The sequence below is a fragment of the Ochrobactrum sp. RH2CCR150 genome (assembly GCA_014138095.1).
Taxonomy (GTDB): Bacteria; Pseudomonadota; Alphaproteobacteria; order Rhizobiales; family Rhizobiaceae; genus Brucella; species Brucella gambitense.
This window is the reverse complement of sequence record JACGXE010000002.1, coordinates 345,552-460,894: the sequence shown is the minus strand read 5'-3', so window position 1 is coordinate 460,894 and position 115,343 is coordinate 345,552. Positions and strand designations below refer to the sequence as shown.

Genomic DNA, 115,343 nt, shown 5'->3' with positions numbered 1-115,343 from the left:
CCGCTGCTATCGATGAATTTGCGGAAAAAGGTTTGGTTGGCGCATCGACCCAAGGCATTGCGCAACGCGCCGGCCTGACCAAGCCGCAGCTGCATTATTATATTTCCAGCAAGGAAGAACTCTACGAGGACATTATCGTCTTCATCCTCGATGAGTGGGAGGATATCTTCCTCGATGCCAGTGCGGAAGACGATCCGGCCAAGGTGATCCGCCAGTATATCCGGGCGAAACTCGACTACAGCCAGAAGAACCCTAAAGCGTCGCGGCTTTTCACCACCGAAATAGCCAATGGTGCGCCCTATCTTAGCCGCCACTGGAACAAGCATGTCACCGCCACCCATCGCGCAGTCAAACTGATCCAGTCATGGGTGGATACCGGCCGTATCAAACCGGTCGATCCGCTGCTGTTCCAGATGCATATCTGGGCGGTGACGCAGCATTATGCCGATTTTGAAACGCAGGTGCGCAGCATGATGGAAGTCGGCAAGGACGACCCGCTGGATTTCGAGCGCATCGAAAAAGAAGTCTCGACGCTGTTTCTACGCGCTTGCGGCTTAGCCGACTGAAGCCTGCCGCGTCTATACTTGAATAGCTAAGCGCCGCCAGTTTTCAGGCGGCGCTTTTTGTTGTTATGCAGTCGCCAGATTGCCCAGCGCGTTTCCCGCCTTTGCCCGTTCTTCAGGCGTCAGTTCGAGGCGTTCAAGCTGCTCATCGAGAAGGATCGGCAGTGTGCCATCCGGATGCGCAGCGACAACGCCGAATGTCTCGTCGCTCTTTTCGTCATAGTGGAAGAAAGGCGCTTCCTTTTTGCCGAAAACGGTCACGATATGCGGCGGCTTTTTCACACCGGTCAGCGGGCTGTAACCGATGCGCGACTTGCCCATGCTGTCCTTGCGCGAAAGAATTTTCGCCCAGTAGAGCTGCAATTCCGCTTTGCTTTTCGCGGCGCCGACCGTCTTCGAAATGTTGAGAAAACGCTTGATGAACAGGACAGAACAGCCAAGCATGATGCCAAGCAGGACGACGCCCACCGTCAGGCGGTTCCAGAACTCATCGAGAGCCAGCGACAGCGTTACATTTTCAGGATGCGATTTCTGCATCACGACGTCGGTTTCATAATCGCCGCTTGAAAAGCTGACGAAAGAGAAATCGACGGACTTGATCAGGCGTTCGCCTTCATACTCATAGGAGATGTTGGCCTTGCAGTCGGTGATCATCTTCTTGGTCCGGCAATTGCCGTCGAAAATGGTCGCATCTTCGATCACCACCGGATCCTGCTTGATCTGATAATCCGCATAGAGGCCCGGACCCCAGGCCCAGGCCACGACGAACGAAATGACGGGGAAAATAAGCGCCAGAAAAAGCATGCGCCAGCGATCGGCGAAGCCAGCTTTTCCTACCTTTATTTTGCGCGCGGGGAGAATGCCGGATAAATCCGGAAGAGAATAGGTCGTAGCCATGTTGCTAATAATTTCTGGATATTTTCTGGTTGGGAGGAACCAGAACCTAACGCAACGTTAGCAATGACTTAAATAGATTTTCTCGACTACCCAGTAACGTAAAGTTACACTTTTGAAACGAGTTGAACGCTGTTTCAGCAAAATCAGCGCAATCCTTCCAGTTCGGCAATGCGTGCGGCGCTGTCCTTTTCCAGCATCCGCGTCATTTCGCGAATGAGGGTTTCGGCCAGTACGAACAGGGCCGCCGACGAATCCCATGCGGAGGGTACAGCCGTACGGCCAGCCAGCACGTGGCGCGCAACACGGGCAATTGGCGACAGCCACTGGTCGGTCACAAGAATGACCTCCACGCCTCGCGCCCGCGCCTTTTCCGCAAGCTTCAGGAGACTGTCCTGATAGCGACGAATGTCGAAAACGACGAGCACGTCGCGCTTGCCCATATCCAGCAAACGGTCGCGCCAGATACTCTCTTGCCCGCCAAGATGAAACACATGCGGACGGATGATCGTCATATGCGCCGTCATATATTGCGCGATCGGGTCGGTGAAGCGACCGCCGATCAGATAAATATTGCCCTTGGCGTTTGAAAGTGCTGCCACCGCCTGCCGCAACTGCTTGGCACCAAGATGGCGGAACGTTTCACGGATATTTTCCTGCGTGTGTTCCACTGCCGGATAGGTAGTATCCGGGCTTTTGTCCGAGTTTTCGTTGCGATGGTGCGGCGACTGCAATTGCGCTGCAAGTTCGTTTTGCAGATGCGCCTGAAACTCGGGATAGTTCTGGAAACCGAGCCGGTTCACGAAACGCAGGATCGTCGGTGAGCTGACCCCCGCCTGCGCGGAAAATTCGGCCACCGTCTTTAACCCCAGCATCGGATAATTGGCGATCAATGTCTGGGCTGCTGCCCGCTCTCCGGCGGGCATCGTATCGATCCGTTCGTTGATGCGTTCTGCGACGCTGGCGCTTTCCGACAAGGCGTTTTCCATTCGACGTTTCGACCCGACAACAGTTGTGAATTGTGAGCCAAATTATATTTGACAAATTATCATACGGCGTATCAAATAATCCGCAATAGCGCAGAAATCCAAAAAACGTAACATAAGTTACAGCGCAGGGAACAGACAGATGGCGGACGAGCGAGAGGAACGCCCGGCTTCGCATGAGCCGGTTTTTGTCGTCAACGAAACAGGGCAAAGCCCCTGGCTTTTCGTTTGCGAACACGCTTCGAATCATGTGCCGGAACGTTTCGACGGTTTGGGTCTGGGCGAGGACGCCCTCAGCGCCCATATCGCCTGGGACCCCGGTGCGGTTGAGGTTGCACGGCATCTGAGCGCGGCACTTGATGCGCCGCTTGTCGAGTCGCGCCTGTCGCGCCTTTTGATCGATTGCAATCGACCGCTCGACGCGCCGGACCTCATTCCGGAGGTCAGCGAAATGACGGTCATTCCGGGCAATCACGAACTGAACTCGCTTGAACGCACGGCGCGAATCGACATGTCGCATCGTCCGTTTCATGCGCGCATCGAACAACTGATTGCGGCGCGCGCAGCACGCGGCCTGCCATCATGGATCGTCACGATCCATTCGTTTACGCCGGTCTATCGCGATGTGGCCCGCCCCTGGCAGATCGGCATTATTCACGACGCGGATGAACGCATCGCCGCGCCATTGATTGCGGCGTTGAAGCAGGATTCCGCGCTCAATGTGGGCGTTAACGAGCCTTACGCGCCTTCCGACCGCGTCTATTATACGCTGGAGCGCCATGCGCGCCCGCGCAATGCGCCCTGCGCCATGATCGAAATCCGCAATAACGAAATCGCTGATGCAAAGGCGCAGACAGCATGGGCTTCGCGGCTTGCGGAAATCTTCCGCAACCTGAAAGCCTGATCAGGTTTTATGACAAGAGAAGAAGACTGAAAGTACCATCCGCATGAGTGAGTAGAGAGCAGAGATCAAAGGGGAACAACCATGAGCTCAGATTACTCCGATAAAGATAAAAGCGAGGACATCAAAGTCCTGCATGGCATGGGTTACGCTCAGGAATTGCAGCGTTCCATGAGCCGATTTTCGAACTTCGCAATTTCATTTTCTATCATCTGTATCCTGTCTGGCGGTATCAACTCCTTCGCGCAGGCCATTTCTTCTGTAGGCGGCGCTGGCGCAGGTATTGGCTGGATTGTCGGCTGTCTGATTTCCGGTATGTTCGCCCTGTCGATGGCGCAGATCGCTTCGGCCTTCCCGACCGCTGGCGGCCTCTATCACTGGGCGTCCATTCTCGGTAACCGTTTCACCGGCTGGCTGACCGCATGGCTCAACCTGCTCGGGCTGATCACCGTTCTGGGCGCGATCAATATCGGCACGGCCTTTTTCTTTCAGGGGACGTTCGGCCACCTTATCGGCATGGATACCTCGGCCGGGCATATCGTGCTCTTCGTCACGATCATCACCATCGGGCAGGCCCTGTTCAACCATCTCGGCATCAAGGTCACGACATTCCTGACCGACATTTCGGGCTATATCATCTTCGTCACCACCGCCGTTCTGGTTATCGGCTGTCTGGTCTATGCGCCGGCGCTGGATTTTTCGCGGTTGTGGACCTTCACCAACTATTCCGGTGCGGCAGGCGGCGAAGTCTTCCCGCAAAGCGACAATATGGGCTACCTGTTCCTGCTCTGCCTGTTGCTGCCGGTCTATACGATTACCGGTTACGACGCCTCGGCGCATACATCCGAGGAAACCATCAAGGCGGCTCATACGGTTCCGCGCGGTATCGTATCGGCAGTGTTCTGGTCTTCGCTCGTCGGCTGGATCATGATCTGCGCCATCACGCTGGCGATCCCGGACATGAATGCAGCAGCCGCACAAGGCTGGGGCATGTTCTTCGGCACAATGGACGCCATCCTGCCCGGACCGCTGAAGAATGTGATCTATTTCGCCATCGTCATCACGCAGCTTCTCTGCGGTCTGGCGACGGTTACGTCCGCATCGCGCATGTTGTTTGCCTTCTCTCGCGATGACGGCATGCCGATCGGCTCCAAGACGCTTGCCAGCGTTTCGCCGAAATACCGCACGCCGGTTGCTGCGATCTGGACTGCTGCCTTCCTCGAAATCATCTATGTTTTCGCGGCGCAGTTCGTCTCCATTGGCGGCACCAATCTCTACACCATTGTCGTCAACTCGACGCTCGTCTTCCTGTTCCTGTCCTTCACCATTCCGCTCGTGCTGGCAATCTTCGCCTATGGCACGCCAAAATGGCCTCACCCGGGACCGTGGGCGATGTCGGGCGGCCTCTACAAGCTGGTGACATTCCTGTCGGTCGTCGGCACGGCAGTGATCTTCTACATCGCCGTGCAACCGCCAAACGACAAGGTGCTTTGGATTGTCGTCGGCTTCGTCCTGCTTGCCGGTGTTCTATGGGTAACCGTCGAGAACAAGCGCTTCCAGGGCCCGCCTGTCGGCGACCGGATCGCCAAGCGTGCGGCTGAAATCGCAGCCGCAGAACGGGCCGTCGGCGAAACTGCCCACTAACCAGCAACTCTGGCCGGTTCATCCGGCCAGAGTTTCCCATCGGATAATTTTTGGAGAGCACAAGAATGGCTGGATCCCTATCGTTTGAAGAACTCAAGAAAGCCGTTTCCGCCGGAGATATCGATACGGTTCTCGCCTGCATCGTGGATATGCAGGGGCGCCTGATCGGCAAGCGCTTCTATGCGCCGTTCTTCGTGGAATCCGCCTATGATGAAACCCATGGCTGCAACTATCTCCTTGCCGACGACATCGACATGGAACCGGTGCCGGGCTACGAGGCCGCAAGCTGGGACAAGGGTTACGGCGACTTCGTCATGAAGCCCGACCTTTCCACCATCCGGCTTGCGCCATGGCTGGAAAAGACCGCCATCATCCTTTGCGACGTGCAGGATCACCACCATCACGATCTGGCCCATTCGCCACGCGCTATTTTGAAAAAGCAGCTCGCCCGCCTGCATGAGCGCGGCTATCGCGCCTATTTCGCATCCGAGCTGGAATTCTATATTTTCGACGAGACCTACAGGACGGCCCGCAACAAGCACTGGCAGGCCATGGAAACAGCCTCGCCCTACGTGCAGGACTATGTAATCCACCTCACCACCAAGGAAGAGCCGGTTCTGCGCGCCATGCGCAATCAACTGGCTGCGGCAGGCATTCCCGTCGAGAATTCGAAGGGCGAATGGGGGCCGGGTCAGGAAGAACTGAATGTGCGTTATGCCGAGGCGCTGGAAATGGCCGACCGGCATGTGATCATGAAGACCGCGATGAAGGACATTGCCGAACAGCACGGCAAGTGCATCACCTTCATGGCGAAATATGATTACGGCAAGGCTGGCAGTTCCAGCCATGTGCACAATTCGATCTGGAGCGCCGACGGCAAGGAATCGCTGTTCTTCGACCCGAAGGCGCCACATACGATGACTCCACTGATGCGGTCATGGGTGGCGGGCCAGCTGAAATATGCGACCGACTACACCTATTTTCTCGCGCCTTACATCAATTCCTACAAGCGCTTTCAGGCAGGCACCTTTGCGCCGACCAAGATCACATGGAGCGAAGACAACCGCACGGCGGGCTTCCGTCTCTGCGGCGAAGGCACCAAGGCGATCCGCATTGAATGCCGTATCGGCGGGGCCGACCTCAATCCTTATCTCGCCTTCGCAGCGCTGATCGCCGCCGGGCTTCAGGGCGTTGACGAGAAGCTTGAACTGGAAGAACCTTTCGTGGGCGATGCCTATGGCGCGGTGAAGCTGAAGGAAATTCCCTACACGCTGCGCGAAGCCGCCCTTGCTCTCAAAAACTCGTCTTTCCTGAAAGAGGCGCTCGGTGAGGAAGTGGTCAGCCATTATGTCCACACTGCCCATTGGGAGCAGATCGAATATGACCGCCGCGTCACCGATTGGGAACTGCATCGTGGTTTCGAGCGCTACTGACCGGCCACCATCTAGAATGACATATGAAGGACATGCCCGATGAGCGGCACCGCCAAGATTATCTCGCCTATCGACGGTTCGGTCTATGCCGAGCGCCCATTTTTGAGTGAAACCGCCATCCAGTCTACGGTTGCTGCCGCGCGCGCGGCACAACTTGCCTGGGCCGAATTGAGCATAACGGAGCGGGCGCGTTATTGCCGCGCTGCGCTTGCAGCGCTTGCCGCCATGCAGGACGAAATCGTGCCGGAGATTGCATGGCAGATGGGGCGTCCAACCCGTTACGGCGGAGAAAATGGCGGCGTACAAGAACGCGGCCAGCACATGATCGACATTGCCGGGGAAGCGCTGGAACCTTATCTCCCAGCGCCGAAAGACGGCTTCCGCCGCTATGTCAAACATGTGCCGCTTGGCGTCGTGCTGGTGATTGCGCCGTGGAACTATCCGTATCTCACCGCCGTCAACACCATCATTCCGGCCCTGATGGCAGGCAACAGCGTTATCCTCAAACATGCAACGCAGACGCTTCTGGCTGGCGAACGCTTCGCACAGGCTTTCGAGAAGGCCGGGCTGCCCAAGGGTGTCTTCCAGAATGTCGTTCTGGATCATGCATCCACCGAAAAACTGCTGGGTTCGGGCACGGTCGACCATGTGAATTTCACCGGATCGGTCGGCGGCGGACGAGCCATTGAAAAGGCAGCCGCAGGCACCTTCATGACGATGGGGCTGGAACTTGGCGGCAAGGACCCCGCCTATGTCCTGCCGGACGTCAATCTGGACCATGCCGTGGCCAATCTGGTCGATGGCGCTTACTTCAATTCGGGTCAATGTTGCTGCGGCATCGAACGCATCTATGTGCATGAAGATGTCTATGATCGCTTTGTCGACGGCTTCATCGATCTGACGCGCCAATATGTTGTCGGCAATCCGCTCGATGCTGGCACGACGCTTGGGCCGATGGCGCAGGCGCGTTTCGCCGATCTCATCCGCGAGCAGAAGGCCGAAGCGCTGCGCAAGGGCGCCAAGGCACATGTGAACATGAAGGTCGATCATGATGTGGCCGGCTCGCCTTATATCGCGCCGGAAGTGCTCACCCATGTTGATCACCAGATGAGCGTCATGCGCGAAGAGAGTTTCGGCCCTATTGTCGGCATCATGAAAGTGCGCAACGATCAGGAAGCGCTCGCCCTGATGAATGACAGCATCTATGGACTGACCGCTTCACTGTGGACCAAGGACACCGACCGGGCTGCAGCGCTCGGTGACCGCATTGAAACGGGCACGGTTTTCATGAACCGCTGCGATTATCTCGATCCCGGACTTGTCTGGACGGGTGTCAAGGATACCGGCAAGGGCGCGTCCCTTTCGCCGATTGGCTACGGCAATCTGACCCGGCCGAAATCCTTCCACCTGCGTGAAAAAATCTGATCTGATCCCTGTTCTGCCCCACTTTGAAAGCAATCGATATGACGACACTGACCGCTAAATGGAACTTCCCGACCACCGTTCTTTTCGGACCGGGCCGCATCAAGGAACTACCAGCCGTTCTCAAGGCGGCAGGCATTGCGCGTCCGCTTTTCGTCACCGATCCGGGTCTGGCGAAACTTCCCGTGGTCGCGTCCACGCTGGCCATTCTCGATGCGGCAGATGTCAAGTATGGGGTCTTTTCCGATGTGAAGCCCAATCCGGTCGAGAGCAATCTCTATGCGGGCGTCAAGGTTTTCCAGGATGGCAAGCATGACGGCGTCATCGCCTTTGGCGGCGGCTCGGCGCTCGACCTTGGCAAGCTGATCGCCTTTCAGGCTGGCCAGAAGCGTCCGGTGTGGGATTTCGAAGATATTGGCGACTGGTGGACCCGCGCCGACAGCAATGCCATCGCGCCGGTGATTGCCGTTCCAACCACCGCAGGCACAGGCTCCGAAGTAGGCCGTGCTGGCGTGCTGACCAACGAAGCCACCCACACGAAGAAGGTCATTTTCCACCCGAAAATGCTGCCGGTTACCGTTATCGCCGATCCGGAACTTTCCACCGGCATGCCGCCTTTCATCACGGCTGGCACCGGCATGGATGCATTGGCGCATTGCCTTGAAGCCTATTGCGCACCGGGCTTCCACCCGATGGCGGATGGCATTGCGGTTGAAGGCATCCGCCTCGTATTCGAAAATCTGCCCAAGGCCTATGCCGACGGCAACAACATCGAGGCCCGCGCCAATATGATGGCCGCTGCCGCGATGGGCGCAACCGCCTTCCAAAAAGGGCTTGGCGCGATCCATTCGCTGTCGCACCCGATTGGCGCGCTGTATGACACTCATCACGGCATGACCAATGCCGTCTTCATGCCTTATGTGCTGCACCACAACCGCTCTGCTATCGAAAAGCGGATTGAGCGTCTTGCGGATTATCTCGGCATCACGGGCGGTTTCGACGGTTTCGTCGCTGCCATCGTGAAGCTGCGCAAGGACCTTGGCGTGCCGAACACATTGCCGGAATTCATCAAGGGACTGGAGATGGACGACGCGCGCAAGGATTTGATCGCCGAGATGGCAATTGTCGATCCGACTGCAGGCGGGAATCCGACCGAGCTCACCAAAAAGGATGCGCTTAAGCTTCTTGAGCAGAGCATCGTTGGCAACGGCTAGTAGTAAGCGTTACCCTCACACATTGAGGAACAGATACAGGGCGAAGAGCTTCAACAAGAAAACGTTGAAGCTCATTCAAATCTAAAAAGAGCAGTTCGCCTCATCGAAAGAGGCCCTGCCTCTGGCAAATCCGCCATAGCGTTGGTTGTCATCACCTCTAACGCGAAACGATTGACGTGAAATCGGACATGCATGCAAAGCGGGCCGTGCGAACTTTACCGTACTTGCTCTCATAGACGACAAGATGCGTTTCAACAGCACGTTGCATGGCCATTTGCTTGATCGAGACTGCATGAAAGTGCGAGCAGGCGACCCCGTGGTGCTCATTGCCCGCCGTACGGATTTCGTAGCAAGGCTGGTGGAAAGCACCAGCATCTGCGAGAAAAAAACGGAAGAAGAATTTGAAACCGCGCTGCCCCGCATATTCTATTATGCAGCGCAAACCGGCAAACTCGATGGGCTTATTCATTGCACCAAGTCGCGTCACGTGACACTGGCTATGAACGAACCGTAGGGCGTGATCAGTGTAGTCAGCTGTGAACGCAATATTCTGGCTAAAACACTGGCCGAGCACGATGACGTTGCAGCTGCCTGGTATTTCGACTCGCGCGAAGGCAGTGCTGCGGTTGAGAAAGCCTCCGAGGGCAATCGAAAAGCAACATGGGTCAACAATGGTCGGCTGCCTAACTGGCTCAACAAAGCCGAAGGACAAGGCCGGGACTACCTACGCCGCACAATAGAAACCAGGAATATCTGGATACCGTACGGCGCATGAGGTTCGATCGGAATCCGACCCTCGAACCTAACAGCAACGACCCAGACCCGAAACCGTAGCTGTCGTTGCCGAGGAATCCAGGAGCTGGACATACGCAATTCTCCAAATAGCAATATCCAGTTCACGGTAATGTTCCTTGCTGGTCCGCATTATTTGGCGCTCTGATATCAACAGAGGAGAAAGCCAATGCCATTTCGAAGCGAAGCTTATCGTGGCATCTTCAGCCAGACAGAATTGTCGTTATTGCAACAAGCTTACAATCGTAGTTGCGAGCTTTTGGGCCGGTCTCCATCAACTCATGATGACAGAGACCAGCTTGCACGGGTGGTTATACGTACCTTCGAAGACAGCAACTTCGATCCGGAATTAACGGCACAGCGCGCCTCTGAACTCGCGCGCGTGTTCGAATAACTGGATCAACATCCCACGAATTACCCAGCCCGCGTCGGGCTGATTTTTTTTGCATAACGGGATTTCCCTCACTCATTGCCATGGCCAAGAAGCAACCGCGCACTAGGTTAGAGACGGCAATCCCATTTGCAGATGTTGAATTCATCTGAAGCTCAAGCGGAGGAAATCCCTATGCAGCATAGAATTCACGAGAATATGGAAGTGATCGGCGCAGACGGCGTGCATGTCGGCACGGTGGACCGGCTGGAGGGCGACCGGATCAAGCTCAAGAAGACCGACAATTCCGGCCAACATAGCGACCATCATCACTACATCGAACTTGGATTCGTCGCCGACATCGAAAGTGACAAGGTCCGGCTTTCAGCCAATGCAGATGTGGCCATCACGCTTGAAGAAGAGGTCTCAGGTCGCCCGGTCGATCTGTAACCTCGCTTTAACAATGACATTCTGGCGCGCGGCAGTCAGCAACTGCCGCGCCAAAGACAGCGATTGTCTGCGCTTCATATTGGCTTTAAGCAATTGACAAAACCCAAGACAGAACAGCAATCTAACGCATGGAATCGTTGGGGGCGAGGAAATGCGCGATTTGGATTATCTGCTGACTGCGGATTTAGTTTTAGCTCTGGTACTGGTGAACTTTCCTATCACGAGCGCTGGATATGAATCCCGCTAGGCGAACACCAGCTACCGCATCAATCAGCAAACAGTACAAGCAGACACATTCATCATGACACTTGATCCGGCAATTCACTTGCGGCCGAAAAACCTTGGCGGCGCACCCCATTGTATCGTGGAACGAAATTCCTGCTTTCAGGGTGCAATACACCTTTCCGGCTTTGTCATTGCCGAAAACAATAAAGTTCTCAGTTTGAATCTCAAACTACCCGATGGACGTGAATTACCAATCTCGCAACATAGTCTACCAAGCCCGGACCTCAGTCGCATATACGGACGCGCCGCAGCCGCCTGTCGTTTCGATGAGCGCGTTTTTACCGGCCTCGAAACTGCGCAAATGCTGAATGCTTCGATAGAAGTCTGCCTCGCAGGCGGCGCCCGAATGGAACAGCCGCTTTCCGCAGCAGATCCGAATGATCCAGTATTGGCGCTGACCAACCGCTTTTTCGATGAGATTCACCACCGTTCAAACGGGCATATGCTCGAAATTGGTTCCCGCAACCGAACCGGCGCCATGTGGCGTGATCGCCTGCCCACCAGCTGGCAGTATACCGGCTTTGACATTCTGGAAGGGGAGAATGTCGACGTCGTTGGCGATGCCCACGAAGCAAGCAGCTTTCTGCCCAGAAATCAGTTCGACGCTGTCATGTCATTCGCGGTGTTTGAACATCTGCTGATGCCATGGAAAGCGGCCATTGAGATGAACCGGGTAATGAAGCAGGATGCAATTGGCATTATACTCGCGCCGCAGACATGGCCGCTGCACGAAGAGCCCTGCGATTACTTCCGTTTCTCCCGTCATTCGTGGAAAGCGCTGCTCAACCGGGCAACAGGTTTTGAAATCATCAAAGCCGTGGACGGTTGTGAAGCCTATATCGTGGCCAAAGTTCACAATCTGGCGACAAGCTTCGGTGAATATTATACCGGCGCTTTGATGTCGGCGGTTCTTTTCAAAAAGACAGGCGAAACGAACCTGGATTGGCCCGTTTCGCTTTCCGCTCTCGGCGATGACCTTTATCCGATGTGATCGGTTTCATATTTTAAGAGTGGTTTTGTACACCTGATCTCGAACGCATGGCCAGAATCGACAAGGATGGGCCATGCTCGGCATTGGGTGTGTCATGGCCGATGGTGATCTCATCGAAGCCGAGTTGCTTCAGAAGCCACAGCAAATCTTCACGGTCAATCCAACGGGGTTCGGGCTCCATGCCGCCGCAAAAGGTCTTTTCCTTGTGTTCCAGATAAGGCCGCTTATGGAGCTTGATTGGACGCCCGTTCCAATCGCGTATTTCGGTTTCGCCAAAGGCTGCGAGCCGCGGATCGCCGGGACGCAGCGCAGCCGGGTCGACAACATGGGTCCACAGGTACAGCCGGTCCGTGCGTCTGGAGAGAAGTTCAAGCGCGCGGACAGGATCTGACATGTGATAAAGCACGCCGCTGGCCACAATCAGCGGCCATTGTCTGTCCACCTCTTCCAGATAGGGCAGGAAATTGCCCAGCAGGAAGGATGCGCCTTTCAGCTGCAGGACCTCTTTTGTTACCAGGCAGCGAAGATAGGCATCTCGTTTTGCCTCTATGGCTGTCACGGATGCAGCCCTTTCTGAGAGCAACGTCGCAGTATGAGCGCCTTCCAGAGGACCCAGTTCAAGGACATCTTGCCCTTCAAACCAACCTTTCAACTGCTCTGTGAGCCAGAGGATTCTGGCATCTGCGAACAAAGAACTGCTACCCGCCTGTAATCCTGCTTCTGAAGGAAATGCTGATACCCATCCATCTTTGAATATATTGATGGCATTTTGCGCCGAAGGCGCTGCGCTCTCATAGCCCGGGGTAATGGGTACTTGCGGACCAGTCGCTGGCACCGATCCGGGCGTCTCAGGCCCCGCTTCGGTAATCGCATTCAGTGCAAGGGTCAGTCTGTCGGGCTGTGCCGTCACAGGCGTATTGCGGCTCATCACCACAAAGAACTCGCACCCAAAGCTCGGGTAAAACAGCTCTTCTTTAAGCCCCAGAACGCCTGCACTGTATAAATCCTGCATTGCAAGGCGGAAACTCGAAGGCGTGAAGACCCAAGCATGACAATCAACATACTCGTCGTTTTTGCTTGTCGCGCTTGCATAGCCCGATGATGGCACGCCTGCAAAAGCGAAGTCACCCTTATGCCCTTCCATCCAGACCTGTATACCTCCACGCGTTGCGTGTGACGCGTGGTGATCAAAAAGAGCTGCCGTTCCGTGTCGTTTCTGTTCCGCAAGATATGCCGCAAGCATATGCCCCGCAGTGGTGCTCGGGCGCAGATAATCAAAAGTATAGCGCCGGTCGGGCAGGAGAAGATAAACTTTACCGCCCGGCTTGAGCGCCCTTTCACAACGCTGAAGAAAATGGATCGGATCGGTCAGGTGTTCGAAAACGTGGCTTGCAACGATAAAATCGAACCCTTCCCCGGCTAGATCAAGTTCGCTGAACTCGCCGCCATCGTCAATCGCATCGACGGCCTCCAACCTGGAAGTATCGACGCCGATATTGTTATACTTGAGACGCAGGGATTGCGTATCGGTATGATCGATAACAAGCGTCTTGAACCCGTCTCTTTTTGGTAAAATCGGAGCATAAGACGCACCTATTTCTATGCCGCGCGCATTTTTTCCCACTTCATTTCTTATCAAGCCACGAAAGTCCATTGATTATCCGCCCCTTTAAATAGTTCTTTTTGAATATCTCATTAGGACCATTTCTTTTAGCGAGGCCAAGTGTTATTCACAAAGAAATTGGGCCGAGGGGGCAAGAATGGGCATTGGGAAAGCAATGAACTGGTTGGCTGCGCGCGCGTATATACGCAGTGCCAAACTTGTTCAGTTGCCACATATTTTCGCGCAGAAAAAACCGACTTTCCTAGCTGACGAAGTAATTCGCCAGCCGAATGGGGATTTATATGCAGTCGTTGTAAAGTATAACAAGTTTGGTGTTACACCCGATTTTCTGCATCTATTGAATGAACTGCGCAATCACAATATCAATACCATTGTCATCTGTAATGGCAAAATGACGCAGCCGGAGCATGATGCAATCAAGTCCGGCGCTCAGCGCATTCTTGTTCGGCAGAATATCGGCCGTGATTTTGGCGCATACCGCGCAGCTACACTGTTATTGAATGCTGAAGGTCTAAAGCCTCAGCGGCTGCTCTATTTTAATGACAGCGTCATGTATGTCCCCGGAGATGGTCTTCGAGACATGATCGCTTCGCTTGTCGACAGCAAGTATGACGTCGTCGGCACCAACGAGAATCACGAATTCGTCCATCATGTTGGCAGCTATGCCTTTAGCGTGTCTGGTAAAGTGTTTAGCGACGCCTCCGTGCAGCGTTTCTGGTCGCAATATCGTCCTTACGATATCAGGCCTCATGCCATCAGGAAGGGCGAAGTTGCTTTATCAGAGTGTTTCGCGCGCTGTGGCTACAGCATGGATGTGCTTTACTCAACCGATAAGCTGGCCCTCAGACTCGACAAAATGGCAATGCCGGACATTGTGTCGAGCCTTCGCTATCTGCCGCATGGCGCTTTCCGCAGCTATGAACTCCAACCGCTTCTTGCGGGCGCGATTTATACCGGAAAAATGCTGTCCAAACGCTCCAAGCGGAATGCAGCTCCAGTGAACATCAGCTCTGCTGGCCTGACGCCAACCATCAGCCAATATTCAAAGGCCATGCAAGGGGTAAACCAAAAGCCACCTGCGGATGACCGGGCACGGCTTGTCGGCGAACAAGTGAGACAAGAAGTCCTGGTCAACCATATGATCGGGATTGTCATGAACGGCAGTCAGGTTCACTACGGCTTTGGATTGTTTCACAGAATCATGGGCAGCCCGCTGATCAAGCGCGATCTGCTTCTTCGCGGCCTCCTGTACGAGCACGACTGTGCACGCATTCTGGACTATATGCCTGAGCAGCAGCGCGAACCCATTATGCGCGAATTGCTCAATCGCGGTCGGAGCGTCAATGTTGGCGGTCTCCGGGGCTTCAAACTGCGCAATGGGCTGCTTTAAGCACCATCTGTACCGCTGATAATTGGGAGCGAGCGTCTTCGATCAGGTAGTGCTTGATCGAAGACGCTCCAAATCATTGCTATTATACTTTTAGCTCAGCACAATTCCGCCATCGACGTTGAGACTTTGCCCCGTAACAAAGCCAGCGTCATCTGAAGCCAGAAATGCCACCGGTCCCACAACATCTTCCGGGTCGCCGATGCGGCGCATGGCGGTCTTTTCCTGCCAGGACTGGCGCACGGCTACGTCATCCAGATTGACCCGTCCCATATCGGTCAGGATAATCCCCGGGCAGATGCAATTGGCTGTAATCCCGTAGATGCCTACCTCCTGCGCCAGAACGCGGGTGAAGCCCATGACGGCAGCCTTCGATGCGGAATAATGGGCCTGTTCCGGTGCGCCGTGCTTGCCACCAATGGAAGCGATATTGACGATGCGGCCGTATTTCTGCTGCTTCATGTAAGGCAGCACAGCCTGAACGACGAGAAACGTTCCCTTCGCATTGACATCAAGAACACTATCCCAGTGCTCTTCCTTGAGGTGCTCAACATCGCCCGCGATCAGAATACCGGCATTGTTGACGATCGCATCGATACGACCAAATGCATCAGCAGTCTTCTTGACCATCGCCTCGACGTCAGCCTTGTTGCTCACATCGGCATAGACGATTAATGCGCGGCGACCGGTGGCCTCGATTTCCTGCGCCACTTCCTGCAACGCATCTTTTTGACGTTCGATATCGTTGATCGCGACATCGAAGCCGCGCTTGGCCATACCAATAGCAATGGCTCGGCCAATACCGCGACTTGCGCCGGTGACCAGAGCAATTTTCGCCTGTTCAGTCATCTCATTCTCCCAAAATCAAAGCGCGGTGTAACCGCCGTCTACAGCAAGTACTGTTCCCGTCACGAAACTTGCGGCATCGGACGCCAGAAAAAGAACGGCATTTGCGATCTCTCGCGGTTCTCCCAACCGCCCCTGTGGCGTCATGCGCATCCAGGTTGAAAACCATTCTTCGTTGCTGCGGCCAGCAAGTGTAAGTTCCGTTGCGGTGTAACCCGGCGCAACTGCGTTGACCCTCACGCCTTGCTTAGCCCATTCCACAGCCAAAGACTTGGTGATGAGGTTTACCCCAGCCTTGGCTGCGTTATAGGCAACCTGCGGCTGCGGATAGACGACAATTTCGCCGCACATGGAAGAGATATTGACGATGGCACCGCGCCCCACATCAGCCATGCGTTTGCCAAAGGCCTGCGCACAATAGAAGACGCCGTTAAGATTGACGTCGATCACGGCGCGCCAGTCTGCTTCAGACGTTTCACTGGCCGGGCCGTTACGAACAATGCCCGCATTGTTGACCAGAATGTCGGGAACACCGACCTCGGTAGCAATCGCTTCGGCTGTTCGCTCCGCTGCGTCACGATCCGTTACATCCAGATTGTAGAGGCTTGCAGATGAAGGTCGGAGCGCATTGAGCTCCGCAACAGTCTGCTTGCCCGCCGCTTCATCGCGATCCGTGATGATGACCGTCGCGCCGGCTTCAACGAAAAGCTCGGCAATGGCTCGCCCGATACCCTTTGCGCCGCCGGTTATGACAGCTCGCTTACCGGTCAGTTGAAAATCCTTGAGCATTTCGTCCTCCCGCAACAATGCCTCAGGCAGCCTGAACCGCCTTCAGCGCCGGATAGAGCGCACGGTATTGCTGATAGATTTCATTGTAGAGTGCGGTCTCGCGCGGGCGTGGTTCGATGCGCTTGCCCGGCCTCACCATCGCGGCAATGCCGTCATCAATGCTTGCGAAATGGCCAGCCCCATGCGCAGCGAGAACCGCAGCACCGACAGAAGGCGCATCGCGCGATTGCGGCACGCAGACCGGCAGTCCAGCCGTATCGGCGTGGATTTGCAGCCAGAGCGGCGATGCACTGGCCCCGCCCCCAACGGTGATTTCCTGTCCGCGATATCCAGCATCAGCCATGGCATCGAGAATGGCGCGCGTACCGAAACTGATGCCTTCCATGATCGCGCGGAAGATATGATGTGGTTCGTGTGCCAACGTCAGACCGACAATTGCGCCGCGAGACAAGGCATCGGTATAGGGCGTGCGGTTGCCCTGAAAATGATCCTGCACCAGAAGTCCCTCGGCGCCCGGCTCCAGCGCCGCCGCCTTGGCATTCAACGCTTCCATATCCATAGTGCCGTTCATTATGCGCCCAAGCCATGCGATGATCGAACCGGTGGAAGTCTGACCGCCTTCGATAATATAGCGGTCCGGATAGACCATGTTGGGATAGCTGCCCCAAATGCCCGGCGCATGCAGAGGCTTGTCTGCAACACCAAATTGCAAGTGAGATGAACCGGTTATCAGTGCAAGCTGACCCGGCTTGGCAACGCCAAGGCCGATTATGCCGATGAGCGCATCGGCTCCGCCCTGCACAACTTTTACGCTCTGCGAAAGGCCAAGTGCGAAAGCAGCCGATGCGCAAAGCCCACCGATAACCTCCCCGGGGGCGGCCACGCGGGACGGCCATTTTTGCAACAGAGCGCCGAGGCCAAGTTTCTCCAGAAGTGTGACCGGAAAGCCGCCGCGGTCCGTCGAATAGTGCCAGCGAAGCGAGACGTTGTTGAGGCTCGCAGCCTTTTCACCGGTCAGGCGCAGAGTCATGAAATCCTGATATTCGCAGATTGTATCTGCCTTCTCGAAGATTTCCGGCTCATTGCGTGCGATCCACAGCGCCTTCGGGATCATCCATTCCGCTGAAACGGGCCCTCGCCCGCCGCCATTGGCCTGCAAGGCCTGATCGCCAGTGGCAAGCACGGCATCCGCCTCGGCGCTTGCACGAACATCCATCCAGATGATCGACGGACGCAGCGGCTTGCCGTCAGCGTCCAGAGCCACGACAGTGCAACTGGTCGTCGCCAACGTGATCGCTTCAATTGCCGATGGGTCGATAGCCGATTCCGCTATCGCCTTACGTGCGGCCTGGACGAAGCATGACCACCAGTCTTCCGGATTTTGCTCCGCGCGCGCGCCGCTGGAAAACTTCGTCTCATAGGAAACTGCCGCACTTGCAAGGCAAGTGCCCGACAAGTCGTAAACCCGCGCCCGGATACTTTCCGTTCCTCCGTCGGCGGTGAGAAAATAAGCCATTCAATTCCTCCCGAGGCGGCTGCGAAAACTCCTCCAGTCATCGCATGCCTCATCGCGCAATTTTCAACTCAGGCCGCGAAATGCTTCCAGCGCCTTGCCCGCATACATGACTGCCGGACCGCCACCCATTTCCACGGCGACTTCAAGCGCCTCGATCAGTTCCTTTTCGGTTGCACCATGCCGGATCGCCGTGTCCACGTGGTAAAGGATGCAGTCTTCGCACCCCTTCACCACAGCAATGCCGACCGCAATCAGTTCGCGCTGTGCCGAAGAAAACGCACCCGCCGCCGTTGCTGTCTTGCTGACCTTGGCAAAGCCACCCATCAGTTCGGGTGCAGATTTTGCAAATGCACCGAGCCGTGCTTGCGCTTCTTTCAGACGAAGCCTGACATCGTCAGTCATGGGAGCCTCCCGTGGAATTTATAATCAGATCAAGCACTTCTTTGGACTGGTCCCATTGCGGCATATGGCCGGACTGCCCGAGGAAATGCACAGCAATGGACGATGGTAATGCAGTCGCCTGTTGCCAGGGAATGATGCGATCCAGCAGACCGACGAGAACGCGAACCGGCTTTACACGGGACAGCTTTTCCAACGCCGGAACGATGTCGGAAGTTTGCCCCGAAGGACCGACAATCGCTGCGGAAAGCGCCTTGAGACGTCCCTTGGCCATGGTTTTCGCAAATTCCGCCGCCAGTTCCGGCGAAAGCTCGACCGGCTTGGCCGCGATGCGGCGTAACAGATGGCTGACTTCGCCTGCCGTCGCTGCATTGGCCATACCGGAGATAAAGCCGGCATCGACTTCAGAGCCAAGTCCCGCAGGCGCGATAAGCGTCAGGCTCGAAACAAGGTCTGGATGAACATCAGCAAATTGCGTCGCCGCGACGGCACCAAGAGAATGCGCAACGACATCAACGTCGGCAATTCCCAGGGCGTCAAGGAACGCGGGCAAGAAGGCGCTGAGTTCAGCCGCGTCCGCAGCATCGATTGTGGTCAGCCCGTGAGCAGGCAGATCAGGCACGATAACGCGGCAGTTTGCACGCCGAAGTCCCGCTGCAATGCCACTCCAGGTCGTCCGGTCGCCAGAGAAACCGTGCAACAAGAGGATTGTACGACCGTTCTTCGGCCCCTGATCCAGATAGGCGACACGGCCATTTGCAAGATCGACAAAATGCACAGCACTATTGGATTTCGAACCGCTGGAAGCCGCAAGCACGTCTTCCTTCTCGATCCGACCCCGACGCCCGCTGCCCGAAAGCGAATTGATGTCGGTGCCATTCTGGCGGGCAACCTTGCGAGCAAGCGGCGTTGCGCGAACACGATCACCGCCGCTGGCCGAAGCCGCAGGTTTGGCGCTGGAAGCTTCCACTGCCTCCTGAACGGGTTCAACGTCTTGAGCGGTCGCCGCTGGTGCTTCCGGCGTTTCATCTTCGCCGTCGCTGGTCCAATCGGGTCCAGTGCCAATGTCGATGCGGGCCAGAGGCGCGCCGACAACCACATGGTCGCCAATAGCGCCGATCCACTCATTGAGCGTGCCGTCACCCAAGGCCGGAAACTCGGCTACGGTCTTGTCGGTTTCGATTTCAATGATCGAATCCCCCCGCTTGAAACTGTCGCCCGGCTTGACGAGGAAGCCGACAATCTTGCCCTCCTCCATCGTCTCGCCAAGGCGCGGCATTTTCAAAATCCGTTCACTCATGACAACATTCTCTCGGCAACGGAGCGGATGAAATCGGTCGTCGGGACGCTACCGGTTTCAAGCTCCTGCGAAACTGAAATCGGAATGTCCTCACCGGCAACACGCACCACCGGCTGTTCGAGGTAGTCGAAGCATTCCTCGGTAATGCGAGCGGCAAGCTCTGCCGCAACACCGGCAGTCATCACGCCTTCCGAGACAACCATCGCCTTGCCGACGCGCTCGACATGTTCGCGCACGGTGTCGAAATCCAGCGGATTGAGCGTGCGCAGATCGATGACCGTCGCTTCAATGCCCTTGGCGGACAGCTTCTCGGCAGCATCGAGCGCGTAATGCAGCTGGCGCGAATAGGTGACGATGACGAGGTCCTTGCCGGTACGGCGTACAGCGGCCTTGCCCCATGCCAGCGGCTCGGCGTCGAGATCGACCTCTTCCTTGCGCGTGTAGAGCGCCTTGTGTTCGATGAAGACCACAGGGTCGGGCTTCGTCAGGCTCTGGCGCAGCAGATGGTAAGCGTCCTGAACCGTGGCCGGCATGGCGAGGCGCAGGCCCGGCGTATGCATGATCCACGCTTCAAGGCTCTGCGAATGCTGAGCGCCGGCCGAACGTCCGGTGCCGCCCTGGGTACGCAGCACCATCGGCACGCCGATCTGGCCGCCAAACATATAGCGGATCTTGGCTGCCTGATTGGCAAGCTGGTCCATCGTCATGCCCAGAAAATCAATATACATCAGCTCGGCAACCGGACGCAGCCCGGTCATGGCAGCGCCAACCGCAGCACCGACAATGGCCGGCTCGGATATCGGCGTGTCGATCAGGCGTTCAGGACCGTATTTGTCGATGAGATCCTTCGTGACACCATAAGCGCCGCCATAGCGCCCCACCTCTTCGCCGATCACGACGATGGTGCTGTCTTCCGCCATGGCGTCATCCAGCGCTTTGCGCAGCGCGTCGCGGTAAGTCATGGCAACCATTATGCTTCATCCTTGGAAAGTACGCGGTCGATACGGGTGCGAACGGGTTCGGGCTCTGGTTCGCCCACGGCGTAAACATCCTTGAACATGGAGGTGAGAGGCGGTGCCTTGGACTCGATGGTGAAGTCGATGGTGGCGTCCATCTCAGCCGTAATGTCGCCATCCATGGCGTCGAGTGCGGCTTCCTGCGCCAGACCGGACGAGACAAGTCGATCACGAGTGAACTTCACCGGATCCTTCTTGCGTCCTTCAAGTTCCTCCGCCTCTGCGCGATACGGGCTCTTGTCCATGCGCGCATGACCGAAGAACCGGTAACAGGTGACCGACAGGAAGCCCGGCTTGCCGAGCCGCGCATCGTCGATCAACCCTTGAGCAGCGTTCTTGACTTCCTCGACATCGATGCCATCGACAACAGCCCCATTGAGGCCGAACGCGTGCGCACGCTGGTCGAAGGCTGTGTTGGCGGTTGCCTGATCGACACGCGTTCCCATGCCGTACTGGTTGTTGATGCAGACGAACACCACCGGCAGACCCCACAGGGCCGCCATGTTCATGCTCTCATAGAGAATGCCCTGTTGCATTGCGCCGTCGCCAAAGAAAGCGAGCGAAACGGAATTCTTCTTCAGATACTTGCTCGACAGTCCCGCACCAACGACGGCAGGAATACCGCCCCCGACGATGGCATTGGCACCCAGATGACCGAGTGCCATGTCGGCAATGTGCATGGAACCGCCCTTGCCGTGACAATAGCCGGTTTCCTTGCCACCGATTTCAGCCATCATCTGCCTGGGATCAGCGCCACGCGCCAGAAAGATACCGTGACCCCGATGGTGGGTTGTGAAGGTGTCCTGCGGCTGCATGGCGGCACATACACCGGCGGCAGCGCCTTCTTCACCAATGGAAAGGTGAAGCATCGAACCTGCCGTCTGGCCGCGCACGAAGAGTTCGCCGACGCGTTCTTCGAAAGTGCGGATGCGACGCATCGTTCTATAGAGTTCGAGAAGATTGGAATTACTCGGATTTTGCACGTGCGCCTCCGACAGACCTGTCTGTTGCAAATTTTTCATGATGTCCGGTTCAGTGCCCTCACAGGAGCTTTAGTTTGGTGGTGCGCGAAACAACCGCGACCGCGACGAGAATGATGAGGCCTTTCACGATGCTCTGGATGTAAGTGTCCATGCCAATCAGATTGAGGCCGTTATTGATGACGCCGATAAACAGCGCCCCGAAGAAAGTTCCGGCGACCGTTGCCGTGCCGGGTCGAAACATGGTCATGCCGATGAAAACCGTGGCCAACCCGTCGAGGAGATAGCGCTCACCGGCATTGGGTTGGCCGGAGCCGAGACGCGCCGCCAGAAGCGCGCCCGCGACCGCTGCAAAGATAGAACACACGATCAGCGCAGCCGCACGATAGAAGCGACCATTGACGCCCGAAAGTTCCGCGGCCTTGAGATTGCCCCCGACAGCGTAGATGTAGCGACCGAAGACGGTTCGCTCCATGATGAACCAGGCAACAAACACGACGATGACCATTGCATAGGCAAGCACGGGAATACCGAAAAGCTGTCCCTGTCCCAGCCAGAGATAGCTGGCCGGAAGGCCACCATAGATCGCCCGTCCGCCGGTCATCAGAAAGTTGATGCCATAAAGAATGGAGCCGATAGCAAGCGTCGCAATTAATGAGGGCACACCGACAAGGGTGACGAGCGCCGCATTGACGGCCCCTACGATAAACCCTGCCCCCAATCCCGCCAGCAATGCCAATGGCAGTGGCGTGCCCGCAACCAGCAGCAGCGGCACCAAAATACCCGCCATGCCGACCATATAGCCGACCGAAAGGTCCATTTCGCGCGCTGCAAAACCGAAGGTCAGGCCCGCGCCGACGATGGTGAGCATGGCAATCTGCTGGAGGATGTTGAGCAGATTATTGGCCGTCAGAAAGCGGTCCACCGTCAGCGAAAAGCCCACGAACAACAGGAGCAATACGAAGAGCGTGGAATATTTCAGCAGCCATTCGCCTTTGAGCTTCTTACCGAAGCTCTGTGCATGACGCGACGATTGCGGGGCAACGGCGGGGTTCTGTGTATTCATTGGATGACTCCTGCCATTGCGGCAATGAACTTCGCTTCGGAAAAGGCTTCACGCGGAATTTCCGCGCCCGGAGAGCCATTCACAAAGGGGATGACGCGGTCTGCCACGTCAGCAATTTCCAGAAGGTCGGACGAAGTGACAAGAATGGCCACACCCTTGTCGGCGAGCCTGCGCATCTGTGCGTGAATTTCACGCTTCGCGCCGATATCGACACCCTCCGTCGGCTCGATGAAAATCATCAGCCGGTAGTGGTCGTCTGCACCATAGAGCCACTTGCCGATGGAAACCTTCTGCTTGTTGCCGCCGCTCAGATCCTTCACGAACTGATTGCGGGAATGCGCTTTCACATTCAAAAGCTGCATGGTGCGGTCGGCTTCCTGCGCTTCCCGACGCATCGACAGCACGCCTGTGCCGCCCAAGGCTGCGAATGACGGATGCACCATGGCAAGGTTTTCACGCACATCCCAATCGCCGATCAGCGAATATTCCATGCGGTGATCAGGAACCAGCGCAACACCCTTTCTCTGCATGGTGCGTGCATCGATCCGGGTAATCGTTTCACCCTGAAAACGGCAGGTGCCGCTGGTGACGCCGCTCGCCGCATAAAGCGAACGTGCAAACCCAAAATGGCCAGCGCCAGTCAAGCCAATCAGACCGACGATCTCACCCGCATGGATGGAGAAGCGGTCAACTTGCAGACCTCCTGCGCGCCAATCGCTGACTTCCAGCACCACAGGACCAAAACTGCGATTTTCGCCGGCTTCCTGCGCAATCGTCGTCGTGCCGCCCGTGCGTTGCAACATCATGTCGATCAACCCGGCTTCGCTCGCTTCCGTAGCCTGAAGCGTAGCAATGTGACGCCCATCGCGCAGAACCGTAATTCTATCGCTCAATGCCTTGATTTCAGAAAGAAAATGGCTGATCAAAACGATCCCGACGCCTTGCTGCGGTAAGGTCTTGATGATCTCCCAAAGGCTCTCTTTTTCGCGTGCAGGCAATGTCGCCGTGGGTTCATCGAGGATGAGCAGACGAACATTGCCACGCAGTGCGCGGACAATTTCGATGATCTTCTGATCTGCCATAGGCAGCATATCGACCTGCTGGTCGAGGTCGATGGACACTTGCGGAAACCAGCGCTTGAGCAAGTCATTGGCGCGCGACAGCAGCTTGCGCTTGTCAATAACACCAAGGCCCATGCGAGGCTCGTCGCCCAGCAGAATATTCTGCGCGCCAGTCAGTCCGGGAACGAGACTACCCTCCTGCGACACATGCGCGATACCCTTGCGCAGCGCATCACCGGCACTTGCAAGCTTCACCTCAGTACCATCAATGGTGATCGTGCCCGAAGTCGGGCTTTTGCTGCCGCCAAGAATACTGACCAGAGTGGTCTTTCCGGCGCCGTTTTCTCCGATCAGTCCATGCACCTCATCAAACCGAAACTCGGCGCTCACCTGATCCAGCGCCAGCGTTCCGGGATAGGACATAACGATCTGCGACAGGCTTACCGCCATCGGAGAACTCCCATGAATTCAATCTACTCTAAAGGGGCCGGAACGCGGAACGTTCACGCTCCGGCCAGATGCAGGCAACTTTGGGGGCTTGCCTACTTCTTCGGGAGGAAGTCCTTGCAGTTCTGCTTGGTGACGAGCGGCGCATCGAGATAAACAGTCTTCGACGGAATGACCTTTGCAGCGTCTTCCTTCTTGACCACGATGCTCTCTATCCATTCGCCGGTCTGTGCGCCCATCTTTTCGAATGGCTGCGAAACCGTTGCGATCATCAGGCTGTCAGGCTTGCAGACTTCTTCGATCGCCTGCGGATGGCCATCGATGCCGATGACTTTGACATTCTTCAATCCGGCAGCATTCAGCGCGTTGATGGCGGCCTGTGCAGGCTCATCCCACGGCGCCCAGACGGCATTGATGTCTTCGCCAAAGCGCGATGCATAGTCCTGCATGGTCTTGGTCGTGTCTTCGAAGAAAGCCGTGTAATCGATATTGTGCTCGGCAATGACCTTAACTTCCGGATATTCCTTCAGCACGGTTTCCATCACATCGCCGCGCTTGCGGGTGCCGTGGTGCTCTGCCATGCGCAGGAAGATCAGATTGCCCTTGCCGCCCATTTCATTGAGCAGATAGGGCGATACATCGGCCGACATGGCCCAGTTATTGGTGGTGACATCGACCACAACGCCGTCAACCTGACCGCTATCAATGGCGAAAACCGGGATCTTGGCCGCAATAGCGGAATCAATGGCTGCACGCGAGGCACGCAGATCAGACATGCTGACGATGATCGCGTCCACACCGCGCGAAGCAGCATCCTGAATGTTCGACGCGGTGCGTTCGCCCGAGCCGCCGCTGTCCAAAACGCTGATGCTCCAATCCTTGTTGGTTTCCTTGAGCCAGGCATCAAAGCCCGCTTTTGCGCGCTGCTCGGACTGCGCCGCAGCATTGGAATGCACCCAGGCCACATTGGTGGCCGACGCGCTTGCCGTACCCATAAGCATGGCCAAAGCTGCGACAGCCATGGTTTTCCTGAAAAGTCCCGAACCCATTTTTTCCTCCCACAAGCCATGTGGTTGGCTCCACAACTGGCTTTGAATTGCTGTTTCCCGGCACACATGCAGTTCAGTTCGAGCTGGTCAGTGCCTGTTACGGAGGGCGTCATCGCCGTTCCGCACTCCTCCACACCCAATGCACTGGCGAATGTCCGTCTCTGCTCCTCCAGAAACGCCATTCGGCTGCCTTTGCTTCAGGTTCCATTCCGATTGACCTGCCCGCTCTTTCGCGCTCTTGTCCGCCGGAACGATTGGTATTAAGCGTCGTCAAATTACAAATGTCAAACAGAAATACATTTGTAATTTGACGTAATGGAATAGAGCGAGGGACAGATGAGTGAATCCGAAGACAGCCTCATGGTGCGCGTGGCGTGGCTCTATTACGTTGGTGGATTCAACCAGGAGGCGACTGCATCCCGACTGGGCCTGACCCGGGCGCGCGTGAACAAAATACTGGGCGAAGCCCGCGAGAGCGGCCTTGTCAGCATCTCCATCGACCATCAAAACGCAGGCACATTGCCCGTTGAAAACGAGCTGATGCGCCGCCATGGGTTGGATTTTTGTATTTCAACGCCGCCATTTGGCTTTCATGCCGATGAAGATACGGCATCCGAAATCCGCAAACAGGTTTCATTCCGGGCCGTGGGTGTTGCTGCCGCCACCTATCTGAAAAGCTTTCTGGCCGACAATGAGGAAGCGACCATCGGCACTGGCTGGGGCCGAACCATCGAACAGATGACATTGCAACTTGCGGGTGTACGCGCACCACAGGCGCGCTTCATTTCCGTCATGGGATCGCTGACCGCGAACTCCGCCTATAATCCGTTTGAAGTTGTGCACATGCTGGCGCGGCGGACGGGTGGGCAAGGCTTTTTCCTGCCGGTTCCTTTCATCGCTGATTCCGCAGAAGACCGAAAAGTGCTCATTTCGCAGCGTTCTGTGGCACGTGCGCTGGAGATTGCCCGTACGGCGTCGGTTTGCTTCATCAGTGCTGGCGAGTTGACAGAGGATTCCCTGTTGCGCCGCCAGAACATGCTCAGCAAATCCGAATTGGAAAGCCTGCGTGCCGCCGGTGCAATCGGCGACACCAACGGCATTTTCTTTGACAAGGACGGGCAGCAGGTCGAGCACGAGATGAACCAGCGCACCATCGCTCTCAGCTTTGCCGAGCTGAAAAAGGTTCAGGTCGTGCTGCTCATCGCTGGGCAAGAGAAAGCGGCGGCAGCGAAGGCGCTTCTGAAAAGCGGCATTGTCAACGGCCTCATCATCGATGGCGACGCCGCTGACACGCTGCTGGCACTTTCATAGCGCGTGTCTTATCCGCGCGGAAAACGCTGGTTGTCCTCCAGCACATTCAGGTCCATGTGGTTTCGCATATAGCGTTCCGACGCCTTTTGCAGCGGCTGGTAATCCCACGGGTAGTAAGCCCCGTTGCGCAGGGCCGGATAGACCACATGGCGGCGGGCCTGACTGGCGCGAACATGCGCATCGTAGAGTTCGAGGTTCCAGCGGCCGAGCGCCTTTTCCATCAATTGCTCAAGTATCGCGCGATGCTCTGGCCTTTCCGCCAAATTGTGCAACTCATCCGGATCATCCGCGATATTGAACAATTGCGGCGGGTCAACATGACAGAGATTGAGCTTCCATGGTCCGTCACGCAGTGACACCATCGGCGCGACCGTACCTTCAGCCGCATATTCGCAAGGCACCGCACCGCGTTCCTTCGTGCCGGCCGCGACCTCCAGCAGCGAAACGCCATCCGTCCACGGCATGATGCCGTTGAGTTCGATGCCGGCCAGATCGGCCAGTGTCGGCAACACGTCCAGCGTTGACGCTGGCGCATTAATCAACCCCACCGGCATTTGTGGCGCAGCGATCATCAGCGGCACGCGTGCGGAACCTTCGAAGAAGCTCATCTTGAACCACATGCCGCGTTCACCGAGCATATCGCCGTGGTCGGAGGTGAAGATGACAATCGTATCGTCTGCCATGTTGCAACGCTCGATCACATCCAGCAGGCCGCCAATTTTCTCATCAACATAGGAGATATTGGCGAAGTAGGCCTGCCGCGCCGTTCTGATCTGCGCGCGGGTCAGTTCGTAATCCTCAGCCTTGGAAGCGCGAAGCAGCCGCTCGCTATGCGGGTCGATTTCGCTTTCCGGCAGCGGTCCGATCTTCGGGTCGAGTTCCGGAATATCCGCATAAAGATCAAAGAAACGCTTGCGCGCCACGTAAGGATCATGCGGATGGGTAAAGCTGACGGTCAGGCACCACGGACGCTCGTCATGGCCTCGCGCCAGATCGTAGAGTTTTGCCTCGGCCTGATAGGCGACTTCGTCATCATATTCGAGCTGGTTGGTGATTTCCGCAGAACCGGCTCCGGTGATGGAACCCAGATTGTGATACCACCAGTCGATGCGCTCCCCCGGCTTGCGATAATCCGGCGTCCAGCCGAAATCGGCAGGATAGATATCCGTCGTCAGACGCTGCTCGAAGCCGTGCAGCTGATCGGGGCCGACAAAATGCATCTTGCCGGAAAGCGCTGTCTGATAACCGGCATTGCGCAAGTGGTGCGCATAGGTAGGGATTTCGGACGAAAATTCGGCTGCATTATCATAAACGCCGGTGCGAAACGGCAGCTGACCCGACATCAGCGATGCGCGCGCCGGGGCGCAAAGCGGGCTCGCCGTGTAGCAATTGGAAAAACGTGTGGACCGCTCTGCAAGCTTGCGCAAATGCGGAACATGCAGAAAGTCGGCTGGACCGTCCGGGAAAAACGTCCCGTTCAACTGGTCGACCATGAGAATGAGGATATTCGGCTTTTTCATCTGTGCGGAACCATTTGGCATAAGTGAAACGCGAAACGGCGGGCATCGAAATGCCCGCCTTGCAATCTTGACGTCTGACGATCAGAGACCGAGACTTGCCTTGACGGCGGCAGCGCCGGGTTCGCCTTTCAGCGTGGTCACACCCGTGAGCCACTTGTCGATCTGTTCAGGATGGGCTTTCAGCCATTCCTTCGCAGCCGCCGGACCTTCCGCGCCCTCGTCCAGAATCTTACCCATCAACTCGTTTTCAATATCCACGGTGAAGGTGAGGTTCTTGAAGAAGGTTGCAGCATTCGGGCAGTTCGCCGACCAGCCAGTGCGGGCGAGCGTGTAGACTTCAGCACCGCCAAAGTTAGGGCCGAAATAATCATCCCCACCAGACAGATATTCAATTTTCAGCTTGGTGTTCATAGGATGCGGAGCCCAGGCGAGAAACACCACCCAGCCCTTGTCCTTGTTCTTGCGGTCCACCTGCGCCAGCATGGCCTGCTCGCTGGATTCCACGATCTTCCAGCCGTTGAGCTTGAATTTCGGGTCTTCGATGATCTTCTGGATATTCTGGTTGGCCGGAGCACCCGGCTCAATACCGTAAATCTCCTTGCCGAATTTATCGCCATGAGCGGCAAGATCGGCAAAATCCTTGATGCCTTCGCTCGCGACATAATCCGGCACTGCGAGCGTGAATTTCGCGCCTTCAAGATTTTTGACGATCACTTCGGCGGCTTTGGCCTTGTCGAGATCATCGCGGAATTTCTGCTGTGCGGGCATCCAGTTGCCAAGGAAGACATCAAGATTGCCAGTCTTCAGGGCTTCATAGCCAATCGGCACAGACATTGTCTTCACGTCGGGCTTATAGCCAAGACCGGTCAGCAACACGCTTGCGATGGAATTGGTCGAGGTAATATCGGTCCAGCCCGGATCGGACAGGCGGATGGTTTCGCATGCAGCCGGATCGGCAGCATAAGCCGTTCCCGCCAGCCCCGTGAACGCCGCAAACGCCAGTGCAGTCATTTTCAAATAACGCATCGGAGACCCCTCGTTGATGGATGCATTCCGCATCTCGTACAATCAAAAGCCATTATGGCTTGCATTTCGACTTTCAGGAAAACACCATTTACGCTAAGGAAAAACCCATTCATTTTTTATCGAAGATATAAAGGCTATTTATGGTTTCTCCTTCCTGGGATCTTGGCAGCCTTGGCGTTTTCGAAGCGGTCGGGCGGTTGGAAAATCTGACCCTCGCAGCGCGTGAACTCGGCATGACGCAACCTGCTGTCAGCTATCAAATAAAACGCATGGAAGACCGTTTGGGCGTCACGCTGTTTGCAAGGCGCGCGCGTGGCGTTGAAATTCTGCCGGATGGGCGGATTCTCTATGCGGCTGTGCGGGCTGGTCTGGACGGAATCGAAGACGCCGTGCAGCAGATCAGGCGCAGGCAGCGCTCACCCGGTTTGCGGATTGCAACGGATTACGGCTTTGCCACTTTCTGGTTGATGCCGCGCGTGGCGCAGTTCAGACCGAAACACCCCGAGGTCGACGTGCGCATCACAGCATCCTCCATGCTCCAGCCCCTCGACTATCGTGAAGCAGACATCGCAATCCTGTTTGGCGGGCGGAATGATTTTCCCAAAGGCTCCGTCCCCTTCATCGGCGAAAAGGTCGTGCCTGTCTGCTCGCCCGCTTTTCTCGAAAAAAGCGATGGCTTTCCCAACGGCAAGGGGCTTGGCGCAGCGTCGCTCTTGCATCTCGACACGTTGCAGGGCGACCGCTGGTTCACGTGGCAATCATGGCTGCATGCCATCGGCGAGGAAATCGTCGACGGCAATTATGGTCTCGTGTTCAACACCTATAATCTGGTGATCGAAGCTGCGATTGCCGATCAGGGTGTTGCGCTCGGCTGGTCAGGGCTGATCGACGGCGCAGTGCGGCGCGGGCAGCTTGTTCATGCCTGCGACATATCTCTGACCAGCGACAACGGCTATTGGCTGGTCTTCAATCCAGACATTTCCGACACGGCACGGGCGCTCGCCATGGAACTCATCGAGACGCCTAGCGACAGCTAACGCGCGGCCAACCCTATTCCACAAAGCCGACAATCGGGCCGAAACCACCGTGCCAGGATATGTCGTTTCGACCTAGTGCAGGGCTATAGATGCCTGTACCGTTTCCGCCATCGAGAAACAGGGCATTCGGGCACTTCAGATGATCGCGAAACATGCGCGCAAAATCATGGAAATTCACGGGGTCTTCGCTGATCGCAAAACGCACAGCGCCATTCTCGCAAACGCCGACGCCGCTGCGGCGCGTGCGATCCGTCGAGCCGACGATAAAGGCCGGGTGCAATTTGTTGCGGATGACCAGCATGGGCCCGGACTGGGTTGCGAAGCTGACCTTCGGCCTGCGTTTTAAATACGTATCGGTGGGGAGAATACCCGCCGCCTTGCCGTCCCAGAAGAAAACGCCATTCGGCTTCTTGTAGAAATTAGGCACGGGGCCGCTGGCGTTTTCACCTTTTTGTCTGTTGGCAGGACGCAGCTCCTGTTCGTTCTCGATATAAAGGCCGATGGGCGAAAAATCAGGTCCGTACATTCCGGCATTCATCGCGAAAACCAGTGTGTGGCCTTCATCGCTGACGGCCTTGGCGACGCTCGAGAATGTCCGATAGGGCTCGCCATCAGCCCCTTTCCAGAACAGCCTTAGACCAGCGACGCCGTTTTCAGGTTTGCAGATGATATATTTCGTACCCTCGAAACTATCCGCCTCGCAGATGCCGGGTTTGTCCGTTTCCTGAGCCTGCACTGGACTGCACATCACCGCCACGAGCATCATGGCAACCGTGGATAATCCGCGCTTCAGATAGATCGTCAATGCCGTTGCTTCTTTCTTCATCTCGCCACTATGCAGAAATCGGGAGATTCGAAGAAGCCCCTGTCATCAACCCATCTCCGAAGCCTCGTTCCGGGCTGCCTTGCGCGTGGCATAAATGAAGGCCGCAGCGAAGGTTATTGAAAGCAAAAGCACGATCGTGGGTGCCGGTGCGCTGTCGATGAAGAACGACAGATAGACGCCTGTGAAAGAACCAACCGCCGCGATAGCAGCAGACAGCAACAGCATGGTGCTGAACTTGCGCGTCAGGAGAAACGCAATGGCACCCGGCGCGATCAGCATAGCAATGGCGAGGATGATGCCAACGGCCTGCAACGCGCCGACAATCGTCAGCGAGATGAGGCTAAGCAACCCATAATGCAGAAAGTTGACCCGAAGGCCGACGGCCCTCGCCTGTGCGGGATCGAAGGCATGCAAAAGGAAGTCTTTCCATTTGATACCAATGATCGCCACGGTGAGGACCGCGATAAGCGCCGCCTGTCCGATATCGAACCACGAAACACCGAGCATATCGCCGAACAGGATATGATCGAGATGGACATCGGGCCTGACTTTGACATAGAGCACCAGCCCCAGCCCGAACATGCCGGAAAACACCACGCCCATGACCGTATCCTGCTTGATGCGGCTGTTGTCCTTCAAAAAGCCGGTCGCAATGGCGCAGAACATGCCCGCGACGAAGGCTCCCACGGCATAGGGAAAGCCCACGACATAGGCGATCACCACGCCGGGAAACACCGCGTGACTGATTGCATCGCCCATCAGCGACCAGCCTTTGAGAACCAGAAAGCAGGACAGCAGCGCCATGGGGATTGCCACTGTGACAGAGATCACCAGCGCATTGACCATGAACGGAAATTCGAATGGCGAAAGAAGCGTGTCGATGATGCTCATTGCGATGCTTCCAGCGCCTGTGTCTCAGCAGCGCGGCGTCGGCTCGCGAGCATGCCATGCTTCGGCGCGAAGAAAAATGCGCTCAGGAAAATCGCCGTCTGCAACACGACAATGATGCCACCTGTTGCACCATCGAGGAAATAGCTTGCATAGGCACCGACAAAACTGGTGGCAGCACCGATCATCACGGCGATGACCAGCAGTCGCGGAAAGCGATCCGTCAGCAGATAGGCCGTTGCACCCGGTGTCACCACCATGCAAATGACGAGGAAAGCGCCAACTGTCTGGAGCGCCGCAACCGTTGATGCAGAGAGCAGCGTGAAGAACATAATCTTCAACGCTGTCGGATTGAGACCAATCGAACGCGCGTGGCTTTCATCGAAGAATGTGACCATCAGGTCTTTCCATTTAACGAGCAGAATGGCGAGCGATACGAAGCCGATGATACCGAGCTGAAGCTTGTCGCCCGGGGTTATCGCCAAGATGTTGCCGAGCACGATGGTCTGGATATTCACCGAGGTGGGCGAGATCGACACCATGAACAAGCCCAATCCGAAGAAGCCTGAGAAGATCAGGCCGATAATAGCGTCTTCCTTCAGCTTAGTGCGCTGGTTCAGGAACAACATGGCCGCCGCCGCCAGCCCGCCCGAAAAGAAGGCGCCGATGGAAAACGGCAGTCCCAGCATATAGGCCCCGGCAACACCAGGAACGATGGAATGAGACAAGGCATCGCCGATCAATGACCAGCCCTTGAGCATCAGATAGCAGGACAGGAAAGCGCAGACGCCGCCGACCAGTGCCGACACCCACATGGCATCAAGCATGTAGCCATAGGTGAATGGCTGCAGGAGCGTTTCCATCATTCCTGCCCTCCTTCTCCATCGCCCGTGTTGCGAATGGCAGCTTTGCCGCCCTGAAGGATAAGCGGGCGCTCATCATCGGTAATCACGCCAATCGATGAGGAAGACCCGCTTTGCGATCCGTTCAAAACGAAATGGCGCAGAACACCACCAAAGGTCCTTTCCAGATTGTTCTGGGTGAACGTGTCGGCGGTCAGCCCATAGGCCAGAACCGTACCTTTGATCAGGATCGTGCGGTCGCAGAACTCCGGCACGGAACCCAAATTGTGCGTTGAAACCAGCATCACGCGGCCTTCGTCGCGCAGTTCACGCAACAGCGTAATGATCTGCTCTTCGGTCTTCACATCGACGCCCGTAAACGGCTCGTCGAGAAGGATGACGCGACCGTCCTGTGCCAGCGCACGGGCAAGGAAAACGCGCTTTTTCTGTCCGCCCGACAGTTCACCGATCTGGCGTTTGCGAAACTCGCTCATGTTGACGCGAGCAAGCGCATTGGCCACGGCTTCATGGTCGGTGGCTTTCGGTATCCGCATCATGCCCATATGCCCATAACGGCCCATCATCACCACGTCTTCGACCAGAACCGGAAAGTTCCAGTCCACCTCCTCCGATTGCGGCACATAGGCGACGAGGTTCTTGCGCAAGGCTTCCTCAACCGTCATGCCCAGCACCCGGATTGAGCCACGCGCAAGGCGCACAAAGCCCATGATCGCCTTGAACAAGGTCGACTTGCCCGACCCGTTGACACCCACAAGTGCGGCAATCGTGCCGGTCGGGATGCGAAAACTCGCGTCGCGCAAAGCGGTCAGGCCGTTGCGATAGGTGACGGTGGCGCCATCGACGGCAATGCCGCCATCTTCAGAACCGGAACCGAAATGGCTCTGCCAGTCGGGTTGAGCATTCATCGGATAAATCTTTCATAAGGGGCGAGTAAGCGCCCGCCACGATGACGGGCGCTGGCATTGGCGAAGATCGGATCAGGACTGATGGGTCAGCCCCTTGACGATGGTGTCGGAAGTGACGCGCAGGAGGTCGATATAGGTTGGCACCGGGCCGTCCTTATCGGTCAGGGAATCCACGTAAAGTACGCCGCCATAGCGAGCGCCGGTTTCGCGGGCCACCTGTTCAGCAGGAGCAGACGAGATCGTGCTTTCGGAGAAGACGACAGTGATGCCATTCTTGCGCACGGCATCGATCACCTTACGCACCTGCTGCGGCGTGCCCTGCTGGTCCGCATTGATCGGCCACAGATACAATTCCTTCAGACCGAAATCGCGCGCGAGATAGGAGAAAGCCCCTTCGCTCGAAACGAGCCAGCGCTTGTCTTCGGGAACGGCGGCAAGCTTCGCCTTGATCGGCTCGATGGTGGCCCGGATCTTCTGTTTATAGGCTTCGGCATTCGCCTTATAGGTGTCGGCATTCGCCGGATCGTATTTGACGAAAGCATCGCGGATATTATCGACATAGATCAGCGCCGCAGTCGGCGACATCCAGGCGTGGGGGTTCGGCTTACCGCTATATGGCCCTTCTGTAATACCCATCGGCTCGACGCCTTCCGATACCACCACACTCGGCACGTCCTTCAGATTGTGAAAAAACTTTTCAAACCAGAGTTCGAGATTAAGCCCGTTCCACAGAACGAGCTGTGCGCCCTGCGCCCGCTTTATGTCACCCGGTGTGGGCTGGTAATTATGAATTTCCGCATCCGGCTTCGTGATCGATTCAACGATCGCGGCGTCGCCTGCAACATTTCGCGCAATATCGGCAATGACTGTGAAGGTTGTGACAGCCTTGAACTTTTCCTGCGCTGCCGACGGAGCCACGGCCAATACTGCCGCCAGCGCTCCAGCAGCCATGCCGGTCAGGATTAATCGTCTCAGCTTGTTGAACATCTGTTTCTCACTTTTGCTATTAGGACTTATTTGCAACTGAAGCATAATATTCCCGCCTGCAAATTGGATTGTCTGCACACCGGAAAGAATCCTCTAGGCCCTCATATTCTGCAATTGCAAATTAATTGCAATAAGAAATCGCTAAAATATCGAGTTTGCCCGCAAAGCGGGTACTGTCTTCAACAGGCCACTAAAGCTTTATGCCGCAGCCGACCATTAGAGCATTTCCAGCAAAAGTGCGTAGCGCCTACGCAGGGACATCAGTCCACTGGACTGATTTCTGATCCTGCTTCGATGCGTAGGATAATGTGTAAAAACAAATAGATAGAGCGGTTCCACGATTCCGTTTTAACCGGAACCGCTCTAAGTCAGCTGCGGCACGATTGTTGAGAGCGCATCCAGAATAGTGTTCAACGGTTTTCCGGATGCGCATAAAGACAAATGGCGCGAGCGCCGCTCTGGAAGCCGCGATGCCGCCTATTCCTTCACCGCGCCAGTCATCGACGATACGTAGTAGTCAACGAAGAACGAATAGAGGATCACCACCGGCAGAGAGCCAAACAGAGCCCCTGCCATCAGCGCGCCCCATTCGAAAATATCGCCGCGCACCAGTTCCGTCAGCACGCCCACTGGAACAGTCTTGTTTTCCGAAGACTGAATGAATGTCAGCGCATAGATGAATTCGTTCCAGGAGAGAGTGAAGGCGAAGATGCCCGCCGAAATCAGCCCCGGCACGGCCAGCGGCAGAATGATTTTCAGCAGAATCTGCCAACGATTGGCGCCATCCACCAGCGCACTTTCCTCCAGCTCGAAGGGAATGGAGCGGAAATATCCCATCAGCAGCCATGTGCAGAACGGAATGAGGAAGGTGGGATAGGTGAAGATCAGTGCCAGACGCGAGTCATAGATGCCGAGCTTGAACACGATGAATGCCAGCGGAATGAACAGGATCGACGGCGGCACCAGATAGGCCAGAAAGATAAACAGGCCAACCGAGCGTGAGCCGGTGAACCGGATGCGTTCAATCGCATAGGCTCCCAGAACCGAAGCGACCAACGACAGGAATGTGGAGGCAGTCGCCACCAGCATCGTGTTCCACAGCCAACCCGGATAAGAGGTCTCGAACAGCAGATATTTGATATGGTCGAGTGTTGGCCCCACCACCCAGAAGGGGCTGAAATTATCATAATCCGTCAGCTGCGAGTTCGGTTTTACGGCGGTTATCGCCATCCAGTAAAACGGAAACAGCAGCACGAAGACGAACAGCGCAATGGGCATGTAGATCGTCACCACCCGCCGCGGCAGGCGATTGAGATAGGACATGCCTTGGCTATCGTCCTTCAAAGCGGCTTCATTGGAAGGTGCCTTGGATTTCATGGTCATCTCCATTGTCAGTCGCTCCCGCCCTGCTGCCATTTGCGACGTTGCAAGCCGAAGAAAGAAAACATGATGGCGGCAAGCAGGAACGGGATCATTGCGACTGCAATCGCAGCGCCCTCACCCAATTGGCCGCCGGGAATGGCGCGTTGGAATGACAGAGTCGCCATCAGATGAGTTGCATTGACCGGACCGCCCTTGGTCAGAACGTAGATCAGTTGGAAATCCGTGAAGGTGAACAGCACGGAAAACGTCATCACAACGGCGATGATCGGCGTCAGCATTGGCAATGTCACATGCCGGAAACGCTGCCAGCTTGAGGCGCCATCCAGCGAAGCCGCTTCCTGCAACGAGGCCGGAATAGTCTGCAAACCGGCGAGAAGCGAGATTGCCACGAAGGGAATGCCGCGCCAGACATTGGCCGCAATCACCGAAAGCCGCGCATTGGTGGGATCGCCAAGGAAGTTGATGGGTTGTTCGATGAGGCCCATTTTGATCAGCGACCATGAAATGATCGAGAACTGGGCATCGTAGATCCACCAGAATGCCAGCGCTGAAAGCACCGTCGGCACCACCCATGGCAGCAGCACGATGGCACGGAAGAAGGATTTGCACGGCAGGTTCTCGTTTAGAAGCAGCGCAAGCCAGAGGCCGAGACCGAATTTCAGAACCGACGCGACGGTCGTGTAGAGCACCGTATTGAACACCGACAGCCAGAAGACGCTGTCATCCCACAGGAATTCGTAATTTTCCAAGCCGATGAAAATGCCATCGCGGCCAATCTTCGTGTCGGTAAAGCCGAGCCAGACGCCGAGACCGAGCGGATAGGTCAGGAAGCAGACCAGAAAGACCGCTGCAGGCAGCATGAACAGAAAGCCCAGCATGTTGTGATTGTTCGCCAGGCGAGACATGAAGGGCTGTTTTATCGCACCGGGGTTTCCGGATAGTCCGCTACCGGGTGAATTGGTCATCGTCATGGATACACATCTCCAGAACCACAAAAGAAACGAGGCGCGGGGTACACCCTCGCGCCTCAGCTCTAGCGACTAGACGCGATAATAGCGGTTTGCGCGTTTCTCAGCGCTCGCGACAGCTTCTTCCGGCGTGGAAGCGCCTGTGACAGCGGCGGCAAACATGTCGACCAGAACATAGTCGGCCATAACGGCTGCCGAAGCATAGCCGAGCGGACCGGCATAGCCATTCGGGCGCAGCGTTTCCGAAGCACGGGCATAAGGCGCGTGGATCGGATTGGCCTTCCAGACCGGATTATCTGCAAACGCCTTGAGCGGTTGGCAGCAATAGGCGCTGGAGCCCTCAAGCCAGGCATTCATCTGGTCGGCTTCCATCATAAACTTGATGTAAGCCTTGGCGGCTTCGGGATATTTCGTATGTTTGAACAGCAGAAGCGAGCTGGTTTGATGCAGTTCGACGCTCTTGCCAACCGGACCGACGGGGAAGTTCGTGCTGCGCATATCAGCCGCGAATTCCGCGAGCTTCGGGTCGTTCTTCGCGGCGTAATAGATGGAAACGCCATTGGCCGTCAGCGACACCTGACCCGCGAGGAAAGCGCGGTTATTGTTGATGTCGAGCCAGCTTTCCGTGCCCGGAATGAAGGTCTTGTAAAGCTCCTTGGCATAGTTGATCGCAGCAATCGTTTCGGGTGAGTTGATGGTCACCTTGCCGCTTTCATCCACCATCTGTGCGCCATGGCTCCAGAGCAGCCAATGCGCATAGTTGTTGCCGTCACCGACAGCCTTGCCATGCGGGAAACCGGCAGGCGTTCCCTTGGCCTTCATGGCCCTGCACAACTCAAGGAAGCCTTTCGTGTCCTGCGGGAACTCGTTGAAACCAGCCGCTTTCATGTGGCTGTCGCGATAGACAATCGCATTGCCAATGGCCGTCAGTGGCATGGCGATGAACTTGCCTTCGCGGGTCGCATAACCCTTGAGGCCGTCATAGAAACCGCCATATTTTCCGTCGAGATAGGTGCCAAGCTCGGTCAGATCGACCAGCTTGTCGGGATATTGGTGAGCATCGTCGAACCAGCACATAACAATATCGGGGCCGGACCCCACATTGGCGGCAACAGCAGCTTTCGGACGAATATCTTCCCAGCTTTCCTTGTCGATGCGAACTTCGACACCAGTGGCTTCGGTGAACTTCTTGGTGTTGGCGAGCCAGCTGTCCTCGTCGCCCTTTACGAAAGGCGTCCAGCGCAACACGCGCAGGCTAGCGCCCGCTTCCGGCTTATATTCCGGTTCGGCTGCGAAAGATGGACGAATGCCCATACCCGAAAGACCAGCTGCACCAACAAGACTAGCCGTTCCCGTCAGGAATGTTCTTCTTCTGATAGTCATTATGCTCCTCCTCCAAAAAATGGGACTTGGTTACGCCGCATTCGCTGTCCCTACAGGCGAAAACGGGTATCTGGTGAAATGCGATTTCCCAGAAAAGACACGACCTCCGGCTCTCCCCTCCTTCAGCGTGTCTTGTATAAATTCATGCAATAAGACGCATGCCACTCTCTTCGTCGAAGAGGTGAACATTGCCTGGATCGATCGAAATATTGATCGCCTCTCCGGGACGCACATCGATACGCTCGCGGAAAACACAGGTGACTTCCGTACCGCCGAAATTCACCACCATCTGGGTTTCGTAGCCGGTGGGTTCTATCACCACCACCGGCGCAGCCAGCCCCGCGCCGTCAAGCCGGATATATTCCGGACGCAGACCGTAAACGAGGTCTCGTCCCGCCGCCTGCGGATAGGCGCATGACAATGGCAGCCTTGTGCCATTGGAAGCCACGAACACTTGCGGATTTTGCGGATCGAGCTTGCCCTTGATCATGTTCATGGCCGGGGAACCGATAAAGCCCGCTACAAACAGATTGTTGGGATTATCATAGAGTTCCAGCGGCGAGCCGACCTGCTCCACAATACCGTCATGCATGACGACGATCTTGTCGGCCATGGTCATGGCCTCGATCTGGTCGTGCGTCACGTAAACGGTCGTTGTTTTCAAGCGGTGGTGCAGTTCCTTGATCTCGGCACGCATCGCCACGCGCAGCTTGGCGTCGAGGTTCGACAAAGGCTCATCAAACAGGAAGACCTGCGGATCGCGAACAATGGCGCGGCCCATGGCCACGCGCTGGCGCTGACCGCCTGAAAGCTGACGTGGATAACGGTCGAGCAGATTGGTCAGGCCGAGAATGCCCGCGGCATAATTCACGCGCTTGTCGATTTCCGCCTGCGGTGCCGAATTCAGCATCAGCGAGAACGCCATGTTCTTGGCGACCGTCATATGGGGGTAAAGCGCATAGTTCTGGAACACCATGGCGATGTCGCGTTCCTTGGGCGGCAGGTTGTTGACCGGCCGTCCGCCGATGCGGATTTCGCCGCCGGAGATATTCTCCAGCCCGGCCAGCATGCGCAGCAAGGTCGATTTTCCGCAGCCCGACGGGCCGACGAGAATGACGAACTCGCCGTCTTCAATATCGATATTGACGCCTTTGATGACAGGGAAATTGCCGAAAGACTTTTTCACTTCGGCGAACTGAACAGTGGCCATGCATCTCCTCCCAGATTGCATTCTGTTTTTCAGAAGACGTAAATGACGGCTCCTCACTTCCGTCATGCCCATCTTCCCTGGTACGCATCTTGTCCGAAAACCGTTTCACACACTCGGGATGCGTACGCGCGAATATTCTCCTTACTTCGGTATTTGCTGCGCCGAATTCCTCTTCCGGCGCCTGTTGTTCTTGTCTCGCTGACTATCTAGCCCCGGCCCACATAGGGCATCTTGGTTGCCATAACGGTCATGGTCAGCACATTGGCGTCCAGCGGCAGGCTTGCCATATAGACGACCGCATTGGCGACATGCGCCGGATCAATGGTCGGCTCCGCCGCCATGGTTCCATTGGCCTGAATGACACCCGTCGAAATCTTCTGCGTCATATCGCTGGCGGCATTGCCAATATCGATCTGGCCGCAGGCAATATCGAAGTTGCGACCGTCGAGCGCGGTCGATTTGGTCAGGCCCGCAATGGCGTGTTTCGTCGCGGTATAAGGCGCTGAATTGGGGCGCGGTGTGGTCGCAGAAATGGACCCATTGTTGATGATGCGGCCCCCACGCGGATTTTGCGCTTTCATCACCCGGAAAGCCTGCTGAGTGCACAGAAATGCGCCCGTCAGATTGGCGCCGACAATCGCGCTCCAGTCTTCGAACGTAACCTCTTCAAGCGGCACACCCGGAACGAGAACGCCCGCATTGTTGACCAGAAGGTCGAGCCGTCCGAACTTTTCAACAATCGCGTCGAAAAGTTTGCGCACGGCGACCGGGTCGCCCACATCAGCTGCGATTGGGTGAAAGCTTCCCCCCGTTTGCGAGGCGAGATCGGATGCTGCCTTTTCCAGCACGTCGATGCGACGACCGGAAATGACGACATGATAACCTTGTGCTCCGAGGGCCTTGGCGATAGCGCGACCCACGCCTGTACCGCCGCCGGTGACAAGCGCAATGGCCCCACTCTTCGCACCTGTTGCCTCACTCATTGCAGCATTCCTCCGTGTTGCCGCTCCGGCCTCAGAGCGCGTTCAATCTGAATTTTCTATTGAAGCAAGATCCTGTCGATCCTCGTAACCCGGAGGGCGGATATGCTTCGGCCTGCATGCATTATCGAATTTCAATATTAGGTCGATGCTGCGCAGCCGATACTCGGCGCGCTTACTGCGTATGCCGTCAATTCCCTGCCGGTACCGTTCCGCCCTTAACTGGTAAGGTGAACGGACCACTTGTCCATTGATGGCCGGTCAAACGCCGTGAGTCAATCTCGTTTTGCCGCAATCCCGAAACATTAGACAAAGATACCATGCGACCCGCCGCCATCATCACAAAGCCTTGAACCCGGACAGCCAGGACAGCCCCGCATCAGTCGTGGTTTTCGGGCGATATTCAGCACCGAGAGGCTTTTCATAGCCCAGAGTATCGAGCAAACGCACGATATGCCGGTAATCCAGCTCGCCATGGTCGGGTTCTGCACGGTCAGGTACGGCAGCAATCTGGACATGTCCGATATGCGGTTGCAACGCTTCCAGCCGCTTGCTGATATCGCCTTCCATGATCTGAAGATGGTAGCAATCGAACATCAGCTTCAGGTTGCTTGCCGCCACTTGGCTAATGATTTCAATGGCTTGCTCCGATGTCTTCAGAAAATATCCCGGCGCATCGCGGTGGTTCAGCGGCTCGATCAGGATCGTTATGCCATGTGCGGCGGCACGCTCGCAGGCATAGGTGAGATTGGCGAGGAATGTGCGATGCGCCACCTCACCTTCCGCCTTTCCCGCCATGACATGGATATTAAGCGCTCCAATGGCGACGGCATAATCAACTGCCTGACGAATCGCCGCCTGCGCCTCTTCTTCTCGTCCCGGAACCGCCGCCAGACCATTATCTCCGGCCTCGACATTGCCGCGACTTGTGTTGAGGCCGAGCATCGTCAGCGCGGTTTCGCGCAAGGCGGCCGCGACATCGCCCGCATCAAAATTATAGGGCCAGTGGCATTCCACGGCATCAAACCCGACGGCCTTTGCCGCGCGGATGGCGTCAGGCAGCGGCAATTCCTGCCAGAGAAAGCCGAGATTGGCTGAAAAACTGGCCATATTAATCCCACTCCACATCAAATTTATCGACGATCTGGCGAATTTGCGCCTCCGTCAGCATGTTCGGTTTCAAGCCGCGCGTGAGCATGGCGAGCTTCGCCGTTTCCTCAAGTTCTTCAACCGCATAGACAGCCGCTTCCAGATCCTTGGCGGCAACGACCGGCCCGTGATTTGCCAGCATTACCGCGCTGCGCTTGCCCGCCAGACCGCGGATTGCATCGCCCATGGCAGGATCGCCGGGAATGAAATATGGCAGCAGCTTTACCTTGCCGAGTTTCATGATCGAATAGGCCGTCAGCGGCGGCAGCATATTGTCCGGGTCCACATCCGGCAGCATGGACAGGGCGACGGAATGGCAGGAATGCAGATGCACCACAGCGCCCGTTTTGGCTGCCCGCGTTTCGTAAAAAGCGGCGTGCAACGGCATTTCCTTGGTTGGTTTGTCGCCACCGATGAAGTTGCCCTGCTGATCGAAAAGCGACAGCCTTGACGGATCGAGATTACCGAAAGAACTGCCGGTCGGGGTCACAAGCAGCCGTCCGTCTGACAGGCGCGCCGAAATATTGCCCGACGAACCACCGGTCAGCCCTCGGTCGAAGATGGACTTCGCCATCAGGCATATGGTTTCGCGGAGTTTCGCTTCTTCGCTCATGCGGCCTCCAGCTTGCGCAATGCCGTTTCGAAGAAGGCCTCCGAGCCGAAATTGCCCGATTTGAGCGCAAGCGCGACCGCCTCGCCTTCCACCGTGGCGAAAGTCCATGGAACGCCGGGCGCGATCTCCTGCCCCACCATCACGCGGGAAACGCCGAGCGCCTGTGCGACGGCACCGGATGTTTCACCGCCCGCCACAACGAAACGGCGAATGCCGAGGCTGAAAGCCTCACACGCCAGCGCTGCAAGAGACTCTTCGACAATCTGGCCTGCGCATTCAACACCGAGCTTTTCCTGTGCTGCACGGACCGAAGCCGGTTCTGCGCTGGCATAGATGAGCTTCGGCTCATCCAAGGGACGTTGCCGGAGCCATGCGATGGCTTCGCCTGCGCCATGCTCGGCCAGTTCCAGCGGATCGAGGCGATAGCTCGCCGCCTTGTCCGCATAATGCGCAACCTGTTTCAGCGTCATCGCCGAACAACTGCCGGAGAGCACGATCTGGCCCTCACGCACAACAGGTGCCTGCGCCGCTTGTTTGCTATGCTGCAATTGTCCCGCTTTAGCGAGAAGTCCCGGCAACGACATGGCAAGCGCGCTGCCGCCCGTGAGCAAGGGCAAATCCATCGTCGCCTCGGCAATGATTCCGAGATCCTCGTCGGCAACTGCATCGACGATGACATGCGCCACGCCCTGACGGGCGAGTTCGGCAAGCCGCGCCTTCAAGGCATCGGCACCTCGCGCCACAACGAGGCGATTGGCAAGCCCAACCTTGCCTTTCACCTGCGGCTGCAGCAAGCGCACCAGGCTGGAATCCCGCATCGGCGTCAGCGGATGATCCTTCATCGGGCTTTCATCCAACGGCTGCTCGCCGACGAAAAGATGCCCCATGAAAATGCTACGGCCATTTTCGGGAAAAGCCGGGCAATAGATCGTCTGCGACGCGCCGATATCGTCCATCAGCGCCTCGGCGACCGGCCCGATATTACCTTCGGCAGTGCTATCGAAAGTTGAGCAATATTTCCAATAGAACCGCTGTGCACCGGCGGCTTTTAGCCACGCATATGCCGCGCGCACCTGATTGACGGCCTCGTCAACCGGGATGGTCCGGCATTTCAGCGCGATGATCTCGAAAGGTGCTGTCGTTGCCACGCCCGGGGCTTCATTTTCGTCGGGCAATCCGAAACGCAGGGAAACCGGATAGCCGCTGCGGGCCAGCAATCCGGCGAGGTCCGTGGCTCCGGTGAAGTCATCGGCAATGGCGCCCAATACGATAGCCATGGTTATTTCTCCGCGTCCGGCATGCCCGGCAGGACAATGCCGCTACGCGCGGCTAATATTTTGGCCACGGCGGCATCGTCTTCGAGGCCGAAACCGGCCTCGGATGCTTGCTTGAACAAGGCCAGCGCGGCTTCGCTAAGCGGCGTGGAACCGCCTGCATCAGACGCTTCGCCAGTCACAATCCCCATATCCTTGACGAAAATATTCACCGCCGAGCGTGGCGTGTAATCGCCATCGACGATATGCGGCCCGCGATTTTCGAACATCCATGACGAGCCAGCGGAAACGCGGATAACATCGAACACAGTTTGCAAATCAAGGCCAACCTTGGCGGCAAGCGTCAGCGCTTCCGCAGCAGCTGCAATGTGAACACCTGCCAGCAACTGATTGATCATCTTGACTTTTGAGCCAAGGCCCGGCTCTTCGCCAAGCCGGAAAACTTTGGCCGCAACGGCGTCCAGAGCCGGGGCCGCTTTCGCGAAAGCGGCATCCGCGCCGGAACCCATGACCGTTATTTCACCGGTCAGCGCCTTTTGAAAACCGCCGGAAACCGGAGCGTCGATGACCGCCATGCCCGCAGCTTCAAGCTTGGTGGCGATCTCGACCGTGACACTCGGCGCCATCGTCACGCACAAAAGAAACACCGTGCCGGGTGCGGCAGTCTGCACCGCGCCTTTCGGGCCAAACAGCACTTCCTTAGCCTGATCGGAGTTGACCACGAAGACAAAGACGACATCGCTTTTGCCCGCATCTGCAGGCGCGGAAAAAGCCTCGCCGCCTTCCGCCGTAAACCGCTTCAGCACTTCATCGCGGATATCCACGCCCTTGACGTGAAACCCGGCCCGCAGCAGGGACAGGGCAGCGCCCCACCCCATCGAGCCAAGACCGATCACGGTTGCCGTATTGCCCGGCGTCATGCGAAACCTCCCGTTATTTTCTGCGTTACCGCTCGTTGATATCGAGGCCGTTCAGGCTCTAGGAGAGCTCATCCTCGATATGGATGCGGATGATTTCATCGAAGGACTTGTCGCCGACAAAACCGAGTGCGGTGGCGCGGCTCGCATCGAAATCCTGTGCCCATCCGGACACGATGCTTTCGATCAACGGATCGGACTGACGACGAATGAGCGCCACCGCCTTGTCGCCTGCGACACGACGAAGAGCTTCGATCTGCTCACCGACTGTTGCCGACAAACCCGGCATATTGAGAATGCAGCGATGACCGACTTTGGCCAGATCGATGGTCGCAGCGTGCAGCAGAAAGCCAACGGCTCGGCGCGGGCTTACATGCCAATGGCGCACCGATTCATCGACCGGCAGGATAGCTTCCTGCCCGACCAGAGGTTCGCGGAGGATATTAGAGAAGAAGCCCGAAGCCGCCTTGTTTGGCTTGCCGGGGCGAATGCAGACCGTTGGCAGGCGAATGCCAATGCCATCCAGAAAACCCTTGCGGGCATAATCTGCCAGCAGCAATTCGCCGATAGCTTTTTGCGCGCCATAGCTGGTGCGGGGCGTCAGGAAAAACTCGTCATCGATCTTCTCCGGGAATGGCGAACCGAACACGGCAATGGAGGATGTGAAGACAACGCGCGGCTTGTATGGCGCTTTTTCGCCTTCCTTGCGGATCGCCTCGAGCAGATAGCGCGTGCCGTCGAGATTGATCGCATAGCCCTTGTCGAAATCGAGTTCGGCCTCGCCGGAAACGATGGCGGCGAGATGAAAGATGAGGTCCGGGCGCTTGGCAATCAGCGCGCGTGTGACGGCAGCGTCGGAAATATCGCCTGCGCTCGCATGAACGGTGCCGGTGAAGCCTTCCGGTGGGGTCGGCGCAATCACGTCCACCAGCGTCAGTTGCTCGACGGGCTTTCCGTCAATGCCGCCGTCACAGGCGATTGCTTCGGAAAGCTTGCGGCCAACCATTCCTGCCGCGCCGATAATCAAAACATGCATGCAATTCTGCCTTTCCCATTCATGGATGCGGTCAGCATCCAGCGCCCTCAGCCGCGTTTGTCGCGCACTTTGGCAAGCAAGTTCTTTGTTGAAACGTAAATCCGCTCTTCATGCGCGGCGAAAGCCGCCATGGCTGCGTTCCGGTCGCGCTTTTCCAGCGCCTGCAAGATCGCCTGATGGTCGGAAAAACTGCCATCAATCGCGCCCGGCTGCGCAACCGCGCGCCGGCGATGCTCCAGCATGTAGGTGTAAAGATCGGTGACTATATCCGCGAGCAACGGATTTCCGCATTCGCGATAGATAGTGACGTGAAACTCGCGGTCGCAAATCAGAAACCGCACGGGATCGTTCAGGCAATCGACTTGCGCCTTGAGCGAACGACGCAGTATATCCAGCGCTTCGTCCGAAGTACGCTCTGCGGCATCGCCGACAATCTGCTGCTCAACCAGAAGTCTCGCCGCATGCACGGCATGGACATCGTAAAGATCGACATTGAGCCGCGATGTTATGCCTACCGCCATGCCGGAAAGATCAGCTTTGGCAACGCGCGTGCGCGATCCGTGCGAGACTTCCAGCACGCCACGCGCAGCAAGCGTCTGAATAGCGCTGCGTACCGTCTGACGGCTGACCGAAAGGGCTGCGGACAGCTCCCGCTCGCCTGGCAGCTCATCTCCAACCGCCAGCAAACCGGACGCAATAAGAGCTGCGATCTTGTCGGCGATCACATCCTTGATGGTGCGCCTCTCCAGATTTCGCCCAAGACCCGTATTTTTATCGAGCAGAAGATTATGTGCGACGATCACCGCAGTTCCCACTGACCCACTGGTATTTCCACTAGTCCAGTTGGAATTTATCGATATCGCGGTTGCTGTCAAGAGCCAGCAAAGCTTCGCGCCGCGATCTATTCAGATCGCAGCGTCTATATAACATTGTTTCGGGGGAAACCGCTTAGACTGCGTCCAGAATCTGCTTCTGCAGATCAATTGCGCGGGCATCGGCAAGTTCACGTCGCGGGCGCTCCAGATCAATGTCGATATCGAGCGCAATGGATCCTTCGCGCAACACGATCACACGGTCTGCGAGAGCAACGGCTTCCGACACATCATGGGTGATCAGCACAGTAGTAAAGCCGCGCTCAGTCCAGATGCGCTCCAAAAGACGGTGCATCTCGATGCGTGTCAGCGCATCTAGTGCGCCAAAGGGTTCGTCCAGCAGCAGAATTTTCGGATCGCTGACCAGCGCCCTAGCGAGCGCCACGCGCTGGCGCTGACCACCGGACAGAACGGAAGGCCAGTCATTGCCGCGCCCTTCCAGCCCGACATCGGATAGAACCGACAGTGCGGCCTCACGCCAGTTCTCGCCGCGCGCTATGCCGACATTGTCGGTCACACGCTGCCACGGCACCAGCCGCGCTTCCTGAAAAAGCAGACGCACCGACGGGCTGATCCCGGTTAGCGATTCTCCGCCAACAGCAACGCGCCCGCCATCGGGCAGATCGAGACCCGAAATCAGACGCAGAAGCGTGGACTTACCACCGCCAGAGCGTCCGACAACGGCCAGAAACTGCCCGGATGGCACCTCCAGATTGAAGTGCCGCAATACTTTGAGGCTGCCAAATGTGCGGTCTACATGAGAAAGCGAAACGGGCAATCCGCCCTTCGCATCCGCACTATGAGCAACTGCTTCCACCTCATATGTGTCCTGAACCGCAGCCATCAGCTTTTGCCTTTCTCCGGCTGATAGGCCGGATGCCAGACGAGCACTCGCTTTTCGATGAGGCGGGTTGCCGTGTCAGCCACCTTGCCAAGCAGGGCGTAGATAATGATGCCGAGCAGCACCACATCGGTCATTAGAAACTCACGCGCATTCATCGTCATGTAGCCGATGCCGCTGGTAGCGGAGATGGTCTCGGCAACGATCAGCGTCAGCCACATGAAGCCCAGAGCATAGCGCAGACCGACGAGGATCGACGGCAGCGCGCCGGGCAAAATAATACGCTGGATCAGAGCCTTGCGATCCAATCCGTAGACATGCGCCATCTCGATCAATTGCGGGTCGATGGTTCGCACGCCGTAAAACGTGTTGATATAGATCGGGAAGAAAACGCCGATGGAAACCAGAAATATCTTGGCGGTTTCGTCGATGCCAAACCACAGGATGACAAGCGGAACAAGCGCCAGATGCGGGATATTGCGCAACATCTGCAAGGTGCTGTCGAGCAAGGTTTCGGCAGGCTTCCACAGACCATTGACGATACCAGCGACAAAGCCCAGCCCGCCGCCGATAATGAGACCGATCAGTGCGCGCTGCGTGGAAATATAGGTATGATAGATCAGCGTTCCGTCCAGCAGCGATTTCCAGAATGCCGCCGCCACCGTGCTTGGAGCAGGCATCAGTCGCGCCGTGATCAGACCCGTGCGCGCGGCAACCTCCCAGAGGATCAAAAGAACAATCGGCAATGCCCAAGGTGCGAGCGCCTTGCCGAGCGATTTAAGACGCGGGACATCAGTTGTCCTGCTCTTTCCGGCAAAGCCGGAAATTGTTGAGTCCGCCATCAGGCCGCTCCCTTGCGCGTCACCTCGGCAATGGAAATTTCCTTCGGAATGAGGCCGAGCTTGAAGAAAGTGTCTGCAATTGCCTGCTGCTGGGCGATAACCGATGCATCAAGCGGCTTGACACCATAGGACTGGCGCTCGACGGCGCGGACAAGCACATTCTCCGGAATGCCGACCGAAGGCGCAAGCTCGGCTGCGACCGTCGCCGTATTGTCCTTGATCCACGTATCGATCTCGGCAATCGCGTCGATGACGATATCGATGGCTTCCGGATATGCATCCACGAAAGGCTGCGCGCCAAGATAAAACTGGTGATTGGGAACGAGCCCTTCACCATTGCGCAATTCACGCGCTTCAATGGCAATTTCCGCAGCCGCCTGAAAAGGATCCCAGATGACCCAGGCATCGACTGCACCGCGCTCGAAGGCGGCGCGTGCATCAGCGGGCGGCAGGAAGGTGGTTTTGATATCGGTATAGGCAAGCCCGGCATCTTCCAGCGCCTTGACCAGAAGATAGTGAACATTCGAGCCTTTATTCAGCGCAACATTCTTGCCCTTCAGCTCCGCGACCGTCTTGATGGGGCTGTCTTTGGGCACCAAAATTGCTTCACCGGTCGGCGCTGGTGGTTCATGCGCAATATAGACAAGCGGCGCACCGGCTGCCTGCGCGAAGATTGGCGGCGTTTCGCCGGTGGTACCAAAATCGACGGCACCAACATTCAGCGCTTCAAGAAGCTGCGGCCCTGCCGGAAACTCGGTCCAGCGCACGTCAAAACCGATCTTCTTCAGCTTCTCTTCGAGAATGCCGCGTGCCTTGAGCAGAACGAGCGTGCCATATTTCTGGTAGCCGATGCGCAGCACTTTTTCCTGCGCGAAAGCAGGCGCGCTGCCCACCAATGGTAATGCAGCTGCACCGGCGAGAAGACCTGCAAACTTACGTCTTGAAATGCGCATCAATACTGCTCCTGAAACACCGGCTTCTTCTTGTTCTTATGTTAAAGGCAATTGAGCGCAGCCACAGGAACGAACGTCTAACCTCATACCGTCTGGGGAAAATTCTTTACTTCCGCTGTGTCGCTCTGGCGCAAGGAAGTTCATAAGACCAATCAGGCAGATATTTTTTCCAACTTTTGCAACGCAGCCTGGTGCGGAAAAATGGCCTATCCAACGACAAAAGGTCGGACCATCAAAGCGATGTTCCGGCCTCTCAATTATGCTCTGCGCTGTGTGCAAAAAATTTGGCTCAGCGTGCTCCGCGCACGAAGCTTTCGCCCAGCGCCTGCGGCAGGCTTGCTTTGCGGCCTGCGATCAGCAGTACCAGCATGACCATCGCAAATGGCAACATCTGGATCACGTCTGTTGGAACATTGACACCAGCGACCTGCAACGCCGTTGCCAGCGACAGGCTGACACCAAACAGCAATGCGCCACCCAATACCCATAGCGGCCTGCCCCGCGCCAGCATGGCAAGCACGATAGCGATAAAGCCATTGCCATGGCTCATGAACGGAATGAACACGCCTGCAACTGCGACCGACATGAAGGCACCGCCAAGACCGGCCAATGCACCCGTTATCAACACGGCAATGCTTCGCGTGCGGACAACATCCACACCGGTTGCATCAAGTGCCGCCGGTTTATCGCCCGCAGCCTGCAGGGCCGTACCGAGATGCGTCATCCGGTAGATCCAGGCGAAAACCGCGACCAGAATGACCGCCACATAGACAACCGGATTATGGTTGAACAGAATTGGCCCCAGCACGGGGATTTCGGACAAAGGCCAGACCGGCCATTTCGGAGCACCGTCCAGACGTGGATATGTTTGCGAAAACTGCACAAAATGCAGGAGCGCAGTCAGGCCTTGGACGGCCAGCGTCAGGGCAATACCTATGACGATCTGATTGAGGCCAAGCCGCACGCAGAAAAGCACCATGAAGGATGCGATAAACGCGCCTGCAGCGATGCCGCCGACAAAGCCCAGCCCCATGCTGCCGGTGGTCCATGCCACCAGAAAACCGGCATAGGCACCGGCCAGCATCATGCCTTCGAGACCGATATTCAGCACGCCTGCCTTTTCCGACAATTGCTCGCCAAGCCCGGCCAGCAAAAGTGGCGTACCCGCAGCAATTGCGCCGAGAAACAGGGTGATGATGAAACTTTCCGTAAAAAGCGCCATGTTTTCTCCTCCTCAGACCTTCGCCCGGTAACGGCGGTTTTTGTCAAAATATTCCGCCAGCGCCAGCGTGATGAGCAACAGCGCCACGATGACGAGCGAGAAGAAGCTTGGCACACCGAGCCGACGTGCCGCGCTTTCCCCACCAATTGTCAGTGCGGAGAACAGGAAGACATAAGCGATGGAGCCAAAGCCGTTAAGCCGTGCGAGGAAAACCAGCGGCACCACCGTGAGGCTATAGGCCGGGTTCCAGTCCGCACGGACATTGCCTTGCGTGCCCAGAATATCCACGGCGCCGGACAGTCCGGCAAGGCCTGCCGAAATGGCAAAGACGGCAATCGTCAGTTTCGGCACCGAAAGTCCGGCATGAACAGCAGCACGCGGATTGGCTCCGACCAGCCGCAGCTTCATGCCAAACGACGTTTTCGTCATCATCAGATGCATGGCGATGATAACGACGAGGCCGATGATCAGGCCCGATGAGATGGTCGTATCAAACAGTTTCGGCAGGCGCGCATCCACCGGAAGCGTGCGCGTTTGCGGGGTCGTGGTCGCCGGATCGAGAAAGGCAAGCTTTACCAAAACATTGGCCAGCGAAACGCCAAGGAAGCTCATCATCAAAGTGGTGATGATTTCATTGATGCCATGCCACGCCTTGAGCATAGCGGGCAGCAGGCCCCAGACGGCACCGACCGCCAGACCGATCACCAGACCGACGGCAAGGTTGAGCCAGATTGGCAATCCGGCCGTGTGCATAAGCGGCGTCGTGGCCGCGACAATGACCGCAGCGAGCAAAAACTGCCCGTCGCCGCCGAGATTCCAGATGCCAGCGCGGAAAGCCACGATCAGACTTGCCGCGATCAGCAGAAATGGCCCCATACGGGTCAACGTTGCCGAAAGGCCGGACGGCGACAAAATCCCCCGCTCGACCACATAGGCATAGTAACTTAAGGGATTGACGCCCATGGCGAGCAGGATCAACCCACCCAGAACAAGGGCCGCGACCAGCGGTCCAACGCTGACGGCAAGGATTCTGCCCCACGCGGAAAAAGGCGGACGTGTCATCTGTCCAGCCATCCCCGCCGTGCCGGCTTGCTGATCGCTCATTCTTCTTCTCCGGTACTCATCAGACGGCCGATGGCATCGCGCGCGCCTGCTCCATTTTGGACCGTGCCAAGCACTCTGCCCTGGTCGATCACGGCTATTCTGTCGGCAAGCTCCAGAAGCTCGTCCAGATCGGTGGAAATCAACAACACGGCCTTGCCAGCATCCGCGGCATCGCGAATACGCTGGCGGGTGGCCCGAATGTTTTTCACGTCGAGCCCATAGGTCGGCTTTGCAAAAATCACCGCTTCGGCTGCGCCGGTCAGTTCACGCGCCAGCAGAACCTTCTGGATATTGCCGCCCGACAAAGTGCCAACCGGCGTCTGGACATCCGGCGTGCGGATATCGAAATTGCGAACATGTTCGGCAGCCTGAGCGCGGATCTGTTGCGGTTTTTCCAGCCCTTTGCGCCAGAAGGGGGCGGCGCCGATGTCCTTCAACAGGAAATTGGTGGCGACCGCGAAAGCGCCCACCGTTCCTTCGCCCAGACGATCATCCGTTACGTAGCGCAAGCCTGCCGTACGGCGTTCACCGACCGAAAGCGCGCCGATTTCAGTTCCGTGCAAGCGAACGCTTCCGACAGATGGAGATTGCCCTGCAAGCGCTTCTGCCAGCTCCTTCTGGCCGTTGCCATCGATCCCGGCAATTCCCAGCACTTCCCGTGCGCGGATGGTCAGCGAAACATCGCGAACCGGAATGCGCCCAGCACTGGAGTTCAGCTTTTCGACCGACAGCACCGTCGCGCCCAGATCGCGACTGACACGGGGCGCAGTTTCACCGTCGCCCGTAGCGGCATTGCCGAACATGAGCTGGATGATATTGGCTGTGTTTTCCGCATCGGTATGGGATTTCAGTTCTTCCGGTGCGATAGCGCCAGCATTCTTGCCGAGGCGCAACACGGAAATCCGATCGCCATAGGCAAGCGCCTCGTTGAGCTTGTGGGTGATGAATATGACCGCCAGCCCTTCCGCCACGAGCCGCCGCATCAACTGCCCCAGCGACACAGCCTCGTTGGGCGTCAGCATGGCTGTTGCTTCGTCAAGGATCAGGCATCGGCTGCCGCGCATCAAGGCACGCAGAATTTCCACCTGCTGGCGTTCGCCAAGCGACAGGCTGGAGACGAGTGCAAAAGGATCGACCCGCAATCCCACGCGGCTTGCGGTTTCGTTGATCCGCTTTGCAACGCCGTTGCGATCCGGTTTCCGCCACCAAGCGCCACCAAGCGTAAAATTGTCGACCACCGTCAAACTCGGCACCAGCATGGAATGCTGGAACACTGTGCCGATCCCCAACGACAAGGCATGGCGGGGCGATGTGATGTTGACCTGTGCGCCATCCACCTCGATCCAGCCATCATCGGGCTGCTGCAGCCCGGACAGCATGCCGACAAGAGTGGATTTACCTGCGCCGTTCTCGCCAAGGAGAACATGAACTTCTCCCGGCCAGATATCTGTACTGACATTATTATTGGCGACGACACCCGGAAAGCGCTTGGTTATGCCGCGCAGAGCGACAAAGGGCATGCCCGAAGAACTGACCGGAGAATTTACTGCGTGTGATGAGAGAGGGACTACTTTTTCCGTTGTCGCCTGCATCAAACTGTCCTTCATGGAAGTCCGTCTCGTCGCGACCGGATGGATCATAACGAGGCCCGAAAGCAACGAGACGGATATTCGAGCGCCGTGCGTCCTGTCGGACGCACCAAAGTCGCTCTCACTGCTTTATCCATGCATCCTGCTTTTCAGAAATCGAACCCGATTTCTGAGCCGATGCTTGAGCAAGCTGGTTACTTGGAAGCGACCGTTTTCACCAACGCATGCACGCTGTCGGCATCGAACTTCGGCTCAACCTTGATCTCGCCGGACACAACCTTGGCCTGAAGATCTTCGATCTCCTTCCACACATTGTCCGGGATGTTCTTGGTCTTCAGAAGACGCAGGCTGCCGTCATCCAGTTTGATATTATAGTTGTGGCTGCCGTACTTGCCGTCTTTCAGATCCTGAATCATCGCCGCATAAACGGGTTTCAGATCCCAGATAACAGAAGACAGAAGGAAGCCCTTGTCGATTGGGCTCTTGTCGCCGATGACGTCGATGAAATAGGCCTTGCCGCCATCCGTGGCAGGCGTAGTCTCGACGGCCTGCAACATGCCGAAGCTGGAACCGTTGCCCTGTCCGAAGATAACGTCCGCGCCGGAAGCGATAACCGTTTCCGTCACGCGCTTGCCGCCTGCGGCGTCCGCATAGGCAGCTGGTCCAATGACGGCATAACGAACTTCAACCGCCGGGTTTTCAGCCTTCACGCCCTGGGCAAAAGCAACCGACATGTTGTTCCACGATGGCGGCTCACCCGAAACGACGATACCGACGACCTTGGTGCGGCTGACCTTGGCGGCGAGACGACCGGCGAGATAAGCACCATCGCTACCGGCGGCAGTGTAGTCGGCCACCTTGCCTGCCGAAAGCTTGTCCGGACTGTCGACAATGGCAACAGGGACCTTCATTTCCTCGCCGATTTCCGGCGCAGCGGTGTTATAGCCGGAAGCATGCGCGATCAGCAGACCAGCGCCATCTTCGGCAAGCTCGCGCAGCGTCGGGCGCACGTCGCCATAGCCGAGATTTTCCGCAACCACAACCTTCACACCGGCAGCTTCGCCAGCGGCCTTGGCAGCTGCCACGCCCTGCTGGTTCCAGCCCATGTCAGTTCCCATTTCCGGAGCCAGAATTGCGATTGATTTGATATCTTCCGCCAATGCAGTACTGGCCATCCAGCTGCTCACTGCAAGAGCAAGCACAGCTTTACTTACTGTACTGATTCCCATTTTCTTCATTTTGTCGTTCCCTATTGTAGAATTTTGTTGACTATTTTTTACTCTCCGGTTGAATCTTAAGTACAAACGGGAGCAAAGTTTGAAAATGCGAATTCACCTTACCTTTCTTGCTACAGCACTTCTTGGATTAAACACTGCGCAAGCCGCCATCAGCGGCCAATCGCTCGACATCACCGTCGAAAACAGTGGAAAGACTTCACTGGCATGTTCGGCTGCTTTTGCGCACTGGTTCTCCGCCGATCTTGGCGAAGTTGCGCCCGGTGCGAGCCGTTCATTCAGCTTTGGTGTCGATGTGAAGACAGGCAATGTCTTCCAGTTGAATTCAGTCGGCGACAAGATGGCCGTGCAGCGCATCTGGTGCGGGCACAAGGGCGATGACTGGGCAACACGCGCTGAAATTCCGATGGAGCGCCGTGCAGGCGCGACGCCGGAACCGGTACGTCTGCGCTGCGAGGCAGGCGTCAAGGCAACCCGATGCGCCGCCCCATAGCGGCGCTCGACCAAGCCCTGGATTGGGCGAATTGCCAATCTGTTACAGCCTCGCATCTGACCCCTCCATTTGGAACGAAGCGTGTCCGAAACGCAGATCCCCGAAAGATCTCAGCTGCGCATGAACCTCACCCCGATTGACAGTGCGAGAATACGATAGCATGATCATACCGTAATACAATATTGAAAATCGACTGGCGGTGAATTTGCAGAAAATCCTTGCATCCATCTGGATATAAAGGAAAATTTTAAAATCGACCGCAGATCAGCATTCATAAGAGAGAGAAAATGCGCACAGCAATTGTTACCGGAGCGAGCCGCGGACTGGGGAAAGCCTTCGCTATCGGACTGGCAAAAGACGGGTTCGCACTTGGTCTTTGCGCCCGTGATGCGGCAGCTCTGGAAGAGACTGCAGAGGCTGCACGCGCCGCTGGAGCGCCGAAGGTCGTTGTCATTGCCGCCGATCTTTCACAGCTCGGTGCAGCTGAAAAAGTTGTAGCCGATACGCTCGCCGTCACCGGACGGATTGATGCGCTGATCAACAATGCAGGCGCGACCAAGCGCGGCGATTTCCTTTCGCTCAGCGACGATGATTTTCTGGAAGGCTTTGCGCTCAAGTTTCACGCCACCGTGCGGTTTTGTCGGGCCGCGTGGCCTGCTCTTGTCGATAGCAAAGGCAGCATCGTGAATATATCGGGTGTCGGTGCACATACGCCCGAGCCAGACTTCACCATTGGCGGCTCGGTCAACTCCGCCTTGATCAACTTTACAAAGGCGATTTCAAAGCGCGCCCAAGGCACCGGAATGCGGATCAATACCCTCTGCCCCGGCCATATCGTGACCGACCGGCTAATGCGCCGTATCGAAGTGCTGGCAAAGGAACGGAATATTTCTCTGGACGCGGCGCGCGACGCGCTGCGTGAAGCCCAAGCCATCCAGCGCTATGGAGAAGCGGAAGAAGTTGCTGACGTCGTGCGCTTTCTGTGCAGCCCGGCGGCTGCCTATGTGCATGGCACGGTCATCAATGTCGACGGTGGTGCGACGCCGGGAATATGATCCCGGCGTCGAACGTCCGGTTCAAGAAGCGCTGGCCTCTTCGGCCAGCCGCTCGCGCAGAATAGCGATTGCGACTTTGCCTGCGTTCATGACGTGATAAGCCGCCGCCTTGCGGGCTTCCTTGCCGCGTCTGGCTGCCAGATGACCGACGACCTCTTCCAGCTCGGTGAGGCTTTCGCGCGTTCTGCCCGGTGCGCCGAGCGACGTTGCGCGGAGAACCATGACGCGGGCGTTCAGCGACGAAAGCGTATGCCCCAGCGCCTCATTATGCGCACCGTAGATCAGGCAGTCGTAGAAAGCGTTCTTGGCCGTCAGCCGCTCCAGAGGATCGGTGATCTTGTCGCTGTTCTTCAGCACTTCGAATGCAGCCTTCAGCGCTGCAATGTCGTCATCAGTCGCATTTTGGGCGAACAACTCGCAGGCAAGACCTTCCAGTTCGATACGAACCTGATAGATGCCCTCAGCCTGTTCGGGCTTCAGCCGCGCGACGATGGGGCCGCGATGCGGCACCACTTCCACGAGACCTTCACTCTCCAGTTGACGTAGCGCTTCGCGTACAGCCGTGCGGCTCACGCCAGTCATTTCGCACAAATCACGTTCAGTGATGCGCTGTCCGGCTGTGAAATACCCGATCGCGATAGAGTTACGGATACTTTCCGTAACGCTATGACGGACCGGTGCTGCAGCCTTTATCACTTTGAAATCAATAGGTGGGTTTTTTCCGTTCATCAATATCGCCATAAGTTTGCGCCCCATAAGCGAAAAGCGGGCATATTACCGTATTACTATACGATAACTGCACTTTTTGAAAGCATCCCATTGTTCTCTCTGCCCGTTTTAGGTGCAGAACCTTATGCGGGCGCCTCTTCAATCACCGCCATAGCCGCCGCAACGCCTGCGCCGACGTCGATATTCGGCACGCCTGCCGCCTTGAGACCGCCTGCAATGGCAGCAACCGAGACGAGCGAATAGGTCGGACGTGCCGTCGGACCCATATGTCCGATACGTGTCAGCTTGCCGAGCGTTTCACCACGCCCTGACGAAAAGACGACACCATAGCGGTCGCGGATCGCCGCACGCAATTTGGCCTCATCCACCCCTTCTGGGATCGCCACAGCCGTACAGGTCGGCGATGCGATTTCTTCCCGTGCAGCCCAGAGTTTCAGACCGGCGGCCTGAATGCCTGCGCGGCAGGCTTTGGCAGTCCAGGCATGGCGCGCCCAGACGACCTGTTCACCCTCTTCCAGATAGAGGTCGAGCGCCGCATCCAGCGCATTGATTTCGGAAACAGATGGCGTGAAGGGGAATGGCTTATGTGCTTCATGAGCGCGCTTCCAATCAATGATCGACAGGATGGAAGCTGTCGGCGCATTGGGATTGGCAGCGATTTTCTCCCAGGCGGCATCGCTGACATGCAGAAGCGTCAGCCCGGGAGGGCAACCGAGACACTTGTTCGGACCGGTCACGAACATATCCGCATGCGCCGTTTCGGGCAGCACATCCATACCGCCGAAGGCCGATACGGAATCGACGATGAACAATTTTCCCGCAGCCTGAACGACCGTTCCGATTTCCGCGACCGGATTGACCGTGCCGGATGGCGTATCGTGGTGGCAGATCGACACGATCGCAACATCGGGACGCTTTTTGAGGAAGTCAGCCACGGCTTCAGCCGTCAGCACCTCATTATAGGGCACTTCCAGCTCGACCACTTCCTTGGCATAGCGTGCAGCCCAGTAGCCGAAGCCTTTTCCGTAGACGCCCGAAACGAGATTGAGAACCACATCATTTCTGGTGATCAGCGAAGCGGCTGCCGCTTCCAGCCCAAGAACAGGCTCTCCATGCAGGATAACCGGCGGTGTTTTGGTGTGAAACACACGCTGCACCTTGGCATTTACAGCCTCGTAGAACGCAAGAAATGCCGGGTCGTAATCATAGAGAACCGGTCGCGACAAGGCACGCAACACAGCCGGATAGGCATCGACGGGACCGGTGGTCAGCGTAAAAATCGGGTCGGCAATTTTTCCTGCATTCATTTCGTTCTCCCTTGCTTATGCTTTTATTTCGGTGCGCTATCTGGCTCGCGCCAGGCTGAGAAATGATGTTGCGTCGGCTGCATTCTCTATCCTTTCAAGAGAAGCGATCAATGCCTCGCCGTCGATTGCGATCCCGCGCCAGTCGATCTGCGCCTTGAATTTCTGCGCCAGTTCGGCATTGCTCATCGGATGAGCCAACCCACCCTTGGCGCCATCTATCCTGCGCACCAGTTTGCGCCCATCCTCAAGCAGAACGCAAACCTCCACCGCCTCGAAAGAGAATGACGGATCGTCGGCAAAGGACAGTTTTTCAACCAACACCTTCAGTTCAGGATCGGCCACAGCGGCATCGGAGAAAGCCGCCAGATCGGCCTTGCCCCATAACAAGCTGACCGCGACAGCGTGTTGGGCGCTGACCTGCGCCAGCCTCCCGGTTGTAACGCCCGGCCTGTCCGTGCGCTGACGCAGCAACGGGTGGCCGGTCAGTGTTACAGATGTAATGGCATCAGCCCGCAGACCGCCCTCACCGTGCAGTTCAAGGCAAGCTTCAATCACCGGATTGAGCACTACACCGCATGGATAGGGCTTGAAGGTGTTCTTCAAAATTTCCCAATCGCTGCCAAGTCCGCCGGTCAACGCGTCATAATCAGACGTATCGGAATGCAAAGCCAGAAAGCCGCGCGCTCCCTCCAGAGGTTCTGCCGGGCCGGTATATCCATCGGCTGCCAGCAGAGCGGACATGAGGCCGGATCGCGCCGCCTGCCCTACGGAAAGGCTTTTGGACATGGTGCCCAAGGTTTCAACCGAGCCGGATGCCTGTGCCAGTGCATGGCCCAGAGCATCGACGAGTTGCGACGGGGAAAGCCGCAACAGCCGACCCGCAGCCAGTGCGGCACCAAATGTCCCGCAAGTCGAGGTAATGTGCCAGCCGCGTGCATAATGAACCGGATGAAGCGCATTGCCCAACCGGCACGTCACTTCCGCACCAAGCACGAAAGCCTCGATCAGATCGGCACCTGATACTGGACGCCCTTCCCCGGCCATGGCTTCGGCCAATGCCAGAATGGCTGGCGCGACCGGTGCCGATGGATGAATAACCGTCGGCACATGCGTGTCGTCAAAATCGAAGATGTTGGCGGAAGCGGCATTGATATAGGCCGCCCAAAGCATGTCGGCCCGCTCGGAACGGCCAATGATGCTTGCTTTCGCCGGTCCAGAAAAGGCTGGCAGCATGGCCACCAGTTTTTGTGTCGCTGCTTCGTTCGAGCCGCCTATGGCCGTGCCGACCATATTGAGCAATGAGCGCCGTCCCGCAGCGCGTACTGCTTCAGGCAAAGCTGGCGGAGCATGGACAAACTCCGCCAGAGTGAGGCTTAAACCCTTCATGTCACGCGCCAGCAGCTTTGCCGCGCACCTCGGCACCCGCCCATTTCTCGAGCGGGCGAATGATTGCGGTCATGTCGGCATCTGCACCGAGATCGGCCTTGGTGATCGAGAAAAGCATGCGCACCGCATTGCCCACCATCATCGGCACACCGAGCCGTTCAGCTTCTTCGAGGCACAAACGGATATCCTTGAGCGACAAGCCGATTGCAAAACCGAAATCGAAACCACGCGGCAGAACGAAGCGCGGGATTTTATCGGCGCTCGCGGAGGTGCGCCCGGAACCGGCATTAAGGACTTCGATCATGACATCGGCATCGAGACCGGCCTTGGCACCCATTACCATGGCTTCTGACGTGATCGCTAATGCAGCAGCCGAGCAGATATTGTTGATGAGCTTCATCACCTGCGCCTTGCCCGGCTCTTCGGCGACACGGATCACCTTGCCAAGCGCGAGCAGCATCGGTTCCACGACCGAAAAATGCGCCGAAGGTCCCGCAGCCATGAGCGCAAGCGTGCCCTTCTTGGCACCTGCGACACCGCCCGAAACCGGACTATCAATCAGGGCAATGCCCGCAGCCGACAATATTTCAGCCAGATCCATCTCGGCCTTCGGCCCGGTGGTCGACAGATCAACGACGCGCTTCACCACGCCGGGATTGGCCGCAATACTGCGCCCGACAGCGATCACCACCTCGGGCGTCGGCAAGGACAGGAAGATCGTCTCTGCGCGCGCGGTCAATTCGCCGATGGTGCCAGCCTCTTCCGCCCCTGCGGCAACCAATGCGGCCACCGCCGCTTCGGCACGGTCATTCACGGCAAGTTTGTAGCCTGCACCGATGATGCGCTCCGCCATAGGGCGTCCCATATTGCCAAGGCCGACAAAACCGACTTCACTCATTCCACTCTCCTGTTATCGCGGTCGCGCCATCAGGCAAACGACCAGCCATTATCCACCGGTATCGCCGCACCGTTGATTCCTTCGCTGGCAGCGCCGCAAAGGAACAGCGCCAAGGCCGTCACCGTCTCCATCGGAATAAATTTGCCACCCGGCTGACGGGTGGAAAGGAAAAGACGCGTCGCCTCTTCAGTGCTGATGCCTTTTTCCGCGGCCAGCACTTCAATGCGGCCAAGGGCGGAATCGGTTGCCATCAGCCCGGGGCAGATCGCGTTGCAGGTGATCGCGGTTGAGGCCAGCTCCAGCGCGACCGTCCGCGTCAGGCCGATCATTGCGTGTTTGGTGGTGACATAATCCGCACGACCGGCCAGCGCGATCAGGCTGTAAACCGACGCCATATTGACGATCCGCCCCCAACCCCGGGCCTGCATGCCGGGCAGACAGGCGCGAATCAACCGGAAGGGAGCGGACAGATTGACCTCCAGCGCCTTGTCCCAATCGGAATCGGCCAGCGTCTGCACCGGCGACATTTTGCGAATAACGGCATTGTTGACCAGAATATCGATCCCGCCCAACTGTTCGGTTGCAAGGGCTGCAAGATGATCGGCTGCCCCGGTTTCAGACAGATCGATCACCGATGAGCCGACCGGCTGGCCTGTTTCGCGGCTCAGAGCCGTCGCGGCATCGCTCACTTCGGGCAGAATATCGGTGAGAAACACACGATCTCCGGCCTTTGCAAAGCTGCGGGCCAGTTCCAGTCCAAGGCCAAGGGCCGAACCGGTAATCAGAACACCACGTCTTGTTGCAAGCGTCATCGCGCCAGTTCCTCCCACGTCAAACTTGGCGCAACGTCGAGCCGAACGATGATCCCCTCCAGTTCAGCCGAAGGTGCTGAATAGGCCTGCATAACCGCCGGATCGTGGCCCGGAACAATGTGATCGAGGCTTGGCGCCAGTTCGGTCAGTCGGGCATAGCCGCGAATAAGAGAGGCTTCATCGTAGAGCACGGGAAACGGATTGCGATGCTCCATATTGGCGTAAAAATGCGTCGCATCGGAAGCCAGAACCACCCAGCCACGCGCGGTATAGACGCGAACCGCCTGCAAACCAGCACTGTGGCCCGGCACAGCATGAAGCCAGAATCCGGGCGAAAGCTCCCGGTCGCCCCGGTGAAACTCAATCCTGCCCGCATAAAGGCTGCGGATATAGGCGACGATGTTTTCAACATCGAACGGAGCGCGCGCTTTCGGGTCGCACATGCAGGGGCCGGTCGCGTGGCCCGCTTCATCAACCTGCAAATGAAAATGCGCTGCCGGAAAATCGCCAAGCGTTCCCGCATGATCGTAGTGGAGATGTGTCAGCACGACCTGAGACACCTTGCCTGCATCCACGCCGAGAAGCGCCAGCGCATCCACCGGCTTCCGCAGCAAGGTCCGCCCGCGCGCATCGGCTGCATCCTGCCCAAAGCCGGTATCGATAACGAAAACCTCGTCACCACGCCGGGCAAGCCAGACAAAATAGTCGAGATCGGCACCCGACTCATGCGGATCAGAAACATGCAGAAAATTGTCTTTGATCGTTCGTCCGCCATGGGTGGCGTAACGCAAGGCATAAAGCTCGAAGGGCGCTATTTCCCCGTCAGGTCCCGTTATCGGCTTCGCCATGATCCTCCCGCCCCACAAGCACATTCGACGTCGATACGCCGAACAATTTCATCTTAGCCTACAGTATGACCGTAATCTTGTCATACAATCTATTGACAGGTCAAGTCCGGCATGTCTAACCTTGGGTCAATAAGAAAGACAAAACCACGGGGACAAGCTGGCGCACAGCCACCTTAACGGAGAGATGTATGACTCGTCCTGAATTCAACGGTGAACAATTCCAAAAGGGGTTGAAGGTTCGACGCGAAGTGCTTGGCGAGGCTTATGTCGCGCCGTCGCTGGCCAATGCCGACGATCTGACCGCACCGCTTCAAAAGCTCGTCACCGAATGGTGCTGGGGTGAAATCTGGACCCGCCCCGGTCTCGAGCGCAAGACACGCAGTTTTCTCAACCTCGCCATGCTGACGGCGCTGAACCGTCCGCATGAAATCAAGATCCACGTTCGCGGCGCCTTGAACAATGGCATCACCGAAAACGAGATCGTCGAGGTCATTCTTCAGGCCGCGATTTATTGCGGTGTACCTGCCGCGCTCGACGCCATGCGCGTTGCTTCGGATGTGATCCGGCAAATGCGTGAAGAAAAGGCCGAAAGCGCCTGATTTATATAACCGGAAACGCTCCATAAAACCGGGGAACACCGGCGATTCCAATTGCAAATAGGAGGCCCAATGACACAGGGAACAGCTACAAAACCAGCCAGCACGCCGCATCGGCTGAAGACCGGCGCGGAATATAAGGAGTCCCTCAAGGACAACCGCCAGATCTGGGTCGGCGGTTCGAAACTGAACTCCGTTTATGACGAGCCCGCGTTGGCCAAGGGCATCGACCTTCTGGCCTCGATGTTCGACGATCAGTTCACTGAAGAACATGCCGACGCCACCACCTATTACGACGAAAAGGCAGGGGCCATTCTCAGTCGTTCGTGGCAGATTCCGCGCACCAAGGAAGATCTGGCCGCCCGTCGCCGCATGATCGAATATACTTCGCTCAAGACCGCAGGCACCTTCGGACGTCCGCCAGATCTCGCGCCATCCATCGTTGTTGGTCTCTATGCCTATCTGCCGACCTTCAAGAAGAAGAAGTCGCTTATCGACGGCATCGATCCGGACTTCGCCGAAAACATCGAACGCTACATGGAATACGGTCAGAACAACAACCTGACCGCGTCGGAAAGCCTCGCCGGACCGCAGGCCGACCGCTCGTCGCCCAAGGCCTCGGAAGCATCGCTGCTGAAGGCGCGCAAGGTCACGAAGGACGGCGTCTATATCTATGGCGCCAAGACTGTCGGCTCGATTGCGGCGCAGGCCAATGATATTTTCTTCACCAATCTCGGCGGCATTCAGGAAACCCCTGCGGATGCCTGCATCTGGGGTTCGGTGCCAATCGACACGCCCGGCATCAAGATGATCTCGCGTGAAATGGTCTCGCAGCCATTGTCGAGCAAGTTCGACCATCCGGTATCGAGTCTCGGCGAAGAAGCCGACCAGTTCATCGTGTTCGACAATGTCTTCGTACCGAAGGAACGGCTCTTCAACCTCGGCGATCCGACAGCGATGAGCTATTACGGCCCGGTCTGCGTCTTCGCGCATTGGCATGTTCTGACCCGTCTCGCCGTGAAGGCGGAACTGTTCGTCGGCGCAGGCCAGATGGTTCTCGATTATCTCGGAACCGGCAAAATTCCGGCTGTGCAGATGATGCTGGGCCAGCTGGTCGAATATGCACAGACGCTCCGCGCCTTCGTCACCGCCGCCGAAGCACTGGCTGTCCCGACCGAAGGCGATGTCATGCGCCCCGATGTCGGCATGCTGACCGCCGGTCGCCTGTATTCGATCGAAAACTACCCGAAGATCATCCATATCCTGCAGGAACTGTGTGGTCAGGGTCTGGTGATGCGTTTTGGCAAGAAGGCGTTCGACAATCCGGAAGTCGGCCACTTTCTGCATGAACTGCTGCCCGGACATGGCGTATCGGCCATGGTCAAGGAACAGCTGATGAATTTCATCTGGGACATGACCTCCGGTTCGCTGGCTGGCCGCGTTGCTCTGTTTGAAAACGTCAACGCCACACCGGCTCCGGCCCTGCGCGCCCGACTTTATAATGAAGTCAAGCGCGACGGCTATGTCGCCCAGGTGAAGAAAATCGCCGGGATCGAGTAAAGCTCTGACGACCCCGCCTGATGCCAATCGGGCGGGGTTTCTTCTTTCGCGACATGTTGGAGATTGCGATGGACCAGTCCACGCTTATCGACCGCTTTTATAGCGCTTACACTTCGCGCGATGCCGAAGGAGCGGCTTCGCTTTATCATGCCGATGGCTGGCACGAGGAAGTCGCCATGGCAAAACGCCGTCAGGGACACGCCGCGCTGGCCGAGGGGCTGACCGGCTTCTGGCGCATGCTGCCCGATGTTGCGTGGGAACGGCGCGGCTATATCCGCTCGGGCAATCAGGTTGCGGTTCCCTATCACATGACCGGTACCTTCACGCCACGTGGCGACAATGTTGAACCACGCCAGATCGCGCTTGACGGTCTGCATATATTCGAGTTCCAGGACAGTCTGCTGGCGGGCACCAAAGACATGTGGGACCTCGATCTTTTCAAAGCGCAGATGAGTTGAGACGATGAATGATCTGGCGAAACTCGACGGCATCGCGATTGCCGGGCTGATCTCCAGCAAGGAGATCAGCGCAAGCGAAGTTCTCGAAACCACGATTGAACGGATCGAGCGGCTCAACCCGCAGCTCAATGCCGTCGTACACCCGCATTACGATCTCGCACGCAAGCAGGTCACTGACGGCTTGACCAAAAGCCCGCTTTCAGGCGTTCCGATGCTGTTGAAGAATACCGGCTTCGAAGCGGAAGGCATGCTTCTGTCGAGTGGATCGGAACTGCTGCGCAATGTCGTCAGCAAGCGCGATTCCACCATCACCGCACGCTATAAAGCGGCGGGCATGGTGATTGTCGGCAAATCCAACACGCCAGAATTTGCGCTCAGCTTCACAACCGAATCCGACGCCTTCGGCCCAACACGCAATCCGTGGGATATCAACCGCACGGCGGGCGGTTCATCCGGCGGCTCAACTGCGGCTGTCGCCAGCGGCATGGTGCCGCTTGCCAACAGTTCGGACGGCGCAGGTTCCACGCGCCTGCCTGCCAGCCATTGTGGCCTTTTCGGGTTCAAGCCGTCGCGGCTGGTCAATCCTGTCGGGCCGGTCGCCGCTGAAGCCATCGGCGGCATGTCCACACCACATGCCGTCACCTGGTCAGTGCGCGACAATGCAGCCATGCTTGATGTGACAGGCGGCAGCGATCTTGGTGACCCATGGGCGTCTCCCGCCGCCACGCCGGGCAGCTATCTGGCGGCAGTCGACAAAACACCGCCGCGTCTCAAGATCGCGATGATTGTTGCTGCACCGGACGGTAGCCCTATTGACCCCGACATGGTCGAAAGCGTGCGCGTCACAGCGCGTTTGCTGGAAGACCTCGGACACAGCGTCGAAGAAGTTGCCGATGCAGGCTATGACGCGGAAGCGCTGAAGGCAGCATGGCGTGTCATCGTCGGCGTCAACGCGGCTTTGGGTGTCAGCGGCGGCGATGCAGCCTCCGCCAACATCGCCAAGCTTGAACCCGTCAACCAGCAATGGGTCCGCGAAGCCTTGGCAATACCCGGCACCCGCTATTTATGGGCCGTCAACCAGCTTCACGCTTCGGCACGCGCGCTCGGGCGCTTCTTCAGCACATATGACGTCATGCTGACGCCTGCTGCTGCGGAACCCGCGCCGCTCTTGGGCAAACTCGCTGGTCAGGGCAAGAACATCGACGAATTCTACGATCTGTTCTGGTCGCATTCGCCTTTCACCGCCGTTTTCAACACATCCGGCTGCCCGGCAATGTCAGTCCCGCTCGGTATGAGTTCCTATGGTCTGCCCATCGGCTCGCATCTCGGTGCAGGTTTTGGAAACGACGCACTGCTTTTCGCGCTGGCTGCGGAGCTTGAACGCGCCGCTCCGTGGATCGACCGGCGCCCATCCATATTCGGCTGAGGAAATGTTTGATGAACAACTCTGAAATCCTTGCCCTTGATGCTCGCGACATCGCCGCTGCCGTAGCCTCCGGTGCTCTCAGCACCCGTGCTGTCACGGAAGCCTATCTTGAACGCATTGCCGACAGAGACGGCCCGGTCATGGCGTGGCAGCACCTTGATGCTGCCCAAGTGCGCGCCGCCGCCGATGCGATGGATGCATCTGGAGCCAAGGGGCCCCTGGCTGGCGTCCCGATTGGCGTCAAGGATGTCATCGACACCGCCGACATGCCCACGGGCTATGGCACAAGCATCTATGAGGGCTTTCAGCCGCCATGGGATGCGCCAGCCGTGCAGATCACCCGTAATGCAGGCGGTTTGATCCTCGGCAAGACGGTGAGCACGGAACTTGCCATGGCAAGCCCGAACAAAACCCGTAACCCGCACAATCCGGCCCATACGCCGGGCGGATCATCATCCGGCTCCTGCGCTGCCGTTGCCGCTGGCATGGTGCCTCTCGCCTATGGCACGCAGACTTCCGGTTCGGTTATTCGCCCGGCAAGCTTTTGCGGCGTGACCGCCTTCAAGCCAACCTTCGGCGCGATCAATACGGTCGGGATTAAGGTGCTCTGCCATGGGCTGGATACGCTCGGCATTCTCAGCCGCAACATTGGCGACGCAGCCCATTGCGCAGCAGTGCTGACCGGCAAATCCGAACTCGCCGCCCTTACACCGCCAGCGCGCCCTCGCATCGGCGTCCTGCTCGGCACGCGTCTCGAAAAGGCGGAAGCCTATGCAGTCGAAATCGTCAACCGGCTCGCAGCGCTTGCGGAAACATCCGGTGCAGACGTAACCGTGCTGGCCGCTCCGTCATGGTTCGACGGAATTTTCGATTTGCATGAAGCCGTCATGGGCTGGGAAGTCACCCAATCGCTCGTCTCCGAGACCAGCCGCCATTGGGATCGGCTGACACCCGTTACCCGCGCCATGATGGAAGATCAGGGTCGCGTCGATGAAGCCCGCTATCGTGCCGCCATGGGCGAGATTCCGGGCATCCGCCTGATGATGGACTCGATCCTGTCCCGCTTCGATGCAGTGCTGACGCTCGCCGCCCCCGGCGAAGCGCCGGAAGGAACGCCAACTGGCGACCCAATTTTCAACCGGTTGTGGAGTGTCCTGCAAGTGCCGCTCATCTGCCTCCCGGCAGGCAAGGGCCCGAAGGGATTACCCGTCGGTGTCCAGCTTGTCGGCGCGCGCGGCGCGGACCATCGGCTTGCCTCGGCGGCACTCTTTCTTGAAACCGTGCTTGCTGCAAAAGGAGGCACCCTATGATCCAGCCAGCCACCGATCAGCTGACCGATGATTTTCGCTCCGCCATGCGTCAGCTTGCGGCGACGGTGAACATCATCACCGCCGGTGAAGGCGATCAGCGGCGCGGCCTGACAGCAACTGCCGTCTGCTCCATGTCGCTGACACCGCCTTCCATGCTTGTCTGTGTCAATCGCTTCGGCGAGGCGCACAAGGCCATCACTTCAGCAGGAAGCTTCTGCGTCAATATTCTCGCCGACCGCCAGCGTGAGGTCGCCATGCGCTTCGCAGGCCAGATCGGCCATATGGGCGAAGACAAGTTTGCGCCTTATCGCTGGACAAGCCTTGCGACGGGTGCTCCGGCTCTCGATGACGCCATGGCCAATCTCGATTGTGAGATCGCGACGGTTTCCGAGACGGACAGTCATTCGATTTTCATCGGTAATGTAAAGGCAATCCGCTTCGGACCCGAAACGTCGCCGCTGCTGCACTACAACCGCAACTTTTTCACACTGGCAAACCAAAACGCACTCTAGAGCGGTTTCAGCAGAGGTTGAATCGTGATAACCGCTCTAGCCTTTTGTTTTGTCGCACATCCCGACAGAGTGGGAACAGGCTGCACCAGAAAAGTTATAATAACAAATAGATAGAGCACTTTCTTCATCGGCACTAGCCGACGTGCTCTCTGGTGCAGCCACAATGTCAAACGGGCAGACGCCCAATGGAGGTATCATATCATGTCAATCAGCGACGCTCAGTTCCTGAAGGGCTGGAGACAGGTGCTCGAAATGTGCAACCTGAAAGCTGGCGAACAGGTCACCATTCTGACGAGTGACGACAGCAACAAGCAGATCGCCTATATCGCCAAGCTTGCAGCTTCCGATCTTGGCGCAGTCGTCACCGAACTGAACCTTGCTCCGGTCAACGCTGAAAAAGCGATCTCGCCAGACAAGTCTGGCTATATCGGCAAAACGCCACTCGACGGCAATTCGGCAGCACTGGCCTGCCTCATGGCGTCCGACATGGTCATCGACACGTTGCAGCTTCTGTTTTCGAAAGAGCAGGAAGAAGTGCTGAAGACCGGCACGCGCATGCTGCTGGCGGTGGAACCACCGGCAATCATGATGCGCCAGATTCCGCGCCCGGAAGACAAGCTGCGCGTTCTCGCTGCCGCCAAGAAGATCGGCGCGGCCAAGGAAATGCACGTGACCTCGAAAGCCGGTACGGATTTCCGCTGCCGCCTCGGTCAATATCCGGTTCTGACGCAATATGGCCTTGCCGATGAGCCGGGCCGCTGGGACCACTGGCCAAGCTGCTTTTCGGCTCGTTGGCCGGATGAAGGCAGCGCCGAAGGCACCATAGTCATCGACGAAGGCGACATCCTGCTGCCGTTCAAGAAATACGCGCGCGCGCCAATTACGGTCACCATCGAAAAAGGCTTTATCGTCGATATCAAGGGCGGTTACGACGCCGAGTTCATGCGCAAGTTCATGGACAGCTTCAATGATCCCCGCGCCTATGCCATGGCCCATGTCGGCTGGGGTCTGGAAAACCGCGCCAACTGGACGGTGCTCGGCCTTTACAACCCCGAGGCACAGCTTGGCATGGATGCGCGTTCCTTCGCGGGCAATTTCCTGTGGTCGTCGGGTCCGAATACCGAAGCTGGCGGCGATCGCGATACGCCATGCCATCTCGACATTCCGCTGCGCAATTGCTCTGTCTCCCTTGATGGCGAAGTCATGACACTGGAAGGCGTCGTGGTTCCTGTGGATCAGAAGTAAGGCCATGGCACAATACGACGTGGCAATCATCGGCGCCGGCTCTGCTGGCGCCCTTCTCGCTGCACGGCTGAGCGAAGATCCGGCGCGGCAAGTCGTGCTGATCGAGGCTGGCGGCGAGCCGACAGACCCAGATATCTGGAAACCGGCCATGTGGCCCGCCATCCAGCATCGCCCCTATGATTGGGATTATAATACCGTCCCACAGCCAAGTGCCGCCGGTCGAAGCTTTGCATGGGCGCGTGGCAAAGCGCTTGGCGGCTCCAGTCTGCTTCATGCGATGGGTTATATGCGCGGCCATCCCGCCGACTTTGCCGCCTGGGCAGAAGCGACGGGCGATGAGCGCTGGAGTTGGGAAGGTTTGCAGAAAGCCTTCATGGCCAACGAAGACCATGCACTAGGCGGCGACGGCGTCCACGGCAAGGGTGGCCCGATGCCGGTATGGATACCGGATGAGGAGGTCAGCCCCCTTACCCGCTCTTTCATCGAAGCGGGTGCTGCGCTTGGCCTGCCCCGTATTCCGGGTCACAGCACCGGGCAAATGATCGGTGTTACGCCGAACTCGCTGATGATCCGCGACGGCCGACGCATCACGGTTGCCGAAGCATGGCTGACGCCAAGCGTACGCGCGCGCGCCAACCTCACAATACTGACAGGCACAAAGACCCGACATCTCAGTTTCGACAACACCCACGTCGTGGGTCTTGAAGTCGTCGGCCCGGAAGGTGCCGCTACGATCACTGCCGACCAGATCATCCTTTCAGCGGGTTCACTGGAAGGCCCGGCCCTTCTCATGCGGTCCGGCATTGGGCCGGAAGACGTGCTGCGTGAGACTGGTGTGATCTGCCGCATCAAATCGCCTGAACTGGGTCGCAATCTGATGGATCATCTGCTGGGTGCAGGCAATCTCTATGCTGCCAGACAAAAACTGGCCCCATCCCGTCTGCAACATTCCGAGAGCATGGCCTATATGCGCGCCGATGGCACCGCGACAGACGGCCAGCCTGAAATCGTTGTCGGATGTGGCGTTGCGCCCATTGTGTCGGAACTCTTCACGGCACCGGCACCGGGCAGCGCCTATTCCTTCCTGTTTGGCGTTACGCACCCCACAAGCCGGGGTGAAATACGCATAACCGGCGCAGAACTTGACGATCCTCTGCGGATCGACCCGCAATATCTCCAGACCGAGAACGACCGGCGATTGTTTCGGGCAGCCCTCGCAGCAGCGCGGGAAATCGGCCATCGCCCCGAACTGGATGAGTGGCGCGATCACGAAATTCTCCCCGGAGCCGTTGAAACTGAGGACGATATCGACGCCTTCATTGCCAAGGCTGCCATCACGCATCACCACCCATCGGGGACCTGCCGCATGGGCAAGGATGCCACCGCAGTGGTCGATCCTGACCTGCGCCTGAATGGGTTGGATAATGTCCATGTGGTGGATGGATCTGTTCTGCCGAGCCTGACCGCAGGCCCCATTCACGCAGCCATTCAGGCCATCGCCGAGCGTTTTGCCAGCGACTTCATCGGCAAAGTAAATTGAAGGACCGGGCGCGCTTGCCGCTACTGCGGAGCGCGCCTGTCTACCAGTCAGTATTAGTCTGCCTTGCCATGCGGCATTATCCTTAGCCAGACGCGCAAAACGCCTTTTGACAGGCGTCCTTTAGCTGTATTTGCGAACCGCCTTCCTCCACCAATTCCGTAATGTTTTTCTTCCACTAAGGGCTATTCGTCTGCGCAACAGCAGTTACATTGCGGTTGACGTGTGGGCCACTTTATGGGAGGTAATTATGATGCATCATACAGCAAATATCGGGCGTCATCATGTATGATTATTGTCTGGTTGGCGGCGGCATTGTCGGCCTTGCCACGGCCCTCACCATTGTCCGGCAGAAGCCTTCAGCCCGTATTCTGGTGCTGGAGAAGGAAAAAGCCGTTGCGATGCATCAGACCGGCCATAATAGCGGCGTGATTCATGCTGGCATCTATTACCAGCCCGGCAGCTTCAAGGCAGAGCTTTGCCGCGCTGGCGAGCGCATGACAAAGCAGTTCTGCGACGAGAACAACATTGCCTATCGCGTTCCCGGCAAGCTTGTCGTGGCGACAAACGATGTCGAAGTGCAGCGCCTCTCTGCGCTTGAAACCAATGCAGCCGCGAACGGCATCACCTGCCGCCGTCTCAGTGGCGGCGAATTGCACGATTTCGAACCCGCCGTGACCGGACTTGCCGCTTTGCTGGTCGAGCAGAGCGGTATTGTCGATTATCGTGCGGTCTGTCGCGCCATGGCCGATCTCATTCGCGTTGCTGGTGGCGATATCGAGTTCAATGTCAGCGTCGACCGCATTGAAGAACACAGTGACAGTGTGCGGGTCCATGCGGGCGGCAAAGTCTGGGAAAGCAGGCAGGTCATCGCCTGCGCTGGCTTGCAGGCTGACCGTCTTGCCCGGCGCTCCGGTGTCGATGTGGACTTCCAAATAGTGCCGTTTCGCGGTGAATATTATGCTTTGCGGCCCGAACTGAACAAACTTGTCGAACGCATGATCTATCCGGTGCCGGACCCTTCAATGCCCTTTCTCGGCATTCATCTGACACCGATGATTGATGGCAGTCTGACCGTCGGTCCTAACGCCGTTCTGGGCCTGTCACGCGAGGGTTATCCGAAATTCTCGGCCAATTTACGCGATATGGCGACCTATGCGGCCTTTCCGGGCTTCTGGAAAGTGATTACCGCCCATCTTTCGTCGGGCTTCGAAGAAATGAAGGATAGTCTGTTCAAGAAGAGCTATCTGGAAAAGTGCCGGAAATATTGTCCTTCCCTGCAGGAGAGCGACCTTCGGCCTTACCGGGCCGGAATAAGGGCACAGGCTGTTTCACGCGATGGCAAACTTATTCATGATTTCAAGTTCCACCAGACCAAACGTGTGCTGCATGTGTGCAATGCGCCGTCCCCCGCAGCCACCTCGGCCATACCTATCGGAAATCTGATCTTTCAACGCTTGCAAACAGACAATTGAGTAAATCATGACCAATCCCCACTACCGCGACACCAAACTGTTCATCGATGGCAAATGGGTTGAAGGCGAAGGCGGCACGCCCATCGCCGTGCTCAATCCGGTCAATAATGAGACTATTGGAACAGTTGGCGTTGCCTCGAAAGCCCAGCTTGAAGCCGCAGCGCTTGCTGCCGAACGTGGCTTCCACATCTGGCGCGACATGAGCGTCTTCGAACGCTCGAATATTCTGCGCAAGGCCGCCACGCTGCTGCGCGAGCGCGCCGAGGCAACGGCACGTATTCTGACGCTCGAACAGGGCAAGCCGCTCGCCGAAGCGCTCGCAGAGATCAATGTCTCGGCAGATATTTTCGACTGGTTTGCTGAGGAAGCCAGACGCGCTTACGGTCGCATCATCCCGGCGCGCGACCGTTTCGTGCGCCAGACAGTTCTCAAGACTCCGATTGGTCCGGTGGCAGCTTTCACGCCGTGGAACTTCCCGGTTTCGCAGACGGCGCGCAAGCTGGGTGCAGCACTTGCCGCTGGTTGCTCGCTCGTCGTCAAGCCTTCGGAAGACACCCCCGCCTCGCCCACTGTTCTAGCCGAAGTGCTGCATGAGGCCGGTCTTCCGGCAGGCGTCGTCAACTTCGTCTATGGTGTTCCTGCCGACATATCGAGCTATCTGATCGCGCATCCTGCCATCCGCAAAGTTTCGTTTACCGGCTCAGTGCCGGTCGGCAAGCACCTTGCCTCGTTGGCAGGCGCGCATATGAAGCCCGCTACGATGGAACTGGGCGGCCATGCACCGGTTCTGGTCTTTGGCGATGCCGACATCACGGCAGCGGCCGCCACGATGGGGCGCTCGAAATTCCGCAACGCCGGTCAGGTCTGCGTTTCGCCAACCCGTTTCCTGATTGAAGACAAGGCTGTCGATCAGTTTGTCGACGTGTTTCTTCAGGAAGTCGGGCGCGTCAAGGTTGGCTCCGGTCTCGAATCCGATAGCACCATGGGGCCGCTGGTTTCGCAGCGTCGCGTGGAAGCCATCGAAGCTCTTGTGGCCGATGCCCGAGATAAGGGCGCCAATGTTGCCGCCGGTGGAAAGCGCATCGGCAATTCCGGTAATTTCTACGAGCCGACGGTTCTGACGAATATCACGCGCGATATGAACATCATGAATGATGAGCCGTTTGGTCCTGTCGCATTGATCATTCCATTCTCCGATGCGGAAGAAGCCTTTAACGAGGCCAATCGCCTGCCGTTCGGCCTTGCTTCTTATGCGTTCACGCAATCGGCAGCTCGGATTGCCGAGCTGGAACGCCGCGTCGAAGTTGGCATGCTGACCATCAATCACCTTGGTCTGGCGCTGCCGGAAGTGCCGTTTGGTGGCGTCAAGGACAGCGGTTACGGTTCCGAAGGCGGCAGCGAAGCCATCGAACCTTATCTCACAACCAAATTCGTCACAGAGCGTCACCCGGCCTGAGGTTCTCCATCAGCAAAAACAAAACCCGCATCATCGCTGATGCGGGTTTTAGTTTGTCCTTCGCAGGAGCTTTCAGATCAGCTGCGGCCAATCGAGGCTGCAACTTCATCCAGCGACTTCTTGGTTGCCGCGACGACATCATCGACCTGCGCAGGCGTGATGATCATCGGTGGACAAAACGCAATCGCATCGCCCATATTGCGGGTGATAACGCCGTTGCCAAACATCGCCGCATTGGCAAGACCGCCAAGCACGCCGACTTTCTCATGCGGCGCCTTGGTTGCCTTGTCGCCGACCAGTTCAAGCGCGGCAATCAGGCCAACGCCACGCACTTCGCCAACCAGCGGATGGTCGGCCAGTTCATGCAGGCGTTTTTGCATATAGGCGCCCGTTTCGCGCGCATTGGTCACGAGATCGCGCTCTTCAATGATCTTGAGGTTTTCGACCGCAACGGCAGCTGCAACCGGATGGCCCGAACCCGTATAGCCATGACCGAATACGCCAAGGCGCGCGCTTTCATCCGCCACCGGCTGATAGACGCGGTCGTTAAACATAAAGGCCGAGATCGGCAGATAGGATGACGAAATCTGTTTCGACAGCGTCATGATATCCGGCTTCATATTGAAGGTTTGCGAGCCGAACATGTTGCCGGTACGGCCAAAACCGCAGATCACTTCGTCAGCGATCAGCAGAATATCGTATTTCTGCAGAACCGCCTGGATCTTTTCCCAATAGCCTTCCGGCGGAACAACGACGCCGCCAGCACCCATCACCGGCTCGCCGATGAAGGCCGCAACGGTTTCCGGTCCCTCCGCGAGGATCATGTCTTCCAGTTCCTTGGCGAGACGGGTGGTGAATTCATCGACCGTCTCGCCCGGCTGCGCATCACGGTAATAATGCGGGCAGGTCGTGTGCAGGAAACCCGGCAGCGGCAGATTGAACGAGTTGTGATTAACAGGCAGGCCGGTAGCGCTTGCCGATGCAATCGTCACGCCATGATATCCGCGCTTGCGGCCGATGATCTTGGTACGCTGCGGCTGGCCCATGGCATTGGCGCGAAACCACAGCATCTTGATGATGGTGTCGTTGGCTTCCGAGCCGGAATTGGTGAAATAGACCTTGCTCATCGGCACGGGCGCGATGCTGATCAGCTTTTCGGCCAGTTCGATGACGGGGGGATGCGAACGATGCGTAAAGGTGTGCGAGTAAGGCAGCTTCAGCATCTGCTTATGCGCTGCATCAGCCAGACGCTTTTCCGAAAATCCGACCCCGACACTCCAAAGGCCTGCCATCGCCTCGATATAACGCTTGCCGTTATTGTCTTCGACGTAGATGCCATCACCCTTTTCGATCACCACCGGGCCGATCTCTTCGTGACGGCGCGCATTGGTGTTGGAATGGAAATGATAGGCGATATCGCGAGCTTCAACGGAATTAGGCTGTCTGGTCATCTGAATTCCCCTTTTAAAACCGAGCCTAGCAGCTTTCACGTCACTCATCTTAGACAGCACCTTGATGGCAATATTATCCTGCCAGCAACCCAAAATGCGGAAAGCCACCTGTCGTTATGTCGAAGCTATAAACAAAATAATCCCGGCGCAACGTATTTGATGCATCAAACTTCAAATGTGCTAGACAAGTGAACCAGGACCGTTTCCGGGGAGAAAAAGGCCATATGCGCGATATTGCTGAACTTCAGGCGGTCGAGCACGAGAATTTGGGTGACATTGTCTATCGCAAGCTCTCGGAAGCCTTGATGCGCGGCCGATTCGCCCCCGGCACACGTCTCACAATTAGAGAACTGGCGGCTTCGCTCGGAACATCGGTCACGCCGGTTCGCGATGCTATCCTGCGGCTTATTCAGGACAATGCGCTCATCCAGAAAACACCGCGTGACGTGCGTGTGCCGATCCTGACGCCGGAACGTTATTGCGAGATACGCGACATTCGCGTGCGGTTGGAAGGGCTGGCAGTCAGCCGCGCCGCAACTGAAGCGACACCGGAAGATATTGCCCGGCTCTGGTCCATCATCAATGACAATGAAAGCGCGCTGAAAGAACAGCGCTGGCAGGACGCGCTGGAATGCAACCAGCTGTTCCATTCCGCATTTGCAGAAATCGCAAAAATGCCGGCGCTGGCGACTATACAGAATACGCTTTGGCTACAGATGGGACCGCTCATCGCGGGCGTTTACGAACAGGGCGGGCGCCTGATGATCGAAGACCACTACGATGTGATGAAGGCGATTGAGGCACGAGACGGGAAGACGGCAGAGGCAGCGCTCGTGAAGGACATCATGGATGCCAGCCAACTGATCCTGCAACGGATCGCAACGCTTCTTCAGGAATAGAGCATTTCCAGCAAAAGTGCGCAGCGGTTTTGTGTTGGATAATGCGTCAAAATAAACAGATAAAGCAGCTTCACGATTCCGCGTTAACTGAAACTGCTCCAGTGGCGTTACTCGCCGGCGTCTTCCAGCTGCGGCCGCTTCTTTTTGCGGGATGACAGAACGGAATCGCTCTGCCTGACCACAAGGTCAGCGCCGACGAGCACCTTGACTGCGGGCTGCTTGTCTGCCGCGTTGATCAGATCGTCCAGTATCGACACCGCGACATTACCGATCTTGCGCTTGGAGACGTCGACCGTGGTCAGCATCGGCTCCATGGTGGCGCTTTGCGGCAGATTGTCGAAGCCAATCACCGAAACATCTTCCGGAATACGCACGCCGCTTTCCTTCAGCGCCCGGATGAAGCCATAGGCAATGATGTCATTGGTGCAGAAATAGCATTCGGCCAGATTGTGCCCGGATTTCAGCAATTCACGCGTATCGCGATACGCACCTTCATAGGTCGATTCGACCGACAGGATATCGTCAGGCTGAACCTTGAGGTTGAGCCGCTGCATGTTCTTTACATAGGCTTCGCGGCGAAGACGGAAGTTCATCGTCTCGGTAGGACTGGCGACAAAGCCGATGCGGGAAAAACCGGACTGCTTGAAGTGCGACAAGACCTTGAAGACAGCGTCTTCATTGTTCATGTCCACAAAGTTGGCCTCCACGACATCGTAGAACGTATCGATGAAGACAGTGGGCAGGCCCATGCCCTGAATCATATGGATATCGACCGCCGATAATTCGGTGCCGAGCGCAATAACGCCCCGAACCGGCGCGCCTGCAAGCGATTCCGCCACCGCACTGACCGGCTGCCCTTCAAAACTGGCAACTTCCAGCGTGTAGTTGCGGCGAGACGCTTCCGACGACATGCCGTCGATATAGTCTGAAACGAAGACACTGTGATCGCGATTGACCGTGCCGCCATGTTTGGAAATCTTCAGGAACCGGATGGTTTCACCCGGTCCGGTCGTACCATTGCCCGTCTTGGCGACACGCGGCACATAGTTCAGCCGCGATACCGCCTCCAGAACACGCGTGCGTGTTTCGCCGGAAATCTCGCCCTTGCCGTTGAGCACAAGCGAAACCGTGGCCGGAGAAACACCCGCATTCTCGGCAATATCCCTGATCGTAAAAGATTTCTTCTTTTTCATACGCTCCGCACGGCTGCCGTCATCAGCACGTCATTCCCCTTTTTGGCCGCTTCAGGCCTCACCCGCCCGACTGGCCCGCTTTGGCAGCGCCAGAATGACAGGCTGGATTCCTCTTCAATGCGTATCTTATTCGGAAATCTGCATCACGCCACTCAGAAAGCACGGCGATAAAACACTATTTGTTTAGTAAACACAACTGCCGTGTTTTTAAAACGATTAAGCTGAAAACCTGCGCAAATCAACCAAAAATTAGGCACAGTCCGCTTGACATCGCCGTTAGCAAGGCAATAGGTTTAGTGAAATAATTTTTTGTTTAGTAAACGCTGTAGGAGGAGACCATGCAGAGGACAAGCAACCCGCTTGCCATGCTTGTTGTCATTAATGTGGGATTGCTCGCGCTTGGCGCGTACATCTCCGGCGGGTCTTTTCTCTCCCTGTTCAACCTGCAGTCGATGGCTGGCCAGATTCCTGAAATCGGCCTTCTCGCCATCGGCGTGATGCTTGCCATGTGCGCCGGTAACGGCGGCATCGATCTGTCGGGCATCGCGCTTGCCAATCTGGCAGGTGTGGTTGCGGCGGTTATCGCATCGTCCTTTGTATCCGCCTCGGTGAACCCGCTCGCCTTTAGCGTAGCATTCATCGTGCTGGCGCTGCTCGTTGGCCTTGCAGGCGGTATTATCAACGGCATCCTGATCGCGCGTTTCAACATCACACCCATTCTCTGTACGCTCGGCACGCAGATGGCCTTCATGGGTCTTGCTGTCGTGGTTTCGGAAGGGCGCGCCGTGATGGTCGGCAGCCCGGACCTTCTGTCGCGCATCGGCAATGACATGTTCCTCGCTGTGCCGATCAGTTTCCTGATTTTTCTGGCGGTCGCTCTTCTGATCGGCGCTGTGGTTCGGTTCACGCCTTTCGGCGCATGGCTGATGCTAATGGGCACCAATCCGAAGGCAGCTGTCTTCGCTGGTTTCCCCCGCGCCCGCGTTCTGATCGCAACCTATGCAACGAGCGGCCTTCTGGCAGGTATTGCAGGCGTCATCATCGCCGCACGCAACGTCAACGTGAAATATGATTACGGCAGCTCCTATCTGCTCGTCGCTATTCTCATCGTCGTTATGGCGGGTGTGAAGCCTGAAGGTGGTTACGGTCGCATCATCTGCGTGGTGCTGAGCGCCATCGCCTTGCAGCTCATGTCGAGCCTGCTGAATTTCGGTGGATTGTCCAACTTTGTCCGCGACTTTGCCTGGGGCCTGCTGCTGCTCGCATTCCTCGCTGTCGGACGATACGACGTCGCCAGTTTCTTTACCTTGGGCAATAGCAACAAGGCACCAATTGGTGCTCAACCCTCAAGCACCAAACCGTAATACTGAGGGACTCTTAACGAGGAGGAAGTCATGAAAGCAAAGACAAAGAAGCTGCTCACCGGTGCGCTCATTGCTGCCACTGCACTTGCAGGCGGCGCAGGCACGCTGGTCGCGCAGGAAAAGCCGGTCATCGCAACCGTCGTCAAGATCAGCGGTATTCCGTGGTTCGACCGCATGAACACAGGCGTTGAAGCCTATCAAAAGGCCAACCCGGATGTGGTCGCAACCCAGAGCGGCCCGGCAACTGCCGACGCGGCACAGCAGCTTCAGATCGTTCAGGATCTGGTCGCAAAGGGCGTCAACGCGCTTGCCGTCGTTCCGATGGATCCGGCCGTTCTCGAAGGCACGTTCAAGCGCGCTATCGAACGCGGCATCGTTGTCGTGACCCACGAAGCCGACAACCAGATCAACACAATGGCCGACGTCGAAGCCTTCGACAATGCCGACTATGGCAAAGCTCTGAACGAACGTCTGGCACAGTGCATGGGCAAGAGCGGCAAGTGGACGACCTTCGTCGGCTCGCTCGGCAGCCGTACGCATATGCAGTGGGTTGGCTCGGCTGAAGAAAACGCCAAGCAGTATCCGGATATGCAGCTTGTCGATCCGAACAACGAATCCTTCGACGATGCCAATGGCACCTACGAAAAGGCCAAGGAAATTCTGCGCAAGCATCCTGACCTGAAGGGCTTCCAGAGCTCGGCTGGCAACGACGTTCTCGGCATTGGCCGCGCGATCGATGAAGCCGGTCTGAGCGGCAAGGTCTGCCTCGTCGGCACCGGCCTTCCGAACCCATCGGCTGATCTTCTGGAATCGGGCGCCATTACGGCTATCGGCTTCTGGGACCCGCAGAAGGCTGGCATGGCGATGAATGCTGTTGCCAAGCTTCTTCTGGAAAAGAAGGAAGTCAAGGACGGTATCGACCTCGGCGTTGAAGGCTACAACAAGGTTTCCGTGAAGAAGGGTGCAGGCGAAGGCCTCCTCGTCATCGGCAATGGCATGGTTATCGCCGACAAGGATTCCTACAAGGAACACCTGTTCTAAGCAGCCTTAAAAGATCCGACTGCGGGTGGCGACCGTTCCGTTCACCATCGCCGCCCAGCGTCAAGGCCTCGGGTGCTTTCCGCGAATGGAAAGCATCCGGGCAACTAACCCCGGTTGATTTTGCCGCCAACCAGCCGACAGCGGAACCGTTGCGTGCAAGCGCGATGATGCACTGTGGCAGAGGAATTAACGTGTCAACTACGATGAACAATAAGACGGAAAACGGCCGGACACCGGAGCGTTTTCTCGAATTGCGCAACATCCACAAGCGGTTTGGCGGCGTGCATGCATTGCGCGGCATCGACCTCACGCTCAATCTCGGAGAGGCCTATCACCTTCTCGGCGAGAATGGATGCGGCAAGAGCACCGTCATCAAGATCATGTCCGGCGCGCATGGTCCGAGCGAGGGTGAAATTGTTCTCAATGGCAAGACCTATAAAGAACTCGATCCAATCCAGTCTCTGGCTGCGGGCATCGAGACTGTCTATCAGGATCTCTCGCTGATCCCGAACCTTACGGTTGCCGAAAACGTAGCGCTCAATCAGCAGCTCGTTGAAGGCAACGGTAAGTTGCTGCGCCGTTTCGACCGCGCCAAGCTGCGTCAGACGGCGGAACGTGCGCTGAGCACTGTCGGCCTGCCGACGGACCGCGCCTTCCTGAACACCATCGTTTCCGAACTTCCGCTTGCCATGCGCCAGCTGGTCGCCATTTCCCGTGCGATCGCAACGAGCGCCAAGCTGGTCATCATGGATGAGCCGACCACGTCGCTGACGCGCCGCGAAGTCGACAACCTCATCGAAGTCGTCAATCGTCTGCGTGCAGACAATGTTGCCGTCCTCTTCGTGACCCACAAGCTCGACGAATGCTACCGCATCGGTGGTAACGCCGTCGTTTTCCGCGATGGCCAGTGTGTGGCGCAGGGCCCGATTGAGAACTACACCAAGAAGCAGCTTTCCGAGCTGATGATTGGCCGCGAAATCGACGCCGAGCGTTATCGCACCGGTACGCCCGGCGAGGCAGAGCTGCTGAAACTGGACGGTCTGTCGTCGCCGGATTTCAAGAATATCAACCTGACGCTCCGCAAGGGCGAGGTTCTCGGCATTACGGGTCTTGCCGACTCAGGCCGCAACGAGCTGGCGATGGCGATCACCGGCGTCGATCCGGCATCCAACGGTGCGATCACGCTCGAAGGCCGTAAGATCAACGTCAAAAGCCCTGCCGAAGCCATTGAACTGGGCATCGGCTACGTGCCAGAAGACCGTCTGGCTGAGGGTCTTTTCCTCGACAAGTCGATTTTCGAAAATGAAGTCGCGCTTATCCTCACCCGTCTCAGCAACAGCCTCGGCATCATCAATCAGAAAAAGGGCCGCGAAATCGCAGCCTCGCTGATGGAGCAGATGCGCCTCAATACCAAGAACCTGGATCTGCCGGTCGGCGCCCTTTCGGGCGGCAATCAGCAGCGCGTTCTCATCGGTCGCTGGCTCAGCATCGGTCCGAAGCTCCTCGTGCTGCATGGCCCAACTGTCGGCGTCGATGTCGGATCGAAGGACACGATCTACCGCGCCATCCAGACACTGGCCGAAGCCGGCATGGGTCTCATCATCGTCAGCGATGACCTGCCCGAACTGCTGCAAAACGCCGACCGCATTCTCGTCATGAATGCGGGAAGCATCGTCAAGGAATTTGACGCCGCCGAGGCGACGGAAGACCAGCTCTACCAAGCCATGATGTCGTCCCAAAAAGAAAAATCCCCAAAGGATGTAGCCCAATGAGCGTGTCGCAGTATCAGCCGGAACTGGGCCAGACCCGTTCCTTCAAGCTGGGTGACTTCATTCGCAGGCGCCCTGAATCCATCACCTTCTTCCTTCTGGTCGCGATCTGCGTGATCGTGTCGATTGTCAATCCTGCATTTCTGCAGGCTTCGACGCTGATCGATATCGGTCGCGCCAGCGTCGTGATGGGCCTTTTCGCGCTTGGCGTCTTTATCATTCTCGCCGCTGGCGGCATTGATGTTTCATTCACGGCCATTGCCGCCTGCACGGTCTATTCACTGACGCTTCTGGTGCAGGCCTATATGCCGACGCTTCCAATCGTCTTCGTCATCCTGATGGCTATTGCTGGCGGCGTCTTTCTTGGCCTGATCAACGGCGTTCTGGTGCATAGTCTGAAAGTTCCGTCACTGATCGTCACCATCGGCACGCAATATCTGTTCCGCGGCTTCCTGCTGGCTTTTGTCGGCACTGTCTGGATTATGTCGCTGCCGCCGACGATGGGCGCTTTTGGCCGCCTGCCCCTGTTCCAGTTCGAATCCGCCAACGGCGCAACCATCACCATGCCGTTCTACTTCCTGATCCTGCCTGCAGCAGCGATCCTGACCTGGTGGATCTTGAACCGCACGCTGATGGGCCGCGCCATTTTCGCCATGGGGGGCAACAGCCAGATCGCAAGCCGCCTTGGCTATAATCTGCGAACAATCCATCTGTTCCTGTTCGGATATGCCGGTGGTCTTGCCGGTCTTGCAGGCATCATCCATGTTTGCGCCAACCGTCAGTCGAGCCCATTCGACTTTGTCGGAACCGAAATCAGCGTCATTGCCGCTGTGGTTCTGGGTGGCGCACGTATTACCGGCGGCACGGGCAGCGTTTTCGGCACTATTCTGGGTGTCCTGCTCATCACCGTCATCAACAGCGTTCTGGTCCTGGTCGGTATTCCCAGCACGTGGCAGCGTCTCGTCGTCGGCTGCTTCATTCTTCTGGCCGCCGCCTTCTTCGTCACCCAGCAACGCAAGAAATAACCCGATAATCTCAAGAGGAAATCATGAAGAAGTTCCTGAACGATCCAGTCAATTTCGTTGATGAGATGCTGGAAGGCATCTATCGGGCCCATCCCGAACTGACCTTTGTCAACGACGACAAGCGCTGCATGGTCACTGCCAAGCCCAGGGCTGGCAAGGTCGGCATCGCAACCGGTGGCGGCTCGGGCCATCTGCCGACCTTCCTCGGCTATATCGGCGAGAACATGATCGACGGCGCAGCCGTTGGCGGTGTGTTCCAGTCGCCGAGCGCCGAGCAAATGTATCAGGTCACCAAGGCCATCGATCAGGGTGCAGGTGTGCTCTACATCTATGGCAATTACACGGGTGACATCATCAATTTCGACATGGCTGCCGAACTGGCCGATCTCGATGGCATTACCGTCAAGCAGGTTGTCGGCAATGACGACGTTGCCTCGTCGGTTGTTGGTGAAGAGCACAAGCGCCGCGGCGTTGCGGGCATTTTCTTCATCTACAAGGCAGCCGGTGCAGCAGCAGCCAACGGCCTGTCGCTCGATGAAGTGACGCGTCTCGCCGACAAAGCTCGCCTGCGCACCCGCACGATGGGCGTTGCCCTGTCGAGCTGCGTTGTGCCGGAAATCGGTCATGCGACCTTCTCCATCGGCGACGATGAAATGGAAATCGGCATGGGCATCCATGGCGAACCGGGCATCAGCCGCACCAAGCTTGCTCCGGCTGACTCCGTTGTCGACCAGCTTCTGGGCCGCATCTTCGCCGAGCAGGATTATGCCAAGGGCGATGAAGTTGCCATTCTCCTGAACGGTCTCGGCGGTACGCCGCTGGAAGAACTTTACATCATGTTCCGCCGCGTTGCGCAGCTCTTCGACGAGCGCGGCGTCAAGGTAAAGCACATCTGGATCGGCGAATTCGCCACCGCCATGGAAATGGCTGGCGCTTCGATCTCCGTGCTGCATCTCGACGACGAACTGGAGCCGCTTATCGCTGCTTCGGCGAATACGCCGTTCTTCAAGCACATTGCCGGTTGAGGTGACGCCATGAACTCCATCAAGGCTTCCGATCTCATCAATCTGTTCGATAGCTGGAAGCAGCTTTTCGCAGAACAGCGCGAATTCCTGATCTCGCTCGACGGCAAGGTTGGCGATAGCGATCTCGGCATCACCATGAGCAAGGCTTTCGCGGCCGCTGCCGAAGCAACAGCCGAAGAAGGCGAATCTGCTGGCATTGCCAAGCTGCTGCGTCTGGCCGGTGCCACCATGGCCCGCGTCGCTCCGTCCACCATGGGCACACTGACGGCAACGGGTTTCTTGCGTGCAAGCAAGGCCTGTGAAGGCGTTGACGCGATTGGCACTGCCGAAATGGCCGCCTTCTGGCGCGCCTATCGCGACGGTGTTGCAGAACGGGGCAAAGCCAAGGTTGGCGACAAGACCCTGCTCGACGTACTCGACCCGATTGCTGTCACGCTTGAAGCTCAGGCTGCTGCGGGTGCTTCCCTGCCCGACGCACTGGCTGCGACGGCAAAGGCCGCCGAAGACGCGCTGGAAGCTACCAAGTCTCTGGTTGCCCAGCATGGCAAGGCTGCTGCCTTCCAGGAAAAGACCATTGGTCTTCAGGATGCAGGCGCCACTGTCGGCACATTCCTGATCGTCAGAATGTCGGAGTTCGTATCAGCTCATTCCTGATACATCTCCACACATGTCGAAGGCCGGAAGCCCGCCAGGTTCCGGCCTTCGATGCTTTTTAGAGATGGGCCAGCGCCACGATTTTTGGCGCGCGGCAAAAGACGACCCGGACGTTTCTGCCCGTCGTGGTGCGCGCATGGCCTTGCTGCAGATCGACGATGATATCGTCATAGTTCAGTATCACACGGTCCAGTGGATAGACGGCTTTATAGACCGCCTCCTTGGCGCAAAACAGAATACGATCCGCATCGGCTGTGCCCTTTGGCAATCGGTCACCCGGCTGCCTCACCAGTGCGGCAATATCCTCCGGCAGCGCAATAGCCGGTTCCACATCAATCCCGACTGCGAGAAAATCGGCGCTCTTTGCCACTGCAGCAACAGCAATATCGTCATCATGAGCGAGGGAGCCGACAATGCCCGACGGCCAAATTGGCTCGCCCGAAGCGCCGCGCAAAATCGCGAAGTCGCCTCCGCCATGTTCTTTGAGCAATTCCCTCCCTGCAATACGTGCCGCGCCGCTGGCGCGACGACGAACCGGATTTCGCGCCGGAAGCGTAGCAATCTCATCACCCAGTAAGCGGGCTTCATCCCCGTCCCGAATGAACCGGCAAGCCGTTGAAATGCCCTTGGGCGCGATTGCGCGCATGGCTTCGTTTAACGCATTTTCCAAAAGCGACGTTTCGGAAAAGCCGGACTGAGGTTCTGCCATATCGGTATTCTCAACCGCGAAGATCGAGATGGGCGATCACCTCGCCGTCTTCATCAAGACCGTCTTCGACAAAGCCTGCCTTGGCATAAAGCTGGCGCGCGCCTTCGTTTTCCGGCTCATAGCAGATGGAAACGCGGTGAATGTGACCCAGCGCCTTTATCTCGGCCAAAACCTGCTGCAACGCAGCTTTTCCGTAACCGCGCCCCTGAAAAGCGCGGTCAATCATGAAGCGATAGATCTGCGCATTGTCGCCATCGCTTGTCGCATCATACATCAGGAAACCGACCAGCTCGCCGCCTGCGAAAACAGCGCGTGGCCGGGCATCCTCATCTTCATCTGCCTCTTCCAGCGAGCTGGCATTATCCGCGACAAGATTTTCCTGTCCTGGGGCAAGCTCCAGCGCGGCTATCCGTGACCGCAAATCGTCCGTCACGGATTGAAGCCTAATCTCACTGGAGCTTGAGGCGGGATCGGTCAAGCGGACGCCCCCACCGGACGAAGAGCGGCGGAACCCGCCGCCTGCTTGACATTGGCCAGCACCGTTCCGTCCTTTGTTACCGGGACGACGAAACGGTTAAGCTTAGCCGGATTACCACGCCAGACTGAATAAGGCTCCAGCACCTCGCCCTTCATGACGAAGGAATCGACATCGACGATAGAGCCGTCACCCATCACAACACCATAATGGACAAATGCCGATGGTCCGAGTGTGCAGCCATTGCCAATGCGGATGAAGTCCGACTTGAAAGCGCCCTCCTCCAGCGAGTGCGGCTGGATCACGCAACCTTCATTCAAGGTCGCATCGTCACCGATTTCGACCAGCGAACGCTCGGTCAGATTGGCGCCACCGTCATAGACGCGGCGACCGACCTTCACGCCGAGGCAGCGCAGGATCATCGGGCGGAATGGCGTTCCGGCGAAGAGCTGCGTAATCGGCGAATCCGACAGTTTCCAATGGCGCTCATGCCGCCAGAAAGCTTCATCATAGATCGTCGTCATGCGCGGCTTCAGCTTGCCGAAGCCCAGCGAAAGACGTTCGATAAAGATATAGAACGGTATCGCAATGCCCGCTGTCAGAACCACAGCCGCAAACAATGCGTTGTACTTCCAGTCATCATAATAGTTGAGCGCGCGGTCCCAGATAGCCAGCGTGGCGAAAAGCATGAGCCACTGTTCCGCGAGGAACATCAGTCCCGTGCGGAAATTGTGGAAGTTCTTGCGGCGCAAACGGCGCAGGCGGTCATCTTCATCAATATTGGCAATCAGTTCCTTGTCACGATTGACCATGCGCGGGATTTCGAAGCAAGGCGAACCCAGAAGCCCGACATTCTCACGCACCGGCCCCTCGATCGGAACCATAACCTTGGTGCCAAGAAGGCAGTTTTCCCCGGTCCGTCCATCGGACGGATAAAAGATATTATTGCCGAAATAATTCCGCTCACCGACCTTCGTATGTTCCAGCCGGAACGTGGCCGCCGATTTGTGCGTATTGATCATGAACAGACCATCCGACACCATTGTCTGGCTGCCGATTTCGCACAAAAGCGGGTTTTCATGCTGCTGGTTGGTGCCGAAATTGGACCCGGTCTGGACCACCTTGTTCAGGTTCCAGCCGATAGCCCGCATATAATGCACCACCGCCGAGCTATCACCGAACAGCAGATTGAGAAGGCGCGAATTGCTGGCCAGTTCCACCATCGACTGCAGCCAATAATGGAAACCATAGAGCGTATAGGTGCGGTTCGGCTTCAGGAACAGGCTGGCCAGACGCGGAACTGCAACCGCAGCGATAAAGGCGACGGCCAGCGCACCGAACAGTGTGACGGTCGTGCCGATGGCCACGATGCCGATGGTTTCCTGATAGTCGTCGCCAACGCTCTGCCAATAGCTATGGAACAGGAACGGGAACGGTGTGACCAGCATGAACAGCCCGACAAGCTGAAAGATCTCGAAGACGATGCGGCGGGTTTTGGACAGGGTAATGCTACGCACCTTGCAATAATCTGCCGTGGTCGGTGCCGCAGGCGACCCATGCCAATGTTCGCCGTCGGGAATGCTTTGACCGCGTTGCAACGAGGAAGCATGGCCAAGCTGCGCTCCGTTGCCGATCCTGGTGTCGATATCGATTGTCGAACCGACGCCCACAAAAGCGCCATCACCAATGGTGATCGAACCGGTGTGGATATAGCCGCTTTCGGCCTTGAAACCGAGAATATTGGATTCGCGGCGCAGAATGGAATTCTCACCAATAGAAATCAGGTCCGTACAGACCGGAATAGCCCGGCATTCAATGGCCGTGTTGCGGCCAAGTTTCGCGCCGAGAAGCCGCAGATAGAGGCTGTACAGCGGATTGCCACGGAACAGGACCACAGGCGCAGTGCGGATCAGCGTCTTGACCACCCAGAAGCGGTAGTAACGCAGGCCCCAGATCGGGAAGCTTTCTGTCTTCCAACGCCCGATCAGCACCCATTTTGCAACAATGGCAAAACCCGTCGTTGCGAAGAAGCTTGCGGCCGCCAGCACGACGCATCGGAAATAGAGCTGAAGCGGATTGTCGAGCGCATCGTAAACCCAATCGAGACCGCCATCGAAGAAAACCAGCGCGACATAGGCATAGATCCCGTAGAAGGCGAGCTGCGCAACGCCGCAGGCCCAATAAGCGAAATTGGATGCCTTGTGGGTAAGCTGACGTTCGACCGTGGCCGCTGTTTTCTGCTGCGGCGCATGCAGATACGCAGCCAGACTTGCGATGGTCGGATGCAGGTAGATATCCCGCATCGACGCCGTTTCCCAGCCCTGCGCGGTGCGCACGCGGGCACAGAAGCGCGCCATGAGCAGCGAATTGGCGCCCAGATCGTCGAAGAAATGATCCTCGACCGAAACCTCGTCCAGATTGAGCACTTCCGCCAACGCATTCGCCATGAAGCGTTGATCATCATTGCTCGGCGGCACGATTTCCCGTTCCGCTGACAGTCGAACATTGGTCGGCTTCGGCAGGCGCTTCAGATCGGCCTTGTTGGAGACCGTCATTGGAATGGCGGCCAGCTCTTCGAGATAGGCCGGCACCATATAGGACGGCAGGCGGCGTTTCAGCTCGCGCGCAATATCGGCGCGCTGCAGCGGCAGCACGCCGGACTTCGGCGCGTAATAAGCAACCAGCTCCACACGACCCGGCTCGATTTCCCAGGTGGTGACGGCGGCCTGTGCAACGCCCGGCTGATCAAGCAGAACGGCTTCGATCTCGCCAAGCTCGATGCGGTAACCGCGAATCTTCACCTGTGTGTCGATACGCCCATGATATTCGATCTCGCCCGCAGCATTGATGCGCCCCAGATCGCCCGTGCGATAGATGCGTGCTGACGGGTTGTTGGGCAAGCCGATGAAATCAGGAATGAATTTTTGGTCGGTCAGATCCTGCCGGTTAAGATAACCGACAGCAAGGCCAATACCGGCGATGCCGATTTCGCCCAGTTCATCCGGGTCGGTCAGCTTTGGTTCCGTCGGCTCGATGATCACAATCGAATAGGTCGGCAGCGGTGCACCGATTGTCACCGGTTTGTCGGGCGTCAAAACGCCCATTGTGGCCGTGACAGTCGCTTCAGTCGGGCCATAAGTATTGAGAAGCAGACGACCCGGCTTCGTCCAGCGCGTCACCAGATTGAGCGGACAGGCTTCGCCACCCACCATCAGCAGGCGCAGCTTTGGCACATCGGTTTCGATGGAGGACAAAAGCGTCGGGCTGCAAGCCATGCAGTTGATGTCATTCTTCCGCAGGAAATCGGCGAGTTCTTCGCCAACCAGCGTCATCGGTCCCGGCGCAGGCACGACAGTCGCGCCAGCGGTAAACGGCACCCAATATTCTTCCGCCGAGAAGTCGAAGGCAATCGTCATACCGTGATAAACACGGTCTCCCGGCTTGTAGCCGTAGGACATCGCCGCGACGCGCAGGAAATTGCAGAAGCTCTGATGCAGGATCGCGACGCCTTTCGGCCTGCCTGTCGTTCCTGACGTATAGAGAATATAACAAATCTGGTCGGGGTTGGCGGCTCTGGCGGCCTTGTCCAGCGGTGCGATCGATTGCTTTGAAATTTCAGCGCCAGCCCCGTCGATCAGCACATGCGGCACGGGCATCTGTTCAACGCGGGCCGTATAGGCCTCAAGCGAAATGACAAGCCGGACATTGGCATCCTCGATGATGAGGGCCATGCGATCTTCCGGAAAGGCAGTTGCCAGCGGCACATAGGCCGCGCCCGCCTTCATGACGGCGAGCAGCGCGATATACGTGTCGGCGGAACGGTCGAGCAGCAGGCCGATGCGGTCGCCCGGACGAACGCCGCGTTCGATCAGCAGCCGCGCAAACTGGTTGGCGCGATTGTCGAGTTCCCGATAGGTCCAGTTGCGCCCGTCTGAAACAACGGCAACCGAACCCGAAAACTTGTCGGCCAGTTGCTCAAAAAACAGATCCAGCCGCTCGCCCGGCTTTCCCGGTTCGGCGAAATCAGCGCCAGTCAGAATCTGGCCGTTTGCGGTCAAATGCGCCGCAGGGCGCAGAGGTTCATTTGCCCGCGCATCATCGATGGGCAGATCATTATCGCCTGTCGTCGCTGCGGCCTCGCCGTGTCCAGCGCCACGATTTTCATAGTTCATTTTCAACACTCACTGACCAAAGGTCGAGCATCAACGGGCAATTATACGCGTTAGGCGGCACGCTCTGCCTGCAATGAGGCATTATCTGTCGTCGAACCGTTCACTGCGGGTGAAGAAGACCGCTATTGGCGCAGGCCACTACTCAAACTGGTGAAAATAAGAAAGTGAATTATTTTTATTTTAGCTATTCATCCATCAGTGTTGCAAAACTAGCATACAACGCTGACCAGATCATCCGCTTTTAGTTCCTATCCACCGCTCTTGCAATCCTTTGCTGGCCACGGTTAACTGCCTAAATGGCGTTTACATTAAGGCAGTTACAGTATTTCGTTGCAGTTGCGGAGCAAGGGTCCGTTACCCGTGCGGCGCAAAAGCTGTCTATTTCGCAATCCTCGGTCACAGAGGCGATCAAGGAGCTGGAAACCGACCTGAATGTCGAGCTTTTCGAGCGTCATCCCCGTGGGCTGACAGTCACGCATAACGGCCACCAGTTCCTGCGCCATGCCACCAAAATTCTGACTGGCGTATCGGATGCCCGTCGCTCCTTTGCCGACCAGCGCATTCAGGAAAAGGGCAAGCTCAATCTGGGCGTGACATCCTTGGTCGCCGGTTACGTCCTGTCGGAATTGCTCGCCCGCTATCGTCGTGCCTTTCCCGGCGTCGAAATCAGCGCCATCGAAGACAACGGCTCCTATCTGGAACATTTGCTGGTTGGCGGTGAATTGGACGTTGCGGTGATGGTGATTTCCAACCTGCGCGACCGCATGGCGCTGCACGCGGAAATCCTCGAAACCTCGCCTTACCGGCTGTGGTTGCCGCTTGGCCATGAGCTCGTCTCAATTGACAGCATATCAGTGAGCGACATCGCGAAAGAACCATTGATCATGCTGACCGTGGATGAAATCGAGGAAAACACCGGCAAACTTCTGGCCGCTCTCGGTGCGCGCCCGCATGTGGCCTTCCGCACGCGTTCGGTAGAAGCTGTCCGCAGTTTGGTCGCTACGGGCGCGGGCATAGCCCTCCTCCCCGATCTCGTCTATCGCCCTTGGTCGCTGGAAGGCGACCGGATCGAAAGCCGCGATGTTTCGGGATCTCTGCCCGTCGTGCAGATCGGCATGGCCTGGCGCAAGGGATCGAGCCTGCCCCAGTCTGCAAGGGACTTTATCGGCATTGCTGAGGCTGCCCGTTCTGGAAGACTAAGGTAAACCCCGATATCGGAAAAAACGATACCAGCTTTCCGATAAATGAATTTGCGAAAGGCAGGGTTTAAGCACACCATCCGCTCCGGGAACAAAATCACTGAATGTGAATAAAACGGGAGTGGTCGATGAGAAAATTTCTGCAATCCTGTACCGCTTTGATGGCCGTCGCGAGCTTTGCCACGCAGGCCATTGCCGCCGAACCGCTGACAGCGATTGGCGACGGTGAAGGCGCGCTGAGCATCGTGGCCTGGGCGGGCTATATCGAACGCGGTGAAACCGACAAGAATTACGACTGGGTCACGGATTTCGAGAAAGAAACCGGCTGCAAGGTCAGCGTGAAGACCGCCGCCACCTCCGACGAAATGGTGGCGCTTATGAATGAAGGTGGCTTCGACCTCGTCACCGCTTCAGGCGACGCCTCGCTTCGTCTTGTTGCAGGCAAGCGCGTGCAGCCCATCAATACCGACCTCATTCCAAGCTGGAAAACCGTGGACGAACGGCTGCAGAATGCGCCGTGGTTCACCGTGAAGGACGTGCATTACGGTGTGCCCTATCTCTGGGGCCCGAACGTGCTAATGTACAACACCGACGTGTTCAAGGGTGAAGCGCCGAAGAGCTGGAACGTGGTGTTCGAAGAACAGACCTTGCCGGACGGCAAGTCCAACAAGGGCCGCGTACAGGCCTATGACGGGCCGATTTATATCGCCGATGCAGCGCTTTATCTCATGAAGCACAAGCCGGAACTTGGCATCAAGAACCCCTACGAACTCAACGAAGACCAGTACAAGGCGGCGCTCGATCTCCTGCGCGGGCAGCGCAAGCTCGTCAGCCGTTACTGGCATGACGCCATGATCCAGATAGATGACTTCAAGAATGAAGGCGTCGTGGCTTCCGGTTCCTGGCCGTTCCAGGTCAATCTGCTGAAGTCTGAAAACGCCAAGGTCGGCTCGACCTTCCCGGAGGAAGGTGCAACTGGCTGGGCGGACACCACCATGCTGCATGTGGATAGCGAGCACCCCAATTGCGCCTATAAGTGGTTCGAACATTCGCTAAAGCCGAAAGTGCAAGGCGATGCTGCGGCATGGTTCGGTGCCGTACCGTCCATTCCGGCAGCCTGTAAGGGCAATGCGCTCATGACCGACGAAGGCTGCGCGACCAACGGCTACGACAATTTTGCGAAGATCAGCTTCTGGCGCACACCGACTGCCAAATGCCAAAGCCAGGGCGAATGCGTGCCCTATCATCGCTGGGTGTCGGATTATATCGGCGTCATTGGCGGTCGCTGACATCGATTATCGCAAGCACGAAGATTGCCCTTCCTTCAGCTGAAGGAAGGGAACGGACAGACGCGCCCGCACGCCAAACAGATGCTGGCGCTCTCCATGATGGGTAGAACCATGACAGCAGCAGTTCGTTTTGAAAATGTGAGCCGGCACTTCGGCGAAGTCCGGGCCGTCGATCACGTTAACCTGACCATCGCGTCCGGCGAGTTCTTTGCCATGCTCGGCCCTTCCGGTTCCGGCAAGACGACCTGCCTGCGGTTGATCGCGGGTTTCGAACAGCTCACCGATGGCAGAATAGAGATCTTTGGCGAAAGCGCTGGCGGCGTGCCGCCCTATCGGCGCAACGTCAACACGGTGTTTCAGGATTACGCGCTGTTTCCGCATCTCAGTATTCTGGACAATGTGGCCTATGGGCTGATGGTGCGCGGCGCTGGCAAGGCCGAGCGTCACCGCGCCGCCGAAGAGATGCTGGAACTGGTCAAGCTCCCCGGCTATGGCGGCCGCAAGCCGAGCCAGCTTTCCGGCGGGCAGCGGCAGCGCGTTGCACTGGCGCGCGCGCTCGTCAACAAGCCGAAAGTGCTGCTGCTTGATGAGCCGCTCGGCGCGCTCGACCTCAAACTGCGCGAGCAGATGCAGGAAGAGCTGAAGAGCCTGCAAAAGGCGTTGGGCATCACCTTCGTTTTCGTGACGCACGATCAGGGCGAAGCGCTTTCCATGGCTGACCGCATCGCGGTCTTCAACAATGGCCGCATCGTTCAGGCCGGAACACCGCAGGAAATCTATAATCGCCCCCAAACCCGCTTCGTTGCGGATTTCGTCGGCTCTTCCAATGTGGTCGCGCCAGAAATCATGGCCGCGTTTGGCGGTGAACGGCGCTGGGCCAGCCTTCGACCGGAATCCATTCGCCTCGCAGACAAGGGCGACAAGCACGGCATCGCAGCGCGGATCGAAACTACCAGCTTCCTCGGCTCCGCCACGCGTCTCGGTGTTGAAGCCGAAGGCGCCAGACTGCATGTCATGCTGCCCGCTGGCGCAAGCGTTCCCGAGACCGGTTCCGATATCCGCATCGTCTGGAATCCGGGTGACGTTCATTACATGGATCAGGCAGCATGAGCGGCGCGCAGGCTTCCACACTCGGAAACTCGGGAGCAAACCCCGGGGCAAATCCGGCCTCCATCATGCCGCAGCGCGGCGGGATACTCGGTCGCCTCTCCGACCTGTTTTGGCGTCGTCCGGGATTGCTTCTGTTTCTCATGCTTACGCCGCCGCTTTTGTGGCTTGGCATCATCTATATCGGCTCGCTGATCGCGCTGCTCTTGCAGAGCTTCTTCTCGGTCGACGATTTCTCCGGGCTGATCGACTATAATTTCACGCTCGCGACCTATGCACAGCTCTTAAACTCCGCCAATCTCGACATCATCATCCGCACCGTATCAATGGCCGCGCTGGTGACAATTGCCTCTGCTTTCGTCGCCTTCCCCATCGCCTATTACGCCGCCCGCTATGCACGCGGCCGCTGGAAAGCGTTGTTCTATCTCGGCATCATGCTGCCACTCTGGTCGAGCTATCTGGTCAAGGTCTATGCATGGAAGCTGATCCTCGCAAAGGAAGGCATCCTGACCTGGATCTTCGCGAAATTGCATCTGTCCTGGCTGCTCGACGGCGTTCTGTCCCTGCCAATCGTCGGCGGCAACTCCCTGTCAGTCAGCTATCTCGGCACCTTCATCGTCTTCGTCTACATCTGGCTGCCCTATATGATCCTGCCAACGCAAGCCGCGCTGGAGCGCGTGCCGGGCAATCTGGTGGAAGCCTCGTCCGACCTCGGCGCAACGCCTGCCCAGACTTTCCGAACCGTGCTGATGCCGCTCGCCATGCCGGGTATCATCGCCGGATCGATCTTCACCTTTTCGCTGACACTCGGTGATTACATCATTCCGCAGATCATCGGCTCGTCGCGCTTGTTCATCGGGCAGGCTGTCTATACCCAGCAGGGAACGGCAGGCAATGTGCCGCTTGCTGCCGCCTTCTCCGTCGTGCCGATCGTCATCATGGCCATCTATCTCTGGATCGCCAAGAAACAGGGGGCTTTCGATGCGCTCTGATCGTAACAACCGCGCTTCTTTCGGATTGAAGCTTGCTGCCGGACTGGGCCTCGCCTTCCTGCATCTGCCGATCCTGCTGATCTTCGTCTATGCCTTCACGACGGAAGAGAAGAGCTATCAATGGCCGCCGCCGGGTTTCACGCTGCAATGGTTCGCCGTGACATGGAACCGGGCCGATGTGTGGTCGTCGCTTGCGCTCTCCGTACAGGTCGCCATGATTGCGACCATGATCGCGCTCGTGCTCGGAACGCTGTGTGCCGCTGCCGTCAGCCGAACCCACTTCTTCGGACGGGAAAGCATTTCACTGCTGGTCATCCTGCCCATCGCTTTGCCCGGCGTTGTCACCGGCATCGCCCTGCGCTCGGCTTTCTCACTGTTCGACATTCCGTTTTCGATGTGGACCATCGTGCTCGGTCACGCGACCTTCTGCGTGGTGGTCGTCTACAACAATGCTGTGGCCCGCTTCCGGCGCACCTCGGGTTCGCTGATCGAAGCCTCGATGGACCTTGGTGCAAACGGGTTCCAGACCTTCCGCTATGTGATCCTGCCCAATATCGGGACCGCATTGCTTGCAGGCGGGATGCTCGCTTTCGCACTGTCTTTTGACGAGGTGATCGTCACCACATTTACCGGCGGCCAGCAGATGACCCTGCCGATCTGGATGCTTCAGGAACTGATCCGGCCACGCCAACGCCCCGTCACCAATGTGGTGGCCATGGTTGTGGTGCTGGTGACCTTCCTGCCCATCCTCGCCGCCTACTATCTCACCCGCGATGGCGATCAGGTCGCCGGTCACGGGAAATGAAAAAAGGGAGAACGACATGAACACCGAAATGCTGATTGGCTCACGCTTTGAAGCTGGCACAGAGGTCGAGGAAAACGTCCTCAATCCCAAGACCGGCGAGACCGTTATCAAGCTGCCGGAAGCTTCGCTCGGCCAGATCGACGCTGCCGTGGCCGCTGCCGACAAGGCATTCAAAACCTGGTCGCGCACCACACCGGGCGAGCGCTCCAACTATCTTCTGAAGATTGCGGATGCCATCGAGCGGGATGCGGAAGCCTTTGCCACGCTGGAGGCGCTCAATTGCGGCAAACCGATCAATGCCGTCATCAATGATGAAATTCCGGCCATCGTCGATTGCTATCGCTTCTTTGCTGGCGCAGTGCGCAATCTTCATGGGCCGATTGCCGCCGAATATCTTCCGAACCACACATCGATGATCCGCCGCGATCCGGTCGGTATTATCGGCTCCATCGCTCCGTGGAACTATCCGTTGATGATGATGGCATGGAAACTCGCGCCAGCCATTGCGGGCGGCAATACGGTGGTTTTCAAGCCATCCGAACAGACACCGCTGACTGCGCTGAAAATGGCCAAGCTGCTGGCAGATATTCTGCCCGAGGGCGTCGTCAATATCGTGCTGGGACGAGGCGAAACCGTCGGCAACGCACTGATCAATCATCCGCGTATCGACATGGTGTCGATCACCGGCGATGTCGCAACCGGCAAGAAGGTCTTGCAGGCGGCGGCCAAAAGCGTGAAACGCACTCATCTGGAACTTGGCGGCAAGGCGCCTGTCCTCGTCTTCGACGATGCGGACATAGAAGCCGTCGTCAACGGTATTCGCACTTTCGGCTATTACAATGCCGGACAGGATTGCACCGCTGCCTGCCGCATCTATGCCGATGCACGCATCTACGACCGTTTCGTCGCGGATCTGTCCTCCGCCGTTTCCAGCATCCGCTACAATCTGGAAGACGACAGCCAGAACGAGATCGGACCGCTCATCTCCCGCCGTCAGCGTGATCGTGTTGAGAGTTTTGTCGCCCGCGCCCGCGAACATAAGCATATCGAGATAACCACGGGCGGAAAAACAGCCGGGGCCAACGGCTTCTTCTTTGAACCGACGGTTATTGCCGGTGCAACACAGGACGATGAAATCGTGCGCCGCGAAGTCTTCGGTCCGGTTGTCTCGGTCACGCGCTTCAGCGATGTCGATGAAGCCGTGCGATGGGCAAACGACAGCGATTACGGCCTCGCCTCATCGGTCTGGACCAAGGATGTCAGCAAGGGCATGCAAGCCGCAGCCCGCCTGCAATATGGCTGCACCTGGATCAACACCCATTTCATGCTGACCAATGAAATGCCGCATGGCGGATTGAAACAATCCGGCTATGGCAAGGACATGTCGATCTATGCGCTGGAGGACTATACCGCCGTGCGCCATATCATGATTGCGCATTGAGCGATTACAGAGCCTATAACCGATTTGGGATGGCGGCAGCTTTGCCGCCATTTCCATTTATTCTCAAGAGCTTATCTTGTTGTGCATTGCCGGCCCGATTAATCTTATTACTAGCTAAATTAGCTTGAGCATCAGGTCGACTTCGCTTATTCGAATCTCAAATTCAATCTCAGGGCGAGCGGATTTTGAGAATTGACACGTATTAACTGCATCCCTCCGTCGGAGCTGACCGGGCCGCATCTCGTTGCAGAGTACCGGGAGTTGCCACGTGTTTTCGCTCTTGTGAAAGCGGCAATCCAGCGGGGCGAGACGACCGCAGATCGGAGAAACCCGCGCGCCTATACACTTGGAACGGGTCACGTCCGGTTTTTCTATACCCGCCTCAGTTTTCTGGCGAAGCGTCAGGCATCTCTCGTGGCCGAAATGCAGGCCCGAGGCTACACACCCCAATTCACTGCAACCCATGAATTGCTGATCGACATTCCGCCAGAATGGTGTTGCGATTGGGAGCCTTCCAACGAAGCAATGGCCATCAACAGAGCCCGTATTGTCGAACGTTTGCGGAGATAGGCGCATTGCAATGACAGCGAATTAAACAACCATACATAGAAGCAACCAGAAAATACAATCGATTACCGTAGGTTGAAACTGAACTTAAATATATCTATGATACTCGAGTAATTTAAGATCTTCTTATGATTATACATTTCTAAACAATAATACTCTATTCTGGAAAATACGGACTTAATTTGATATGATTAAGCAGCAACATCCCCCATGCTGAGACATACCGCATGACCGAGAAAAAAGCGGCGCCGGAAAAGAAGCACGCTCTGGAACAACAGGCATCGTCTTTTACTGACGCTGTTGAAGAGATTGCGCGGAAGCTGCAAAAGCCTTTGCAGCCCGATCTTGAAGACGACTTCATACGCTATGCGCTCGACAGCGCTGCCATCGTCGCCCACACAGATGTTCGCGGCACGATTACCTATGTCAATCGCAAGTTCTGCGAGATCAGCGGCTATACTGCCCGCGAGTTGATCGGCGCCAACCATCGCATCTTGCATTCGGGTATCCATAACAAGGATTTCTTTCGCGACATGTATCGCGATATCGCGCATGGCAAGATCTGGCACGGCGAGATCTGCAACCGTCGCAAGGATGGTTCGCGTTACTGGGTGGATACGACCATCGTTCCGCATCTGTCGCCCGCCGGCAAAGTGGATAGCTACACTGCCATTCGGTTCGATATTTCTGAGCGTAAGGAGCTGGAAAGCGCCTTGCGGACCAGCAAGGAACATCTCGACCAGCTTGCCAATCTCGACCCGCTGACCGGACTGCCGAACCGCCGCCGTTTCCAGGAATTTCTGGAGATGCAGGTGCGGGACCACGAGCGCTCCAATGGAATATTTCATCTGGCGCTGCTCGACGTGGACTCCTTCAAAGAGGTCAACGACACATTCGGGCATCATGCAGGCGACGTTCTGCTTCAGAATATCGGCAAGCGCCTGCGCTCGTTCGAAGACAGCCAGCTGTTCATGTCACGCATGGGCGGCGATGAATTCAGCCTTATCCTTGTCGGTGCGACAGATTGCGAAGCCGACATGCTGTTTGAAGAAATTCTGGAAGCCATTCGCCAGCCCATGGTGATCGGCTCGACCCCACGGCGCATATCATCGAGCTTCGGCATTGCCAGATTTCCGCGCGATGGCAAGGATGTCGGCAATCTGTTCAAGGCCGCAGATCTCGCGCTCTACAAGGCCAAGGCGCTGGGTCGCGACCGCGTCGAGGTTTTTCAGCCGCAACTGCGTGAAGTTGCCCGGCGAAAATCCGCACTCTACGAAGAAATCGAGGGCGGGTTGGAGCACGGCGAATTCGAGCTGCATTATCAGCCGATCATCCCACTGATCTCCGGGCAGGCGTTTTCGCTGGAAGCGCTGATGCGCTGGCGCCATCCCGAACGGGGACTGCTGACGCCAGCCTATTTCGGAGAAGGCTTCGAAGATCCGGCCATCCGCGCAGCGCTCGGTATGTTCATGCTGGAGCGGATTTTTGCGGATGTTCAATCATTGGTCAATGCTGAAGCGCCTTTGCACCGTATTGCGATGAACCTGACCAATTCCGATTTCCGTTCGGACATCTTCCTCGACCGCTTCTTTGAACTATGCGCCGAAACCGGGATGGGACCAGAGAGGTTCAGCGCAGAGATGACGGAAGGCATGTTGCTTGGTCTGGCGCAGAAGCGTGTGGAACAAGGGCTCAAACGGCTTCATACGGCGGGCGTCGAAGTCGCCCTTGACGACTTTGGAACCGGCTTCGCCTCGCTGACGCATTTGCGCCGCCTGCCCATCGACCGCCTGAAGATCGACCGCAGCTTCGTTGCCAATATCGCCGCATCGCCGGAAGATCGCGCCATCGTGCGCGGCGTCATTCAGATCGCCCATAGTCTCGGCAAGACCGTGACTGCCGAAGGCGTCGAAACCATTGAGCAGATCGACCTTTTGAGCGACATGAAATGCGATCATTTGCAGGGTTGGTATTTCAGCGCGGCATGTGAGGTGCGGAAATTGCCGGAGGTTCTGGCCACGCTCCCCAGACTGGACACCCAAAAAATGCACTGAACGCCGCCACATTGTTGCCGTTTTGACATAGTGCGCGTCTTTCTGCGATGAACTGCTCTTGACAACGTTTACCCGAGCGCGACTCATGCTATTGATCTTGCGTCTCGCCATTGGGGGCTTTGGCGGAGATTCACCGCCCTAGCGCGTTTATTCGCGGCTGGGGCGGTTTAGTTTTAGGGCCTTGCAAAATACGCATATCTCGGTTGCAGGATCGGTCATTGTGCCGATCGGCCCACGGCTCTATTTTGCAGTTGTTCGGTTTTACTCCTCCTCCCAAAAACCGAACCTGAAGCGCGATACTCCTCCTCCCAATCGCGCTTTACCAATCCGCCCGCAGCAACTTCTCCTCCTCCCAAATTGCTGCGGGCGTTTTGCTATCCAGATTTCCCTTTCCCAGATTTTTCAGTCTGCAATCGTTCCGCCTGTCATCGGCGCTGGCACGCCCGTTGTGCTTGGAAAGCTGATCGGCAGGCCGCGCAATGCGCGCACAGCGAGAAAGGCAAAGCACTCCGCCTCGACGGCATCGCCACGCCAACCCAAGGTCTCGACTGGCACAAGGTCGACACCCGCACGTTCGACCAGAATCCGCATCATCGTCGGGTTGTGACGACCGCCACCGGACACGGCCAGCCGCTTCGGTCGATGCGGCAGTATATCCAGCGCCTTTGCCACAGCCGACGTTGTGAAGGCCGTGAGCGTCGCCGCGCCATCCTCGTCGCTGAGATCGTCTGCCATAGCGGCGGTAAAATCAAACCGGTCGAGCGATTTTGGAAAAGGCGCAGTCATATAGGGATGCTCAAGCAGTTTGGCGAGACGCGCTTCGTCCACATGGCCGCGCGCGGCAAGTGCGCCGTCGCGGTCCATCTCGCCCAGGCCACGCGCTTTCATGAAATCATTGATCGGCGCATTGGCCGGGCCGGTATCAAAGGCGACCAGCGTTTCGCCTCCGTCCCACCATGTAATATTGCCAACACCGCCGAGATTGAGAATGGCCGTATCGCCACTGGAATCGGCACTGCGCAGCAGAGCCGCATGATAGATTGCAGCCAGCGGCGCGCCCTGCCCGCCTGCACGGATATCGGCAGTTCGGAAATCATAGACCACCCTGGTGCCAAGCAACTCGCTCATCAGCGCACCATCGCCAAGCTGGCGCGTATCGCCAAGCCGTCCCGGCTGCGGCGCACGGTGCAGCACAGTCTGGCCATGAAAGCCGACCACGCCGATGTCGGCCATGATCAGACCGCTTTCTTCCACCAGCTCACGCACGGCAGCAGATTGTGCGCGGGTCAGGGCATCTTCCGCTTCGGCAAAAATCGCTGGTTCCGGGCCTTCAAAATTCCAGACGCGGGCTTCGGCCTGCGCTTGCTGCAACAGCTTCAGAATACCGTCCGGATAAGGCTTCAGCGCGTAAGTACCGAATATATCGACCGTTTCGCCATCGGTTTTCAAAAGCGCGACGTCAATATTTCCATCGAGAACGGTGCCGGTCATCAGACCTACGGCCCAGATTGGCTGCATAAAGCCCTCCACATTCCTGAATTTCAGAGAAAGTGTTAGTGCAATTCGGCGTTAAAAGGAAATACCAGAAAAATGCCCGAACAAAAACAAAGAGCGGCTTCGGCATAGCTGCCAAAACCGCTCTTTGAGATAATCCGTATCGTGTGGGTCAGGCGCTGACGCGCATCCCCTTTTCCGGTTCGAAGATGTGGCTCGTCGCCGGATCGATGGCAATTGGCAGCACGTCGCCCGGACGCACAGTCAGGCGCTCGCGGAACAGGCAGGTGATCGGCTGCGTGCCGAGCTTGCCCATGACCATGATTTCCGAGCCCGTCGGCTCTACGATCTCAGCCGTAACCGGAACGCCGCCTTCGGCTATCTTCATATGCTCGGGGCGCACGCCATAGACGGCTTTAGCCGAAAGGCTCGCATAATCACCCTGCGGAAGTGACAGGCGGAAGCCGCCATCGGCCACAAACGAACCTTCCTCGATCTTGCCATTGATGAAGTTCATCGATGGCGAGCCGATAAAGCCTGCAACGAACATGTTGGCCGGGCGATCATAAAGATCAAGCGGCGCGCCGATCTGCTCCACGAGGCCATCGCGCATCACCACGATCTTGTCGGCCATGGTCATGGCTTCGATCTGGTCGTGAGTCACGTAGATTGTCGTGGTCTTCAGCCGCTGATGCAGACCCTTGATCTCGCCGCGCATCTGCACGCGCAGCTTGGCATCAAGGTTGGAGAGCGGTTCGTCGAACAGGAAAACCTGCGGATCGCGCACAAGGGCGCGGCCCATGGCGACGCGCTGGCGCTGACCGCCGGAAAGCTGGCGTGGAAAACGGTCGAGCAGCTTGTTGAGGCCGAGAATTTCAGCCGCGCGCGCAACACGGTTTTCACGCTCTTCCTTCGGCGCGTTCTTGAGCATGAGCGCGAAGCCCATATTGTCGGCGACCGTCATATGCGGATAAAGCGCATAGTTCTGGAACACCATGGCTATATCACGTTCCTTGGCGCGCAGGTCGTTGACCACACGCGGGCCAATTGCGATCTCGCCATCGCTGATTTCCTCAAGCCCTGCGATCATGCGCAGAAGCGTGGACTTGCCGCAGCCGGAAGGGCCAACGAGCACGACGAACTCGCCGTCCTCGATGCTGACCGACACGCCGTGCAGAACGCCGACATTGCCATATTTCTTGACTGCATTACGGATGGATACAGATGCCATCTTGAACCCCAACTCTTATTTGACGGCGCCTGCGGTCAGACCTGCAACGATCTGGCGCTGTGCGAAGACGGTAAGCAACAAAACAGGCAGCGTGACCACAAGTGCTGCGGCAGCAAGCGGACCCCAGCTCACCTGTTCGAAGGAAAGCATGTTGTAGACAGCGACCGGCAATGTGCGCGTTTCGCGGCTTGCGAGCACGATCCCGAACACGAAATTGTTCCACGAGAAGATCACCGCAAGGATAAGCGACACCACGATGCCGGGCTTGGCAATGGGCAGCGCCACCTTGAGAAACACCTGCAACGAGGACGCACCGTCGATTATCGCCGCTTCTTCCAGTTCCATCGGCGTCGTTTCGAAGTAGCCGATCATGATCCAGATCACGATAGGTACGGTCACGACCAGATGGATGATGATCTGCGGCCAGAGCGTGCCCAAAAGACCCAGCGTCTGGAACAGAAGGAACAGCGGGATCAGATAGGACAGACCCGGCGTCATGCGGGCGATCATGATGACAATCGCCGATTTATGCGCCCGAAGTCGGGCAATGCCGTAGCCCGCTGGAACACCGACCAGAAGGGCGAGCAGCGTCGCCATGCCGGTCACCAGAAGGCTGTTCCAGAAATACAGCAGAAAATCATTGGCTTCGAAAATCTGCGTATAGTTCGACCAGGCGAAACGTTCCGGGATCAGGATCGGCGGATAAGCGCCATTGTCGATTTCGTATTTGAGCGAAAGCGACAGCATCCAGATGAAGAAGAAAAGTGCTGGCGAAACGATGACGAAAACAAGAAGCGCAGTGCCCAGCTTCGACAGAATTGACTTGCGTGCCATTAGCCGGTCCTCAAGCGTTCCATTTGGTCCGCTGACGCAAGGCCAGCAGGATCATGGACATGGCGATAATGACGATGAAGAACACCACGGCAATCGCCGAAGCATATCCGATGTCGTAATAGGAAAACGCCACGTTATAGAGATAGATGTTGATGGTTTCCGATGCCGTGCCCGGGCCGCCCTGCGTCATCGCAAAGATGATATCGAAGCTTTTCAGTGCATCGATCGAGCGGATGATGACGGCAACCATGATGAAAGGCAGGATCATCGGAAGCGTGATGTAGCGAAATTTCTGCCAGCCATTCGCGCCATCGATTTCAGCGCTTTCAAACGGATCGCGCGGCATGGAGGCAAGGCCACCGAGCACAATCAGCATGACCAGCGGCGTCCACTGCCAGGTTTCGACTGCGACCAGCGACGGAATAACGGTGTTCTGATTGAAAATCCATTCCTGCGGGCCGATGCCGACCAGCGACAAGACATAGTTCAGCACACCGAGCTGCGGGTGATACATCATCGTCCAGACCAGCGCGACAGCAACCGGCGTTGCCATCATCGGCATGACGAAGATACCGCGTAACAGCCCGCGCATCGGCAGCTTGCTGTCGAAAATGAGAGCGGCAATCGTGCCGAGCACCATGGGTGCCACCACAGACAGGACCGTATAGACAGCCGTGTGCCACATGGAATCCCAGAAGCGAGCATCGCCTGCCAGACGAATATAATTGTCGAAGCCGACAAAGCTGATGCCACCGCCGAGCTGCCATTGATTGGCGCTCATCCAGAGAGTGAAAAGCCAAGGGAAGACGATCACCGCCCCGACGGTGATCAAGGCGGGAAGCACAAATGGCCAATAGCTCGGTTTCAGATGGCTTTTGCCAGCCTTGCCAGCAGCTTTCGGCGTGGAAGCCGCCTTTGTGGCGGCCTCCCCATTCATGCTCTTTGTTGCTCCTGTCGGGGCGGCAGATGTCATTTTCCTTCGCTCCGTGCGAGGACCGGACGGAATTCTTCCGTCGCGCGCTTCATTTCAGCTTCCGCTTCGGCACCATTCAGGAGATTGGTGAGGCCAACGCCCATGATGTCGCGGAACTCCGTGACAGGGACGATAACCGGCAGGCAGAGCTGGCTGATCGGTGCAGATTTAGACAGGGCTTCGACCCAGCCTTCCGGCATGGTGACGCCCTTGCGCACTTCTGCATCGTCGATGATCGACTTGCGGAACGGAACGCCCGAACCCGTCTGCAGCAGACGTGCGCCCATTTCCTTCGAAATGGCCCACTGGCAGTAAAGATAAGCGGCTTCCTTCTTGGTCGACGCTTCGGTCACGCCGATACCGTCGCCGGTCGTCGGTGCGGCCTGGGCCTTCGGTCCAGCCGGAATAACGCCATAGCCGACCTTGCCGACAACGCGCGACTTGTTCGGATCTTCGAGCGGCGGTGCAAAGCCGATACCGTCGAGCCACATGCCGACCTTGCCCTGAAGGAAGCTGGATTGGCACTCCGCCCAGTTGAAACCGGCAACACCGGGAGGTGCAGCTTTGGTCATCAGGCGCTGATAGAGCTTGGCTGCTTCGATGGCTTCTGCCGAGTCCGTCTTCAGATTGCCGTCGGCATCGACCGCGCTCTGGCCATAGCCGAGCATCAGGCTTGTCCAGACCGGAACATTGGCGTTCTTCATGCCGCGGGCCACAAAGCCGTAGGTGTTCGAAGACGGATCGGTTAGCGCTTCCGCAGCCTTGACCAGTTCTTCGAAGGTTTTCGGATATTCGATGCCCTTGGCGGCGAACAGATCCTTGTTCCAGTAGATGATCCAGTAATCGACCGAGAACGGCAGAGCACCGAAGCGACCATTGGCGTCCTTGGCGAAGGTCAGGCCAGCACTTGCGAAATCGCTTTCGGTCAGCGAAGCGTCGGTCAGCGTCGGATCTTTCAGGAACGGGTTGAGATCGGCAAGCCAGCCGCCCTTTTCGAACTGACGCTTCTGAACGTGATAGCTGATGTGAATGACGTCGAAGCTCGGACGACCGGAGGTCAGCTCGATGACGGCCTTCTGACGCTGCTGCTGTTCCGGCATCTGTTCGGAATGAACCTTGATGCCCGTCAGCTCTTCGAATTCCTTCTGATGCTTCTGAAGGATTTCGCCGCGCGGGCTCTTGATAAGGTTCACCTCAAGCGTGGTGCCCGCATATTTCTTCCAGTCAACCGTGGAAGCGGCGAAAGACGGGCTGATGCCAGTCACGCCCGATGCGGCGATTGCCGCAGAACCCGCCAGAAACTGGCGGCGTGTTGGATGAAATAGTTTCATTTTTTCTCCTCCCCTATGTTCCAAACTTGGCAACTCCTCTTGCCAAGCCACTGATTCTATTTAGCTAAATATGCAATGCCAGCGTCCGTGCATTGTTGATGTGAACGGCGATAGCATCCATGGCAATTTGCGGGTCGCGGGTTTCAATCGCCGAGAGAACAGCGAGATGCTCCTGCATGACCGGGATGACGCGACCAGTGATCCGGAAACGCTCCTGATTGATCAGGCGCATCTTGATCGTATTTGTCTGGTAAGCGCGCCAGATGATTTCATTGTCAAGCGAGGCGACAATCGTGTCATGCAGGCTCCAGTCGATATTCTGCGCCTGCTCCTCAAGCTCCGGTGTCTCGCCTTCGCTCTTGGCACGGTTCAGCGTGTCTTCATGCTCGGCACGCAGCGAACGCAACAACTCGTCAGAAGCCGACTGGCAGAAAATCGCAACCGACTCTTTCTCTATGAAAAGGCGAAACTGGAAAGCTTCGCGGATGAGATTGAGATCGATATGGGCAATCTGGAGTCCGCGCTGCGGCACGGTTTTGATCAGACCTTCTGCTTCCAGACGGGGGATCAATTCACGGATCGCGCCGAGCGGCAGGCCCGTCATGGTGACGAGCTGGCGCTGCGAGACGAACTGGCCCGGATGGAAATCGCGCGCCAGCAAATGCTGGGTAAAGCTCTGGTAGGCCTTGTCCCGCAACTTCACCGGCTCGTTCTGATCTTCCGCCAAGGCTTCGTCCTCTCCCAACCGCTTTGGTTATACTGCGGAAAGTTCTCCCACTTTTCCGCAGCATGTCTGCATCGCTTATGCCCGGCTCAGGCAGCCTTTGCCATATGCAATCCGCCAAATACACTGCCAATTGCATCGAAATCCGCATCATTCAGCGCAACCAGAGGTGCGCGGACATGACGCCATTCCATATCGCCAGTATGACGCGCCACCAGCGCCTTCACCGCAGGCGTTACCGGATAGTTGAGCAGCTTGCGCACGGCATCGACCAGCTCGGCATCGTCCTGACCATCATTGACCATGCGCAGAAGACGATCCGGGAACAGATTTGCCATGCCGGAAATCGCACCCTGCCCGCCCAGACGGACGCCAGCGGCGAGATCGCGCTCGTCACCAATGAGGATGGCAATGTCCTTATGGGCCGCCAAAAGCTTCTCGGTATAAGCCCAGTTGCCCGACGAATCCTTCACGCCAGAGATAATCGCTCCGAAAGCATCGCGCAGACGACCGATCAGGTCGACGGACAGTTCAACCGCCGTCACCGACGGAATGTTGTAGAGGATGATATCGCGCGCATCCGAACCAAGACCTTTCAACACGGCGGAGAACCAGTTGAAGAGACCGTCGTCGGAGAGATTCTTGAAATAGGAAGGCGGTGCCAGAAGAATGGCCTTGCAGCCGCGACGCAGCGCATCACCAGCCTGAAGCACCGCATCGGCCACCGAATTTTCCATCACGCCGACAACGATTTTGGAGGCCGGGAAGCCCTGTGCAATGAAGGCGTCGAGAAGGGCTGCGCGTTCAGCATCGGCAATCGACGAACCTTCGCCGGTGGTGCCGAACAAAGTGACGCTGGAACAGCCATTATCGATGCGCGCACGCGCGTGCTTGAGTGCACGGGTCACATCGATTTTGCCATCGGCATCGAATGGCGTCGTCAGCGCTGCAGAGAGCCCAAAGCGCTCCTGCCCAGAATGATTTTGCGGCAAAGCCGTCTCCTCCCAAGATTGAACTGTAAGTTGGCACATACTAACATGTTAGTAAATAGTCAATTCGGATTCACTGTGCATTTATGCAAAATCTGGGGGGATTTATGTCCTAGGCTGGAAGCAGACCGCTCTCCACAAACGCCAAGACCTCTGTGCGGCTTGGCGAACCGGAGCGTCCGCCGAAGCGTGCGCATTTGATGGCGGCGGCGGCATTGGCAAAACGGATGATGTCATGCATCGACCCGCCTTCGACGAGGCCAAGTGCGAAAGCGCCATGGAAGACATCGCCCGCGGCGAGCGTATCCACTGCTTTGACGCTGAAACCCGCGACATGCTGCACCGCGTGTCCGGCCCGTTCTGTCCAGTAGCATCCGTTCGCACCGGCGGTTACCGCGGTAAAAACATCATACCGGCTGGCCAGTATCTCGACGCATTCGCTCAAGTCTGTCGTGCCGGTCAGGCTGATGGCAGCAGGTTCTGAAGCAACGATATGGGTCGCAAGCGGCAACAGCCGTTCGAGAAGATCAACCGGGGCCGTATCGGCATCGAGAATCGCTGGAATACCGGCGCGACGAGCAGCCTTGAGGCCAGTTTCGGCGGCCCATGCCCAGCGCACATCGGCCATAACGGCCGCGAAAGCGCCCGCCTCGACAGGCGGCACGATCGAAGCTGGGCTGCCCAACTGCGGATCATAGAACGGAACGATGACGCGCTCGCCGGACGGATCCACCAGAATCGATGAGAAAGCAGTACGCGCACCCGTAAGCCTGCGAATATGGCTGCAATCGATCCCTTCGGCACGGAGTTCCGCGATCACCCGTTCGCCCGTGGCATCATCCCCCGTCGAAGCCCAAAGCGCTACATCCCCGCCAAGGCGAGCGATGGCAGCAGCCGCACTTGAAGCCATACCGGCAGCGATCTGCACCGCTTCACTGGGCAGATATTTCCCGGCCTGTTCCGGCAACGCGTCAAGACGAAGGATTGTGTCGAGCGTCAAAGCGCCCAGGCAGAGAATAGTGCGGCTCATGATATGCGATCCAGAACTTGCAACCAAATGCGTGACTGACAGCGTCCTCCCCGGATCGCCCCGGCTTCGCATATCACGTTTTCGTTCGTTGCAAAGCGGTCGTTACACCGCGGCACGAAACCTGCGGTCCAATACTACAACTTAAGAAAGCCCGTTATCCAATTGTTTTAAAAAACTTCTGAGACAAAGCTGTTATATAAACTTGCTGAAATGGCTCCAAAACCATTTCTCCCCGAAAAATCGCACAGCATAGAAAATTCACCGAAGAATTTCACGAAAACGAGGCGCGGTTTGATCTCGACAATGCCTAAGATGCAAATTACGCTTTTCACATGAATCAGTCGGTCCAGCGGCGTGCCGTATTCTTCATTGGCGGGTATGATCCAAAAACGCCGGACGCGTTTTTCAAGCGGCTGCGTAAGGAAATTTCCCGTTTCGATACGCTCTGGGGTTACCAGTCAACGGTCTCCACAGTCGATGACACGCCTGATCACGAGATCGGGCTTGCGACCATCGAAACCCATGCTGCACGCGAAGACTGGTCAACGACAACCGACTTTAATTTCCTCGCCCTCGATTCTATCGTGCTGGCAGATTTCGCCCGCCCCCTGCCGGTGCGACTTGGCAAATACCTGCGCGCCTTCGCCGACTTCGTCTTTTCCGGCACGGCATTTCATTTCTTTTCCAAAGCATGGCGCTTCGGGCTTTATTTCCTCTATCCTTTCTTCGCCATCGTTCTGTTTGCGCTTCTGGGACTGGCCGCTGCGCGCCTGACGGTGCATTGGCTGGGCACAATCAGCTGGATCATCGGGCTTGCCGTATTCTCGGTCGCTTTGACGGTGCTCGGTAAACGCTGGTCCACCAACCATCTGATGGATCTCTGGTCGTTCTCGCTGAACTTCTTTCGCGGCAGGCGACCGGATGCCGAAGCGCTGATGCAGCGCTTCGCAGAAGGCATTGTCCAGCGCATCAGCGCGGGCAAATATGATGAGGTCATCTTGATCGGCCACAGTACCGGCGGCATGCTGATGCTGGATGTCGCCGCCCGCTGTCTGGCCGTCGACCAAGCCTTTTCAACGCGCGCACCCAAAGTCACCGTTCTGACGCTTGGCTCCACCGCGCTCAAGGCCGGGTATCATCCTGCTGCCACGAAATTTCGTGAAGGCGTGCAAAGACTTACCGATGATGGTAAGCTTGACTGGGTTGAAATCCAGTGCCTGACCGATGCCATCAATTTTTACAAGACTGACCCGGTGGCGGAAATGAAGCTTAAGCGGGCCGAAGGTCGACGGTTTCCCTTCGTGCGTCAGGTGCGCGTTAAGGACATGCTGCTGGCCGAGACTTACAAGCGGGTGAAGCGCAACCTTTTTCGCGTGCATTATCAATATGTCTTCGGCAATACGAAGCCCTATTGGTATGATTTCTTTCAGGTTTGCTGCGGTCCGAAATTTCTGTCCGAGCGCGTGAACGACCATATTGTGGGCGGTTTGTCGCCAGAAAAGGTAGCTTCCGAATGACGCCCACCCTGGCAATGATCGTCTGGGCAATTGGTCTTGTCGCCTGGGTGGTCATCCGGGTGCCGCACCAGCGTCGCGCCCGCAAGATCAAGGTCACGACCAATGCTAAAACGCTTCCCGACCGTGCAGCGTTGGGCGCGGCCAGCCTCGGCCTGTCGCTGATCCCGATCATCTATGTCGCAACGGGTTTTCCGGCTATCGCGGACTACACCTTTCAGCCATGGCTCGGCTGGATCGGGGTTGTGGTCGAACTCGCTTTTCTCTGGCTGTTTTATGCAAGCCATCGCCAACTCGGCAAGAACTGGTCGGTCTCGCTGGAAATCCGCAAGGAACACAAACTCGTGACGGACGGGCTCTATAAATATGTCCGCCATCCGATGTATTTATCGTTCTGGCTTTGGGCGATAGCGCAGTTTTGCCTGCTTCCCAACTGGTTCGCCGGTCTGGCGGGTATCGTTGGTGTCGGCATTCTTTATTTTTACCGCGTGGGCCATGAAGAAGCGATGATGCGCAAGGCATTCGGCGCTTCATATGACGAATATGCCAAGCGCACCGGACGTGTCATTCCGAAACCTTGGCCATAACCTTGGTAAATTTACATGACGAACAAATCAGGCAATTCGGCGAAGTATTTCATAAGCCGCCGCTCTCTGCTGGCCTCCGGGCTGGCTTCTAGCCTTCTCATGGCTGCGATGCCGGTCGCAGCACTTGCCAAATCCGCCAAGACTGCCGTGCCGTCACCCAACACAAACGACAAACAGGGAAACGGCGCTCAAGCGGGGCGACCTGACGTTTATCTCCTGCGTGGCTTTGCCAATATTTTTTCCACCGGCATTGATGAAATTGGTGCCGATTTGCAGGCAGCAGGCGTTGATGCTCATGTCGAGGGCAACGCCGCATGGCGTCTTGTCGCCAACAGGATCATTGCTGACCGGCAGAAATATGGGCCACAGCCGGTCATTCTCGTCGGCCATTCATTGGGCGCCAATGCCATTATTTCCATTGCCGAAGTTCTGGAAAAGCGCGGCATTCGCGTGGACTACATGGCGTCCTTCGCCGCAACGGCACCTGATCCCCTGCCCGGAAATATCCGCCGAGTCGTCAATTTCTATTTCTCGCAGCATGGCTGGGGCCTCCCGCTGGTGCCCGGCCCCCGTTTCAAGGGCAAGCTGGACAATCGTGATTTTGCCGGCATGAAGGAAGTCGGCCATTTCAATATCGAGAAACAGCGCCCCCTGCAGGCTGAGGTCGTCCGCGATATTCTCCGCATTCTCAAATAGCCACAATTACGGCGCAACGAACGCCGCAAATGGTGACCTCGCTAATTATCACGAACTGAACAACTGTCGCTCTCAATCAATTTAATTGCTGGACGTCTTCTTTGTGTTAGCGTGCGAGGTGCCGGATTTGCGGCGTATCCCTTCGTTGACAGGAGCCTTGAGTGAAGCGTTGGGTTGTTTGGGGTGTCCCAATCCTATTGGTTGCAGGTGCCGCTTATGTCGGCTGGCAACATGCCACGAAGCAGAACGGTGCTAGCGCTCCGAACACAGTTCAGACAGATAGCCGGAAAAGCGGCAACCGCTCGGGCGGCGGCGAACATGCCGTCAAGGTAGCTGTTGCGACGGCAGGATCACTGCCGATCCAGCGCACCACAATCGGCACGGTTGTTGCCGTTGCGTCCACGGCCGTCAACAGCCCCGAGGCCGGTAATGTAGCGATCCTCAACGTGAAAGACGGAGCCATCGTCAAGAAAGGTGATCTGATCGCCCAGCTTGATGATCGCGCTATTCGCGCCACCGTTGTGAAGGATCAGGCCTCTGTCGCCAAGTCGCAGGCGACGCTGAACGACGCGCAACTCGTGCTGAAGCGGACACAGGACCTTGTCACCAAGGGCATCGACACATCGCAGGCGGGTGACGATGCTCTGGCGGCTCTCAGAGTGGCGGAAGCGCAGCTTCAGGTTGATCAGGCACAGCTGGCAGCCGATCAGGTTACGCTTGACGACACCAAGATTCTCGCCCCCTTCGATGGCCAGCTCGGCGTTGTATCGGTCTCGCTTGGCGCTTATCTGTCGGCTGGCTCACCGGTCGCGACCATCACGCAGATGAAGCCGATCTACGCAGATTTCACGCTGCCGGAAACGGATCTCGCGCTTATCCGCGAAACTCTGTCCACGGGCACCCTAAAGGCGACAGCCACAGCTGTATCGGCAGATGGCAAAGACACTTCGGAAAGCGGGCCGGTCAATTTCCTCGACAACAATATTGATGCCGCAAGCGGCACTGTCCGCCTGCGCGCCACGCTGGATAATCAATCCGGCAATTTCTGGCCCGGACAGTCACTGCGTGTGCTGGTGGAAGCCGGACAAGCCGACAATCTCGTTCTCGTGCCGGGCGTTGCCGTACAGCCGCAGGAAAACGGTTCGATCAGCTATGTCGTGAAGACGGACAACAGCATTGAAGTGCGTCCGGTCACTGTCGCCTTGCGCGCAAATGGTATGGCCGGTCTGAGCGCTGGCCTGCAACCCGGTGAAAAAGTGGTGACGGAAGGTCAGGCCTCGCTTGCCAATGGCAGCAAGGTGAAACTGGCCAGCACCGATACAGAGACAAAAGTCTCTTCCAACTGAATGAAGGCATCAAGGCGATGAACATTTCCGAAGTCTTCATTCGCCGCCCCGTTGCAACGATCCTCCTTGTCATTGGCGGATTGATTGGCGGCGTTGCGGCTTATCTCCAGCTTCCCGTTGCGGCTCTGCCGGAAGCGGATTTTCCGACTATCAACGTGTCCGCCCAGCTCGCGGGTGCCTCGCCCGACACGATGGCGTCTTCTGTCGCAACCCCGCTCATCAAGCAATTTGAGACGATTGCCGGTATTGATACGATCAGCGCCACGTCGTCGCTCGGCAATACGTCGATCACGCTACAGTTCAACCTGTCGCGCGATATCGACGCGGCAGCAGCAGATGTGCAGGCGGCGATTACCCGCGCCCAGCGTCAGTTGCCCGATAATCTGACCACACCGCCCAGCTATCGAAAGGCCAATCCCGCCGATGCCCCGGTTATTATTCTGGCGCTGACAGGCGACGGCGCGCGCCTGACGCAGATGGACGACATCGCACAGAACATCATATCGCCGGCGCTTTCCACCATTTCGGGTGTTGCCCAGGCGCAGGTTTATGGCTCCAAAACCTATGCTGTGCGTGTCGAGGTTGATCCCGACAAGCTCGACAGCCGCAATCTGTCCTTGTTCGGCCTCGGCAATACCATCGCCGCCGCCAACAGTCAGACACCTGTCGGCACCTTGCAAAACGGGTCACAGGCCTTGACCGTCAATGCCAAGACCCAGCGTACCAATGCCGATGAGTTCAAAACCCTCATCATTTCGGGCAGCGGTAATCGCGTGGTTCGGCTATCAGATGTCGCGACAGTTCTCGACAGCGTTGAGAACGTCAATCAGGGCAGCTGGCTCGACGGCAAACAGTCCATCGCACTTGCCGTGCAACGACAGCCGGGATCGAACACAGTTGCCGTTGTTGACGCGATCAAGGCCAAACTGCCGGAGATCGAATCTGCCCTGCCCGCACAGATGCACATCTCTGTCGTGAATGACGTGTCCCGTTCGATCCGCGATGCGGTGGCCGATGTTCAAAAGACGCTGGGCATTACGATTGCGCTCGTCGTGCTCGTCATCTTTCTATTCCTCGGCCAGTTCTGGGCAACTATGATCCCCGGCCTTGCCGTGCCGCTTTCCCTGGTCGCGACATTTGCCGCCATGTATGCGTTTGGCTTTTCCATCGACAATATTTCGCTTCTGGCGCTCACACTGGCGGTTGGTCTCGTGGTGGACGACGCCATCGTGATGCTCGAAAACATCGTGCGCTATACCGAACAAGGGATGCCGCCGTTTGAAGCTGCCATCAAGGGCAGTCAGGAAGTGACCGGAACGATCATCTCCATGTCGCTGTCGCTGGTCGCGGTTTTCCTGCCCATTCTTCTGATGGGCGGCATTGTCGGACGTGTGTTGAACGAATTCGGCATGGTGGTGACGCTCGCCATCCTCTCCTCGGCTCTCGTTTCGCTAACCGTGACGCCAATGCTTGCCGCGCGCCTGCCACATAAGGAAATCAAGCCCGGCAGGATCGCCCTCCTGTTTGATCGGGTGACCGAAGGCTATGGACGCGCTGTCGGCTGGTGTCTCAAACATCGCGCGATAGTGCTGCTCGCCTTCGGCCTGAGTTTCCTCGGCTCGGTCTGGTCATTCATGACCCTGCCCCGTAGCTTCTTCCCGCAGGAGGATATTGGCATCCTCACCATTTCAACACAGGCGCGACAGGATATTTCCTATCAGGCGATGCGAGACCTGCAACAACAGGCGGCGTCTATCGTATCCGGCAATCCTGCCGTGGAACACGTCACCGCTTCGCTGGGCAGCGGGCCCGGCGGATCGACCTTCAACACAGGTTCGCTTCTGGTGCAGCTCAAGGGACGCGATCAGCGGCCGCCACTGGAGCAGACGTTGAGCGCATTGCGCAAATCGCTGGCCGCTCTTCCCGGTATCACCGCCTACATAACGCCGGTGCAGAATCTGCGCTTCGGCGGACGCAGTACGCAGAGCCAATATCAGATTGTTCTTCAATCGCTGGATGCGGATGAAGCCCGGTCGTGGTCGGTAAAGCTGGCCGATGCCATGAAGGCCGAGCCGCAAACCTTTGTCGATGTCGCATCCGACCTTCAGAACAACGCTCTGCAAGCCAGTATCGAGATTGACAATGACAAGGCCGGAAGCCTGGGCATTTCTTCGGACGCAATCCGCAACACGCTCGAAGCAGCCTATGGCACGCTGACCGTTTCGCAAATACAGACCACCGGCAACAGCTACGACGTCATTCTGGAACTCGATCAAAGCCGCCAGTGGGATGAAACGCAGCTCGGTGCGCTGCGCGTTCCATCATCGTCAGGCACCCTCGTTCCGCTGGCAAGTTTTGCCACGATCACGCGAACCAATGGACCGGTGACCGTCAATCAGTCCGGGCAGCTCGCATCGGTCACGCTGTCGTTCAATCTGCCCGCAGGGGTGTCGCTTGGCACGGCCACGGACCGCGTGACAGCCCTGCGCTCCGCAATCGGAATGCCAGCATCTGTATCGGCGCAACCATCGGGCGCAGCGCAGATCTTCGCCCAATCGACCGGCAATATGGGGCTTCTGATCCTCGCTGCCGTTGCGACGATCTACATCGTGCTCGGCGTTCTCTATGAAAGCTTTGCACACCCGCTGACCATTCTGTCGGGCTTGCCGTCAGCCGCCTTCGGCGCGCTGATCACGCTCCAGCTCTTCGGCTTCGATCTGTCGATCATTGCACTGATCGGCTTGCTGATGCTGATCGGCATCGTCAAGAAGAACGCAATCATGATGGTCGACGTCGCGCTGTTTTTGAAACGTGATGAAAATCATCCGGCAGAAGAGGCCATCCATCAGGCTGCCATTCGCCGCTTCCGACCTATCATGATGACGACATTCTGCGCACTTCTGGCCGCAGTTCCAGTAGCGCTTGGAAGCGGTCAAGGGTCCGAACTGCGCCAGCCCCTCGGCGTTGCAGTTGTAGGCGGTCTCCTGCTCAGTCAGGTTCTCACACTGTTTATCACGCCGGTGATCTTCGTCGAGATTGACCGCGTGGCAAGCGCTCGTTGGTTCCGCAGGCGCAAGACCGAACCTCATACGGCTTGATGGTCGATAAGCCTCCCGCGTGGATATTCACCCACGCGGGAGGCTTTGTTTTATCTGATGATTTTACTTGGCCAGAACAGAAATATCCTGCGAGGCCTTGATCTCATCAGCAGATGCACAAAAGCCAGCCTTGCTGTCATCACTGCCTTCGGCAAGAAACAGGCCAAAACGCGCTCCGAACGCTACAAGAACGGCAGCCTCACGCAGGTCGGCCTGCTCGTCACTCAGCTTTTTATCCGTATCTTTGATGACGTCTTCGATTTTCCTACGGAAGGCTTCATGATCGAGCTCGTGACCGTCGCAGATTCTAACAATAGCCGCCTGATATGCGAGGTTGTTCAGGCTCGCAAATTGCTTTGTCGTCAGAAATTCGCCTTCACCCTTAGCCAGAGCGTCCCATGCGGCGTGAAGCCGATGATTGGTCGCGTCTTCAGCAAAAGCCACTTTTGGAAAGGCAGCGAGCAATGCCGCGCCCAGTAAATAGTGATGAAATTTCATAATCTATCCTAATTGCCGAACTGCGAATGGGTCGTGATGCCCGCATAATGCCCGTTGGGAAGGTAACAGGCCCGCTGCGCCGGGTAACAGGTGATACCCTGGCTCAGACGATAAGGTGGAGGCGGCGCATAATAAGGTTGCGGCTGTGGAGCATAAACGTCGTGGGGACGGTTGCTGCCATTGTCGGCAACGGCGGCAGCAATAGCCAGACCAAGGATGCCAGCGGCAACCGCAGCACCCGCATGGTCGTGATGGTGAGGGAAATCGTGATCATGGCCAAATGGGGGGAAATCATGGTCATGATG

General features: G+C 57.2%; 105 protein-coding genes (2 of these 105 cut by a window edge). 46 read left to right on the top strand and 59 right to left on the bottom strand.

The features are described from left to right. On the top strand, positions 1-566 hold the 3' portion of the coding sequence (locus FHW03_RS05795; RefSeq protein ID WP_182519758.1) for a TetR family transcriptional regulator C-terminal domain-containing protein. 91 nt of this gene lie to the left of the window's left edge; only the last 566 of its 657 coding nucleotides appear in the window; the start codon falls outside the window, past its left edge; it ends in the stop codon at positions 564-566. 63 nt (positions 567-629) lie between these two features. On the opposite strand, the gene FHW03_RS05790 is transcribed toward FHW03_RS05795, so the two are convergent. After that, positions 630-1,460, bottom strand: coding sequence for a hypothetical protein (locus FHW03_RS05790; protein WP_182519757.1), 831 nt, complete (start codon positions 1,458-1,460; stop codon positions 630-632). 143 nt (positions 1,461-1,603) lie between these two features. After that, positions 1,604-2,446, bottom strand: coding sequence for a MurR/RpiR family transcriptional regulator (locus FHW03_RS05785; protein ID WP_182519756.1), 843 nt, complete (start codon positions 2,444-2,446; stop codon positions 1,604-1,606). A 139-nt stretch (positions 2,447-2,585) separates the two neighbouring features. Between FHW03_RS05785 and FHW03_RS05780 the strand changes: the two genes are divergently transcribed. The 10 genes from FHW03_RS05780 to FHW03_RS05735 all read left to right on the top strand — a co-directional run bounded on the left by FHW03_RS05780 (position 2,586) and on the right by FHW03_RS05735 (position 11,945). Continuing rightward, entirely contained in the window at positions 2,586-3,347 is a 762-nt protein-coding gene (locus FHW03_RS05780) for an N-formylglutamate amidohydrolase (RefSeq protein WP_182519755.1), read from the top strand. A gap of 81 nt (positions 3,348-3,428) precedes the next feature. After that, positions 3,429-4,988, top strand: a complete 1,560-nt coding sequence (locus tag FHW03_RS05775; protein ID WP_182519754.1) for an amino acid permease — start codon at positions 3,429-3,431, stop codon at positions 4,986-4,988. 65 nt (positions 4,989-5,053) lie between these two features. After that, the gene (locus FHW03_RS05770) at positions 5,054-6,421 is read left to right on the top strand and encodes a glutamine synthetase family protein (protein WP_182519753.1); all 1,368 of its coding nucleotides are present in this window, start codon (positions 5,054-5,056) and stop codon (positions 6,419-6,421) included. Positions 6,422-6,460: 39 nt separating this feature from the next. Beyond that, positions 6,461-7,846 carry an aldehyde dehydrogenase family protein gene (locus FHW03_RS05765; protein ID WP_182519752.1) on the top strand — a complete coding sequence of 462 codons (1,386 nt, stop codon included), beginning with the start codon at positions 6,461-6,463 and terminating at the stop codon, positions 7,844-7,846. A gap of 38 nt (positions 7,847-7,884) precedes the next feature. Beyond that, positions 7,885-9,057: an iron-containing alcohol dehydrogenase gene (locus tag FHW03_RS05760; protein ID WP_182519751.1), complete on the top strand. Its 1,173-nt coding sequence runs from the start codon at positions 7,885-7,887 to the stop codon at positions 9,055-9,057. Between the two features lie 292 nt (positions 9,058-9,349). Further along, on the top strand, positions 9,350-9,571 hold the full coding sequence (locus tag FHW03_RS05755; protein WP_182519750.1) for a hypothetical protein: 222 nt from the start codon (positions 9,350-9,352) through the stop codon (positions 9,569-9,571). Positions 9,572-9,574: 3 nt separating this feature from the next. Continuing rightward, positions 9,575-9,832: a hypothetical protein gene (locus FHW03_RS05750; protein WP_182519749.1), complete on the top strand. Its 258-nt coding sequence runs from the start codon at positions 9,575-9,577 to the stop codon at positions 9,830-9,832. A gap of 186 nt (positions 9,833-10,018) precedes the next feature. After that, on the top strand, positions 10,019-10,243 hold the full coding sequence (locus FHW03_RS05745) for a hypothetical protein (protein WP_182519748.1): 225 nt from the start codon (positions 10,019-10,021) through the stop codon (positions 10,241-10,243). 171 nt (positions 10,244-10,414) lie between these two features. Continuing rightward, the gene (locus FHW03_RS05740) at positions 10,415-10,669 is read left to right on the top strand and encodes a DUF2171 domain-containing protein (protein ID WP_182519747.1); all 255 of its coding nucleotides are present in this window, start codon (positions 10,415-10,417) and stop codon (positions 10,667-10,669) included. 301 nt (positions 10,670-10,970) lie between these two features. After that, positions 10,971-11,945 (top strand): methyltransferase domain-containing protein, encoded by a 975-nt coding sequence (locus tag FHW03_RS05735; protein WP_182519746.1) that lies wholly within the window; start codon positions 10,971-10,973, stop codon positions 11,943-11,945. Between the two features lie 13 nt (positions 11,946-11,958). Here the strand turns inward: FHW03_RS05735 and FHW03_RS05730 are convergent, their stop codons facing one another. Then, a complete protein-coding gene (locus tag FHW03_RS05730) occupies positions 11,959-13,599 on the bottom strand; it encodes a methyltransferase domain-containing protein (protein ID WP_182519745.1) in 1,641 nt (546 codons plus the stop codon). A gap of 106 nt (positions 13,600-13,705) precedes the next feature. Between FHW03_RS05730 and FHW03_RS05725 the strand changes: the two genes are divergently transcribed. Beyond that, entirely contained in the window at positions 13,706-14,959 is a 1,254-nt protein-coding gene (locus FHW03_RS05725; RefSeq protein WP_182519744.1) for a rhamnan synthesis F family protein, read from the top strand. Positions 14,960-15,049: 90 nt separating this feature from the next. Here the strand turns inward: FHW03_RS05725 and FHW03_RS05720 are convergent, their stop codons facing one another. The 10 genes from FHW03_RS05720 to FHW03_RS05675 all read right to left on the bottom strand — a co-directional run bounded on the left by FHW03_RS05720 (position 15,050) and on the right by FHW03_RS05675 (position 25,425). Then, entirely contained in the window at positions 15,050-15,805 is a 756-nt protein-coding gene (locus FHW03_RS05720) for an SDR family NAD(P)-dependent oxidoreductase (RefSeq protein ID WP_182519743.1), read from the bottom strand. 15 nt (positions 15,806-15,820) lie between these two features. Continuing rightward, positions 15,821-16,591 carry an SDR family oxidoreductase gene (locus FHW03_RS05715; protein WP_182519742.1) on the bottom strand — a complete coding sequence of 257 codons (771 nt, stop codon included), beginning with the start codon at positions 16,589-16,591 and terminating at the stop codon, positions 15,821-15,823. Positions 16,592-16,613: 22 nt separating this feature from the next. Next, positions 16,614-18,107, bottom strand: a complete 1,494-nt coding sequence (locus tag FHW03_RS05710) for an FGGY-family carbohydrate kinase (RefSeq protein ID WP_182519741.1) — start codon at positions 18,105-18,107, stop codon at positions 16,614-16,616. A gap of 63 nt (positions 18,108-18,170) precedes the next feature. Then, a complete protein-coding gene (locus FHW03_RS05705; RefSeq protein WP_182519740.1) occupies positions 18,171-18,509 on the bottom strand; it encodes a carboxymuconolactone decarboxylase family protein in 339 nt (112 codons plus the stop codon). Further along, entirely contained in the window at positions 18,502-19,806 is a 1,305-nt protein-coding gene (locus FHW03_RS05700; RefSeq protein WP_182519739.1) for an acetoin dehydrogenase dihydrolipoyllysine-residue acetyltransferase subunit, read from the bottom strand. Before FHW03_RS05700 ends, FHW03_RS05705 begins: the two co-directional genes overlap by 8 nt. Beyond that, positions 19,803-20,777, bottom strand: coding sequence for an alpha-ketoacid dehydrogenase subunit beta (locus FHW03_RS05695; protein ID WP_182519738.1), 975 nt, complete (start codon positions 20,775-20,777; stop codon positions 19,803-19,805). The genes FHW03_RS05700 and FHW03_RS05695 overlap by 4 nt, the downstream gene beginning before the upstream one ends. Next, complete coding sequence (locus FHW03_RS05690) at positions 20,777-21,805, bottom strand: thiamine pyrophosphate-dependent dehydrogenase E1 component subunit alpha (protein WP_377514215.1); 1,029 nt, start codon at positions 21,803-21,805, stop codon at positions 20,777-20,779. Before FHW03_RS05690 ends, FHW03_RS05695 begins: the two co-directional genes overlap by 1 nt. Before the next feature lie 58 nt (positions 21,806-21,863). Next, positions 21,864-22,868, bottom strand: coding sequence for an ABC transporter permease (locus tag FHW03_RS05685; RefSeq protein ID WP_182519736.1), 1,005 nt, complete (start codon positions 22,866-22,868; stop codon positions 21,864-21,866). Next, on the bottom strand, positions 22,865-24,379 hold the full coding sequence (locus FHW03_RS05680; RefSeq protein ID WP_182519735.1) for a sugar ABC transporter ATP-binding protein: 1,515 nt from the start codon (positions 24,377-24,379) through the stop codon (positions 22,865-22,867). Before FHW03_RS05680 ends, FHW03_RS05685 begins: the two co-directional genes overlap by 4 nt. Before the next feature lie 92 nt (positions 24,380-24,471). Further along, positions 24,472-25,425: a substrate-binding domain-containing protein gene (locus tag FHW03_RS05675; protein WP_182519734.1), complete on the bottom strand. Its 954-nt coding sequence runs from the start codon at positions 25,423-25,425 to the stop codon at positions 24,472-24,474. 336 nt (positions 25,426-25,761) lie between these two features. On the opposite strand from FHW03_RS05675, the gene FHW03_RS05670 reads away from it, so the two are divergent. Continuing rightward, on the top strand, positions 25,762-26,736 hold the full coding sequence (locus tag FHW03_RS05670) for a sugar-binding transcriptional regulator (protein WP_078339116.1): 975 nt from the start codon (positions 25,762-25,764) through the stop codon (positions 26,734-26,736). A gap of 8 nt (positions 26,737-26,744) precedes the next feature. On the opposite strand, the gene betC is transcribed toward FHW03_RS05670, so the two are convergent. Further along, positions 26,745-28,256: a choline-sulfatase gene (gene betC / locus FHW03_RS05665; RefSeq protein ID WP_182519733.1), complete on the bottom strand. Its 1,512-nt coding sequence runs from the start codon at positions 28,254-28,256 to the stop codon at positions 26,745-26,747. A gap of 81 nt (positions 28,257-28,337) precedes the next feature. Continuing rightward, positions 28,338-29,267 carry a choline ABC transporter substrate-binding protein gene (gene choX / locus FHW03_RS05660; RefSeq protein WP_377514359.1) on the bottom strand — a complete coding sequence of 310 codons (930 nt, stop codon included), beginning with the start codon at positions 29,265-29,267 and terminating at the stop codon, positions 28,338-28,340. A gap of 155 nt (positions 29,268-29,422) precedes the next feature. On the opposite strand from choX, the gene FHW03_RS05655 reads away from it, so the two are divergent. Beyond that, positions 29,423-30,319 (top strand): LysR substrate-binding domain-containing protein, encoded by an 897-nt coding sequence (locus tag FHW03_RS05655; protein ID WP_182519731.1) that lies wholly within the window; start codon positions 29,423-29,425, stop codon positions 30,317-30,319. 13 nt (positions 30,320-30,332) lie between these two features. On the opposite strand, the gene FHW03_RS05650 is transcribed toward FHW03_RS05655, so the two are convergent. The 23 genes from FHW03_RS05650 to FHW03_RS05540 form a co-directional block, all read right to left on the bottom strand. Next, complete coding sequence (locus tag FHW03_RS05650; RefSeq protein ID WP_182519730.1) at positions 30,333-31,145, bottom strand: phosphodiester glycosidase family protein; 813 nt, start codon at positions 31,143-31,145, stop codon at positions 30,333-30,335. 45 nt (positions 31,146-31,190) lie between these two features. Then, complete coding sequence (locus tag FHW03_RS05645) at positions 31,191-32,036, bottom strand: metal ABC transporter permease (RefSeq protein ID WP_182519729.1); 846 nt, start codon at positions 32,034-32,036, stop codon at positions 31,191-31,193. Next, positions 32,033-32,899: a metal ABC transporter permease gene (locus tag FHW03_RS05640; RefSeq protein WP_377514211.1), complete on the bottom strand. Its 867-nt coding sequence runs from the start codon at positions 32,897-32,899 to the stop codon at positions 32,033-32,035. Before FHW03_RS05640 ends, FHW03_RS05645 begins: the two co-directional genes overlap by 4 nt. After that, entirely contained in the window at positions 32,896-33,801 is a 906-nt protein-coding gene (locus FHW03_RS05635; protein ID WP_182519728.1) for a manganese/iron ABC transporter ATP-binding protein, read from the bottom strand. Before FHW03_RS05635 ends, FHW03_RS05640 begins: the two co-directional genes overlap by 4 nt. A gap of 72 nt (positions 33,802-33,873) precedes the next feature. Continuing rightward, a complete protein-coding gene (locus FHW03_RS05630; protein ID WP_182519727.1) occupies positions 33,874-34,788 on the bottom strand; it encodes a metal ABC transporter substrate-binding protein in 915 nt (304 codons plus the stop codon). A gap of 477 nt (positions 34,789-35,265) precedes the next feature. Beyond that, positions 35,266-36,165, bottom strand: coding sequence for a carbohydrate ABC transporter permease (locus FHW03_RS05625; RefSeq protein WP_182519726.1), 900 nt, complete (start codon positions 36,163-36,165; stop codon positions 35,266-35,268). A 14-nt stretch (positions 36,166-36,179) separates the two neighbouring features. Continuing rightward, positions 36,180-37,076 carry a carbohydrate ABC transporter permease gene (locus FHW03_RS05620; protein WP_182520064.1) on the bottom strand — a complete coding sequence of 299 codons (897 nt, stop codon included), beginning with the start codon at positions 37,074-37,076 and terminating at the stop codon, positions 36,180-36,182. Between the two features lie 135 nt (positions 37,077-37,211). After that, complete coding sequence (locus tag FHW03_RS05615; protein ID WP_182519725.1) at positions 37,212-38,522, bottom strand: ABC transporter substrate-binding protein; 1,311 nt, start codon at positions 38,520-38,522, stop codon at positions 37,212-37,214. Positions 38,523-38,664: 142 nt separating this feature from the next. Continuing rightward, a complete protein-coding gene (locus tag FHW03_RS05610) occupies positions 38,665-39,732 on the bottom strand; it encodes a sn-glycerol-3-phosphate ABC transporter ATP-binding protein UgpC (protein ID WP_182519724.1) in 1,068 nt (355 codons plus the stop codon). Between the two features lie 206 nt (positions 39,733-39,938). Further along, entirely contained in the window at positions 39,939-40,715 is a 777-nt protein-coding gene (locus FHW03_RS05605) for an SDR family oxidoreductase (RefSeq protein WP_182519723.1), read from the bottom strand. Between the two features lie 336 nt (positions 40,716-41,051). Beyond that, positions 41,052-41,822 (bottom strand): TIM barrel protein, encoded by a 771-nt coding sequence (locus FHW03_RS05600; protein WP_182519722.1) that lies wholly within the window; start codon positions 41,820-41,822, stop codon positions 41,052-41,054. A gap of 1 nt (position 41,823) precedes the next feature. Further along, a complete protein-coding gene (gene otnC, locus FHW03_RS05595; protein WP_182519721.1) occupies positions 41,824-42,474 on the bottom strand; it encodes a 3-oxo-tetronate 4-phosphate decarboxylase in 651 nt (216 codons plus the stop codon). Next, the gene (otnK, locus tag FHW03_RS05590; RefSeq protein WP_182519720.1) at positions 42,471-43,751 is read right to left on the bottom strand and encodes a 3-oxo-tetronate kinase; all 1,281 of its coding nucleotides are present in this window, start codon (positions 43,749-43,751) and stop codon (positions 42,471-42,473) included. Before otnK ends, otnC begins: the two co-directional genes overlap by 4 nt. 2 nt (positions 43,752-43,753) lie before the next feature. Beyond that, complete coding sequence (ltnD, locus tag FHW03_RS05585; protein ID WP_182519719.1) at positions 43,754-44,668, bottom strand: L-threonate dehydrogenase; 915 nt, start codon at positions 44,666-44,668, stop codon at positions 43,754-43,756. Between the two features lie 58 nt (positions 44,669-44,726). Next, entirely contained in the window at positions 44,727-45,701 is a 975-nt protein-coding gene (gene denD / locus FHW03_RS05580) for a D-erythronate dehydrogenase (protein WP_182519718.1), read from the bottom strand. A gap of 47 nt (positions 45,702-45,748) precedes the next feature. Beyond that, a complete protein-coding gene (locus tag FHW03_RS05575; protein ID WP_182519717.1) occupies positions 45,749-46,504 on the bottom strand; it encodes an FCD domain-containing protein in 756 nt (251 codons plus the stop codon). 145 nt (positions 46,505-46,649) lie between these two features. After that, positions 46,650-47,417, bottom strand: coding sequence for an ATP-binding cassette domain-containing protein (locus FHW03_RS05570; protein WP_182519716.1), 768 nt, complete (start codon positions 47,415-47,417; stop codon positions 46,650-46,652). Next, a complete protein-coding gene (locus FHW03_RS05565; protein ID WP_182519715.1) occupies positions 47,417-48,256 on the bottom strand; it encodes an ABC transporter permease subunit in 840 nt (279 codons plus the stop codon). Before FHW03_RS05565 ends, FHW03_RS05570 begins: the two co-directional genes overlap by 1 nt. Further along, complete coding sequence (locus tag FHW03_RS05560) at positions 48,256-49,209, bottom strand: sulfonate ABC transporter substrate-binding protein (protein ID WP_182519714.1); 954 nt, start codon at positions 49,207-49,209, stop codon at positions 48,256-48,258. Before FHW03_RS05560 ends, FHW03_RS05565 begins: the two co-directional genes overlap by 1 nt. Positions 49,210-49,498: 289 nt before the next feature. After that, positions 49,499-50,431: an ABC transporter permease gene (locus FHW03_RS05555; RefSeq protein WP_078339138.1), complete on the bottom strand. Its 933-nt coding sequence runs from the start codon at positions 50,429-50,431 to the stop codon at positions 49,499-49,501. A 12-nt stretch (positions 50,432-50,443) separates the two neighbouring features. Then, positions 50,444-51,535, bottom strand: coding sequence for an ABC transporter permease (locus FHW03_RS05550; protein WP_182519713.1), 1,092 nt, complete (start codon positions 51,533-51,535; stop codon positions 50,444-50,446). Continuing rightward, a complete protein-coding gene (locus FHW03_RS05545; RefSeq protein WP_377514202.1) occupies positions 51,532-53,142 on the bottom strand; it encodes an ABC transporter ATP-binding protein in 1,611 nt (536 codons plus the stop codon). Before FHW03_RS05545 ends, FHW03_RS05550 begins: the two co-directional genes overlap by 4 nt. 176 nt (positions 53,143-53,318) lie before the next feature. After that, positions 53,319-54,362 carry a BMP family protein gene (locus FHW03_RS05540; protein WP_377514199.1) on the bottom strand — a complete coding sequence of 348 codons (1,044 nt, stop codon included), beginning with the start codon at positions 54,360-54,362 and terminating at the stop codon, positions 53,319-53,321. An 85-nt stretch (positions 54,363-54,447) separates the two neighbouring features. Between FHW03_RS05540 and FHW03_RS05535 the strand changes: the two genes are divergently transcribed. Continuing rightward, entirely contained in the window at positions 54,448-54,852 is a 405-nt protein-coding gene (locus FHW03_RS05535) for a hypothetical protein (protein ID WP_182519712.1), read from the top strand. 287 nt (positions 54,853-55,139) lie between these two features. After that, complete coding sequence (locus FHW03_RS05530) at positions 55,140-55,907, top strand: SDR family oxidoreductase (RefSeq protein WP_182519711.1); 768 nt, start codon at positions 55,140-55,142, stop codon at positions 55,905-55,907. Between the two features lie 21 nt (positions 55,908-55,928). On the opposite strand, the gene FHW03_RS05525 is transcribed toward FHW03_RS05530, so the two are convergent. The 6 genes from FHW03_RS05525 to FHW03_RS05500 form a co-directional block, all read right to left on the bottom strand. Further along, the gene (locus FHW03_RS05525) at positions 55,929-56,636 is read right to left on the bottom strand and encodes a GntR family transcriptional regulator (RefSeq protein ID WP_210238404.1); all 708 of its coding nucleotides are present in this window, start codon (positions 56,634-56,636) and stop codon (positions 55,929-55,931) included. Between the two features lie 122 nt (positions 56,637-56,758). Then, entirely contained in the window at positions 56,759-57,943 is a 1,185-nt protein-coding gene (gene ppaT, locus FHW03_RS05520) for a pyridoxamine--pyruvate transaminase (protein WP_182519710.1), read from the bottom strand. A 36-nt stretch (positions 57,944-57,979) separates the two neighbouring features. Further along, positions 57,980-59,329 carry an MmgE/PrpD family protein gene (locus FHW03_RS05515; RefSeq protein WP_182519709.1) on the bottom strand — a complete coding sequence of 450 codons (1,350 nt, stop codon included), beginning with the start codon at positions 59,327-59,329 and terminating at the stop codon, positions 57,980-57,982. A gap of 1 nt (position 59,330) precedes the next feature. Beyond that, on the bottom strand, positions 59,331-60,227 hold the full coding sequence (locus FHW03_RS05510; protein ID WP_138783649.1) for an NAD(P)-dependent oxidoreductase: 897 nt from the start codon (positions 60,225-60,227) through the stop codon (positions 59,331-59,333). A gap of 29 nt (positions 60,228-60,256) precedes the next feature. Next, complete coding sequence (locus tag FHW03_RS05505) at positions 60,257-61,039, bottom strand: SDR family oxidoreductase (protein ID WP_182519708.1); 783 nt, start codon at positions 61,037-61,039, stop codon at positions 60,257-60,259. Further along, positions 61,036-61,887, bottom strand: coding sequence for an N-acyl homoserine lactonase family protein (locus FHW03_RS05500; protein ID WP_182519707.1), 852 nt, complete (start codon positions 61,885-61,887; stop codon positions 61,036-61,038). Before FHW03_RS05500 ends, FHW03_RS05505 begins: the two co-directional genes overlap by 4 nt. Positions 61,888-62,075: 188 nt before the next feature. Here FHW03_RS05500 and FHW03_RS05495 point away from each other — a divergent pair, with 188 nt between their 5' ends. From FHW03_RS05495 to FHW03_RS05450, 10 genes are all read left to right on the top strand, one after another. Then, positions 62,076-62,486, top strand: a complete 411-nt coding sequence (locus FHW03_RS05495; RefSeq protein WP_182519706.1) for a carboxymuconolactone decarboxylase family protein — start codon at positions 62,076-62,078, stop codon at positions 62,484-62,486. Positions 62,487-62,555: 69 nt separating this feature from the next. Then, positions 62,556-64,043: a 4-hydroxyphenylacetate 3-hydroxylase N-terminal domain-containing protein gene (locus tag FHW03_RS05490; RefSeq protein WP_182519705.1), complete on the top strand. Its 1,488-nt coding sequence runs from the start codon at positions 62,556-62,558 to the stop codon at positions 64,041-64,043. A gap of 68 nt (positions 64,044-64,111) precedes the next feature. After that, on the top strand, positions 64,112-64,501 hold the full coding sequence (locus tag FHW03_RS05485; RefSeq protein ID WP_182519704.1) for a nuclear transport factor 2 family protein: 390 nt from the start codon (positions 64,112-64,114) through the stop codon (positions 64,499-64,501). Between the two features lie 4 nt (positions 64,502-64,505). Further along, a complete protein-coding gene (locus FHW03_RS05480; protein ID WP_182519703.1) occupies positions 64,506-65,927 on the top strand; it encodes an amidase in 1,422 nt (473 codons plus the stop codon). Between the two features lie 11 nt (positions 65,928-65,938). Continuing rightward, the gene (locus FHW03_RS05475) at positions 65,939-67,237 is read left to right on the top strand and encodes an amidase (protein ID WP_182519702.1); all 1,299 of its coding nucleotides are present in this window, start codon (positions 65,939-65,941) and stop codon (positions 67,235-67,237) included. After that, entirely contained in the window at positions 67,234-67,749 is a 516-nt protein-coding gene (locus FHW03_RS05470; RefSeq protein ID WP_182519701.1) for a flavin reductase family protein, read from the top strand. The genes FHW03_RS05475 and FHW03_RS05470 overlap by 4 nt, the downstream gene beginning before the upstream one ends. Before the next feature lie 201 nt (positions 67,750-67,950). Continuing rightward, positions 67,951-68,994, top strand: a complete 1,044-nt coding sequence (locus tag FHW03_RS05465; RefSeq protein ID WP_182519700.1) for a 2,5-dihydroxypyridine 5,6-dioxygenase — start codon at positions 67,951-67,953, stop codon at positions 68,992-68,994. A gap of 4 nt (positions 68,995-68,998) precedes the next feature. Then, entirely contained in the window at positions 68,999-70,534 is a 1,536-nt protein-coding gene (locus tag FHW03_RS05460; RefSeq protein ID WP_182519699.1) for a GMC family oxidoreductase, read from the top strand. A gap of 281 nt (positions 70,535-70,815) precedes the next feature. Further along, positions 70,816-72,006, top strand: coding sequence for an L-2-hydroxyglutarate oxidase (gene lhgO, locus FHW03_RS05455; RefSeq protein WP_210277169.1), 1,191 nt, complete (start codon positions 70,816-70,818; stop codon positions 72,004-72,006). 7 nt (positions 72,007-72,013) lie between these two features. Continuing rightward, positions 72,014-73,462: an NAD-dependent succinate-semialdehyde dehydrogenase gene (locus FHW03_RS05450; RefSeq protein WP_182519698.1), complete on the top strand. Its 1,449-nt coding sequence runs from the start codon at positions 72,014-72,016 to the stop codon at positions 73,460-73,462. A gap of 77 nt (positions 73,463-73,539) precedes the next feature. On the opposite strand, the gene FHW03_RS05445 is transcribed toward FHW03_RS05450, so the two are convergent. After that, positions 73,540-74,913 carry an aspartate aminotransferase family protein gene (locus FHW03_RS05445; protein WP_182519697.1) on the bottom strand — a complete coding sequence of 458 codons (1,374 nt, stop codon included), beginning with the start codon at positions 74,911-74,913 and terminating at the stop codon, positions 73,540-73,542. Positions 74,914-75,137: 224 nt separating this feature from the next. Between FHW03_RS05445 and FHW03_RS05440 the strand changes: the two genes are divergently transcribed. Then, on the top strand, positions 75,138-75,812 hold the full coding sequence (locus FHW03_RS05440) for a GntR family transcriptional regulator (protein ID WP_182519696.1): 675 nt from the start codon (positions 75,138-75,140) through the stop codon (positions 75,810-75,812). A 107-nt stretch (positions 75,813-75,919) separates the two neighbouring features. Here FHW03_RS05440 and FHW03_RS05435 read toward each other — a convergent pair whose 3' ends face one another. After that, positions 75,920-77,005: a LacI family DNA-binding transcriptional regulator gene (locus tag FHW03_RS05435; RefSeq protein WP_182519695.1), complete on the bottom strand. Its 1,086-nt coding sequence runs from the start codon at positions 77,003-77,005 to the stop codon at positions 75,920-75,922. A 338-nt stretch (positions 77,006-77,343) separates the two neighbouring features. On the opposite strand from FHW03_RS05435, the gene FHW03_RS05430 reads away from it, so the two are divergent. The 6 genes from FHW03_RS05430 (at position 77,344) to FHW03_RS05405 (ending at position 83,883) form a co-directional block, all read left to right on the top strand. Beyond that, positions 77,344-78,369: an ABC transporter permease gene (locus FHW03_RS05430; protein ID WP_182519694.1), complete on the top strand. Its 1,026-nt coding sequence runs from the start codon at positions 77,344-77,346 to the stop codon at positions 78,367-78,369. A 30-nt stretch (positions 78,370-78,399) separates the two neighbouring features. Beyond that, a complete protein-coding gene (locus FHW03_RS05425) occupies positions 78,400-79,410 on the top strand; it encodes a substrate-binding domain-containing protein (protein WP_182519693.1) in 1,011 nt (336 codons plus the stop codon). A 203-nt stretch (positions 79,411-79,613) separates the two neighbouring features. Next, positions 79,614-81,182, top strand: a complete 1,569-nt coding sequence (locus FHW03_RS05420) for a sugar ABC transporter ATP-binding protein (protein ID WP_210277168.1) — start codon at positions 79,614-79,616, stop codon at positions 81,180-81,182. Continuing rightward, positions 81,179-82,204 (top strand): ABC transporter permease, encoded by a 1,026-nt coding sequence (locus FHW03_RS05415; protein WP_078339166.1) that lies wholly within the window; start codon positions 81,179-81,181, stop codon positions 82,202-82,204. Before FHW03_RS05420 ends, FHW03_RS05415 begins: the two co-directional genes overlap by 4 nt. A gap of 23 nt (positions 82,205-82,227) precedes the next feature. Next, complete coding sequence (locus FHW03_RS05410; RefSeq protein ID WP_182519691.1) at positions 82,228-83,229, top strand: dihydroxyacetone kinase subunit DhaK; 1,002 nt, start codon at positions 82,228-82,230, stop codon at positions 83,227-83,229. A gap of 9 nt (positions 83,230-83,238) precedes the next feature. Further along, entirely contained in the window at positions 83,239-83,883 is a 645-nt protein-coding gene (locus FHW03_RS05405; RefSeq protein WP_182519690.1) for a dihydroxyacetone kinase subunit L, read from the top strand. Positions 83,884-83,941: 58 nt separating this feature from the next. Here the strand turns inward: FHW03_RS05405 and FHW03_RS05400 are convergent, their stop codons facing one another. Genes FHW03_RS05400 through FHW03_RS05390 form a run of 3 tightly spaced genes read right to left on the bottom strand, consistent with a single transcriptional unit; the run spans position 83,942 to position 89,239 of the window. Then, positions 83,942-84,592 carry a 4'-phosphopantetheinyl transferase superfamily protein gene (locus tag FHW03_RS05400; RefSeq protein WP_182519689.1) on the bottom strand — a complete coding sequence of 217 codons (651 nt, stop codon included), beginning with the start codon at positions 84,590-84,592 and terminating at the stop codon, positions 83,942-83,944. A gap of 10 nt (positions 84,593-84,602) precedes the next feature. Further along, on the bottom strand, positions 84,603-85,025 hold the full coding sequence (locus FHW03_RS05395; RefSeq protein ID WP_182519688.1) for a GNAT family N-acetyltransferase: 423 nt from the start codon (positions 85,023-85,025) through the stop codon (positions 84,603-84,605). Between the two features lie 41 nt (positions 85,026-85,066). Beyond that, complete coding sequence (locus FHW03_RS05390; protein WP_182519687.1) at positions 85,067-89,239, bottom strand: Pls/PosA family non-ribosomal peptide synthetase; 4,173 nt, start codon at positions 89,237-89,239, stop codon at positions 85,067-85,069. Between the two features lie 296 nt (positions 89,240-89,535). Between FHW03_RS05390 and FHW03_RS05385 the strand changes: the two genes are divergently transcribed. The 8 genes from FHW03_RS05385 (at position 89,536) to FHW03_RS05350 (ending at position 98,693) form a co-directional block, all read left to right on the top strand. Continuing rightward, positions 89,536-90,444 (top strand): LysR family transcriptional regulator, encoded by a 909-nt coding sequence (locus FHW03_RS05385; RefSeq protein WP_182519686.1) that lies wholly within the window; start codon positions 89,536-89,538, stop codon positions 90,442-90,444. Positions 90,445-90,566: 122 nt separating this feature from the next. Further along, positions 90,567-91,727, top strand: coding sequence for an ABC transporter substrate-binding protein (locus tag FHW03_RS05380; protein ID WP_182519685.1), 1,161 nt, complete (start codon positions 90,567-90,569; stop codon positions 91,725-91,727). 111 nt (positions 91,728-91,838) lie between these two features. Further along, entirely contained in the window at positions 91,839-92,837 is a 999-nt protein-coding gene (locus tag FHW03_RS05375; RefSeq protein ID WP_182519684.1) for an ABC transporter ATP-binding protein, read from the top strand. 65 nt (positions 92,838-92,902) lie between these two features. Continuing rightward, positions 92,903-93,826 carry an ABC transporter permease gene (locus tag FHW03_RS05370; protein WP_182520060.1) on the top strand — a complete coding sequence of 308 codons (924 nt, stop codon included), beginning with the start codon at positions 92,903-92,905 and terminating at the stop codon, positions 93,824-93,826. After that, positions 93,816-94,631, top strand: a complete 816-nt coding sequence (locus tag FHW03_RS05365) for an ABC transporter permease (protein ID WP_182519683.1) — start codon at positions 93,816-93,818, stop codon at positions 94,629-94,631. The genes FHW03_RS05370 and FHW03_RS05365 overlap by 11 nt, the downstream gene beginning before the upstream one ends. A gap of 16 nt (positions 94,632-94,647) precedes the next feature. Continuing rightward, entirely contained in the window at positions 94,648-96,072 is a 1,425-nt protein-coding gene (locus FHW03_RS05360) for a gamma-aminobutyraldehyde dehydrogenase (RefSeq protein WP_182519682.1), read from the top strand. 192 nt (positions 96,073-96,264) lie between these two features. Further along, complete coding sequence (locus FHW03_RS05355) at positions 96,265-96,642, top strand: pyrimidine dimer DNA glycosylase/endonuclease V (protein ID WP_182519681.1); 378 nt, start codon at positions 96,265-96,267, stop codon at positions 96,640-96,642. Between the two features lie 224 nt (positions 96,643-96,866). Then, positions 96,867-98,693 (top strand): EAL domain-containing protein, encoded by a 1,827-nt coding sequence (locus tag FHW03_RS05350; protein WP_182519680.1) that lies wholly within the window; start codon positions 96,867-96,869, stop codon positions 98,691-98,693. Positions 98,694-99,095: 402 nt separating this feature from the next. Here FHW03_RS05350 and FHW03_RS05345 read toward each other — a convergent pair whose 3' ends face one another. From FHW03_RS05345 to FHW03_RS05310, 8 genes are all read right to left on the bottom strand, one after another. Further along, on the bottom strand, positions 99,096-100,211 hold the full coding sequence (locus FHW03_RS05345; protein ID WP_182519679.1) for an anhydro-N-acetylmuramic acid kinase: 1,116 nt from the start codon (positions 100,209-100,211) through the stop codon (positions 99,096-99,098). A gap of 148 nt (positions 100,212-100,359) precedes the next feature. Then, the gene (locus FHW03_RS05340) at positions 100,360-101,418 is read right to left on the bottom strand and encodes a sn-glycerol-3-phosphate ABC transporter ATP-binding protein UgpC (protein ID WP_182519678.1); all 1,059 of its coding nucleotides are present in this window, start codon (positions 101,416-101,418) and stop codon (positions 100,360-100,362) included. Between the two features lie 15 nt (positions 101,419-101,433). Beyond that, positions 101,434-102,252, bottom strand: a complete 819-nt coding sequence (locus FHW03_RS05335; protein WP_182519677.1) for a carbohydrate ABC transporter permease — start codon at positions 102,250-102,252, stop codon at positions 101,434-101,436. 10 nt (positions 102,253-102,262) lie between these two features. Next, positions 102,263-103,225: a carbohydrate ABC transporter permease gene (locus tag FHW03_RS05330; protein ID WP_182519676.1), complete on the bottom strand. Its 963-nt coding sequence runs from the start codon at positions 103,223-103,225 to the stop codon at positions 102,263-102,265. Then, positions 103,222-104,556 (bottom strand): ABC transporter substrate-binding protein, encoded by a 1,335-nt coding sequence (locus tag FHW03_RS05325; RefSeq protein ID WP_138783623.1) that lies wholly within the window; start codon positions 104,554-104,556, stop codon positions 103,222-103,224. Before FHW03_RS05325 ends, FHW03_RS05330 begins: the two co-directional genes overlap by 4 nt. 64 nt (positions 104,557-104,620) lie before the next feature. Next, a complete protein-coding gene (locus tag FHW03_RS05320; protein ID WP_182519675.1) occupies positions 104,621-105,283 on the bottom strand; it encodes a GntR family transcriptional regulator in 663 nt (220 codons plus the stop codon). A gap of 86 nt (positions 105,284-105,369) precedes the next feature. Then, positions 105,370-106,272 (bottom strand): dihydrodipicolinate synthase family protein, encoded by a 903-nt coding sequence (locus FHW03_RS05315; protein WP_182519674.1) that lies wholly within the window; start codon positions 106,270-106,272, stop codon positions 105,370-105,372. Positions 106,273-106,381: 109 nt separating this feature from the next. Beyond that, entirely contained in the window at positions 106,382-107,299 is a 918-nt protein-coding gene (locus FHW03_RS05310; protein ID WP_182519673.1) for a PfkB family carbohydrate kinase, read from the bottom strand. 332 nt (positions 107,300-107,631) lie between these two features. Between FHW03_RS05310 and FHW03_RS05305 the strand changes: the two genes are divergently transcribed. From FHW03_RS05305 to FHW03_RS05285, 5 genes are all read left to right on the top strand, one after another. Continuing rightward, the gene (locus tag FHW03_RS05305; RefSeq protein WP_182519672.1) at positions 107,632-108,816 is read left to right on the top strand and encodes a lipase; all 1,185 of its coding nucleotides are present in this window, start codon (positions 107,632-107,634) and stop codon (positions 108,814-108,816) included. Beyond that, positions 108,813-109,400: a protein-S-isoprenylcysteine O-methyltransferase gene (locus FHW03_RS05300; protein WP_182519671.1), complete on the top strand. Its 588-nt coding sequence runs from the start codon at positions 108,813-108,815 to the stop codon at positions 109,398-109,400. The genes FHW03_RS05305 and FHW03_RS05300 overlap by 4 nt, the downstream gene beginning before the upstream one ends. A gap of 51 nt (positions 109,401-109,451) precedes the next feature. Beyond that, a complete protein-coding gene (locus tag FHW03_RS05295) occupies positions 109,452-110,096 on the top strand; it encodes a lipase (protein ID WP_182520059.1) in 645 nt (214 codons plus the stop codon). A gap of 161 nt (positions 110,097-110,257) precedes the next feature. Then, on the top strand, positions 110,258-111,442 hold the full coding sequence (locus FHW03_RS05290) for an efflux RND transporter periplasmic adaptor subunit (protein ID WP_182519670.1): 1,185 nt from the start codon (positions 110,258-110,260) through the stop codon (positions 111,440-111,442). A 17-nt stretch (positions 111,443-111,459) separates the two neighbouring features. Then, the gene (locus tag FHW03_RS05285) at positions 111,460-114,540 is read left to right on the top strand and encodes an efflux RND transporter permease subunit (RefSeq protein ID WP_182519669.1); all 3,081 of its coding nucleotides are present in this window, start codon (positions 111,460-111,462) and stop codon (positions 114,538-114,540) included. Positions 114,541-114,603: 63 nt separating this feature from the next. Here FHW03_RS05285 and FHW03_RS05280 read toward each other — a convergent pair whose 3' ends face one another. Both FHW03_RS05280 and FHW03_RS05275 read right to left on the bottom strand, forming a co-directional pair. Further along, on the bottom strand, positions 114,604-115,038 hold the full coding sequence (locus FHW03_RS05280; protein ID WP_182519668.1) for a hypothetical protein: 435 nt from the start codon (positions 115,036-115,038) through the stop codon (positions 114,604-114,606). A gap of 8 nt (positions 115,039-115,046) precedes the next feature. Further along, positions 115,047-115,343, bottom strand: partial view of a hypothetical protein gene (locus FHW03_RS05275; protein WP_182519667.1) — the 3' portion only. It continues 108 nt past the right edge of the window; the window shows 297 of its 405 coding nt (coding positions 109-405); the start codon falls outside the window, past its right edge; it ends in the stop codon at positions 115,047-115,049.

Excerpts from the sequence above, each read along its gene's own strand:
- FHW03_RS05790 (WP_182519757.1), bottom strand. The coding sequence starts at position 1,460 with ATGGCTACGACCTATTCTCTTCCGGATTTATCCGGCATTCTCCCCGCG.
- FHW03_RS05785 (WP_182519756.1), bottom strand. The coding sequence starts at position 2,446 with ATGGAAAACGCCTTGTCGGAAAGCGCCAGCGTCGCAGAACGCATCAAC.
- FHW03_RS05780 (WP_182519755.1), top strand. The coding sequence starts at position 2,586 with ATGGCGGACGAGCGAGAGGAACGCCCGGCTTCGCATGAGCCGGTTTTT.
- FHW03_RS05775 (WP_182519754.1), top strand. The coding sequence starts at position 3,429 with ATGAGCTCAGATTACTCCGATAAAGATAAAAGCGAGGACATCAAAGTC.
- FHW03_RS05770 (WP_182519753.1), top strand. The coding sequence starts at position 5,054 with ATGGCTGGATCCCTATCGTTTGAAGAACTCAAGAAAGCCGTTTCCGCC.
- FHW03_RS05765 (WP_182519752.1), top strand. The coding sequence starts at position 6,461 with ATGAGCGGCACCGCCAAGATTATCTCGCCTATCGACGGTTCGGTCTAT.
- FHW03_RS05760 (WP_182519751.1), top strand. The coding sequence starts at position 7,885 with ATGACGACACTGACCGCTAAATGGAACTTCCCGACCACCGTTCTTTTC.
- FHW03_RS05755 (WP_182519750.1), top strand. The coding sequence starts at position 9,350 with ATGAAAGTGCGAGCAGGCGACCCCGTGGTGCTCATTGCCCGCCGTACG.
- FHW03_RS05745 (WP_182519748.1), top strand. The coding sequence starts at position 10,019 with ATGCCATTTCGAAGCGAAGCTTATCGTGGCATCTTCAGCCAGACAGAA.
- FHW03_RS05740 (WP_182519747.1), top strand. The coding sequence starts at position 10,415 with ATGCAGCATAGAATTCACGAGAATATGGAAGTGATCGGCGCAGACGGC.
- FHW03_RS05735 (WP_182519746.1), top strand. The coding sequence starts at position 10,971 with ATGACACTTGATCCGGCAATTCACTTGCGGCCGAAAAACCTTGGCGGC.
- FHW03_RS05730 (WP_182519745.1), bottom strand. The coding sequence starts at position 13,599 with ATGGACTTTCGTGGCTTGATAAGAAATGAAGTGGGAAAAAATGCGCGC.
- FHW03_RS05725 (WP_182519744.1), top strand. The coding sequence starts at position 13,706 with ATGGGCATTGGGAAAGCAATGAACTGGTTGGCTGCGCGCGCGTATATA.
- FHW03_RS05720 (WP_182519743.1), bottom strand. The coding sequence starts at position 15,805 with ATGACTGAACAGGCGAAAATTGCTCTGGTCACCGGCGCAAGTCGCGGT.
- FHW03_RS05715 (WP_182519742.1), bottom strand. The coding sequence starts at position 16,591 with ATGCTCAAGGATTTTCAACTGACCGGTAAGCGAGCTGTCATAACCGGC.
- FHW03_RS05710 (WP_182519741.1), bottom strand. The coding sequence starts at position 18,107 with ATGGCTTATTTTCTCACCGCCGACGGAGGAACGGAAAGTATCCGGGCG.
- FHW03_RS05705 (WP_182519740.1), bottom strand. The coding sequence starts at position 18,509 with ATGACTGACGATGTCAGGCTTCGTCTGAAAGAAGCGCAAGCACGGCTC.
- FHW03_RS05700 (WP_182519739.1), bottom strand. The coding sequence starts at position 19,806 with ATGAGTGAACGGATTTTGAAAATGCCGCGCCTTGGCGAGACGATGGAG.
- FHW03_RS05695 (WP_182519738.1), bottom strand. The coding sequence starts at position 20,777 with ATGGTTGCCATGACTTACCGCGACGCGCTGCGCAAAGCGCTGGATGAC.
- FHW03_RS05685 (WP_182519736.1), bottom strand. The coding sequence starts at position 22,868 with ATGAATACACAGAACCCCGCCGTTGCCCCGCAATCGTCGCGTCATGCA.
- FHW03_RS05680 (WP_182519735.1), bottom strand. The coding sequence starts at position 24,379 with ATGGCGGTAAGCCTGTCGCAGATCGTTATGTCCTATCCCGGAACGCTG.
- FHW03_RS05675 (WP_182519734.1), bottom strand. The coding sequence starts at position 25,425 with ATGGGTTCGGGACTTTTCAGGAAAACCATGGCTGTCGCAGCTTTGGCC.
- FHW03_RS05670 (WP_078339116.1), top strand. The coding sequence starts at position 25,762 with ATGAGTGAATCCGAAGACAGCCTCATGGTGCGCGTGGCGTGGCTCTAT.
- betC (WP_182519733.1), bottom strand. The coding sequence starts at position 28,256 with ATGAAAAAGCCGAATATCCTCATTCTCATGGTCGACCAGTTGAACGGG.
- choX (WP_377514359.1), bottom strand. The coding sequence starts at position 29,267 with ATGACTGCACTGGCGTTTGCGGCGTTCACGGGGCTGGCGGGAACGGCT.
- FHW03_RS05655 (WP_182519731.1), top strand. The coding sequence starts at position 29,423 with ATGGTTTCTCCTTCCTGGGATCTTGGCAGCCTTGGCGTTTTCGAAGCG.
- FHW03_RS05650 (WP_182519730.1), bottom strand. The coding sequence starts at position 31,145 with ATGAAGAAAGAAGCAACGGCATTGACGATCTATCTGAAGCGCGGATTA.
- FHW03_RS05645 (WP_182519729.1), bottom strand. The coding sequence starts at position 32,036 with ATGAGCATCATCGACACGCTTCTTTCGCCATTCGAATTTCCGTTCATG.
- FHW03_RS05640 (WP_377514211.1), bottom strand. The coding sequence starts at position 32,899 with ATGATGGAAACGCTCCTGCAGCCATTCACCTATGGCTACATGCTTGAT.
- FHW03_RS05635 (WP_182519728.1), bottom strand. The coding sequence starts at position 33,801 with ATGAATGCTCAACCCGACTGGCAGAGCCATTTCGGTTCCGGTTCTGAA.
- FHW03_RS05630 (WP_182519727.1), bottom strand. The coding sequence starts at position 34,788 with ATGTTCAACAAGCTGAGACGATTAATCCTGACCGGCATGGCTGCTGGA.
- FHW03_RS05625 (WP_182519726.1), bottom strand. The coding sequence starts at position 36,165 with ATGAAATCCAAGGCACCTTCCAATGAAGCCGCTTTGAAGGACGATAGC.
- FHW03_RS05620 (WP_182520064.1), bottom strand. The coding sequence starts at position 37,076 with ATGTCTCGCCTGGCGAACAATCACAACATGCTGGGCTTTCTGTTCATG.
- FHW03_RS05615 (WP_182519725.1), bottom strand. The coding sequence starts at position 38,522 with ATGACTATCAGAAGAAGAACATTCCTGACGGGAACGGCTAGTCTTGTT.
- FHW03_RS05610 (WP_182519724.1), bottom strand. The coding sequence starts at position 39,732 with ATGGCCACTGTTCAGTTCGCCGAAGTGAAAAAGTCTTTCGGCAATTTC.
- FHW03_RS05605 (WP_182519723.1), bottom strand. The coding sequence starts at position 40,715 with ATGAGTGAGGCAACAGGTGCGAAGAGTGGGGCCATTGCGCTTGTCACC.
- FHW03_RS05600 (WP_182519722.1), bottom strand. The coding sequence starts at position 41,822 with ATGGCCAGTTTTTCAGCCAATCTCGGCTTTCTCTGGCAGGAATTGCCG.
- otnC (WP_182519721.1), bottom strand. The coding sequence starts at position 42,474 with ATGAGCGAAGAAGCGAAACTCCGCGAAACCATATGCCTGATGGCGAAG.
- otnK (WP_182519720.1), bottom strand. The coding sequence starts at position 43,751 with ATGGCTATCGTATTGGGCGCCATTGCCGATGACTTCACCGGAGCCACG.
- ltnD (WP_182519719.1), bottom strand. The coding sequence starts at position 44,668 with ATGACGCCGGGCAATACGGCAACCGTGATCGGTCTTGGCTCGATGGGG.
- denD (WP_182519718.1), bottom strand. The coding sequence starts at position 45,701 with ATGCATGTTTTGATTATCGGCGCGGCAGGAATGGTTGGCCGCAAGCTT.
- FHW03_RS05570 (WP_182519716.1), bottom strand. The coding sequence starts at position 47,417 with ATGGCTGCGGTTCAGGACACATATGAGGTGGAAGCAGTTGCTCATAGT.
- FHW03_RS05565 (WP_182519715.1), bottom strand. The coding sequence starts at position 48,256 with ATGGCGGACTCAACAATTTCCGGCTTTGCCGGAAAGAGCAGGACAACT.
- FHW03_RS05560 (WP_182519714.1), bottom strand. The coding sequence starts at position 49,209 with ATGCGCATTTCAAGACGTAAGTTTGCAGGTCTTCTCGCCGGTGCAGCT.
- FHW03_RS05555 (WP_078339138.1), bottom strand. The coding sequence starts at position 50,431 with ATGGCGCTTTTTACGGAAAGTTTCATCATCACCCTGTTTCTCGGCGCA.
- FHW03_RS05550 (WP_182519713.1), bottom strand. The coding sequence starts at position 51,535 with ATGAGCGATCAGCAAGCCGGCACGGCGGGGATGGCTGGACAGATGACA.
- FHW03_RS05545 (WP_377514202.1), bottom strand. The coding sequence starts at position 53,142 with ATGAAGGACAGTTTGATGCAGGCGACAACGGAAAAAGTAGTCCCTCTC.
- FHW03_RS05540 (WP_377514199.1), bottom strand. The coding sequence starts at position 54,362 with ATGAAGAAAATGGGAATCAGTACAGTAAGTAAAGCTGTGCTTGCTCTT.
- FHW03_RS05535 (WP_182519712.1), top strand. The coding sequence starts at position 54,448 with ATGCGAATTCACCTTACCTTTCTTGCTACAGCACTTCTTGGATTAAAC.
- FHW03_RS05530 (WP_182519711.1), top strand. The coding sequence starts at position 55,140 with ATGCGCACAGCAATTGTTACCGGAGCGAGCCGCGGACTGGGGAAAGCC.
- FHW03_RS05525 (WP_210238404.1), bottom strand. The coding sequence starts at position 56,636 with ATGAACGGAAAAAACCCACCTATTGATTTCAAAGTGATAAAGGCTGCA.
- ppaT (WP_182519710.1), bottom strand. The coding sequence starts at position 57,943 with ATGAATGCAGGAAAAATTGCCGACCCGATTTTTACGCTGACCACCGGT.
- FHW03_RS05515 (WP_182519709.1), bottom strand. The coding sequence starts at position 59,329 with ATGAAGGGTTTAAGCCTCACTCTGGCGGAGTTTGTCCATGCTCCGCCA.
- FHW03_RS05510 (WP_138783649.1), bottom strand. The coding sequence starts at position 60,227 with ATGAGTGAAGTCGGTTTTGTCGGCCTTGGCAATATGGGACGCCCTATG.
- FHW03_RS05505 (WP_182519708.1), bottom strand. The coding sequence starts at position 61,039 with ATGACGCTTGCAACAAGACGTGGTGTTCTGATTACCGGTTCGGCCCTT.
- FHW03_RS05500 (WP_182519707.1), bottom strand. The coding sequence starts at position 61,887 with ATGGCGAAGCCGATAACGGGACCTGACGGGGAAATAGCGCCCTTCGAG.
- FHW03_RS05495 (WP_182519706.1), top strand. The coding sequence starts at position 62,076 with ATGACTCGTCCTGAATTCAACGGTGAACAATTCCAAAAGGGGTTGAAG.
- FHW03_RS05490 (WP_182519705.1), top strand. The coding sequence starts at position 62,556 with ATGACACAGGGAACAGCTACAAAACCAGCCAGCACGCCGCATCGGCTG.
- FHW03_RS05485 (WP_182519704.1), top strand. The coding sequence starts at position 64,112 with ATGGACCAGTCCACGCTTATCGACCGCTTTTATAGCGCTTACACTTCG.
- FHW03_RS05480 (WP_182519703.1), top strand. The coding sequence starts at position 64,506 with ATGAATGATCTGGCGAAACTCGACGGCATCGCGATTGCCGGGCTGATC.
- FHW03_RS05475 (WP_182519702.1), top strand. The coding sequence starts at position 65,939 with ATGAACAACTCTGAAATCCTTGCCCTTGATGCTCGCGACATCGCCGCT.
- FHW03_RS05470 (WP_182519701.1), top strand. The coding sequence starts at position 67,234 with ATGATCCAGCCAGCCACCGATCAGCTGACCGATGATTTTCGCTCCGCC.
- FHW03_RS05465 (WP_182519700.1), top strand. The coding sequence starts at position 67,951 with ATGTCAATCAGCGACGCTCAGTTCCTGAAGGGCTGGAGACAGGTGCTC.
- FHW03_RS05460 (WP_182519699.1), top strand. The coding sequence starts at position 68,999 with ATGGCACAATACGACGTGGCAATCATCGGCGCCGGCTCTGCTGGCGCC.
- lhgO (WP_210277169.1), top strand. The coding sequence starts at position 70,816 with ATGTATGATTATTGTCTGGTTGGCGGCGGCATTGTCGGCCTTGCCACG.
- FHW03_RS05450 (WP_182519698.1), top strand. The coding sequence starts at position 72,014 with ATGACCAATCCCCACTACCGCGACACCAAACTGTTCATCGATGGCAAA.
- FHW03_RS05445 (WP_182519697.1), bottom strand. The coding sequence starts at position 74,913 with ATGACCAGACAGCCTAATTCCGTTGAAGCTCGCGATATCGCCTATCAT.
- FHW03_RS05440 (WP_182519696.1), top strand. The coding sequence starts at position 75,138 with ATGCGCGATATTGCTGAACTTCAGGCGGTCGAGCACGAGAATTTGGGT.
- FHW03_RS05435 (WP_182519695.1), bottom strand. The coding sequence starts at position 77,005 with ATGAAAAAGAAGAAATCTTTTACGATCAGGGATATTGCCGAGAATGCG.
- FHW03_RS05430 (WP_182519694.1), top strand. The coding sequence starts at position 77,344 with ATGCAGAGGACAAGCAACCCGCTTGCCATGCTTGTTGTCATTAATGTG.
- FHW03_RS05425 (WP_182519693.1), top strand. The coding sequence starts at position 78,400 with ATGAAAGCAAAGACAAAGAAGCTGCTCACCGGTGCGCTCATTGCTGCC.
- FHW03_RS05420 (WP_210277168.1), top strand. The coding sequence starts at position 79,614 with ATGAACAATAAGACGGAAAACGGCCGGACACCGGAGCGTTTTCTCGAA.
- FHW03_RS05415 (WP_078339166.1), top strand. The coding sequence starts at position 81,179 with ATGAGCGTGTCGCAGTATCAGCCGGAACTGGGCCAGACCCGTTCCTTC.
- FHW03_RS05410 (WP_182519691.1), top strand. The coding sequence starts at position 82,228 with ATGAAGAAGTTCCTGAACGATCCAGTCAATTTCGTTGATGAGATGCTG.
- FHW03_RS05405 (WP_182519690.1), top strand. The coding sequence starts at position 83,239 with ATGAACTCCATCAAGGCTTCCGATCTCATCAATCTGTTCGATAGCTGG.
- FHW03_RS05400 (WP_182519689.1), bottom strand. The coding sequence starts at position 84,592 with ATGGCAGAACCTCAGTCCGGCTTTTCCGAAACGTCGCTTTTGGAAAAT.
- FHW03_RS05390 (WP_182519687.1), bottom strand. The coding sequence starts at position 89,239 with ATGAACTATGAAAATCGTGGCGCTGGACACGGCGAGGCCGCAGCGACG.
- FHW03_RS05385 (WP_182519686.1), top strand. The coding sequence starts at position 89,536 with ATGGCGTTTACATTAAGGCAGTTACAGTATTTCGTTGCAGTTGCGGAG.
- FHW03_RS05380 (WP_182519685.1), top strand. The coding sequence starts at position 90,567 with ATGAGAAAATTTCTGCAATCCTGTACCGCTTTGATGGCCGTCGCGAGC.
- FHW03_RS05375 (WP_182519684.1), top strand. The coding sequence starts at position 91,839 with ATGACAGCAGCAGTTCGTTTTGAAAATGTGAGCCGGCACTTCGGCGAA.
- FHW03_RS05370 (WP_182520060.1), top strand. The coding sequence starts at position 92,903 with ATGCCGCAGCGCGGCGGGATACTCGGTCGCCTCTCCGACCTGTTTTGG.
- FHW03_RS05365 (WP_182519683.1), top strand. The coding sequence starts at position 93,816 with ATGCGCTCTGATCGTAACAACCGCGCTTCTTTCGGATTGAAGCTTGCT.
- FHW03_RS05360 (WP_182519682.1), top strand. The coding sequence starts at position 94,648 with ATGAACACCGAAATGCTGATTGGCTCACGCTTTGAAGCTGGCACAGAG.
- FHW03_RS05350 (WP_182519680.1), top strand. The coding sequence starts at position 96,867 with ATGACCGAGAAAAAAGCGGCGCCGGAAAAGAAGCACGCTCTGGAACAA.
- FHW03_RS05345 (WP_182519679.1), bottom strand. The coding sequence starts at position 100,211 with ATGCAGCCAATCTGGGCCGTAGGTCTGATGACCGGCACCGTTCTCGAT.
- FHW03_RS05340 (WP_182519678.1), bottom strand. The coding sequence starts at position 101,418 with ATGGCATCTGTATCCATCCGTAATGCAGTCAAGAAATATGGCAATGTC.
- FHW03_RS05335 (WP_182519677.1), bottom strand. The coding sequence starts at position 102,252 with ATGGCACGCAAGTCAATTCTGTCGAAGCTGGGCACTGCGCTTCTTGTT.
- FHW03_RS05330 (WP_182519676.1), bottom strand. The coding sequence starts at position 103,225 with ATGACATCTGCCGCCCCGACAGGAGCAACAAAGAGCATGAATGGGGAG.
- FHW03_RS05325 (WP_138783623.1), bottom strand. The coding sequence starts at position 104,556 with ATGAAACTATTTCATCCAACACGCCGCCAGTTTCTGGCGGGTTCTGCG.
- FHW03_RS05310 (WP_182519673.1), bottom strand. The coding sequence starts at position 107,299 with ATGAGCCGCACTATTCTCTGCCTGGGCGCTTTGACGCTCGACACAATC.
- FHW03_RS05305 (WP_182519672.1), top strand. The coding sequence starts at position 107,632 with ATGAATCAGTCGGTCCAGCGGCGTGCCGTATTCTTCATTGGCGGGTAT.
- FHW03_RS05300 (WP_182519671.1), top strand. The coding sequence starts at position 108,813 with ATGACGCCCACCCTGGCAATGATCGTCTGGGCAATTGGTCTTGTCGCC.
- FHW03_RS05285 (WP_182519669.1), top strand. The coding sequence starts at position 111,460 with ATGAACATTTCCGAAGTCTTCATTCGCCGCCCCGTTGCAACGATCCTC.
- FHW03_RS05280 (WP_182519668.1), bottom strand. The coding sequence starts at position 115,038 with ATGAAATTTCATCACTATTTACTGGGCGCGGCATTGCTCGCTGCCTTT.